Here is an 86,566-nt window from a genome sequence, read left to right as displayed (position 1 = left end):
AAGGCGGCGCCCGCGAAGAAGGCGGCGCCCGCGAAGAAGGCGGCGCCCGCGAAGAAGGCGGCGCCCGCGAAGAAGGCGGCGCCCGCGAAGAAGGCGGCGCCCGCGAAGAAGGCCGCGCCCGCGAAGAAGGCCGCGCCCGCGAAGAAGGCCGCGCCCGCGAAGAAGGCCGCGCCCGCGAAGAAGGCCGCGCCCGCCAAGAAGGCCGCGCCCGCCAAGAAGGCCGCGCCCGCCAAGAAGGCCGCGCCCGCCAAGAAGGCCGCGCCCGCCAAGAAAGCCGCGCCGCTGGCGAAGGCGCCGACCGGCCGCAAGGCATCGGTCAGCAAGCTCGTGGTCAAGGAGGGGGAGGGTGCCTGGACCAAGGCCGAGCTCAAGGAGGTGCTGGCCGACCTGAAGGCGCAGCGCGCCCACAGCGTCGCGGTCCTCGACGCCCAGGAGGCCGAGCTCAGCGGGCTGATGCGCGACTCCGGCGACGGTGCGGGCCAGGACCAGGCCGACATGGGGGCGACCAGCTTCGAGCGCGACCACGAGCTCACGGTGCTCAACAGCGAGCGCGACAAGCTGGCCCAGATCGAACGGGCCCTCCAGCGCATCGACGACGGTACCTACGGCGTGTGCGAGTCGTGCGGCAACCCGATCGGCAAGCTTCGGCTGATGGCCTTCCCCCGTGCGACACTCTGTATGACATGCAAGCAGCGCGAGGAACGTCGCTGAGCCCTGACTCAGCCGAGGCTCCCTCCGTCCTGGCTCGTCGGCCCCACGTCACGCTGTTCGCGCTCGTCGCGGCGCTCCTCTACGCCGTCGACCAGGTCACCAAGCGCCTCGCGGTCGAGCACCTGACCGGTCAACCGGACAAGCCGCTCGTGGGCGACCTGCTGCAGCTGCATCTCACCCGCAACCCCGGTGCAGCGTTCAGCACCGGCACGGCGTTCACCGAGGTCCTCACCGTCGTCGCCATCGTCGCCGTCGGCGTGGTGCTCTGGCTCAGCCGCCGGCTGGGCAGCCGGGCGTGGGCGGTGGCGATGGGGCTGCTGCTGGCCGGCGTGGGCGGCAACCTGACCGACCGGATGCTCCGCGAGCCCGGGCCGTTCCGCGGCCACGTCATCGACTTCCTGATGCTGCCCAACTGGCCGATCTTCAACGTCGCCGACATGTGCATCAACGTGGCCGCCGGGCTCGTCCTGGTCCAGGCCTTCCGCGGCGTGCGGCTCGACGGGTCGCGGGTCAAGGCCGGGGGGACCGGCGATGACTGACCACGTCTCCGACGAGGCGCCCGCGGCCTTGTCGGGCAGCGACCACCGAAGCCTCCCGGTGCCCGAGTCGCTGGCCGGCGAACGGGTCGACGCCGTGATCGCCCAGCTCTTCGGCCTGTCCCGCACCAAGGCGGCCGACCTGATCGCCCGCGGTCTCGTCGAGGTCGACGGAGCCGCCGCCAGCAAGAGCGACCGGGTGTTCCCGGGCTCCGCTCTCGACGTCACGATCCCCGCCGTGGCGAACCCGCTCGAGGTCAAGCCGGAGGTCGTCGAGGGGATCCGCATCATCCACGACGACCCCGCGATCGTCGTCCTGGACAAGCCGGTCGGCGTGGCCGTGCACCCCTCGCCCGGCTGGACCGGGCCGACAGTCGTCGGCCACCTCGCGGCCGCCGGCTTCCGGATCGCCACCAGCGGCGCCTCGGAGCGGCAGGGCATCGTGCAGCGGCTGGACGTCGGCACGTCCGGGGTGATGGTGATCTGCAAGTCCGAGCACGCCTACTCCGTGCTCAAGCAGGCCTTCCGCGACCGCACCGTCGACAAGACCTACCACGCGCTCGTCCAAGGCCACCCGGACCCGCTCGAGGGCACGGTTGACGCCCCGATCGGCCGTCACCCGAGGTCCGACTGGAAGTTCGCGATCATGGCCGACGGCCGACCGAGCGTCACGCACTACTCGACGCTGGAGGCCCACCGGTTCGCCTCGCTCCTGGAGGTCCACCTCGAGACCGGCCGCACCCACCAGATCCGGGTGCACATGGCCGCGATCAAGCATCCCTGCGTCGGCGACCACCTCTACGGCGCCGACCCGACCCTCGCCGCCCGGGTCGGCCTGGACCGGCAGTGGCTCCACGCGGTCAAGCTCGGCTTCGAACACCCCGAGTCGGGGGACTACGTCGAATACGCGTCGACCTACCCCGACGACCTGGCCCGCGCGCTCGAGGTCGTCCGCGGTGCCGCCTGAGCTGACGCTCCGCCCGGCGGTGCCCCAGGACGTCGGGGCGATCGTCGCGGTCCACCTGTCGTCCCGGGGCGCGGCTGCCATGCCGCCAGGGGTCCACCCCGACCACGAGGTGCGCGCCTGGCTCACCGAGCGCCTGGACCTGGACGAGCTCTGGGTCGCCGAGGTCGCCGGCGAGGTGGCGGCGTACACACGCTTCACGCGCACCTGGCTCGACGACCTCTACGTCGCGCCCGGCCACGCCGGCCAGGGTCTCGGCAGCGCGCTCCTCGACCTGGTCAAGGCTCGGCGCCCCGACGGCTTCTGCCTGTGGGTGTTCGAGATGAACGTCCCGGCCCGCGGCTTCTACGCCCACCACGGCCTTGTCGAGCTCGAGCGCACCGACGGCTCCGGCAACGAGGAGAAGCAGCCCGACATCAAGATGGCCTGGCCGGGCACCGACCCGCTCGCGTTCTACCGCGGCCTGATCGACGAGGTGGACGCCGACCTGGGCGACGTGCTGGCCCGTCGGGCGGCCCTCACCCACGCCGTGCAGCCGCACAAGCCCGCCGCCGGCCGAGACCCGGACCGTGAGCGCGCGATCGCCGAGGCCATGGCGGTCCGCGCCCCGACGCTCGGTGCCGACCGGCTGCACCGGATCGTGCACGCCATCATCACTGAGAGCCTCGACGCGGCCGACGACTGAGCACGTGGCTTCCCGGCGCGACCGAGGGCGGCCACGACTACAGGTGTCCATTTACCCGCGCGATGAGGGCTTGTCGCCCTAGGCAGGACGTGCGGACGCTCCGAGGATGGAAGGAGACCCACCCAGGAGGGAGGCATCGCCATGGATTGGGACCTGGGACCTCAAGGGCTGGCTCTGCTCGGCGCCATGTCGCTCGGGTTCGGCACGTTCGTCGGGTTGGTCACGGGCAAGGGAGTCGCACGGCGGTTGGTGGCGGGCGCGATCACGGCCGTCTCGTGCTTCGGCGTCGGTGTGGTCGTCAGCGAGGTGATGTTCGGATGGGCCACCGAGGAGGACCTGCAGCCGAACGTCGACGGCTTGTCACGCGACGAGGTGCTCCTGTCCAGCGTGCTGACCACCGTCGTGATCATGTTGGTGCTTCGGTACCTCGAGCGCCGGGCGGCCGGTCCGAAGACGCGTTCCGGTCGGCACTCGATCGGTCCACGTCACGGCCTGCACCGTCACGCATGAGGAGCGTGGCTCCTGCCGGGAGATCCGTCACCCGACCCGCGGGATGTCGGCGGTGCCTGCCACGATCGGCCTCGGCGCCGTCGTAGGCTGAGGGTCCTTCCCCAAGGACCACCGGCGTTGAGCGACACAGACGGCGCCGTCCCATTGGCATACCCGCCGGCGACCCTGAGGAGCGACTCGAACGTGTCCCACGGCAAGGACTCCTTCGTCCACCTGCACGTGCACACCGAGTACTCCATGCTCGACGGCGCCGCGCGCCTCACCCAGCTGACCGAGCGGGCCGCCGAGCTGGGGCAGCCGGCGGTCGCGATGACCGACCACGGCAACGTCTTCGGGGCCTACGAGTTCTACAAGAAGGCGAAGGCGGCCGGGGTCAAACCGGTGATCGGCATCGAGGCCTACTTCGCGCCCAACATCAGCCGGTTCGAGCGCAAGGGCGTCAACTTCTACGGCGGCGGTCCCGACGACGTCAGCGCGCGCGGTGCCTACACGCACATGACGCTGCTCAGCGAGTCGACCGAGGGGATGCACAACCTCTTCCGGCTGAGCACCGGAGCCTGGCGCGACGGGTTCTTCAAGCAGCCGCGGATGGACCGTGAGCTGCTCTCCCAGCACGCAAAGGGGATCATCGGCACCACCGGCTGCCCCTCGGGCGAGGTCCAGGTCCACCTGCGCCACGGCAACTACGACGCGGCGCGCAAGGCGGCCGCGGACTTCCAGGACATCCTCGGCAGGGACAACTACTTCCTCGAGCTGATGGACCACGGACTCGAGCTCGAGACGCGGGTCCGCGACGGCCTGATCCGGCTGGCCAAGGACCTGCAGATCCCGATGCTGGCCACCAACGACTCCCACTACGTCATGCGGGAGGACGCGCCGAGCCAGGAGCACCTGCTCTGCATCAACTCCGGCTCCACCATGGACATCCCCGCCGGTGACGGGCCGGGGCAACGGTTCGCGTTCTCCGGCGACGGCTACTACCTCAAGTCATCCGCGGAGATGCGCGAGATCTGGCGGGAGCTGCCGGAGGCCTGCGACAACACGTTGCTGGTGGCCGAGCGCTGCGACGTGAGCTTCACCGAGTCGGCCGGCCAGTTCATGCCGCGGTTCCCCTGCCCCGAGGGCGAGAGCGAGGACTCCTGGCTGGTCAAGGAGGTCGAGACCGGACTCCGCGCCCGCTACCCCCACGGCATCTCCGACGAGGCACGCAAGCGCGCCGACTTCGAGGTCGGCGTCATCACCAGCATGGGCTTCTCCGGCTATTTCCTGGTGGTCGCCGACTTCATCAACTGGGCCAAGGACCACGGCATCCGGGTCGGGCCGGGCCGCGGCTCGGGTGCGGGCTCGATCGTCGCCTACGCCATGCGGATCACCGACCTCGACCCGCTTGTCCACGGACTGCTCTTCGAGCGGTTCCTCAACCCCGACCGCGTCTCGATGCCCGACTTCGACATCGACTTCGACGAGCGCCGACGTGGCGAGGTCATCCGCTACGTCAGCGACCGCTACGGCGACGACCGGGTCGCGATGATCGTCACCTACGGCACCATCAAGGCCAAGCAGGCGGTCAAGGACTCCAGCCGGATCCTCGGCTACCCCTTCGCGATGGGCGACCGGATCACCAAGGCGATGCCGGCCGCGGTCATGGGCAAGGACGTGCCGCTCCAGGAGGTCTTCAACCCCGAGCACGGCAGATACGGCGAGGGCGGCGAGTTCCGGTCGCTCTACGACAACGACGCCGACGTCAAGCGGGTCGTCGACACCGCCATGGGCATCGAGGGCCTCAAGCGTCAGTGGGGCGTGCACGCGGCCGGGGTGATCATGTCCAGCGAGCCCCTGGTCGACATCATCCCGCTGCTCAAGCGCCCCGCCGACGGCGCGATGATCACCCAGTTCGACTACCCGACCTGCGAAAACCTCGGCCTCATCAAGATGGACTTCCTGGGGCTGCGCAACCTCACCGTCCTCGACGACGCGCTGAAGAACATCGAGGCCAACCGGGGCGAGACGGTGGTCCTCGAGGATCTCGAGCTCACCGACGAGGCGACCTACGCACTGCTCCAGCGTGGCGACACCCTTGGGGTCTTCCAGCTCGACGGCGGACCGATGCGGGCCCTGCTCCGCTCGATGCGGCCCGACACCTTCGCCGACATCTCCGCGGTCGGGGCGCTCTACCGCCCCGGCCCGATGGGGATGGACTCGCACAACAAGTACGCCCGCCGCAAGACCGGCCGCGAACCGGTCGACGCGATCCACCCCGAGCTGGCCGAGCCGCTCGCGGAGATCCTGGACGAGACCTACGGCCTGCTGGTCTACCAGGAGCAGGTGATGGCCATCGTGCGCAAGGTCGCCGGCTACACGCTCGGCCAGGCCGACCTGCTGCGCAAGGCGATGGGCAAGAAGAAGAAGGAGATCCTCGACGCGGAGTTCATCCCCTACTCGGAGGGGATGCGGGCCAACGGGTTCTCCGACGACGCGATCGACACGCTCTGGAAGACGCTGCTGCCGTTCGCCGACTACGCCTTCAACAAGGCCCACTCGGCGTCCTACGGCCTGGTCTCCTACTGGACCGCCTACCTCAAGGCCAACTACCCGGCCGAATACATGGCCGCGCTGCTCACCTCGGTGCGCGACGACAAGGACAAGTCGGCGATCTACCTCAACGAGTGCCGCCGGATGAAGATCCAGGTGCTGGCACCCGACGTCAACGAGTCGGCCGCCGACTTCACCCCGGTCGGCAACGACATCCGCTTCGGGCTCACCGCGATCCGCAACGTCGGGCACAACGTCGTCGATGGCATCGTGGCGGCCCGGGAGGAGAAGGGCCGCTACGTCGACTTCACCGACTTCCTCGACAAGGTGCCGGCCCTGGTCTGCAACAAGCGGGTCATCGAGTCCCTGGTCAAGGCCGGTGCCTTCGACGACATGAAGCACAAGCGCCGGGCGCTGGTGACCATCCACGAGTCCGCCGTCGACCAGTACGTCGACATCAAGCGCAACGAGGCGATCGGTCAGGACTCGCTCTTCGGCGGCCTCGACGACGAGATGGGCGGGTTCGGGGTCACCGTGACCATCCCCGAGATCGACGAGTGGGACAAGACCACTCTGCTGAGCCATGAGCGGGACATGCTCGGGCTCTACGTCTCCGACCACCCACTGCTCGGCCTCGAGCACGTGCTGAGCGCCAACACCGACTGCACCATCGGCCAGCTGATGCTCGACGAGGAGCGGCCGGACGGCTCGTCGGTGACCATCTGTGGGCTGGTCACCGGCGTACAGCGCAAGATCACCAAGCGCGGCGACGCCTGGGCCATGGTCACGCTCGAGGACCTCGACGGCGCGATCGACGTCCTGCTGTTCCCGAGCTCCTACCAGCTCGCCAGCACCCTCCTGGTCGAGGACGCGATCCTCACCGTCAAGGGCCGGCTCAGCCGCGACAAGGACCAGCCCGAGATCCACGGTCAGGAGGTCAGTGCCCCCGACCTGGCCGACGCTGCGTCGGGCCCCGTGACCATCAGCCTGCCGGCGACCCGGTGCACCGGGCCCGTCGTCGAGCAGCTCAAGGACGTCCTCGGCACCCACCCGGGGATGACCGAGGTCCGGCTGCGACTCTTGACGCGTGAGGCGACCAAGGTCATGCGGCTCGACGACCGGCTGCGGGTCACCCCCAGCCCAGCGCTGTTCGCCGATCTCAAGCAGCTGCTGGGCCCCGGATGCCTGACCGGGTGACCCCAAGTGGCCACCACCGGAAGTACGCCGTGTGTCCCGCACCCCGGGCACGCACCTCGCGGCGTTGCCGTCGCTCGCTGGACGGCCAGGTACGGCTTCGCTCCGGCGCCTTGCGATGCACGCACCCGGAGCACGGGCCACCCCCGACGGACTTCCGGTGGTGACCACTAGGCCCCTCTCCTGGCTGACTCGCCCGCTCGTGCTCCTCGCGCTCTACGGCGCGGGCGGCGTCGGCGGGGGCTATGCCTGGCGCTACCTCTGGACGCCCCCCGAGGGCGTGGCCCGCGGCGGCAGATGGGTGCCGACCCCGGTCGAGGAGGGGCTCCAGAACGACTTCGCGGGCGTCGGGTGGTACGTCGTCGTCGCGCTCGTCCTTGGCCTGGCACTCGGCGCGCTCACCGCGTTCGCGCTCGACCGTGCCGAGCTCATCGGCGTGCTCGTGGCCGTGCTCGGCTCGGTCCTGGCCGCCTACCTCGTGCTCGCCGTGGGGGAGCGGCTCAGCCCACCCGACCCCGACAAGGTCGCCGCCGAGTCCGCCGACGAGACCGAGATCCCCGGGGACCTGGAGTTCGACGGCTGGACCCCGCTGCTCAGCGCCCCGGTCGGCGCGCTGACGGCGCTCAGCACCGTCTACCTGCTGACCACCAGAAGGCGCGTGGCCGAGGGAACCCGCCGATAGGCTCCCGCCGTCACAGCTGCGACAAGACGCCAACGACACTCGGATCGGAGCACCCACCGTGTCCAACCTCCCGCCCTCGGGTCCGCCCGGACCCCCGCCGCCACCCCCCGGCTCGACTCCCCAGGGATCGGCGGAATACCTCGACAGCGGCGGCGGCCGCCCCGTAGAGACGTCGGCAGCCCGCGGGGGAGGTGGGCTCCGCAAGGGTCTGCTGGTCGCCGGCGGAGTCGTCGGGCTTGCCGCGATCGGGGTGGGCGCCTGGGCGGCGGTGTCGTTCATCACCACCGGCCCCCAGCCGGCCGAGGCGCTGCCGGACAGCACGCTCGCCTACCTGTCGATCGACCTCGACCCCAGCGGCGGCCAGAAGATCGAGGCGTTGCGGACCCTCAACAAGTTCCCGGCCTTCGAGGACGAGGTCGGCATCGACGCCGACGACGACATCCGCAAGGCGATCTTCGACGAGATCCAGGGCGAGCTCGACTGCGACGGGCTCGACTACGAGGACGACGTCGAGCCGTGGCTGGGTGACCGCGCCGCCGTCGCCGCCGTGGACTCCGGGGGCGACACCCCCGACCCCGTCTTCGTGCTCCAGGTCAAGGACAAGGACGCGGCCGACAAGGGCATGAAGGCGATCCAGGACTGCGCCACGGCAGAGGGCGGTGACGCCGAGGGTGGCTGGTCGATCGAGGGCGACTGGGCGGTGATCGCCGAGACGGACAAGATCGCCGAGTCCGTCACCGAGGACGCCGCCAAGGGGTCCCTGGCCGACGACGAGGACTTCCAGAAGTGGGTCGGCGAGGCCGGTGACTCGGGAATCCTCACCATGTACGCCGGCCCGGCGCTCGGCGACTACCTCGCCGACAACGCCGAGAACCTGTTCGGGTTCCCTTTCGGCGCCAGCCTCGAGTGCATCGCGTCGCCCGACGGCGTCTCGGGATCACCTGACGATGACTGCTACGAGGGTGACAGCGGACCCACCCAGTCCCCGATCAGCGACGAGCTCGAGCAGAAGATGAAGGACTTCAAGGGCATGGCCGGCGTGCTCCGCTTCGACGACGGGTCGGTCGAGCTCGAGTTCGCCGGCGACGGCGAGGTGGCCGGGAGCAGCCTGCTGGCCAGCGACGCCGGCGGCGACACCATCTCGAGCCTGCCCGAGGACACCGCAGCCGCGATCGGCGTCGGCTTCAGCCAGGGCTGGTTCGGCGACCTGCTGGAGATGTATGCGCCCTACCTCGGTGGCGGCGAGGACCTCGACAGCCTGCTCGACGACCTCGAGACCGAGACCGGTCTCGTGCTCCCCGACGACATCGAGACGCTGTTCGGTGACTCGGCCGCCCTGGCTCTCGGCTCCGACTTCGACCCGGAGGCCGTTTTCGAGTCCTCCGACGGTGCCGACGTCCCGGTCGCGCTGAAGGTCGACGGCGACCCCGAGGAGATCGAGGCCGTGCTGGACAAGCTCCGCGACCAGCTCCCGCCCGACGAGACGCTGGTCCTTGACACCGACTCCGAGGGCGACACCGTGGTGATCGGTCCCAACGAGGACTTCCGCAAGGAGGTGCTCGACAACGGCGGGCTCGGTGACAACGAGGTCTTCAAGGACGTCGTGCGTGAGGTCGACGACGCGTCGGTGGTGCTCTTCGTCAACATCAACGAGCTCGAGGACCTGATCGAGGAGAGCATGGGCGAGTTCGACCAGGACTTCGTCGACAACGTCAAGCCGGTCTCCGGGTTCGGGGTCTCCGGCTACGTCGACGACGGAGTCGCGCACTCAGTGATGAGGCTCACCACCGACTGATGTCGCTGACGATCGCCCCGGTCACCTCCACGAGGTCGTCCGGGGCGATCTCCACGTCCAGGCCACGTCTGCCACCGGAGACGTAGACCGTTTCCCACAGGTGCACCGTTTCGTCGACCACGGTGGGGTGCGCCCGCTTCTGGCCGAACGGGGAGATGCCGCCGGCGACGTACCCGGTCGCCCGCTCGGCAGCCTTCACCTCGGCCATCTCGGCCCTGCTGCCCCCGAAGGCGCGGGCCAGAGCCTTCAGGTCCAGCAGGGCGGTGACCGGGACGATGCCGACCACCAGTCTGCCGTCCAGGCTCGCCAGCAGGGTCTTGAACACCCGGTCGGCCTCGACGCCCAACTTCTCCGCGGCCTCGTGACCGTAGGACTCGGCGGTCCGGTCGTGCCCGTACTCGTGCAGTGTGAAGGTGACGTTCGCCGTCGTGAGCGCGTTGACCGCTGGTGTCATCGTGTGGCGGGGTGGCTCAGTTGGGGCTCCACCGCGTCCGCGCCACCTCGGTGGCCGGGAGGGACGGGATGACGTTCATCGCCCGGAGCTCGGCGCGCAGCAGGTCGGTCACCATCTGCAGCCGTTCGCCGGCGTCCTCGGCCTCGAGGAGGCCCTGGCGCTCGTGCAGGGGCAGGGGCGCGCAGGCCGCGAGCGTCCAGGAGAGGTAGGACGGATCCTGGGGCAGGTCTCCCTCGTAGGGGTCGACCCGGATCTCGGCCAGGGCGGCGCGGTAGGCGGTGAACGTCGACCGGGCTCGTTCCAGCAGGTCCTCGGAGACCGGGGCCTCCGGCTCGGGCCGGTCGACCACGTGACCGACCGGGAACGTGCCTGTCGTGTCGAGCCGCTCGAGCAGGATGCGGTCGAGACCGACCGCCTCGATCGAGAAGGTGCCGTCCGGGTGCGACTCGACCTCGGTGAGCTGGACCCGGCAGCCGACCCGGAAGAGCGACTGGGCGCCGTGCTCGCCGACCTCGTAGCCCTCCCGGATCCCGACCGAGCCGAAGACCCGCCGGGTCGGGTCCTCGACCCGCAACAGGTGGTGGACCAGGGCCCGGTAGCGGTCCTCGAAGACGTTGAGCGGCACCCGGACTCCCGGGAAGATCACCGCGTTGAGCGGGAACATCGGGAGCGAGGTGCTCATCCGGGGTCCCCGCGGAAACGTGCCTTCGCGCGCAGCGCCCCCCGCACGTTTTCGTGGGGTGGGTTCATAGATGCCAACGTACTCCGCAGTCCACGGGACGTCGGGGATGCGGGGCGGGTCACCGGACCTTCCTAGAATCGCTCATATGATCCGCCGCATCGACCTGCGTGGCTCGCAGGGCGTCGACTACCGCGACGCCGTGCCTCGCGCCGACTTCGACGTCGAGGCGGCCATCCCTGCGGTCCACGCCATCTGCGAGGCCGTCCGGCTCCGCGGCCTCGAGGCGATCTACGAGCTGTCGGCGGAGCACGACGGCGTCCAGCAGACCGACATCCGCGTCCCGCGTGAGGCGCTCACCGACGCGCTGGCCGCGCTCGACCCGGCCGTCCGGGCGGGTCTCGAGGAGTCGGTCCGGCGGCTCCGGGCGACCTGCGAAGCCGAGCTGGAGCGTGACGTCGCGACCGAGCTCGCTCCCGGTGCCACCGTGACCCACCGCAAGGTGCCGGTCGGCCGCGTGGGTCTCTACGTCCCCGGCGGTCTCGCCCCGCTGGTCTCCAGCGTGCTGATGAACGTGGTCCCGGCCCAGGTCGCCGGCGTGCGCTCGATAGCGCTGTCCTCGACGCCCCAGAAGGACCACGCGGGGTTGCCGCACCCGACGATCCTCGCGGCCTGCGAGCTCCTCGGCGTGCACGAGGTCTACGCCGTCGGTGGCGCCCAGGCGATCGCCATGTTCGCCTACGGCGTCGGCCCGTGCGAGCGCGTCGACCTGGTGACCGGTCCGGGCAGCATCTGGGTGGTCACGGCCAAGCGGCTGCTGAAGGGCCGTGTCGGTATCGACTCCGAGGCCGGGCCCACCGAGATCGCCATCCTGGCCGACGAGACCGCCGACCCGGCGTACGTCGCCGCCGACCTGCTCAGCCAGGCCGAGCACGACCCGCTGGCCGCCGCCGTCCTGGTCACGACGTCCGAGACGCTCGCGGACGAGGTGGAGGCCGAGCTCGACAAGCAGGTGTCCGCCACCCGGCACGTCGAGCGGATCCGCACCGCGCTGGGCGGCCACCAGTCCGGCATCGTGCTCGTCGACGACGTCGACCAGGGGGTGGCCGTGGTCGACGCCTACGCCGCCGAGCACCTCGAGATCCACACCGCGGACGCGGCGGCGGTCGCGGCCCGGGTGCGCAACGCCGGCGCGATCTTCGTGGGCCCACACGCGCCCGTGTCACTGGGGGACTACTGCGCCGGCAGCAACCACGTCCTGCCCACCGGTGGGTGTGCCTGCCACTCGTCGGGCCTGTCGGTGCGTGCGTTCACCAAGTCGGTGCACGTCGTCGACTACTCCCGCGAGGCACTGCTCGAGGTCGCCGACCACGTGGTCACGCTGGCCGAGGCAGAGAACCTGCCCGGCCACGGCGCCGCGGTCCGCGTGCGGCTCGAGTCCCCCTGATGAGTGACCTTGATGATTGACAGAGCCTGGCCGCCGCTCCGCGACGAGCTGGCGGGACTCGAGCCCTACGGAGCACCGCAGCTCGACGTGCCCGTGCAGCTCAACGTCAACGAGAACCCCTACGGGCCGTCGCCTTACGTCGTGGCCGACATCGCGGCCGCGGTGGCCGGCGTGGCGTCGACCCTGAACCGCTACCCCGACCGTGAGTTCGTCGAGCTCCGCACCGCCCTCGCCGGCTACCTCGGCCACGGTGTGTCACCGCAGCAGGTCTGGGCCGCCAACGGCTCCAACGAGGTCATGCTCCAATTGCTCCAGGCCTTCGGCGGGCCGGGGCGCACGGCGCTGAGCTTCGCGCCGACGTACTCGATGTATCCGGAGTACGCCCGCGACACCAGCACGACGTGGGTCGAGGGTCGCCGTGAGGACGACTTCACGCTCGACCTCGACCGGGCCCGCGGCCTGGTCGAGGAGCTGAGGCCGACCGTGGTGCTGCTGCCCTCGCCCAACAACCCGACGGGCACCGCACTACCGCCCGAAGCGGTGGGGGCGCTCTGCGAGGCCGCCGGTGACGGCTGCATCGTCGTGGTCGACGAGGCCTACGGCGAGTTCCGGCGCGCGGGGACCCCCAGTGCTCTCGAGCAGCTGCCGACCTACCGCAACCTGGTCGTCACCCGGACGATGAGCAAGGCGTTCGCGCTGGCGGGCGCGCGGCTGGGCTACCTGGCGGCCGACCCGGCCATCTGCGACGCGATCCGGGTGGTGCGGCTGCCCTACCACTTGTCCGCGGTGACCCAGGCGGTCGCGCTGGCCGCGCTGCGGCACGCGCCCGAGCTGCTGGCGAGGGTCGACGAGCTCCGCGTCGAGCGGGACGCCACGGTCTCCTGGCTGCGCGAGCAGGGCCTGCAGGTGGCCGACAGCGATGCCAACTTCGCGTTGTTCGGCCGGTTCCGGGATCGTCATGCCGTCTGGCAGGGGCTGCTCGACCGGGGCGTGCTCATCCGCGAGGTGGGCCCCGACGGGTGGCTGCGGGTCTCGATCGGCACCGGCGCCGAGATGACGATCTTCAGACGGGCCCTGACAGAGGTGCTCGAAACAGGAGACACTGTTGTGACAGCAGAGACGGAAGTGAGCAGGACATGAGCGCACGCACCGCACGCAGTGCTCGGGTTGAACGCGAGACGAGCGAGTCCAAGGTCCTCGTCGAGGTCAACCTCGACGGCACCGGGCGCCACGACGTCTCGACCGGGGTCGGCTTCTACGACCACATGCTCATTTCCTTCGCCCGGCACTCGTTGGTGGACCTGACCGTCCAGACCGCCGGCGACGTGCACATCGACGCCCACCACACCGTCGAGGACACGGCGATCGTGCTCGGCCAGGCGCTGCGCGAGGCGCTGGGTGACAAGCAGGGCATCCGCCGGTTCGGCGACGCCACGGTGCCGCTCGACGAGGCGCTCGTCCAGGCCGTCGTCGACGTGTCCGGCCGCCCCTACTGCGTGCACACCGGCGAGCCGGAAGGACAGCAGTACGTCGCGCTGGGCGGCGGAGCGGGCCACGGCCCGGCCTACCTCGGCTCGCTGACCCGCCACGTCTTCGAGACGGTCGCGTTCCACGCCCACATCGCCCTGCACGTGCGCGTGCTGGCGGGCCGCGAGCCGCACCACATCGTGGAGACGCAGTTCAAGGCGTTCGCCCGGGCGTTCCGCGACGCGGTCGCGATCGACCTGCGCGAGACCGGCGTCCCGTCCACGAAGGGCGCGCTCTGAACAAGAGCGTCGTCGTCCTCGACTACGGGTCGGGGAACCTGCGCTCCGCCGTTCGCGCCGTCGAACGGGCCGGGGCGTCGGTCACCCTGACAGGGGACTTCGACACTGCTCTGAACGCGGACGGACTGCTGGTGCCAGGCGTTGGCGCCTATGCCGCCTGCATGCGCGGGCTCCGCGCGATCAAGGGCGAGCGGATCATCGGGCGTCGCCTGGCCGGTGGGCGGCCCGTGCTGGGCATCTGTGTCGGCATGCAGGTGCTGTTCGAGCGCGGGGTCGAGCACGGCGTGGAGACCGAGGGCTGCGACGAGTGGCCCGGGGTCGTCGAGCGCCTGCAGGCCCCGATCGTCCCGCACATGGGCTGGAACACCGTCGCGGCGCCGGAGGGCAGCCGGCTGTTCGCCGGCGTCGAGGACGAGCGGTTCTACTTCGTGCACTCCTACGGCGTCCGCGAGTGGGTCCTCGAGACCGGCGCCCGGACCCGGGCGCCGCTCGTCACGTGGTCCGAGCACGGCGGTGACCGGTTCGTGGCGGCCGTGGAGAACGGTCCCCTCTGGGCGACGCAGTTCCACCCCGAGAAGTCGGGGGACGCCGGGGCCCGCTTGCTGCGCAACTGGGTGGAGACGTTGTGAGCCTGCCCAGGGAGACGGCGCAGTGAGCAAGGAGCGGGCCCGGCGCCGCGAGGAGCGGGAGCGACTCGCCGCCGTCGCTGCGGCGCAGCGGCAGGCGGCCGCGGAGAAGCAGGCTCGTCGCGACCAGCGCCGCCAGGCGGTCACCCGGCTCCTGCCGGCCACCCACTCCCGGCAGACCGGCGTCCTCGCGGACAAGCGGCGTCGCGAGGTGCTGGCCACGGGCGTCGTCTTGGTGGTGCTCAACCTCCTCGTCTTCGCGGTGGCCCGCGACTGGGCGCTCACCGCGCTGCTCCTCGTCGCCAGCATCCTGGGCGCGCCGATCCTCTACCTGATGATGTTCCGAAGGAGCTAGTCCCAGATGAGCACCTACCTCGAGCTGCTGCCCGCCGTCGACATCGCCGACGGGCAGGCGGTCCAGCTCGTCCAGGGCGTGGCCGGCTCCGAGAAGCGCTTCGGCGACCCGGTCGAGGCCGCGCTGCGCTGGCAGCAGGCCGGCGCCGAGTGGATCCACCTCGTCGACCTCGACGCGGCCTTCGGCCGCGGTCACAACCGCGAGCTCCAGGCCCGGATCGTCGGCGAGCTCGACATCCAGGTGGAGATGAGCGGTGGCATCCGGGACGACGAGTCGCTGCAGGCCGCGATGGCGACCGGCTGCCGACGGGTCAACATCGGCACCGCCGCGCTCGAGCAGCCCGAGTGGTGCGCGCGGGCCATCGCGACGTACGGCGACCGGGTGGCCGTGGGCCTCGACGTCCGGGGTCGCACCCTGGCGGCCCGCGGCTGGACCCGCGAGGGTGGCGACCTCTACGAGGTGCTCGCCCGCCTCGACGCCGAGGGCTGCGCTCGTTACGTCGTCACCGACGTCAACAAGGACGGCATGCTCCAGGGCCCCAACCTGGAGCTGCTCGGCGACGTCTGCGCCGCCACGGACCGGCCGGTCGTGGCGTCCGGGGGAGTGACCACGCTCGACGACATCCGCGCGCTGATGGAGCTGGTGCCGGTGGGCGTCGAGGGCGCGATCGCGGGGACGGCGCTCTACGAGGGCCGGTTCACCCTCGAGGACGCGCTGGCTCTCACGAAGGGGGCAGCGACGTGACGCTCGCCGTCCGGGTGATCCCGTGCCTCGACGTCGACGGCGGCCGGGTGGTCAAGGGCATCAACTTCAAGGAGCTCCGCGACGCCGGCGACCCCGTCGAGCTCGCGCGCACCTACGACGCCGAGGGCGCCGACGAGCTGACCTTCCTCGACATCTCCGCCTCCCACGAGGGTCGGGCCACGACGATGGAGGTCGTCTCCAGGTGTGCCGAGGAGGTCTTCATCCCGCTGACAGTGGGCGGGGGAGTGTCCTCGGTCGACGACGTCGACAGGCTGCTGCGGGCCGGCGCGGACAAGGTCGCGGTCAACACCGCCGCGATCCACCGGCCCGAGCTGGTGGCGGAGATCGCGGACCGGTTCGGCAGCCAGGTGCTGGTGCTGTCGGTCGACGCCCGCCGGGCCTCCGGGACCGACTCGGGGTTCGAGGTCACCACCCACGGCGGCCGGAAGTCCGCAGGGCTCGACGCCATCGCATGGGCGGCCCGCGCGGCCGAGTTGGGGGCGGGAGAGATCCTGCTCAACGCGATGGATGCCGACGGCACCCAGGACGGCTTCGACCTCGCCTTGATCGCCGCCGTACGCCGTGAGGTGACCATCCCGGTCATCGCCTCGGGCGGGGCGGGGCGGGTCGAGCACTTCGCGCCGGCGGTCGAGGCCGGTGCCGACGCAGTCCTGGCGGCCACGGTCTTCCACTTCGGCACCCTGCGCATCGCAGACGTCAAGCAGGCCCTCGCCGCCGCCGGCCACCCCGTGCGCTGACCGCCGCCGACTCGGCGCTACTGAACGTCAGTAGGGCCGACTCGTCGTGAGGCCGGTCGTTGACGGTCGCCGAGTCGTCGCTACTGAGCGTCAGTAGCGCCGACTGGGCTAGAGCAACAGGATCCGGCGGCGTTCCCGCTCGATCCGCGCCAGCTTCGATCCACGAACGAGCAGGCTCTCGAGGTTGCGGTGCTGGCCGAACACCTCCTCCTTGGTGAACTCGTCGACGACGTTCCCTCGTCCTTCGACGTACTCCCGGCGCGAGGCGTCATGGCCGACCTGGACGTCGGACGAGTGCCACTCGAAGCCGAGGTACTCGGTCATGTAGCCGAGTTCCTCGTTGCCTACGTCACACCGCGCGATGAGCCGGCCGGCCTCCCAGAACTCGACCTGAGGCGTCGGCTCCGGAAGACCTGCGTCGTGCCAACCGAGGAGCAGGGCTGACTCGCCCGGGGACTCGGCCTTGCCTGTCGCCAGCGGACCCAGGGTCCGCAGGTTCCTCACCCAGCGCTGGCCGCGAAACCTCTCGATGCCCGCGAGGAACTCCCCTCTGGGGAACCCGTCCAGGCGCATCATCTGGTCGATCCCGGCGATGCTCCGCTGCCGAGACGGGACTCGTCCCAGGTCCCATGCCGTCCGCAGGATCGTGGACACGGGAAGTCCCTGCACCTCGGTGATGTCTGTGGGGATCAGGTTGCGCTCTCCGCTGACGGTCAAGCCGTTCCGAAGGCGTCCACGACCCGAGGGTCTGAAGAGCTGTAGTGGTAGGACGTTGAGGTGCTCGCCTGGAGCCAAGGTCATCTCGGCCCCGTGCAGCCACCCGGCATGACGATCGACGATGACGCAGTCGTCCGGCATGACCAGGGTCAGGCACTGAGCCCTCACGAGGATCGAGTCGGGAACCTGTGTCGCCAGGTAGACGCGGCGGATCGGCTGACGCAGTTGACCGATCTGGCAGAGCCTCGTGAGCTGGGCCCGCGACACTCCCTCTCGCCGCGCCACCGCGGCAGTGAACGGGACATCCAGGGGAAGGTTGCTCGACTCGTCCAGCCTCGGACAAGATTCGGGGTGGTGTGTACTCATGGCGCCATTTCCGCCTGCGCCGCGGCTGCACACACGTGCCGCCGTGGCCACCTGTGGACGATCGACCAGCATCAGGGTCTGTGGATCCGGAACGGTCACCGAGTCGTCGTTACTGATCAGCAGTAGCGCCGACTCGCGGGCTCGTCACGCCCGGGACGGTCGCCGAGTCGTCGCTACTGATGAGCAGTAGCGCCGACTCGCGGTCAGGCAGGCCGGGTCAGCGCTCGCCGGCCGCGAACCGCTCGAACAGCACCTCGGGCTGGGTGGCGAACTGCTCCAGGTGGCCGCAGGAGCGGCAGACCCACACCCCGATCGGAACTGTCGTCGGCTGGCGGATCATGCCCGTCTGGGCCACGGTCGCGACGTAGACGTCGCCCGTGGCTGATCCGGTCGAGATCGTGTAGAGGTGGATGGGCCCGAAGAGCGTCCCCTGGTTGCACCACCGGCAGGTGGAGTCCTCAGCCATGGGCAGACGGTAGCGATCAGACCCGGCGGTCGGAAGCCTCCAGCTGGGCCACCCCCTCGGGTGGCCCGTCGAAGGTGACGTCCCGGACCGCCGTGCGCCCGAAGGCCCACAGCACCAACTCGCCCACCGGGCCGCTCACCACGACCGGGTCGGCGCCCTTGCTGAACGCCGCGCTGGTGCCGGGCCGGTCTGCACGTGAGAGCCGGACTGGGACCTCTAGGCCGCGCCCGAGGTAGGCGCCGGAGCGGCTGACCAGCGTCCACAGCTCCTCGACGTCCTCAGCTGGCAGCGCGCGCGGCTCCCAAGTGGGCTGGGCGCGCCGGATGTCCTCGTGGTGGACGAAGTACTCCAGGGTCTGGGTGAACCGCTCGACGACTGGCAGCGAGTACGGCGTCAGGGGAGGCTTGCGCAGCGTGCTGACCATCGCCGGGACGCCCCTGGCGGCCTCCTTCGCCATCGCCCGCTCGGTGAGCCGGGCCAGCTGCGGGACCATGATCCCGCCCGCCGACAGCAGCCGGCGCTCGCGGACGATCAGGTGGGCCAGGAGCATCGAGAGGTCCCACTCGCCGCAGAGGGTCGGGGCCTCGGCGTCGAGGGTCAGCGCGAGGTCGCAGAGCGCCTGGCGCTCCCGGCGGGCGAGCGAGGCCGAAGATGGGGCGGTCACGGGTCGACGCTAGTGGTGCTCCGCAAACGACTCGCCGGTGGTCGGCGGGCAGGAATAGCCTGCCGGGGCGACGGGGTTGGGCGAGGGACGTGTGCGACGGGAGCGAGGTCGGGTGAGCCAGGCGGAAGCGGTACAGACCGCCACCGAGCCGACGACCGACCCCTCTGGGCCCACCGGGCCCACGACGCGGGCGGCGACCACCCGCGACGGCTTCGCGGTCATCTGGGTCGCGATCAAGCGCGAACCCTGGATCTTCGCGGTCTCGACCGTGGGCAGCCTGCTGTTCGGCGCCCTGACCGTCGCCGATGCCTGGGTGCTGGGGTGGTCGACCGACCACGTCGTGCTGCCCGCCTTCGAGACCGGCGAGGTCGACGCCGCCATGCTCTGGGCGATCCTCGCCCTGTTCGTCGGCGTCGCGATCCTGCGTGCGGTCGGCATCGTCGCCCGACGGCTCGGGGCCGGGATCATGCAATACCGCATGCAGGCCCACAGCCGCCGGGCCGTCACCCGTCAATACCTCTCCCTGCCGATGGAGTGGCACCAGCGGCACCCGACCGGCGAGCTGCTGTCCAACGCCAACTCCGACGTCGAGGCCGCCTGGGGCCCGATCGCGCCGCTGCCGATGGCGGTCGGCACCGTCGCGATGATGGTGATCGCGATCGTGCAGATGTTCCTGGCCGACACCGTCCTGGCGCTGGTGGGTCTGCTGGTCTTCCCGGCCGTCGTGCTCGCCAACCTCGCCTACCAGCGGCTCGCGTCGCCGCTCATGACCAAGGCGCAGGAGCTCCGCGCCGAGGTCAGCGAGATCGCCCACGAGTCGTTCGACGGCGCGATGGTCGTCAAGACCCTCGGCCGCGAGGGCGAGGAGACCGAGCGCTTCGCGGCGAAGTCTCGTGAGCTGCGCGACGTCAACATCCGGGCGGGGGCCATCCGGGCGGCCTTCGACCCGACGCTCGCCGCGCTGCCCAACCTCGGCGTGCTCGTCGTGCTCGCAGTCGGCGTCAGCAGGGTCATGGACGGCAACACCGACCCCGGTGACGTCGTGACGGTCGCCTACCTGTTGACCATCGTGTCCTTCCCGATCCGCTCGATCGGCTGGCTGCTCGGGGAGTTCCCGCGCAGCGTCGTCGGCTACCAGCGCATCTCGCGGGTGCTCGCGGCCACCGGGCAGATGCCCTACGGCGAGCGCGGCGTCCCCCACGGCCCGCAGGGCGCCCGACTCGAGGTCCAGCACCTCGGCTACGCCTACGACGACGGCCAGCCGCTCCTCGACGACGTCTCCTTCGACGTCGCCCCCGGACGGTCACTCGCCGTGGTGGGCGCCACGGCGTCCGGCAAGAGCACCCTCACCGCGCTGCTGGCCCGGCTCGTGGATCCCGACCGGGGCCGGATCCTGGTCGACGGCGTCGACCTGCGCGACCTCGCCCCAGGGGAGCTGCCGGCGGCCGCCGCGCTGGTGCCGCAGACCGCCTTCCTCTTCGACGACGACGTCCGGGGCAACGTCACCCTGGGGGCCGACGTCTCCGACGAGGAGGTCTGGGCCGCGCTGCGGGCTGCCCAGGCCGACGGTTTCGTGGCCGCTCTCCCGCGCGGGCTGGACACCAAGCTCGGTGAGCGGGGCACCTCCCTCTCCGGTGGCCAGCGCCAGCGGATCTCGCTCGCCCGCGCCCTGGTCCGCAAGCCCCGGCTGCTGGTCCTCGACGACGCCACGTCGGCCGTGGACCCCGAGGTCGAGCAGCGGATCCTCGCGGCGCTGCGGGACGCCGACCCCAACTCAGGCACCGACTCGACGCTGGTGGTCATCGCCTACCGCAAGGCCACGATCGCGCTCGCCGACGAGGTCGTGCACCTCGAGGACGGCCGGATCGCGGCCCGCGGCACCCACGAGGAGCTGCTCGCGCGCAGCCCGTCCTACGCCCGCCTGGTCAACGCCTACGAGCACCTCGAGCCGGCGGAGGACCACGGATGAGCGCCCGCACCGTCGAGGAGGTCGAGGCCGAGGACGAGCAGCTCGGTCACGGCACGGCCATGGACAGCGGCGACGACATCGCCGCCATGGAGACGATCCGCCGTGGCATCGAGGTCAGCCCGGAGCTCAAGGAGGGGCTGAGGGGCACCCTGCTGCTGGCGCTGCTCGCCTCCGTCGGGCAGGTCGTCGTCCCGATCGTGGTCCAGCAGACCCTCGACCGCGGGCTCAACGGGCCCGATGGGCCCGATGTCGCCTTCACGACGTTGATGGGCATGGTCGCGGCGGCGGCGATCCTCGTCACGAGCGGTGCGGCCTACCTCATGACCAAGAGGTTGTTCACGACCTCCGAGCGGGGCCTGGCCACGCTGCGGATCAAGGCCTTCCGGCACGTCCACGACCTGCCCCTGCTGACCCAGAACACCGAACGCCGCGGCGTGCTGGTGTCCCGCGTGACCAGCGACGTCGACCAGGTGAGCCAGTTCCTGGTCTTCGGGGGCCTGTTCTTCATCATCAGCGTGGGCCAGGTGCTGATCGCGACCGTGGTGATGCTGATCTACAGCTGGCAGCTGGCCCTGGTCGTGTGGGTCTGCTTCGCACCCCTCTTCCTCTCGCTGCGCTACTTCCAGCGCAAGCTGTCCCACGCCTACGGCGTGGTCCGACGCCAGGTCGGCGTGATGCTGGCCGCCATCTCCGAGCCGGTCGTGGGCGCGGCCGTGGTCCGCTCCTACGCCGTCGAGAAGCGGACGCAGGACCGGATCGACGAGGCGATCGACGAATACAAGGCCGCGAGCACCCGGGCCCAGGGCTTCACGGTCATGTCCTTCTCGCTGGGCGGCATCTCCGCCGGCCTGGCCAACGCCGGCGTCCTCATCGTCGGCATCTGGCTGGGTCCCGCGTTCGGTCTCTGGGGCGGGGAGATGACGGCCGGCGAGGTGCTGGCGTTCGCGTTCCTGGTCACCCTGTTCGTGGGGCCCGTGCAGATGGGCACCCAGATCCTGACCGACGCCCAGAACGCGATCGCGGGCTGGCGCCGGGTGATCGGCATCCTGGACACCCCGGCCGACCTGGTCGACCCGGGTCCGGACGGCCAGGTCCTCCCGCGCGGACCGATCGACGTCCGCATCGAGGGCGTGTCGTTCGCCTACCCGGGCGGGCCCTTGGTGCTGCGCGACGTCGACCTCGACATCGACGCCGGCCGGCGGGTCGCGGTGGTCGGCGAGACCGGCTCGGGCAAGTCGACGGTCGCCAAGCTGCTGACCCGCCTGATGGACCCGCTCGAAGGTGTCGTGCTCCTCGACGGCGTCGACGTGCGCACCATCCGGCCGGACTCGCTGCGGCGCAGCGTGGTCCTGGTGCCGCAGGAGGGCTTCCTCTTCGACGACACCCTGACCGCCAACGTGCGCTACGGCAGGCTCGACGCCAGCGAGGCCGACATCCGCGCCAGTGCGGAGCAGCTTGGCCTGGGCGACTGGCTGGCCGGCCTGCCGCGCGGCTTGGACACCCCGGTGGGCCAGCGCGGCGAGTCGCTGTCGACGGGGGAGCGACAGCTCGTGGCGCTGTTGCGCGCCCATCTCGCCGACCCCGACCTGCTCGTGCTCGACGAGGCCACCAGCGCCGTCGACCCCGCGCTCGAGATGCGGATCGGCCGCGCCCTGGAGCGCCTGATGAGCGGCCGGACCTCGGTGACCATCGCCCACCGAATGTCCACCGCCGAGTCGGCCGACGAGGTGGTCGTGGTCGACCGCGGCCGGGTCGTCCAGCGCGGCCCGCACGCCGAGCTGGTGCGCGAGGAGGGCTCGGTCTACGCCGGGCTGCACGCGTCGTGGGTAGCCCAGCAGAGCTCGCCTCGTCCACCGGTGACAATGGACGGGTGACTGCCCTCGACCCGGCCATCGCCGCCCGCCTCAAGCGATCGGCCGACGGACTGCTGCCCGCCGTCGTGCAACAGCACGACACCGGTGAGGTGCTGATGCTGGGCTGGATGGACGACGAGGCCCTGGCCCGCACCCTCACCAGCGGCCGGGCGACCTACTGGAGCCGCTCCCGCCAGGCCTACTGGCTCAAGGGGGAGACCTCCGGCCACGTCCAGTGGGTCCAGGAGGTCCGCCTCGACTGCGACGGCGACACCCTGCTCGTCAAGGTCGACCAGGAGGGCGCGGCGTGCCACACCGGAGACCGCACCTGCTTCGACGCGGACGTCCTGCTCGAGAGCTCGCGTGACTGACAGCCCGAGCCCGCGCCGCCGGACGTTCGGCCCCGTCGTCGGGATAGGGGTCATTTCGGGCGTGGCAGCTGCCATGGCAGGCGCTGAACCCTGGTTCGTCCCAACGGGCAGCGTGGATGCGCCGGACGGTGTCGTGGTCGGCGCCACCTACACCTATGACGTCGGTGTGGTGACCTCGGCGAACGCCTTGGCGTTGGCCGGCCTGGCGTGCTGGGGCGTCGTCCTTGTGTCGCGAGGGCGCTTCCGCCAGCTGGTGGCCGTGATCGGGCTGCTGACGGCACTCGGGGTGGCCGCCACGGTCGTCGGGGCCTTCCTGACAACGCCGGACGACGTGCGACAGCAGTTCGAGGATCTGGCGGTTCCGGCCCCGGAGATCCAGAGCACCGGCTGGTTCTGGGTCGGTGCGGTGGTGGCAGTGCTGTGCCTCATGGCGTGGGTGGCCGCGGTCCGCTTCGTCCGGCACTGGCCGGAGATGGGGCGGCGCTATGACACGCCGGCCGACAGTCCGCCCGAGGATCTCTGGAAGGCCATCGACGCCGGGCACGACCCGACGTCCTAGACTCGGTCCCGACCGCCCGACGAACCACGGAGGAGCTCCGAATGTCTGCGAACCACGGCAACACCCCGGCTGCGTGGACGGCCGTCGTCGTGGGCATGCTCGGGTTCATCGTGGGCGGCGTCGGCCTGATGCTCGACCCGGTCAACATGACGGTCTTCTGGGTGGGCGTCGGCCTCACCGTGGCCGCCGGCGTGGTGTTCCTCGTCATGGACAGGCTGGGCCTGCATGGCCCTCTCACGGACTGACCCCACCGCGGCCGCGACGGCGAGCCGCTGGGAACGGGTGGCGGCGCCGGCGCTCACGATCGGCGGCCTGGCCGCGGCCACCCTGGCCCTGCACGTGCGCGATCCGCACGAGCAATACAGCTGGGGCCTGTGTCCCAGCGCCGCGCTCGGGTTCTGGTGCCCGGGGTGCGGCGGGCTCAGGGCGGTCAACGACCTCACCCACGGCGACGTCGGCGCCGCGCTCTCCAGCAACCTGCTGCTCGTCGTGGCGATGCCGTTCGCGGTCGTCGCGCTCGGCCTCTGGGCGGCCGACCGGTGGCGCGGGGTCCCCTCGACCGTCCCGTGGCGGCGGCTCAAGCCGTTGGTGCCGGCGCTGCTGGTCGTGGTGGTCGCGTTCGCGGTCGCGCGCAACCTCGCGTTCGGGTCCTGGCTCGCGCCCTGACCCGGCCCCCAACCAGGTGGGGTCAGTCCGGTGGGTCAGCTCGTGCTGAAGCTGTAGTCGAAGCCGTTGCCAGTGGCGATCAGGATGAGCTGGAGGGCGCCGAGCACGAGCCCGAGGATGCCGAGCACGAAGCCCGCTGTGGCCAGCCCGTCGCCGCCCTCGCCACGGCTGGCGATCTCCGACTTGGCCGATCGGCTCAGGATGATCGCCGCGACCGCCAGGATGATCGGGCAGCAGAACAACCCCAGGATGCCGGTGACCAGTGACCAGATCGCCTTCGTGTTCGTCTTCTGCGGCGCGCCGTACCCGGGCGGCTGCGCGCCGTACCCGGGCGGCGGGGGCGGCGGGGGCGCGTTGTCGTAGCTCATGGCTGGGACACTAACCACTCCGCCCGGATGACACACTTGGCCACGCAGACCCATTCCCCACGAGGTCCCCGAGAGGTTCCCCGAACATGTCCGTGCTCGACGAGATCGTGGCCGGCGTGCGCCAGGACCTCGACCGGCGGCAGTCGGAGACCTCGGAGGCCGACCTGCGGGCCGCGCTCGCCGACGTCGACTCACCGCGCGACCCGATGTCGCACCTGCAGGCGCCCGGCTCCAGCGTGATCGCCGAGGTCAAGCGGCGCAGCCCGAGCAAGGGCGACCTCGCCGCGATCCCCGATCCGGCCGCGCTGGCACGGCAGTACGCCGCCGGCGGAGCTGCCGCGATCAGCGTGCTCACCGAGGAGCGACGTTTCGGTGGCAGCCTGGACGACCTCCGGGCGGTGCGTGCCGCCGTCGAGGTGCCCCTGCTGCGCAAGGACTTCATCGTCGAGCCCTACCAGGTGCTGGAGGCCCGCGTCGCCGGGGCCGACCTGGTGCTCCTGATCGTCGCCGCACTCGACGACGAAACGCTGCGCCGGCTCCACGACCAGGTCCTCGAGCTCGGGATGACGGCACTGGTCGAGGTGCACGACGAGGCCGAGACCGAGCGCGCGGTCGCCCTCGGCGCCGAGCTCGTCGGCGTCAACGCCCGCAACCTGCGGACCCTCGAGATCGACCAGGACGTCTTCGGCCGCCTCGCCCCGCTGCTCCCGGACGATCGGGTCAAGGTCGCCGAGTCCGGCATCTTCGGCCCGGTCGACGTCAAGCGCCACGTCGCCGAGGGCGCCCGGGCGGTGCTGGTGGGCGAGGCGCTGGTCAAGGACGGCGACCCCGAGGGCGCGGTCCGGGCGATGACCGGGATCACCGCATGACCGCCGACGGCAACGACGGGATCGCGCAGTTCGAGGCCGACGACCAGGGCTGGTTCGGCGACTTCGGCGGGCGTTTCATGCCCGAGGCCCTGGTCGCCGCGCTGGACGAGCTGACCGCGGCCTGGCAGGACGCGATGGCCGACCCCACGTTCCTCGCCGACTTCGACGCGATCCTGCGGACCTACGCCGCCGTCCCGTCGATGCTCTACGACGCCACCCGGCTGACCGACCACCTCGGCGGCGCCCGGATCCTGCTCAAGCGCGAGGACCTCAACCACACCGGCGCCCACAAGATCCGCAACGTGCTCGGCCAGGCCCTGCTCACCAAGCGGATGGGCAAGCAGCGGGTCATCGCCGAGACCGGGGCCGGCCAGCACGGCGTCGCGAGCGCCACGGCGGCGGCGTACTTCGGGCTGGACTGCACCGTCTACATGGGCTCGGTGGACACCAAGCGGCAGGCCCTCAACGTGGCCCGGATGGAGCTGCTCGGCGCCAAGGTCGTGCCGGTCGACGCCGGGAGCGCCACCCTCAAGGACGCCATCAACGAGGCGCTGCGCGACTGGGTGAGCACCGTCGACCACACGGCCTACCTCTTCGGCACCGCGGCCGGGCCGCACCCGTTCCCCAGCATGGTCCGCGACTTCACCCGCGGGATCGGCGACGAGGCGCGCGCGCAGTGCCTGGAGCTCACCGGCCGGCTGCCCGACGCGATCGCGGCCTGCGTGGGCGGCGGCTCCAACGCGATCGGGCTCTTCACCGCGTTCCTCGGCGACCGCGACGTGCGGATCTACGGGTTCGAGCCGGGCGGCGACGGCGTCGAGACCGGCCGGCACGCCGCGACCATCCACGCGGGCGAGTCGGGGGTGCTCCACGGCGCCCGCACGTTCGTGCTGCAGGACGAGGACGGCCAGACCATCGAGTCCCACTCGATCTCGGCCGGGCTCGACTACCCGGGCGTCGGCCCGCAGCACGCCCACCTCGCCAAGAGCGGCCGCGCCGACTACCTCCCCGTCACGGACGCCCAGGCCATGGACGCGCTGGCGCTGCTGGCCCGCACCGAGGGCATCATCTGCGCGATCGAGTCCGCACACGCGCTGGCCGGTGCCTTCGACGTGGCCCGCGAGCTGGGCCCCCAGGGCCTGGTGCTGGTCAACCTCTCCGGCCGCGGTGACAAGGACATGGAGACGGCCCGCGAGTGGTTCCAGCTGGGGACGGACGCGTGAGCGTCTCCGAGGCCTTCGACAAGGCCCGCGCCGACGGCCGGGCCGCGCTGGTCGGCTACCTGCCGGCCGGCTTCCCCGACGTCCAGGGCGGCATCGACGCCATCCTCGCGATGGTCGACGCGGGCTGCGACGTGATCGAGGTCGGGCTGCCCTACAGCGACCCGGTGATGGACGGCCCGACGATCCAGGCGGCCGCCCAGCAGGCGCTGGACCGCGGGGTGCGCACCGCCGACGTGCTGCGCACCGTCGAGGCGGTCGCGGCCACCGGCACCCCGACGGTCGTGATGACCTACTGGAACCCGGTCGAGCGCTACGGCGTCGAGCGGTTCGCCCGCGACCTCGCCGCGGCCGGGGGAGCGGGTCTGATCACTCCCGACCTCACGCCGGACGCGGACCCGCACTGGCCGGCGGCGGCGGACGCGCACGGTCTCGACAAGGTCTACCTCGTCGCGCCCTCCTCCACCGACGCGCGCATCGCCATGACCGTCGCCGCCTGCCGCGGCTTCGTCTACGCGACCGCGGTCATGGGCGTCACCGGCGCCCGGGCCACGACCAGCGACCTCGCCGGCCCGCTCGTCGCCCGCACCAAGGCAGCGGTGTCGGAGCTCGGCCTGGACCTGCCGGTGGGCGTCGGCCTCGGCGTCAGCAACGGCGACCAGGCGGCCGAGGTGGCGGCGTACGCCGATGGCGTGATCGTCGGCTCCGCGTTCGTGCGGACCCTGCTCGACCATCCGGATGACCGAGCCGCGGGACTCCGGGCGCTGGCCGCGCTGACCGAGGACCTGGCGGCCGGGGTGCGCCGAGGTGCGTAGGCGCGTCATGCCTGCGGCGGTCGTGCTCCTGACGCTCCTGTCGCTCACGGCGTGTGGCGACGACAAGCAGGCGACCTCGCTGCACGGCAGCCCGGTGGACCCGCCCTTCACGGTGTCGTCGCAGGAGCTGGTCGACACCGACGGCGCGGCCTACTCGCTCACCGCCGACACCGACAAGCGGCTGACCCTGGTGTTCTTCGGCTACACCAACTGCCCCGACATCTGCGGCATGGTGCTCGGCAACCTCAGTGCGGCCCTGACCCGGCTCGACGAGGCGGACCGGGAGCAGGTCGAGGTCGTGTTCGTGACGACCGATCCCGCGCGGGACACCGGCGAGGTGGTGCGCGGCTACCTCGACCGCTTCGACCCGGCCTTCATCGGCGTCACCGGCGAGCTCGCCGACATCGAGGCCGTCGCCGCGTCGGTCGCGGTCGGGATGGGGGAGGAGCTGCCGAGCGGGGGCTACGAGGTGGACGCACACAGCACCCAGGTGACCGGCATCGACGTCGGTGACGAGGCCCCGATCTTCTGGCCGCAGACGACCTCGCCGTCGGAGTTCGCCGAGGACATCCACAACCTGCTGCGAGAGGACTGACGTGCAGCTGCTGTCCATCCCAAGCCCGTCGAACGGCGTCTGGTACCTCGGGCCGGTGCCGCTACGCGGCTACGCCTTCGCGATCATCCTCGGGATCATCGCCGCGATCTGGATCTCCGAGCGTCGCTGGGTGGCCCGCGGCGGCACCCGCGGTGAAATCTCGGACCTCGCGGTCTGGGCGGTGCCGTTCGGCCTGGTCGGCGCCCGGCTCTACCACGTGGCGACCGACCCGGACCGCTACTTCGGCGACGGCGGCAGCCCCTGGAAGATCCTCTACGTCTGGCAGGGCGGGCTCGGTGTCTGGGGTGGCATCGCGATGGGCGCGCTCGGCGTGCTCGTCGCGGCCAGGCTCAAGGGGATCCGGCTGCTCCCGGCCCTGGACGTCATGGCGCCGAGCGTGCTGGTCGCCCAGGCGCTGGGCCGCTGGGGCAACTGGTTCAACCAGGAGCTCTATGGCAAGCCCACCGACCTGCCGTGGGGGCTCGAGATCGACCCCGCCAACTGGCCGAGCGGCGAGGTGTTCCCGGCCGGAACGACGTTCCACCCGACGTTCCTCTACGAGTTCCTGTGGTGCCTCGCGGCGTTCGCGGTCATCGTCTGGCTGGACCGCCGGATGCAACTCGGCCACGGCCGGGTCCTGGCGCTCTACGTGATGACCTACACGCTCGGCCGCGGCTGGATCGAGACGCTGCGCATCGACACCGTCCAGCTCGACGACGTCGCCGGCCTGCGCCTCAACGTGTGGACCTCGATCGTGCTGTTCCTGCTCGCCGCTGCGTGGTTCACCTACGCCGGCCGCCGGTGGGCCGGGCGCGAGCCGCAGGTCTACGTCGACGACCGTGAGGGGGCCGCCGCGACGGTGCCATCAGCCGAAACGGATGAGTCCCGACCCGGGTCCCTTTGATAGCCTGACCACTCCGCGCGGGCCAATGTCGTCCCCTGCACCAACACAGCAGTGCCGCATCACCCTCGCCGCGTGGGTCGACCATGCTGAGGGCTGCGCCTCGAGAGACACGAGGGGAGATCGACGGTGACGTACCCGCACGCCTACCCGGCGCCCCAGGGCCTCTACGACCCCGCCCACGAGCACGACGCGTGCGGCGTGGCGTTCGTCGCGACGCTGACGGGGGAGGCCAGCCACGACATCGTGCGCAAAGGCATCACCGCGCTGCTCAACCTCGACCACCGCGGTGCGGCCGGGGCGGAGACCAACTCGGGAGACGGCGCGGGCATCCTCATCCAGGTCCCCGACGCGTTCCTGCGCGAGGTCGCCCGCGAGGCCGGCTTCGAGCTGCCCGCGCCCTTCTCCTACGCCGTCGGCACAGCGTTCCTGCCCGCGGACCCCGGCGACCCCGAGCATGTCGCCAAGACCCGGCGCCGGATCGAGGAGATCGCCCAAGAGGAGAAGCTCGAGGTCATCGGCTGGCGGGACGTGCCTGTCGACCCGGCCTCGCTCGGCAAGACCGCACACGCCGTGATGCCGACGTTCGCCCAGCTCTTCGTCGCCGGCAAGGGCGCCCGGGTCACCGGCATGGCCCTGGAGCGCCTGGCTTTCTGCCTGCGCAAGCGCGCCGAGAGCGAGACCGACGTCTACTTCCCGTCGCTGTCCTCGCGCACCCTGATCTACAAGGGCATGCTCACCCCCGCCCAGCTCGACGAGGTGTTCCCCGACCTGCGCGACGAGCGGATGACCTCGGCCCTGGCGGTGGTGCACTCGCGCTTCTCGACCAACACGTTCCCGAGCTGGCCGCTGAGCCACCCGTTCCGCTTCATCGCCCACAACGGCGAGATCAACACCGTCATGGGCAACCGCAACTGGATGCGGGCCCGCGAGGCGCTGCTGTCCTCCGACCTGATCCCGGGCGACCTCGAGCGGCTCTACCCGATCTGCACGACCGGGGCCTCGGACTCCGCCTCGTTCGACGAGGTGCTGGAGCTGTTGCACATGGGTGGTCGCTCGCTGCCCCATTCGGTGCTGATGATGATCCCCGAGGCGTGGGAGAACCACGGCGAGATGGACCCGCAACGCCGGGCCTTCTACGAGTTCCACTCGGCGTTGATGGAGCCCTGGGACGGGCCCGCGTGCGTGGTCTTCACCGACGGCGACCAGGTCGGCGCGGTCCTCGACCGCAACGGCCTGCGGCCCTCCCGCTACTGGGTGACCGACGACGGGCTCGTCGTGCTGGCCTCCGAGGTGGGCGTGCTCGACCTCGACCCGGCCACGATCGTGCGCAAGGGCCGGCTCCAGCCAGGCAAGATGTTCCTCGCCGACCTCTCCGAGCACCGGATCATCGAGGACGACGAGATCAAGGCCGAGCTCGCCGCCGAGCACCCCTACGAGGAGTGGCTGCACGCCGGGCTCATCCACCTCGACGACATCCCCGACCGCGAGCACATCGTGCACACGCACGCCTCGGTCACCCGTCGCCAGCAGGTGTTCGGCTACACCGAGGAGGAGCTGCGCGTCCTGCTCACCCCGATGGCCAACGCCGGCGCCGAGCCGCTGGGCTCGATGGGCACCGACACCCCGATCGCCGCGCTCAGCGACAAGCCGCGGCTGCTCTTCGACTACTTCGCCCAGCTGTTCGCCCAGGTCACCAACCCGCCGCTGGACGCGATCCGCGAGGAGCTCGTGACCTCGCTGTCGGGCACCATCGGCCCGGAGGCCAACCTGCTGGAGCCGACGCCCGCGTCGTGCCGTCAGGTCGTGCTGCCGTTCCCGGTCATCAGCAACGACGACCTGGCCAAGATCCGCCACATCAACCGCGACGGCGACATGCCGGGTTTCATCACCCACGTCTCCCGCGGCCTCTACGAGGTCGAGGGCGGCGGCGAGGCGATGGCGCGCCGCCTCGACGAGATCTGCCAGGAGGTCAGCGAGGCGATCGCGGGCGGGGCCCGGATCATCGTGCTCTCCGACCGCCACTCCACCCAGGAGCTGGCGCCGATCCCGTCCCTGCTGCTCACTGGGGCGGTCCACCACCACCTGGTGCGGGAGAAGACCCGCACCCAGGTCGGCCTCCTCGTCGAGGCCGGCGACGTCCGCGAGGTGCACCACGTCGCGCTCCTGGTGGGCTACGGCGCCGCCGCGGTCAACCCCTACCTGGCGATGGAGTCCGTCGAGGACCTCGCCCGCGAGGGCTACTACGTCAAGGCCGAGCCCGAGAAGGCCGTTGCCAACCTGATCAAGGCGCTCGGCAAGGGCGTCCTCAAGGTCATGTCCAAGATGGGCGTCTCGACGGTCGCCTCCTACACCGGCGCCCAGATCTTCGAGGTCGTCGGCCTCTCGCAGGCACTCGTCGACCGCTACTTCACCGGCACGACCTCCAAGCTGGGCGGCGTCGAGCTCGACACGATCGCCGAGGAGGTCGCCCGCCGGCACGCGTCGGCCTACCCCCGCGGCGGCATCGCCCCGGCCCACCGCGAGCTCGAGATCGGTGGGGAGTACCAGTGGCGCCGCGAGGGTGAACCACACCTGTTCGACCCCGAGACCGTCTTCCGGCTCCAGCACTCCACGCGGACCGGCAGCTACGACATCTTCAAGCAGTACACCTCGCGGGTGGACGAGCAGTCCGAGCGGCTGATGACGCTGCGCGGCCTGTTCCGGTTCAAGGACGCCGAGGCCACCGGCCGGCCCCCGGTCCCGATCGAGGAGGTCGAGCCGGTCTCCGAGATCGTCAAGCGGTTCTCGACCGGCGCGATGTCCTACGGCTCGATCAGCAAGGAGGCGCACGAGACCCTCGCGATCGCCATGAACCGGCTGGGCGCCAAGTCCAACACCGGCGAGGGCGGCGAGGACCCGGACCGTCTCTACGACCCGGAGCGGCGCAGCTCGATCAAGCAGGTCGCGTCCGGGCGGTTCGGCGTCACCGCGGAATACCTCACCAACTCCGACGACATCCAGATCAAGATGGCGCAGGGCGCCAAGCCCGGGGAGGGCGGCCAGCTGCCCGGGCACAAGGTCTATCCGTGGGTCGCGAAGACCCGCTACTCCACTCCTGGCGTGGGCCTGATCAGCCCTCCGCCGCACCACGACATCTACTCGATCGAGGATCTGGCCCAGCTGATCCACGACCTCAAGAACGCCAACCCGGCGGCTCGCATCCACGTCAAGCTCGTGGCCGAGGTCGGGGTCGGCACGGTCGCGGCCGGGGTGTCCAAGGCGCACGCCGACGTGGTCCTCATCTCCGGTCACGACGGCGGCACCGGTGCCTCACCGCTCACCTCGCTCAAGCACGCGGGCGGCCCGTGGGAGCTCGGGCTCGCCGAGACCCAGCAGACGCTGCTGCTCAACGGGCTGCGCGACCGGATCGTCGTCCAGACCGACGGCCAGCTAAAGACCGGCCGTGACGTTGTGGTCGCGGCCCTGCTCGGCGCCGAGGAATACGGCTTCGCCACCGCGCCGCTCGTCGTGTCGGGCTGCATCATGATGCGGGTCTGTCACCTCGACACGTGCCCGGTCGGCGTCGCTACCCAGAACCCGGTTCTGCGGGAGCGCTACAACGGCCAGGCCGAGCACGTCGTCAACTTCTTCACCTTCATCGCCCAGGAGGTGCGCGAGCTCCTCGCCGAGCTCGGGTTCCGCACCCTCGACGAGGCCATCGGCCAGGTGGGCTCCCTGGACGCCGCCCAGGCCATCGAGCACTGGAAGGCGGCCGGTCTCGACCTGTCGCCGATCCTGCACTCGCCTGACCTGACGGCGTTCCCGGGCCAGGACCTGCACTGCACCAAGCAGCAGGACCACGCCCTGGAGAAGTCACTGGACGTCACCGAGCTGCTCCCGCTCGCCAAGGACGTGCTGGACAAGGGCGAGCCGCTGCGGGCGCAGGTGGCGATCCGCAACGTCAACCGCACGGTCGGCACCATCCTCGGCCACGAGATCACCAAGAAGTACGGCGGCGAGGGGCTCCCGGACGGCACCGTCGACCTGACCTTCATCGGGTCCGCGGGCCAGTCGTTCGGCGCGTTCGTGCCGCGCGGCATGACGATGCGGCTCGAGGGCGACACCAACGACTACCTCGGCAAGGGGCTCTCCGGCGGCCGGATCGTGGTCCGTCCCGACCGGGCGGCGACCTTCCGTGCCGACGAGCAGATCATCGCCGGCAACGTCATCGCCTACGGCGCCACATCGGGTCGGATCTTCATCCGCGGGGGAGTTGGCGAGCGGTTCTGCGTGCGCAACTCCGGGGCCTGGGCGGTCACCGAGGGTGTGGGCGACCACGCCTGCGAGTACATGACGGGTGGCCGTGTGGTCGTCCTCGGCCCCACCGGCCGCAACTTCGCCGCCGGCATGTCCGGCGGGATCGCCTGGGTGCTCGACCTCAAGCCGCAGCGCGTCAACACCGAGCTCGTCGAGCTCGGACCCGTCGAGGGGCAGGCCGCGGCCGAGCTCGAGGAGCTGGTCCGCGAGCACGCCGAGGAGACCGGCTCGCAGGTCGCGGCTGCGCTGCTGGAGGACTGGCCGGCCGCGCTGGCCCGGTTCACCGAGGTCATGCCGAGCGACTACCGCAAGGTGCTCGAGGCGAAGGCGAAGGCCGAGGCAGACGGGCTCGACGAGGACGAGACTGCAAGCAGGATGATGGAGGCCCTCCATGGCTGACCCCCGCGGGTTCATGAAGGCCGGCCGCGAGGTCGCCGAGCGCCGTCCCGTCGAGGAACGGGTGCACGACTGGAACGAGGTCTACCCCGGCGGCATCGGCCGGGCTCTGCTCCCGATCATCACCACCCAGGCGGGACGCTGCATGGACTGCGGCATCCCGTTCTGCCACCAGGGCTGCCCGCTGGGCAACATCATCCCGGAGTGGAACGACCTGGTGTGGCGGGGCGACTGGGAGGGCGCGATCGAGCGCCTGCACGCGACCAACAACTTCCCGGAGTTCACCGGACGCCTGTGCCCGGCGCCCTGCGAGACCGCCTGCGTCCTGGGGATCAACCAGGACCCTGTCACCATCAAGAACGTCGAGGTCGCGATCATCGACAAGGCGTGGGAGTCCGGCTTCGTGCGCCCCCAGCCGCCCGAGTGGCTCTCCGGTCGCACCGTCGCGGTCGTCGGCTCCGGGCCGGCCGGGCTCGCGGCCGCCCAGCAGCTGACCCGCGCCGGCCACACCGTCGCGGTCTACGAGCGGGCCGACCGGATCGGCGGCCTGCTCCGCTACGGCATCCCCGAGTTCAAGATGGAGAAGCAGCACCTCGACCGCCGCCTGGACCAGATGCGCCGCGAGGGCACGGTCTTCAGGCCCGGCGTCAACGTCGGCGAGGACGACCTGACCGCCGACCGGCTCCGCGACCGCTACGACGCCGTGGTGCTCGCCATGGGAGCCACCCAGGCCCGTGACCTCCCCATCCCCGGCCGGGAGCTCGGCGGGCTGCACCAGGCGATGGACTTCCTGCCGCAGGCCAACCGCACCGCGCTGGGCGAGGAGGTCGCCGACCAGGTCACCGCCGCCGGCAAGCACGTGGTGATCATCGGTGGCGGCGACACCGGCGCGGACTGTCTCGGCACCTCGACCCGCCAGGGCGCGGCCTCCATCACGCAGCTCGAGATCCTTCCCGAGCCGCCGGAGTTCCGGCCCGCGGGTCAGCCGTGGCCGACCTACCCCATGACCTTCCGGGTCTCCTCGGCCCACGAGGAGGCAGGTGAGCGGGTCTACTCGGTCTCGACCAAGGAGTTCCTCGGTGACGAGCACGGCAACGTGCGCGCGCTGCGGCTGGTCGACGTGGTCTTCGACAACGGCAGGTTCGAGGAGGTCGAGGGCTCCGAGCGGGAGATCCCGGCCGACCTGGTCCTGTTCGCGATGGGCTTCGTCGGGCCGGAGAAGCCGGGTCTGGTCGAGCAGCTCGGCGTCGACCTCGACGAGCGCGGCAACGTGGCCCGTGGCAAGGACTACCAGACCTCGGTGCCCGGCGTCTTCGTCGCCGGTGACGCCGGTCGCGGCCAGTCCCTGATCGTCTGGGCGATCGCCGAGGGCCGGGCCGCTGCGTCCGCCGTGGACGCGTTCCTCACCGGTTCGACGACGCTGCCTTATCCCATCGCGCCCACGGAGCGTCCCCTCGTCGTGTAGCTGGCGGGGAGCCTGGCGCAAGGGGAGTACCGGCAGACACGCGTGCTGCTCGGTACTCCCATTCGCAAGCTTCTGATGGACACTTTGTTTGATCGTTCCAATCGTCGCTAGGCTGGCGTCTCGTGAGAAGAGCGAAGATCGTCTGCACCCTGGGACCCGCCACCAGCTCGGAACGGCGGATCCGTGAGCTCGTCTACGCGGGGATGGACGTCGCCCGGCTCAACATGAGCCACGGGACCCACGAGGACCACGCGGAGACCTACCGACTGGTGCGGGAGGCCTCGGACGCCAGCGGCCATGGGGTCGGGATCCTCGCCGACCTCCAGGGACCCAAGATCCGGCTGGAGACCTTCGCCGACGGCCCGGTGCAGCTGAGCCGCGGCCAGGCGTGGACGATCACCACCCGCGAGGTCGAGGGCAACGCCGAGATCTGCGGGACGACCTACAAGGGTCTGGCCGGGGACGTCAACGTCGGCGACCCGCTCCTCATCGACGACGGCAAGGTCCGGCTGCGGGTCACCGAGGTCAAGGACGGCACCGACGTGGTGACCGAGGTGCTGGTCGGTGGCAAGGTCAGCAACCACAAGGGCATCAACCTGCCGGGTGTCGCGGTGTCGGTCCCGGCGTTGTCGGAGAAGGACGTCGAGGACCTGCGCTTCGCGCTGAGCCTGTGCGTCGACTTCGTCGCCCTGAGCTTCGTGCGCAACGCCGCGGATGTCGAGGACGTCCGGCGGGTCATGCGCGAGGAAGGGGTGATGCTCCCGGTCATCGCCAAGATCGAGAAGCCCCAGGCGATCCACAACCTCGACGAGGTCGTCGCGGCCTTCGACGGCTTCATGGTGGCCCGCGGCGACCTCGGCGTGGAGTGTCCCATGGAGGAGGTGCCGTTCCTCCAGAAGACGATCATCGACAAGGCCCGGCTCAACGCCAAGCCGGTCATCGTCGCCACCCAGATGCTCGAGTCGATGATCTCCAGCCCGTCGCCGACGCGGGCCGAGGTCTCCGATGTCGCCAACGCGATCCTGGACGGCGCAGACGCAGTGATGCTGTCCGGCGAGACCGGTGTGGGGGAATACCCCGTGCACACCGTCGAGACGATGGCACGGATCATCCAGGCCACCGAGAGCCACGCCCTGGAGCAGGCCGACGTCGGCACGCTCCGCGCGCTGGCCTGGGACCCGCACACCAAGAGCGGGGTCATCACCAAGGCGGCCGGCGAGGTCGCCGAGCGCATCGACGCCAAGTACGTCGTCGCGTTCACGCAGTCCGGAGACTCCGCTCGGCGGATGTCCCGGCTCCGGGGCCCGATCCCCATCCTGGCCTTCACTCCAGAGGCTCAGACCCGCTCCCAGCTCGCCCTGAGCTGGGGGGTCGAGACCTTCAAGACCGACACGGTCGAGCACACCGACGAGATGGTGCGCCAGGTCGACGAGCAGCTGCTCGCCATCGGGCGGCTCAAGGAGGGTGACCTCGTGGTCCTCGTCGCCGGTGCACCTCCGGGCATCCCGGGCTCGACCAACGCGCTGCGGGTGCACCGGATGGGCGATGCCGTCAACGAGGTCGCGCCGGCCTATCGACGGGGTGGCTAGCTCGAGGCGCTAGGCCTTGAGGCCGATCAGCTCGTCGAGACTGGCGACGGCGGCGCGGGTCGAGACGCTGATCGTCTTCCAGTTGGACTGGCGCCAGGCGATCCCGGCGAGGTCGAGGGCCCAGCAGCACAGCTCGCGGATGTCCGCGGAGCTGTTGGTGAACTGCCAGCGTGGGTAGTCGTAGCGCTTCAGCTCACCCGCGATCACCTTCTGCGTCCAGTTCCTGGCCCGGCATCCATCGGAGTGGAACAGACCGCGGAGGAACGGTCCTGGATGCATCTCGACGATCGCGCGCTGCCACTCCTTGAGTGCGATCGGGCGCTCGTGCTTGCGACCCGGTCCGTGCTGTGGGAACAGGCAAGGCCAGTGCTTCCACGAGACGGTCGTGATGACGCATCCAGGCACCAGGCGGGTGTGCGGACGACCGCCGGGCTTCACGGTTGCCATCAGCACCCCGAGCCGTTCGTTGTCGGCGACATACCTTCGGTCATTGAACACGTGCAGGTTGTAGACGCCGCGACGACCGAGACTGATGTGCCCGTCGCCGAGGTACCAACCCAGGAGCTCGGCGTACGCCGCGCCGTTCAGCTCGCCGGGTCCGCACCTGGGACACGGCGTGTTGGTGTGCGTCTGCCCCCTGGGCAGGCCGCGCCGTTGGTAGAGCCTGCGCCAACGCCGGATGGTCTTGACCGCTACGCCGTGAAGTGCCGCATTGTCCGCGTCGCGCATTCCGGCATCAGAAGCGCGCAGCGCACTCTCGACAGTCTCGATCGGGCGGATGTGCGGCATCGTGTCGCCACAATCGTCGACACCACCGACATCGGTACCGGGTGTGGGATTCGAACCCACAAGTCCTTTCGGACAGTGGTGTTTGAGACCACCGCGTATGCCGTTCCGCCAACCCGGCAGGGCGTCGAAAAGCCTAGCCGAGGACTTGGTCGACCACGGATTTGGCAAAAGTCGAGTAAGTCAGTACGGTTTTGGATGTGAGTATCTGGCGCTGGGCGACCGCGAGCCACCAACGGGCCTTGAACAACGCGCGGGCGGCCGCGGTCGAGTGCTCGCGGCGGCGGCTCGAACGCGCCGAGGTCGCTCAGGCCGTCGCCGAGCTGGACGCGGCGCACACCTTGGCCACCGGACGCGCGACGAGCCCGGAGGCCCGCGCTCGGTAGCCTTCGGGCGTGACCGAGACGCCCACGCCCCGCACCGTCGTGGTGGCCGAGGACGAGGTGCTCATCCGGATGGACCTCGCGGAGATGCTGACCGAGGAGGGCTACGACGTCGTCGGCCAGGCCGGCGACGGTGCCGCGGCGGTCGAGCTCGCCGAGGAGCATCGTCCCGATCTGGTGATCCTGGACGTGAAGATGCCGGTCCTCGACGGCATCGCTGCAGCCGAGCGGATCGCGGCGGCCCGGATCGCGCCGGTCGTGATCCTGACGGCGTTCAGCCAACGCGACCTCGTCGAGCGGGCCCGCGATGCCGGGGCAATGGCCTACCTGGTCAAGCCCTTCACGCGCAACGACCTCGTACCCGCGATCGAGATGGCAGTGAGCCGGTTCGCCGAGCTCAGCCAGCTCGAGGCCGAGGTCGCAGACCTGACCGAGCGGCTCGAGACCCGCAAGGCGGTCGAGCGGGCCAAGAGTGTGCTGCAGGAGCAGCTCAAACTGTCTGAACCGGAGGCGTTCCGTTGGATCCAGAAGACCGCGATGGACCTTCGCCTGTCGATGCGCCAGGTCGCCGACGGGGTCATCACCCACGGCCCGGACATCGCCAACGCCTGACCCCGGTCACGCGCCCATCACGCCCGCGTCACGGGTGGGTGACCGAACGGGCAAGTGCCCGGATCGCCGTTCGGGGGGTGGCGCTTTCGGTGCGCCTGACCCATAGACTGCGCGGCAGCATCCGGTCGGGTGCGTGGAGGGAGGACCCCGAGTTGATGTCTCGACAAACCGCTCATGGGCGGACCGTCGGACAGGTGGTGGCCGGGTCGATCCTGGGACTCCTGATGGCACCGCTGCTCCTGTTGCTGGCAGGCACGTCCGCACAGGCCGCGACGCTGTGCGTGCCCAAGGTCGACGAGGTCGGCTGCATCCAGGGCACCCTGGGCGACCGCGCCAACCCGATCGCCGGCGTCGACGTGATCCTGACCAAGCCCGACGGGTCCACCGAGACCCAGACGACCGAGGACGACGGCAAGTTCGCCTTCCAGGTCACCGAGTCCGGCGACTACCTCGTGGGCATCGACGAGGAGACCATGCCCAAGGGCATCGAGTTCAAGCCGCCGACCGGAGACCTCCGCGGGGAGGGCGACACCTACAAGGTGACCATCGACCTGTCCTCGGCGCCGACGGCCAGCCGGGTGGCCAACCTGGATGTCGGCCCGCCCGCGCCCGAGGCGAGAGGCACCATCGACAAGGTGACGCAGAGCGCGTTCAACGGTCTCCGACTGGGGCTGCTGCTGGCCCTCGCGTCCGTCGGCCTGTCCCTGATCTACGGCACCACCGGCCTCTCCAACTTCGCGCACGCCGAGCAGGTGACGCTGGGTGGGATGCTCGCCTACCTGTTCGTCAACCAGCAGGGGATGCCGCTCCTCGTGGGCGGCCTGCTCGTCCTCGTGGCGTGCGGGTTCACCGGGTGGTTCCAGGACCGGGTGCTCTGGCAGCCGCTCCGGCGGCGCGGGCTCGGCCTCACGCAGATGATGATCGTGACGATCGGCCTCTCCCTGGCCATCCAGTACAGCTACCAGTACCTCGTCGGGTCCCGGACCGTTCGGGTCATCACCGACAACCCGACCGTGACGTCCTTCGGCCCGATCACGACCACCAACCAGTCGCTGGTGGCGATGCTGATCTCGGCCGTCGTCCTGGGCGGCGTCGGCTACGCGCTGCTGCGCACCCGGATCGGCCGGGCGACCAGGGCGGTCTCGGACAACCCGGCGCTCGCCCAGGCCTCCGGGATCGACACCGACAAGGTGATCCGCCTCGTCTGGACGGTGGCGATGGCCCTCGCCGGGCTGTCGGGCATCCTCTACGCGCTGGTCACCAACGGCATCAAGTGGGACACCGGTCTCCAGATCCTGCTGCTGCTGTTCGCCGCGGTGACCCTCGGCGGCCTCGGCACCGCCTTCGGGGCCCTGGTCGGCTCGCTGGTCATCGGGTTGATCGTGGAGCTGGCACCGCTGCTCCCGTTCGTCCCCGGTGACTTCAAGTACGCCGCCGCGCTGCTCATCCTCATCTTGGTCCTGCTGGTGCGGCCGCAAGGTCTGCTCGGCAAGGCTCAGCGAGTCGGTTAGGAGACTGAGACCAGATGGACGAGATCCAGCAGATCCTCAACTCGATGATGTCGAGCGCGACCGGCCCCCAGACCGCAGCCGTCGCCATCGCCGTCATCGGGCTCAACATCCACTTCGGTTTCACCGGCCTGCTCAACATCGGCCAGTCGGCATTCATGCTGCTGGGCGCCTACGGTTTCGCGATCACCATCAAGGAAGGCATCCCGGCGTTCGGGATCGACCCGCTGGGGTTCGCCGCGCTCGTCGCCGGCGTGATCGTCGGGCTGGGGTTGGCGTTCCTGTTCGCCCTGATCCTCGGCGTGCCCACTCTGAAGCTCCGTGGTGACTACCTCGCCATCGTGACGATCTCCGCGGCCGAGATCGTGCGCTACATCGGCAGGTCCGTCGGCTACGAGACCCTCTTCGGGCTCACCGGCGGGGCCCAGGGCATCCCGGGCAGCCGCTACCGGGAGCCGTTCACCGACCTCTCACCTCTAGGCAATGGCAACAGCACCTTCCTGCCGTTCAACTACACCGACGTCGCCGACGGCGCGGTCGTGGTCCGGCTGCTGGGTTGGCTGGTGGGCGTCGCCCTCATCGTGGCGATCGTCATGGTCGCCCGGGGACGGACCGGGTTGACCGGCACGGCCAAGCGGGTCGCTCTCGCCGGGCTCATCACGCTGGCCACACTGATGCTGCTGTTCCTGGCCCCCGTCAACAACCAGAACACCGGTGTCGACGGGTGGTGGGTGACGATCGTGGCCTGGGTCGTCGCGGCCATCAGCACCGTCGTCGTGCTGATCCTGGCGAAGAGCCCGTGGGGCCGGGCCCTGCGCGGGGTCCGCGAGGACGAGGACGCGATGCGCAGCCTCGGCAAGAACGTCTTCGCGATCAAGATGCAGGCGCTGGTCATCGGCGGCCTCTTCGGCGCCCTGGGCGGGATGCTCTACGTCCTCCCGGCCACCGTGCAGCCGGACTCGATGGGACGCTCGCTCACGTTCTTCTGCTACACCGCGCTGCTGCTCGGCGGGGCGGCGACGATCTGGGGACCGATCCTCGGTTCGATCATCTTCTTCGCCGGGCGCATCTTCATCATCGGCTTCTCCAACACCTACTTCGACGGGTTCATGAGCAACCAGGAGTCCAGCCAGTTCGCGTTCATCGTCGTCGGTGTCGTCCTGATGCTGCTGGTGATCTTCCGGCCACAAGGGATCCTCGGCGACAAGAGGGAGCTCCGGTTCAATGTCTGAGCCCAGTTCAGCCACAGCCACCCACGCCGACCTGTCCGACCCCGGCGTCCGCAAGAGCCTGATGGCGGGCGTCGACCGGGCGCCGGGTGCCGCCAAGCCGGACCCGATCCTCAAGGTCGACTCGATCGTGCGCCAGTTCGGCGGCATGGTCGCCGTCGACGTCAGCCACCTGGAGGTGCAGCGCGGCATCATCACCGCGCTGATCGGACCCAACGGTGCCGGCAAGACGACGTTCTTCAACCTGATCACCGGCTTCGACCGGCCGACCTCGGCAGGTCAGGGCGCGCACTGGTCATTCGACGGCCGCACCCTCGACAAGACGTCTGCCTCCGCGGTGGCCAAGTCCGGCATGGTGCGAACCTTCCAGCTCACCAAGGCGCTGAGCCGGATGACCGTCATCGACAACATGATGCTCGGCGCCCAGAACCAGGCCGGGGAGAACCTCTTCAAGTCATTGGTCCGCCCGCTGTGGCACGCGCAGGAGAAGGAGATCGAGGCCAAGGCCGACGAGCTCCTCGCCCGGTTCAAGCTGCTGGAGAAGAAGCACGACTACGCCGGCAGCCTGTCGGGTGGTCAGCGCAAGCTCCTCGAGATGGCCCGGGCGCTGATGAGCGACCCGACGATGATCATGCTCGACGAGCCGATGGCGGGTGTGAACCCGGCGCTCACCCAGTCCCTGCTCGGCCACATCCAGGCACTCCGTGACGAGGGCATGACCGTGCTGTTCGTGGAGCACGACATGCACGTCGTGCGCCACATCTCCGACTGGGTGGTCGTGATGGCCGAGGGGCGGGTGGTCGCCGAGGGCGCCGCCGACTCCGTCATGGCCGACCCGGCCGTGATCGACGCCTACCTCGGCGCCCACCACGACACCGACCTCGGTGACGACACACTCCTGACCGACGAGGCGATGGAGAAGATCGCCGAGGAGGTCGCGGAGGAAGAGGCCGAGCGCGAGGAGCAGGAGGGGGACGACAAGTGACCACCACCACCACCCAGCAGGGCACCGCGGTGATCGAGGCGCGCGACCTCGTGGCGGGCTACCTTCCCGGCGTCAACATCCTCAACGGCTGCAGCATGGTCGCCTACCCCGGCGAGATGATCGGCATCATCGGGCCCAACGGCGCCGGCAAGTCCACGTTGCTCAAGGCCATGTTCGGCCTGGTGAAGGTCCACTCGGGCAGCGTCACGCTCGGCACCCAGGACATCACCAACCTCAAGGCCAACCGGCTCGTCGAGATGGGCGTCGGTTTCGTCCCGCAGACCAACAACGTCTTCCCCTCGCTCAGCATCGAGGAGAACCTGCGGATGGGGCTGTTCCTGCGGCCCAAGAAGGTCGCGGAGCGGCTCGAGGCCATGTGGGACCTGTTCCCGGTCCTCCACGACCGCAGCAACCAGAGCGCGGGCGCCCTCTCGGGCGGCGAGCGCCAGTCACTGGCGATGGCCCGGGCGCTGATGATGGAGCCCAGCGTGCTGCTCCTTGACGAGCCCTCCGCCGGCCTGTCACCGGTGCGCCAGGACGAGACGTTCATCCGCACCCGCCGGATCAACAAGACCGGCGTTTGCGTGGTGATGGTCGAGCAGAACGCCCGCCGCTGCCTCCAGATCTGCGACCGCGGCTACGTCCTGGACCAGGGTCGCGACGCGCACACCGGCACCGGCCGCGAGCTCGCCAACGACCCCAAGGTCATCGAGCTCTACCTCGGCACGCTGGCCGAGGACGTCGAGGCCGAGAAGGGCGACGGCAAGGGCTGAGCACCGCAGGCACGGGTGCTGCGGGGGAGTACCGCTGGGCCCGGGTTGTCATCAGCACGAGGTACCGCCGAGTCGGCGGTACTGACCTCCCCGGCGCAGCCCACAACGGGTCAGTAGCGCCGACTCGGCGCTGGACGCACTACTTGCTTTGAAGACGCAACGAGAGTTGCGCCTCCAGCGCCGAGTCGGCGCTACTGCCATGTGGGGCGCTTCGCGCGGAGAACGGCAGTACCGCCGACTCGGCGGTACCTCGTGCTGCACAGCACGCGTGCTGAGCGGTGCGTGCCTCGGGCATGACGAAGGGCCCCGAGCCGAAGCCCGGGGCCCTTCGCGTGCTGCGCTGAGCTGTGATCAGCGAGGGGTCACTTGACGCCCTCGACGGTCGTGGTCAGCTCGTTCTTGTTCTCGGCGTTGAACTGGTAGACACCGACGAACGCCGAGGACGGGTCGTTCTCCTCGTCGATCGGGCCGATGCCGGACGGGCCGGTGTAGCGAATCTCGCTGCCGGACTCGAGCAGTGCCACGCAGTCGGCGAAGGTGGCGCACTCTTCGCCGCCGGTGGCACCCGAGACGGCCGCGAAGTTCTCCTGCACCGCGGTCGACTCGTTGGAGCCGCCCTTGATCGCCGCGAGCGCGGCCAGGATCGTGGCGTCGTAGGACTCGGCGCCGTAGGCGTAGTCCTTCAGTGCCTCACCCTGGGCGAACTCGTGCCAGCCCGAGAGGCTGTCCTTGAAGCCCTGCTCGGGGTCGGCACCCGGGATGGTGCCCTGGGCACCCTCGAGCGTGCCAGGCTCGAAGTCGGCGGAGTAGTCGGCGGTGTTGCCGTCCGTGAAGTAGGTCTTCGACATGTCGAAGCCGGACGCCGCCAGCTCGGGGACGATCGACTTGGTCTCGTCGAAGGCCAGGACCACGATCGCGTCGGGACCGGCCGCGGTGACGGCCTGGACCTCGGCGGAGAACGTGGTCTGACCGGCCGGGAACTCGTCGCCGTCGCCCTTGCAGCCGTAGACACACGAGCCACCGGAGCCCTCGACGGTCGCCTGGACCGCGTCACGCAGACCGGTGCCGTAGGTGTCGTTGAACACCAGGAACCCGATCTTGGAGTAGCCGTCACCGGAGATCAGGGTGCCGAGCGCGGAGCCCTGCACGCCGTCCGGCGGCGCGGTGCGGAAGTAGAACGGCGAGTAGCCGCTCAGGTCGACCGCGGTGTTGGCCGGGGAGACCTCGGTGATCTTGTTGTCGGCGAAGGTGTCCACCACGTTCAGCGAGACGCTGGAGGACGCGGCACCGACGACGACCGAGGGCTTGCCCTGGACGATCTTCTTGGCCGAGGCCGTCGAGATGGACAGGTCGGTGGAGTCACCGGAGTCCTGGATGTCGTGGCACGCGTTGACGCCGTTGACGCCGCCGGCGGCGTTGATGTCGGAGACCGCCAGACCCACGCCGGCGACCTCGGGCGGGCCGAGGAAGGCGAGGTTGCCGGTCAGCGGCAGGATGCCGGCCACCTTGAAGCTGTCGGCGCTGGTCGCACCGGCGGCACAGGTGTCGTTGGTGAACGCCGGCTCGGCCGGGGGCTCGGAGGACGCGGACTCGGACGTGGTCTCAGAGGGAGTGTCGGACGCCTCAGCCTCGGGCTCGTCCCCCCCGTCGTCGCCACACGCGGCGAGGGCGAGCGTGAGCGCGGCGGTGCCGGCCATCAGCTTGACCCAGGATGCGGTCGTTGATCGATTCACGTGGTGAACCCTTCTTTCTCGTTGTGGGCACTTCACCGCAGCCCGTCTCCCCGAGCCCGGGCACAGCAGGGCCACCGTAGGTGTGCCAGGAAGCGGCAGCGCTAACCGGCACCCTCTCGTTAGCGAACCGTTACGTCAATGAGCCACAAGGGCCAGGGACCTGTGGTCTCACTGGGTCAGCCGGGCTACCTCGACGAGGAGCGGGGCCACGGCCAGCGCGGGCAGGAGATCGGCCACCGGGATCTCCCGGATCCGGAGCAGCCGGAGCGCGACGCCCACGAGGAGCAGACCGCCGACCGCGGTGATGGCCGCCAGGTGCGCCCCGGGCAGGACGTCGCCCAGGGCCACGCCGGCGAGCGTGAGGCTGCCCTGGACGGCGACGATCGTCACGGCGCTGGCGGCGACCCCCCAGCCGAACGACGCCGCGAAGGCGATCGCCGCGAAACCGTCGAGGGTCGCCTTGAGCAGGAGCTGGTCGGGGCCGTTGCCCAGACCATCGTTGAGCGAGCCGAGGATCGTCAGGGGGCCGCTGCAGAAGACCAGCGACGACACCACGAAGCCCTCCACGAAGCGGGCGCGCTCCGCAGACCCGGTGTCGCCCGAGAGGCGCCGCTGCAGCCGGCCCCCGAGACCCTCGATGCGCGACTCCAGCCGCAGCAGTGAGCCCGCGATCCCCCCGACCAGCAGGGCCCCGAGGACGATCAGCATCGGAGCGCTGTCGCCGACCACGTCGCTCAGCTCGGGCGACAGGACCGCGACCGCCGACGTCGCGGCGATCAGCAGCGTCACCAGGCCCAGCGCATCGGTCACGACGTCCCGGGTGCGCGTGGGGAGCCGGTTGCCCAGGGCGACCCCGAGGACCGCCCCGGCGAGCACGGTCGCGACGTTGACGAGGGTGGCCAGGCCGGGGATCACAGCTGCTGCACCGATGCTCCAGACGGGGTCATGACGACGACGACTGGGTGAGCGTAGTGTCAGCCTGCAGTCCGTCGGCGAAGGAAGAGGCTACGTATGAGTCGCACGCCCGTGTCGCTTCGCCGGGCCACGCTCGAGGACACCGTGTTCCTCGCCGACCTCTGGCAGCACAGCCTGCGCCGGGCCGACCCCCAGGACCAGGTCGCCGACCTGGAGCTGATCATCAAGAGCTCCGAGGACTCCGCCGAGCAGCGGTTGGTCATCGCGGACTACGACGGTGAGCCCGCGGGCGCGGTGCTCATGTGCGTCACGACGCTGAGCCCGCTCAACCTCGAGCCTGCGGTGCACGCGCTGGCGGTGTTCGTGGCTCCGGGCTTTCGCCGGCGCGGCGTCGGCCACGTCCTGATGGAGGCAGCGGTCACGTATGCCGAGGAGCTGGGCATCGGGCACGTGCTCACGGCGGTGGCACACGACTCCCGGCAGGCCAACCGGTTCATGGCCCGGCTCGGCCTGGGCCAGCAGGCGGTGGTGCGCGTGGCGGGGACGCCGACCGTGCGCAGCAAGCTCACGGCCCAGCTGCCAGGCAAGCTCCGGCCCAGCAGCACCCGCCCGGTCGGCCAGGTGCTCGCCGCCCGGCGTTCGCTGCGGCGCCACCAGAAGAGCTAGCCCCCGAACCGGTCCTTCGCGACCAGCGCACAGGTGATCCGCGAGGTGCACACCCGGCGGCCCTCCTCGTCGGAGATCACGACCTCGTAGGTCGCCATGGTGCGGCCGAGGTGGAGCGGCGTGGCCACGCCCGTGACCACGCCCGAACGGGCAGCGCGGTGGTGGGTGGCGTTGATGTCGACGCCCACTGGAATCCGGTCCGGGTAGCCGTGCATGGTCGAGCCCAGCGACCCGAGCGTCTCCGCCAGGGCGACCGACGCCCCGCCGTGCAGCAGGCCGACGGGCTGGGTGTTGCCCTCGACAGGCATCGTGCCGACCACCCGTTCGGCCGTGATCTCGAGCAGCTCGACGCCCAGGCGTTCGTTGAGCCCACCCATGTTGCTGCGCATCTGCTCCACGAGGTCGTCCATGTGCCCATCAAACCGGACCGCCCCCATGACCTTGTCGGTGGTCGGCCGTAGGGTGAGGAAGTGCCTGACGCGCGACCCAGACTGCTCCTGCTCGACGGCCACTCGCTGGCCTACCGTGCGTTCTTCGCGCTGCCGGTCGACAACTTCTCGACCACCACCGGCCAGCACACCAACGCGGTGTTCGGGTTCACCTCGATGCTCATCAACGTGCTCCGTGACGAGCAGCCCACCCACATCGCGGTGGCCTTCGACGTGTCCCGCAAGACCTTCCGGATGGACGAGTACGCCGACTACAAGGCCGGCCGCAACAAGACGCCGACCGAGTTCAGCAGCCAGCTCCCGCTGATCGAGGAGGTGCTGACCGCGATGCGGATCCCCTTCCTCAAGAAGGAGGGCTTCGAGGCCGACGACATCATCGGCACCCTCGCCACCCAGGCCAAGGCCCTCGGCTTCGAGACGCTGATCTGCTCGGGAGACCGCGACTCCTTCCAGCTCGTCGACGACGACACCACGGTGATCTACCCGATGCGCGGGGTCTCGGAGATGAAGCGGATGACTCCGGCGGCGGTCGAGGAGCGCTACGGCGTGCCGCCCGCCCGCTATCCCGAGCTCGCCGCGCTGGTGGGCGAGACGTCCGACAACCTGCCCGGCGTGCCGGGCGTCGGCCAAGGGTTCGCCGCCAAGTGGATCAACCAGTACGACGGACTGGACAACGTGATCGCCCACGCAGACGAGATCCCCGGCAAGAAGGGCGAGGCGCTGCGCGAGCACCTCGGCGACGTGATCCGCAACCGGCACCTCAACGCCCTGGTCTGCGACCTCGAGCTCGATGCCGCACCCCAGGACCTGGCGTGGACCTCGTGGGACCGGCAGGCGGTGCACACGCTGTTCGACGGACTGGAGTTCCAGGTCCTGCGCACCCGACTGCTCGAGGCGATCCCCACGGAGGAGGATGCGGTCGTCGAGTCCGGGTTCGACGTGAGCATGCAGGTCCTCGACACCGGCGAGGTGGCGGGCTGGCTCGCGGAGCACGCCAGCGCGGGCGAGCGGGTCGGCCTGCACCCCCTCGGGCACTGGCGGGCCGGCACCGGTGACATCACCGCGCTGGCGTTCGCGACCGAGGCCGGCGCGGCATACGTGAGCACCGACCGGCTCGACCCGGCCGACGAAGCGGCCCTCGCCGCGTGGCTCGCCGACCCGGCCAGGCCCAAGGTCATGCACGACGCCAAGGGGCCGATGCTGGCGCTGGCCGCGCGCGGGATGCCGCTGGCCGGCCTGGAGCGCGACACCGCCTTGTCGGCCTATCTCGCCCGGCCCGACCAGCGCTCCTACGACCTTGCCGACCTCACCGTGCGCTACCTCAAGTGTGAGCTCAGGCAGGGGCCGGCCGACGACGGCCAGCTCAGCCTCGACATGGGCGACGCCACCCTGGGGGAGGGCGGCGCGGTGGGCGAGACCGAGATGCTCCACGCCCGGGCGGTCCTCGACCTCGCCGCGGCGCTGGACGACGAGCTCGAGGAGCGCGGCGGGACCCGCCTGCTCACCGAGATCGAGCTGCCGCTCATCGACCTGCTGGCCCGGATGGAGCAGACCGGGATCGCGGTCGACGTCGACCACCTCCAGTCCCTCGAGGCCGAGTTCGCCGGCCAGGTCAAGCTCGCCGCCGAGGAGGCCTACGCCGTCATCGGCAAGGAGATCAACCTCGGCTCGCCCAAGCAGCTGCAGGTCGTGCTCTTCGACGAGCTCGGGATGCCCAAGACCAAGCGCACGAAGACCGGCTACACGACCGACGCCGACGCGCTGCAGCAGCTCTACGTCAAGACCGAGCACCCCTTCCTGCTCCACCTGCTGCGGCACCGTGACGTGTCCCGGCTACGTCAGACGATCGAGGGGCTGCTCAAGACGGTCTCGCCGGACGGGCGGATCCGCACCACGTTCAACCAGCTGATCGCCGCGACCGGCAGGCTCTCCAGCACCGACCCCAACCTGCAGAACATCCCGATCCGCACCGAGGAGGGCCGGCGCATCCGCGAGGGGTTCGTGGTGGGTGCGGGCTACGAGTCGTTGCTGACCGCCGACTACAGCCAGATCGAGATGCGGATCATGGCGCACCTGTCCCAGGACGAGCTGCTGATCGAGGCCTTCAAGTCGGGGCGCGACTTCCACTCCATCACCGCGGCCCGGGTTTTCAACGTCCCCGCAGACGAGGTCACCGTCGAGATGCGCGCCAAGATCAAGGCGATGAACTACGGGCTCGCCTACGGCCTCTCGGCCTTCGGTCTGGGGGGCCAGCTCGGCATCGAGCCCAGCGAGGCCCGCGGGCTGATGGACGAATACTTCGAGACCTTCGGCGGCATCCGCGACTACCTCGCCGGCATCGTCGACCAGGCCCGGCGCACCGGCTACACCGAGACGATCATGGGTCGCCGCCGCTACCTTCCCGACCTCACGAGCGACAATCGGCAGCGTCGCGAGATGGCCGAGCGGATGGCGCTCAACGCGCCCATCCAGGGGTCGGCCGCCGACCTCATCAAGATCGCCATGCTCAACGTCGACCGCGCCATCAGAGAAGCCGGTCTGGCCTCCCGGATGCTGCTCCAGGTCCACGACGAGCTGGTCTTCGAGGTGGCGCCGGGGGAGCGGGACGCACTCGACGCCCTGGTGCGCGCCCAGATGGGATCGGCCGCAAACCTGCTGGTGCCGCTGGACGTCAGTGTGGGGACGGGCTCGAGCTGGCACCAGGCTGCCCACTAGCAGCCTCGGCGCGAGCTGACGGCTGAGTGGCTGCCAGTGCGAACAACGCCAGGAACAGCACTCCGTCGACGGCCGACACGATGAGGACCAGCGAAGTCGCCATCGACATCGAGAGCGCGAAGCCGACCAGCACCGCGAGCGCGGTCCAGATGAGCACGACCGCCCGGCCCTGTCGGCGGGCGAGCGCGGAGTAGACGAGCAGCTGGAGCATGGCCAGCAGCGTTCCGACGATCGCGAACTTCCAGAGGTCGTCCTTGATGGCGGCGAACTCGTCACCACCCACGAACAGCAGGGCGAGGTCGGAGAGCAGCAGGGTCGCGAGCACGCCGCAGGACCCGAGGGCCGCGGAGACCGAAAGGGCCATCGCGAGAGTCTTGCGCGACGCGCCCTGCTTGGACATCGACGGGAACGCCATCACCACGACGAACTGGGGGAAGAAGAGGATTGCCTTCACCATGATGAGACCGCTGGCGTAGAGCCCTGCCTCGGAGTCCGACATGACCGCCCGGGCGACCAGGATGTCGGCGTTGGACAGCGCGAAGAAGGCGAGCAGCGCCTGGCTGCTGGTGCCGACCTCCTTCATCAGGTCGATGCCGGGGTGTCCTTCTGCATGGAGGTGCGCCGTTCGTGGTCGCCGCAACGCGACCCAGCCCACGACGACCGGGACCCAGCAGCCCAGGGCGACGCCCAGCATCGCCGAGAACTCTCCGGGGCTGACCAGGACGAACCCGGTCCCCATGCCGATCCGGCCGACCCCGGCCGAGAGGTAGACGAGGGCCAGCGGCTCCCAGCGGCGTTCGCCCTGGAGCACGCCGGCCTGGGCGCCCATGTAGGTCAGCGGGACCGCCGCCACGCAGACCAGGAGGGCCGTGGGCAGGCTGTCGAGGCGGAGCACGTGGTTGAGCAACGGGGCCAGGACGAGGCACAGGGCCCCCAGCCCGAGGGCACTACGCAGGCCTACCCCGAGGACGATCTGCTCGATCGCCACGACCTGCCCCGGGTGGGCGGCGATCCGCCGCGCGCCGGTCGCCTGTAGCCCGAGGGACAGCACGCTGATCACCAGCAGGGCACCCATCAGCGCGGAGAAGGCGCCGTAGGCGTCCTTGCCGATGGTGTGGGCGGCGATGATCGTGTAGGCGTACGTCGTCACGTTCATGACGGCGATGGCGACCGCGATCACCGCGCTGCTCCGTAGGAACGAACGGTCGAGCAGACGCGAACGCAGGCCCGGCTCGGTCACCGCGCGATCCTCGCACAGCGACGGTGACGCCCTGGAACCGGCGGACCGAGCCGCTATGCGATCCGTCTACGCTGTCACGGCCATGACCACCGAGGCGTCGCTCCCTTCCGTGCGCGACGGACCGCGATTGACGCCGAGCGGCGCGACCGCCGCGGGTCTGTACCTGTTCTTCACCTTCGTCTCTCTCATTCAGCAGCCGGGCAGAACGACCTACGACACCCGAGCCGAGCTCACCCAGCGCCCGCTGGAGTTCCTCCGTGACGGCTTTTCCCTCTGGCATCCCGAGTCCAACTTCGGAGAGTTCCAGAACCAGGCCTATGGCTACCTGTTTCCCCAAGGATCGTGGTTCGCGCTCGCGGATGCGGTCGGGGTCGCCGACTGGGTGACGCAGCGACTGTGGTCGGCCCTGGTCCTCATCATCGCCATCGAAGGCGCGCGTCGGGTCGGGCTGGCACTTGCGCTGTCGCCGGGCGCCGCGATCCTCGCTGGGCTGGCCTACGGCATGTCGCCGCGGCTGCTCACCACCATCCCCGTGCTCACCGGGGAAGCCCTGCCCGGCGCTGTGCTGCCGTGGGCGTTGCTGCCGGTGCTGCTCGCTCTCGGGGGACGGCTGGCCACCTTGCCCGCCGTCCTCCTCAGTGGCGCCGCGGTCGTCTGCATGGGCGGCGTCAACGCCGTCGAGAACCTCGGCAGCCTGCCGTTGGTCCTGGTCACCGTGCTGTGGGGGTGGCGTCGTGGGTTGGCCTCGGGACGGTTCGTGCTCGCCTGGGCCGGCGCCACCACCGCGGCGTCCCTGTGGTGGGTGCTGCCGCTCCTGGTGCTCTCCCGGTATGCCCCTCCGTTCTACGAGTACGTGGAGAGCGCGAGCAACACCACCGCGCGGGTCGGCTGGTCTGAGGCGGTGCGTGGCCACTCGCACTGGGTGGCCTACCTCATCACCGGCGACCGCCCGTGGTGGCCGGCCGGCTACTCCTTGGTGGCTGAGCCCCACCTGGTCGTGGCCGCGGCGTTGGTCGCGGCCATCGCCCTCGTCGGTCTCACGCGCTGGCGGCACCCCGTCCGTGCGCCGCTCGTCCTGGCCATGGCGTTCGGTCTGATGGCACTCACTGTGGCCCACGGCGGCTGGGCCGGTACGCCGCTGGGCGGCACCGTCCGCGACCTGCTGGACGGCCCCCTCGCGATCTTCCGCAACGTGCACAAGATCGACCCCGTGGTGCGGCTGCCGCTCGCGATCGGGTTCGCGGTCGCGGCTGCGGAGGTCGTCCGGCTCGTTGTCCGCATTCGCCCCACCACGGCCCGGCTACAGACCGCCGCTCTCCTCCTGCCGGGCCTCCTCCTCGTCTCGCTCGGGCAGCCGTTCCTGCACAATGCGGCCCGGACACCTGGCTGGGAGGTGCTGTCCCCGCCATGGCAGGAGGCCAAGGCATATCTCGAGGCACACGACGACGGGCGAGCGGCTCTGGTCCTCCCGGGGTCGGGCTTCGCCATGCAGGACTGGGGGTGGACCCTCGATGAGCCGCTTCTGATCCTGGGTGGCGTCGAGTACGCGGCGCGGTCGCAGGTGCCGCTGATCCCCGGCGAGTCCATCAGGTTCCTCAACGCCCTCGACCTCCTGGCGACCACTGGGCGGGCAACCCCCGCGCTCACCGAGCAGCTCGCCCGGGCCGGCGTCGGGCACGTCGTCATCCGCCGCGACCTGAATCGCCGGCTCACTGGCTCACCTCACCCCGGCGGTGCCGCGGTCTCGGCGGCCAAGGCCGGTCTCGTCCAGGTCGCCGAGTTCGGCGAGCAGGCGGACGGCGGCCCAGCGGTGGAGGTGCTGGAGGTCCCCGACTCCCTGCCGCGGCTGCGGACGACGCCGGTCGACGAGGTGCTCACGGTGCGCGGAGCCCCGGAGAGCGTGCTTGCGCTCCAGGACGCCGGCCTCGTCGCGGCCGACCGCGCCACCGTTCTCGAGGGCGAGACCGGCTGGCAGGCGAAGGCTGACATCGTCACCGACGACGACCAGCGGCGCGAGCGCACCTTCGGCGCCACCGACGACTCGGTCTCGAGCCTGCTCGGCGCCGAAGAGGACTGGCGCACCGAGCGGTCGGCGCACGACTTCCCGGCTGGACCTGGTGATGCTCAGGTAGTGGCCCGCTACGACGGCCTGCGCGCCCTGACGGCGTCCTCGTCCCTGGGCTACGCCGACAACTTCGGGGGGGTGTCGCCGCAGTACGGCCCGTATGCCGCCGTCGACGGCGATCCGCAGACTCGGTGGATCAGCTCGCGCTTCGACGCCCGGGACCAGTGGCTGCGGCTGGAGTTCGACGAGCCCCGCTCTGTGCGCGAGGTGACGGTCCTCCCCATGGTCGACGACGACAACATCACGCCGATCCGGAGGCTGTCGGTCGTCGCCGGGTCGCAGGTCCGGACGGTCGACACCAGCCCATCCGGGGCACCGTCCCAGGTCAGGTTCGACGGTCGACCGGTGCATGCGGTCACGGTTCGCATCGACCGCATCGCGAGCGCCAACGCGCAGTCCTCCGTCTCCCTGCGCGAGGTGACGGTGGACGACCTGAAGCCCACGCGGACCTTCCTGGTGCCCGGCCAGGTCGGTGCCGGCGCGTCATGGTGGTTCGGCACCATTCCTGAACGCCGTGCGTGCAACGACACCCTTGGCGTGCCCGACTGCGACGTCAGCAGGATCCGGACGGCCGAGGAAGCCGAGGGGATGGACCGAACGTTCACCACCGAGGCCGACGAGACGGTGGTCCTGCGCGGTTGGGTCCTGCCCCGGGCCACACCGGAGGCAGCGCGCCTGCTGGAGCCGCTCGACGACCAGCAGGTCGGTGTGACCTCCGTCTACGGTTCGGACCCCAAAGTCGCCGGGCGGTTCGCCTACGACGGTCAGGCCACGACGGCCTGGGTGTCGGATCCGCAGGACCGCAACCCGACGCTCCTGTTCGAGTGGGACCGGGCGCGGACGATCGACAGCGTCTTCCTCGACGCGTCCGACTCCCTCGAAGCGCCCACGACGGCGATCGTCCGGGCCGGGAAGCGCGAGGAGGTCGTCGGTCTGACGGGCGGTCTCAACACGCTGTCACCCCCCATCACGCGCAAGTCCCTCTCCATCGAGATGGTGCGTCCGGAGGGCGCCAACCGAGTCGTCGTCCCTGAGGTCTATCTCGGCGGCACCACGATCGCCCGGCCGTTCGTCGCCGACGCCGTCACGGGCGCCACGTGCGGGTTCGGCCCCAACATCCTCATCGACGGACGTCGGGTCCTCACAAAGGTGACCGGCACGATGGCCGACGTCGTCAACGGAACGCCGTTGCGCGTCGAGAGCTGCGGGCAGGACGACGGCTTGGTCGAGCTGCCTGCCGGCGAGCACCGCCTGGTCGCCCAGCCCAGTGCACAGTTCACAGTCATCGAGCTCGGGGGTGTCGAGTCCGACGCACCGGAGGGGGAGAGTGCTTCGCGCTCGCTGGAGGTGGGTGCGTGGGGCGACGACAGACGCACGGCGACGCTGGGAGCCGGGTCGGCGTCAGTCGTCTCCTTCCCTGAGAACTTCAACCGCGGCTGGGTGGCCAAGCTGGATGGCCGGATGCTCGAACCGATCCGGGTCGACGGCTGGCAGCAGGGCTGGCAGGTGCCGGAGGGTGAGGGTGGCGAGCTGGAGATGGTCTTCCAGCCGCAGGGGGCATACACGGTGATCCTGGTGCTCGGCCTGGTGGTCAGCGGCTCCGTCCTCCTCCTGGGGCTGTTGCTCACCCTGCGCCTCGCCTGGAGCCCGGGCCGCCGGCGCGAGCTGGCTTGGCAGCTCAACAGCTCCGAACCCTCGAGAGCTGCGCTGGCACTCGGCTGGCTCCTCGTGCTCGCCGTTACGGGCCCGGTGGTCGCGGGGGCACTGGTGCTCGGCCTGCTCGCGGTGCGCTGGACCTACCCCCGGCGCCGGGGTTGGCGACTCGGGCCGACGTCCGCGGCGGCCCTCGCTGCCGGGGTTCTCGTCATCGCGTCGTCGGTCATCGACGTCGTCGACATCCTCTCCGGGTTCGGCGGTCTGGCTGACGGGCTGGCGGCCGCAGGTGTCGGTCTGGCTCTGGGCCTGGTCCTCAGCTCCGTTGCCACCGGCCGGGAGGCGGCCGGGACATGACCGAGCTTCCCGCGCGTCGGGTGTGGGCGGGGCGTCAGGCCGTCGCCGCCCTCGGCGTCATCGGCGTCATGGCAGTCTGGCGCGGCGTCCTGCTCCGCGACTCGTACTTCAACCAGGACGACTTCGTCCTCACCTCGCTGGGCCGGGACCGGCCGCTCACCTGGGACTACCTGATGGAGCCGTGGATCGGCCACGTCACCCCCGCCCAGCAGCTGGCCTACTGGGTCGCTGCGCGCTGGGCGCCACTGGACTGGCCACCGACGGCGATGTTCATCCTCGCGCTGCAGACGCTGACCTGCGTCGTGATGTGGCACGTCCTGACCCGGATCCTGCCCGGCCGCTGGGTTCGCGTGCCACTTCTTGCGGTGCTCGCCTGGTCCCCGATGACGCTGGCCACGACCCTGTGGTGGGTCGCGGCCATGTGCCTGTGGCCGCACCTCTTCTTCTCGTTGCTCGCAGTGCTGTTCCTGCTGCGTGCTCACCAGGGCGCGGGCCGGCGTTGGGTCAACCTCACGGTCTGCCTGTTGGCCACGGTCGCGGGGCTGACCTGGCACGAGCGGGCGGTCCTCATCGCTCCGGTGATGCTCGGCGTGGCGGCGCTGCTCGAGGACGACGGCGGTCCGGTCCGCCGGCTGTGGGCGGCCCTGCGTGCCTACCCGGGGCTGTGGCTGACCTACACCGTCGGCCTGGCGGCGTACCTCTACGCACACACACGGATCACCGCGGTCGAGGGCGGCGGGAACACGCTGCCCGAGAGCCTCAAGATCGCGGTCACCTACCTCGGTGAGAACACCGTCCCCGGCCTCATGGGCGGTCCCTGGTTCGCCGAGGTCAACGGCGGAGCCGTCGCGCCGCCGGGCTGGGTGACGGTCGCGTCCTGGGTTCTGGCTGTGGGGCTCGCGGTGCTGCTCGTCCGTCGAGGTGGCAAGGCCGCGCCGTGGGCGCTGGTGTTCCTCTTCCTCTACATCGTCGGTGACCTGTTGATGCTGCTCGCCGGGCGCGGCGGCTTCGGCCGGGTCATCGCACTCGACCCGCGCTACACCGCCGACATCGTGCACGTGGCGGTGCTGGCCGTGGCGCTGGCGCTGAGGGACAGCCCCCCGCTGCTGCGGATGCGTCGGGTCACGACGGTGTCATCGCCGAGGATCCGAACCTTCGGGCTGGTCGCGGGAACAGCCGGCTACCTGGTGCTCTCGATCCTCGGCAGCAACGTGTTGGTGCCGCACTTCCAGAACCGCGAGGACCGGGCGTACCTCACTCAGCTGCGTGCCGACCTCGCGGCCGATCCCAACAGCGTGATCGTCGACGAGCTTGCGCCGCCCGAGCTGGTGCTCCCGCTGTTCGGGGATGAGTCCGCGCTGTCCCGGATCCTCGCCCCGCTTCCGGAGTCGCCGGCCTTCGACCAGCCCTCGGCACGCCTCAAGGTCGTCGACAGCGGCGGGCGACTGCACCTGGTGGATCTCTTCGGTGCCATCCCCGCCGACAACGGACCCGTGCCCGGGTGTGGCTACCCGGTCAGCTCGGTCCGCAAGTGGATCCCGCTGCGGGTAGGCATCTCGGGACGCCTCGTGGTGCGCCTCGGCTACTTCACCGACACCGAGACGACCGTCGAGGTGACCGGGCGCGACCATGTCTCTGTGTTCTTGGCGCGGCCTGGCCCCAACGTCATGTTCGTGCCGCTGCCGTTCTCGGGTGAAGACCTGACTGGTCTCCATCTCCGGGTCGACGGGCCCGGGACGATCTGTGTCAGCGAGCTCGCTGCCGGCTTCCCGGTCGTCCAATGAGCCGCGGCCGCCGCGACCTCGGCTTCGACCTGGCGCTCGCGGCACTGGTGGCCTTCCTCGTGCTCGGGCCCGTGGTCCTCAGGCGTGGGTTCGTGTTGCGGGGGGACATGGTCTTTGTGCCGCATCAACCGTGGAAGGATGCCTGGCTCGCGCTCGACGGCTCGGCGCCGCGCTTCGTCCCCGGAGACGCGGTGCTCTCCCTGGTGACCATGGTGGTGCCCGGCGACCTGTTCCAGAAGGCGATCTTGCTCGCTGCCTTGGTGCTGGGCGGCACCGGAGCAGGCCGTCTCGTCCGCGAGCACTCCCCGGTCGGTCGCGTCGCCGCCATCGTGCTGATGATGTGGAACCCCTGGGTCCTCGAGCGGCTGAGCATCGGCCAGTGGGGCTCGGTCGTCGGCTACGCGGCCCTGCCGTACGTGGTGCTCGCCGCCGTCCGGGTGCGGGACGGCACCCGGGGCGGGTTCCCGACGCTCACGCTGTGGCTGGCGTTCACCGCGTTGTGGTCGCCCGCGTCGGCCCTCGCCGGCGCCCTCACGTCGTTGTGCGTCGTCGCCGCTGGGCGCCGCGCGCGGAGGGTGCTGGTGACGACCGGGCTTGCGGTGCTGGTCAACCTCCCGTGGCTGGTGCCTTCCCTGCTCAACGGTGACCGGATCGTCTCGCCGGACGGTCAGTTCGAGGCCTTCGCCGCGCGGGCGGAGTCCGGAGCCGGGCTGCTGGCAAGCATCGCGTCACTGGGGGGTATCTGGAAGTCCTCGGTCGTGCCGGGGGAGCGGACCGTCGCGGTCGTCGTGCTGCTCTCCTGCCTGACCACGGTGGTTGCCCTGGTCGCACTGTGGCGGACCAGGCGTGACCTCGACGCGGACGAGCGGGCCACCCGCCACGGGCTGACCGGGCTCGCGGTGGTGGCCGTCGCCATGACGCTCCTGCCGGCGGCACCCGGCCTGACGGATGCCTTCGACTCGGGCGCGCAGCAGGTGGGAGCCCTGTCGGCGCTGCGGGACGGGCACCGCTTCCTGGGACCGGCGGTGCTGGTCCTGCTCCCCGGTGTCGCCCTCGCCGCCGACGCGCTATGGCATGCGGGCCGCCGCGGACGCGAGGCGTTGCGCGCGGTCGCTGTCCTCCTGGCTCTCCTTCCCGCGCTGTGCCTGCCCTCGATGGCCTGGGGGCTGGGTGGCGACCTGCGACCCGTGACGTATCCACTGGAGTGGTTCCGCGTGAAGTCCGTGGTGGACCAGGACGTGTCGAGGCGCGGCGGGGCGACGATCGTGCTCCCTTGGCGCGGGACCTACCGCGGTTTCGACTGGAACGACTCGCGCGCGCAGCTCGACCCGGCGCCCCGCTTCTTCTCCGGGGAGGTCCTGATCGACGACCGCATCCTCCTCGGTGGCGACGCGGACGACGACGTCCTGAGCAACGAGGATCCGCGGCTCGCCGCGATCACCGACGCGCTCGCCGAGGACGCCCCGGCCGCCGCGCTCTCCCAGCAGGGTGTCGCGCGGGTGTTGGTCGAGAAGGGCAACGGCGTGGCGGCCGGCGAGGTGCCCGCCGGAGAGGTGCTGCACGACGGCCCTCTGCTCACGGTCGTCGCGATCTCCGACCCGGAGTTCACCGAGCCGGCTGGGAGGAGTCGCCGCGCGGCGATCATCGCGGCCGACGTCATGGCTGGTCTTGCCTGCCTCGTCGCGGTGGGGTGCATCCGCCGCCGTCAGGTGTATGGTGAGCCCGCTGTTGACTCTGGGAGGGGTACTTAGATGAACGAGGCGATTGCTGGCGCGGTCGGCGGAGTGCTGGCGTTGTTCTCCATCATCGGTGGTGTGTCGGCCTACAACGGCGACCCCGAGGGTGTCGCCCAGAACAGCCTCTACACCTACGCCGACAACTGATCCGGGCCGGTCGGCCCGAGAACTCCGTCGGCTCATGCAGCTCGTCATCCCGGCCCGGGACGAAGCAGCGCGGCTCCCGCGCACGCTGGAGGCGCTGCGCGCCTGCGTGCTCGGCGCCGGTGAGGCTCCCGCCCCGCTCGAGGTGATCGTCGTCGACAACGGCAGCACCGACGACACGGCACGACTGGCGGCCGGTGCCCACACCACTGCAATGCCGGTGCGCGTCGTGCGCTGCGAGACCCGCGGCAAGGGCGCAGCGGTGCGCGAGGGTGTCCGGCACACCACCGCCGACGTGGTCGGGTTCATGGACGCGGACGGCGCGACCCACCTCGAGGCCCTGGCCCACGCGGTGCGGCTCATCGAGGCCGGTGCGGACGTGGCGATCGGCTCGCGAGCCGTCCCCGGAGCGGTGACCACGGAGCGGCACAGCGAGGCCCGGAGGTTGGGGGCCCGGCTCTACCGGCGCTGCACGCGGGAGATCGCACCCGGGATCGCCGACACGCAGTGCGGCTTCAAGGTCTTCCGGGGAGACCTCGGCCGGTCCCTGTTCGCCGACCTGCGCGCCACCGGCTTCTCCTTCGACGTCGAGGTGCTGGGCCGCGCCCAACGCTGCGGCGCCAAGGTCGTCGAGTTCCCTGTCACCTGGGACGACGTGCCGGGCTCGACGTTCCAGCCCGTACGGCACGGCGCGTCCACCTTCTGGGAGCTCGCAATGATCGCCCGCCGCCTCAAGCAGGCACCCGCGCGCGCCGCGGTCTCCGTGCTCCCACGGGTGTCACCCCTTGTGCCGCCCGCGCCCGACCTGGCGCCCGTCGTCGAGGCGTGACCGGACCGCAACCGAGGCCGCTCGAGGGGCGACGTGCGGTCGTCGTCAACTGGCGCGACCCGTGGCACCACCTGGCGGGCGGGAGCGAGCGGTACGCCTGGGAGCTGGCCACCGCCCTGCGGGACGCCGGCGCACGGGTCGAGTTCTGGACCGCCCGGGACCGGGGCCAGGCCCTCAGGGAGATCCGCGAGGGCATCGGCGTACGCAGACGCGGCGGCCAATACGCGTTCTACGCCGGCGTCTGGACACGCCTCGTCGGCGACCGGGTCCGCGGGCGCCTGCCCGACGTCGTCGTCGACATGGACTGCGGGATCCCCTCGTTCACCCCGCCCCTGACCGGGCGACGGACCGCCGTGGTGCTCTTCGTCCACCACGTACACCAGGAGCAGTTCCGGACGGCCATGCGCCGTCCGGTGTCAGACCTGGGCCGGTTCCTCGAGGGCCGGCTGATGCCTCGGGTCTACCGTCGTGTGCCCACGGTGGCGGTCTCGGAGTCGACCGTCACCGAGATGCGCGAGCAGCTCGGCTGGCGCGGCGATGTGCACGTGATCCACAACGGCACCGACGTCCCGGACCCGACCGAGCGGTCCCGGCCAGGGGAACGCGTCGTGGTCCTGGGCCGGGTGGTGCCCCACAAGAGGGTGGACCTCGTGGTCCGCGCGTTCGCCCGGCTGGGTGAGCGGCGACCCGGCGTCACGCTCGACGTCGTCGGCACCGGACCCGATCTGCCCCACATCGAGGCAGTGGTCGAGGAGCTCGGGCAGAGCGACAACGTGCGGCTGCACGGGTTCCTGCCGGAGGAGGAGAAGGCGGCCGTCCTCGGCGCGGCCAGTGTCCACGTGTGCGCGTCGGACGCGGAAGGGTGGGGCCAGGTCGTGCTCGAGGCAGCGGCGCACGGCGTCCCGACGCTGGGCCGTGACGTGCCGGGGGTCCGCGACTCGGTGCGCGACGGCCAGACCGGCTGGCTCATCCCAGAGTCCCCGGGCGGCGAGCCGGACGTGCTGGTGCGAGCCATCACGGCCGGTCTGGAGGACGCGCTGGTGCGGATGTCGGACCCCGAAGCGAGCGCGAAGGTGGCGCAGCAGTGCCGCGCCTGGGCGGCGGGATTCGGCTGGGACCGGATGCGGGCCGAGGCCGTGCAGGTCGTTTCAGCGGCGCTCAGCGGTATCTGACCGCGTGGCCAGATTGTTGCGCGCGCGAGGCTAGGTGGCGACCGTCACTGCTGCTAGTGTCCGGTCGGGCTTCCGCGCTACCAATGAGTAGTCGCGAGTAGGAGAGGGAGAAAGACATGCGTCGTCTGCTGGGACCGATTCTGGTCGGTATCGGAGCGTTCCTGGTGGTGACGGGCGTGCTCGCGCGGTTCTACGCCTACCCGGCGCTCGCGGTGGCCCCGATGGACCAGAACAGCGTCACCCGGCTCGAGGCCAAGGACGCCAAGATCCTGGACCTGGCCACGCTCAAGGAGGTGACCACCGACATGTCGGTGGCCAACCGCACCGTGGGCGACGTCAAGGCGTCACAGGACGCCGACGACGGCATTGTGGTCTGGGCGGCCACGACCTCCTACCGCGACGAGCTCGGCAACATCCGGTCCCGGAGCGCGGAGCGCTACGCCTTCGACGCCCACACCGGTGAGGCGATCAACTGCTGCGGCGGCTTCGTCGAGGAGACCGACGGTGAGCGCGTCGAGGTCAAGCGCAGTGGGCTGATCAGCAAGTACCCCTTCGGCACCGAGAAGAAGGACTACAAGTTCTGGGACGACACCATCGGCCAGGCGGTGACGACCAAGTTCGTCAAGGAGAGCGAGATCCAGGGCCTCAAGGTCTACGAGTTCAAGTACGAGGTCCCGCTGACCACCGTGAGCACCCGCGAGGTCCCGGCGTCGCTCATCGGTGAGTCCGGCACCGACGCGCTCGAGGTCGAGGTCCAGTACGAGACCGTCACCCAGCACTGGGTCGAGCCCACCACCGGCGTCATCATCGACCGCGTCTCCAACACGGCCAACACCCTCGCCTACGAGGGCGAGACCAAGATCACGACGTCGGGCGGCGAGTTCCAGTACACCGACCAGCAGGTCAAGGACAACGTCGAGGAATACAAGGGCAAGGCCTCCTCGCTTCAGGCCGTGCACACCACCGTGCCGTTCGTCGGTGTGATCCTCGGCCTGCTGCTGATCCTCGGCGGCGTGCTCCTGTCCCGCCGCAACCGCAACGAGGGCACCGCGCCGTCGAGCTCAGACGCCTGAGTCAGCCGCCTGGCCGGCGGCGAGCCCGGCGCTGGTGAAGACCACCAGCTGGTCGACGAACCGCGGGTCCAGGCCCTCACTCGAGATCGGGTGGCCATAGCCGGCCAGGTCGACCCCCGCCAGGGCGCTCAGCAGCGAGTACATCGCGATGCCCACCCGGCGGTAGAGCTCGTCCCCGCGCACGCCGGGCAGCGCCCGCTGCAGCACCTGGGCATAGAGGTCGGCGATGCTCGGTGCCCTCCCCACGCCGCGCAGCCACATCGGCTCCTCGGAAAGGCCGAGCGAGGTGAAGAGCTTCATCCAGGCCAGCCCGGCCACCGGTTCGGCGTTGAGGACGGCCACGAAGGGGTGCACGACAGCCTCGACGAGGTCGCGGACGACCGGGTCCTCCTCGGCCTCGACCAATGCGGTCAGCCGATCGCGCACCTCCTGGCCGACGGGGTCGGCACGTCGCCGCAGGACCGCCTCGACGAGGGCGGTCTTGTCGGGGAAGTGGTGGGTCAACGCCGCCGGCGCGACCCCGGCGGCCCGGGCGACGGACCGCAGCGAGACCGCGTCGACGGAGGCGCTGCCGAAGAGCTGTTCGGCGGCGTCGAGCAGCGCCGTGGGGACGTCGACGTCGCTCCGGGGGCCGGGGCGCCGTGGTGGCGCGGTCACGACAGTGACGCTAGGCGCTCGACCGGTGCTGCGGTAATGCGCGTCCGGCAACAAGACGGACACAATTTGTTCAGACACCCAAATTGCTTCTTCCCAACGGCTGGACCGTGCGGTTTGATGTGGTCGCCGTCACGGAGGGGACTGGCATAGAGGGAGGACCAACATGCGTGCAGGTATCGGTCAGCGTCGAGGCCCGGGCTTCCGTCTGGGCGTGGTAGCCGCCGCGTTGGTGCTCGTCACCGGCGCGTGCTCCTCCGACCGGTCCGACGAGGACCCGGGCGGGGACGACGGCTCGAACGGCGCCACCGCGGACCTCCCCAGCGACACGTTCGGCGATCTCGAGTCCCCCTGCGGGGAGGGCGACGCCTCGGGGGCCACCGAGCAGGGCGTGACCGACGACAGCATCGCGATCGGCTACGGCGACGACTCCGGCTACGCCAACGCCCCCGGCCTCAACGAGGAGATGGGTGACGCGATGGACGCGATGATCGAGTGGTGCAACTCGCTCGGCGGCATCAACGGCCGCGAGATCGTGGGACACCGCTACGACGCCGCCCTCGACAACGCCGCACAGGTGATCGTGGAGGCCTGCGGACAGGACTTCATGCTCGTCGGCCAGGGGTTCGCGGGCGACGAGGACCTGGAGGCCGACCGCATCGACTGCCAGCTGGTCACGGTCCCCGGGTTCACCCTGTCCGGCAGCGCCAACAACGCGCCGATGAGCTACCAGCCGCTGCCGTTCCCGGTCGACCAGCTCAGCGTGGCTCGCGCGGAACTCACTCTCGAGACCTACCCCGAGGCCGCCAGCTATGACTTCATCGGTCACGACTCGCCCTTCACTCAGATCGCCGAAAAGCGCACAGACGCCGTGATGAGCGCCGCGGGCGCCCAGCCTGCCGGCTGCGGCGTCGTGCTGAAGTCCGCGGGTGGCGACAACTACCGTGCGCTGGTGCAGCGCTACCAGGAGTGCGGCGTGACCGTCCTGTTCGACCAGGGCACCCCGACGCCGGCGACGTTCTCCTTCCTCGACGCGATGCGCACCGAGGGCTACGAGCCGACGCTCCTCACCGACGCGACCTGGTACGCCGACACCGTCAAGTCCGCCAACATCGACGGGCTCACCGAGGGCGTCAACGTCACCATGCAGTTCCAGCCGTTCGAGAACGCCGACGCCGTCCCGGCCGTCGCCGACTACCTCGCGGTGATGGCGCAAGACGACGACCGGGCGACCGGCCTGCTGGGGATGCAGTCGACCTCGGCCTTCCTGCTGTGGGCGACCGCGGCCAAGGCCTGCGGATCCGACCTCACCCGCCAGTGCATGGTCAACGAGCTGTCCCAGGTGACCACGTGGACCGGTGGCGGGCTGCACGCCGAGGCCAACCCGGGTGGCAACGAGCCGCCTCGGTGCAGCTTGCTCATGACGCTCAAGGGCGGCACGTACGAGCAGATCGCGCCGGCGACCAAGGGCGAGTTCTACTGCGCCGACTCGGCGCTGGCGACCCCGGAGGACTCCTGGGGCGTGGAGCTCAACGAGGACCGGATCGCCACGACCTACCTGACCGACGACGTCATCGTCCCGGAGGGCTGACCCGACCTGACTCGCGCTGACGGAGGAAAGGTCGTTCGGTGGACACGTTCGTCGTCACGACGATCCTCGGCCTGGTTCTCGGTGCGGTCTATGCGATCGCCGCGTCGGGGTTGGTGCTGACCTACACCACGTCCGGGATCCTGAACTTCGCTCACGGCGCGCAGGCAATGCTGGGTGCGTTCCTGTACTGGCAGCTCACCGTGCCGTGGGGCGTGCCCACGATCCTGGCGTTGGTCCTGGTGGTCGGCGTGATCGGGCCGTTGATCGGGATGGGGCTCTACCAGCTCCTGATGAACGGCCTGCGTGACGTCGACGAGGTCACCAAGGTCATCGTCACGGTCTCGGTGCTGCTGGGCATGGTGCAGCTGGCGACCTGGGTCTGGCCGGAGAACGAACCCCGCAAGCTGGAGCTGCTCTTCGGCGAGACCAACGGGGTGGAGGTGCTCGGGCGGCTCATCCGCTACGGCGAGATCCTGGTCGTGCTCGCCGCTGTCCTCCTCGCCGTGGGTCTGCGGCTGCTCTTCACCCGGACCCGGCTCGGAGTCGCGATGCGTGGCGCCGTCGACGACCCCGACCTGCTGCGACTCAACGGCTACAACCCACAGCGGGTCGCGCTGACCAGCTGGGCGCTCGGCGCGGCCCTCGCCGCGTTCGCGGGGATCGTCGTCACGCCCATCGTCGGCGGCTCGTTCGACGCCCGCCTGCTGACCCTGCTCATCATCGACGCGTTCGCGGCCGCCATGTTCGGCAGGCTGCACAGCATCCCGCTGACGTTCGTGGGCGCCATGGTGTTGGGACTCACGTCGAACTACATGACCAAGTACGCGCCCACACAGCTCGACTGGATGGCCAACCTGCGCGGTGCGCTGCCGGCGATCCTGCTGTTCGTCGTGGTGTTGGTCCTGCCTGGGGACCGGCTGCGTGGACTCGTCCAGCGACGCAGCCGGGAGCGTCCCCGGGTGCCCTCGGTGCGGCAGGCGCTGGTCTGGGCCGTGGTCTTCGTCGGGCTGGTCTTCCTGCTCGGCAGGATCGCCAGCCCCGTGATGGTCGGGTCGTGGGTCAACGCGATGGCGTTCGCGATCATCGCGCTCTCGCTGGTGCCGCTCACCGGCTATGCCGGCGAGATCAACCTGGTGCCGCTGTCGTTCTGCGCGGTCGGAGCGATGGTCGGCTACCACACCGGCATCGAGGGGATCGGGATCGAGTCCCGGATGACCTGGGTCGGCATCCTGGCCGCCGTCGTCGCGACGGCGCTGGTCGGTGGACTGGTCGCACTCTCGGCGCTGCGGCTCCGCGGCATCTATCTCGCCCTGGCCACGCTCGCGTTCGGTGGCGTGATGTACTCGCTGGTGCTGCGTGAGATCAATGTCCGACACTGGTTCGGGCTCGACATCGCGCTGTTCCCCAACGCACGCCTGATCGTTCCGCGACCCAAGATCGGTCCGCTCGACCTCGACGAGAGCACGACGTATCTCCTCGCGCTGGCTGTCGTGTTCGCCGTGCTCGGCGTGTTGGTGGTGACCCTGCGCAACAGCGGCTACGGACGTCGACTCGTCGCCATGCGGGACAGCCCGGCCGCGACCGCGATGCTCGGGCAGCGCTTGGTCCTGCTCAAGCTCGGAGTCTTCATGTTCTCCGCCGCGATCGCGGGCCTGGGTGGCGTGCTGATGGCCGGCGCCCAAGGGTCGGTGTCCGGCGACGACTACTTCATCCTCGCGAGCCTGGTGCTCGTGATGCTGACGGTCGTCGGCGGTGTCAGCTACGTGAGTGGTGCGCTGTTCGGCGGTGTCATGGTTGGTGTCGTCCTCACATCCCTGGCCGGCACATCCGGCGGACTCGCCCAGAGCAACCCCGACCTCGCACCGATCTTCGAGCTGCTCGCTCACGTCGGTGGCCTCGCGATCGCCCTGACTGGTCTCGGTGTGCGCCACAACCCGACCGGCGTGGTGCACGCGATCTGCGGCGCCTACCGCCCGCTGACCAACGCCCGGCCCGTGCTGTACGGCGGGGTGGCGGTGATGGCCGGACTCGTGGGCCTCAACCTCACCGAGGTCATAGGGGACTGGAGCTTCGCCCTGCTGACGATGCTGGTGGGTTCCACCCTCCCGGCGTTCGCCGCCAGACTGATGCCGGAGGCGGTGCTCACCGCGGCCGTCATCGAGGAGCGCCAGCGGGCCAGGGAGGACACCGTCGAGCGCAAGGGTCTGTCCGCCCGGCTCACCGCCGACGAGCGGATCGAGCTCGACGCGGCCCTCGGTCTCAACCAGGGGGAGCGGGTCCATGCCGGGGTCTGACGCGCTGCTCTCGATCGACGGGGTCACCGTCCGCTTCGGCGGCACGGTGGCGGTCAACGATGTCCAGCTCGATCTCGAGCCCGGCGCGATCACCGGCCTCATCGGGCCCAACGGCGCCGGCAAGACCACCTTGTTCAATGTCATCACTGGCATGCAACGGCCGACGTCGGGACGCGTCGTGTTCGACGGCCACGACATCACCCGTCGCGGTCCGGCGCCGCGGGCGCACCTCGGCGTCGCCCGCACCTTCCAGCGGCTCGAGCTGTTCCTGACGCTCAGCGTGCGGGACAACGTCAGGGTCGCCGGCGACATCATGAAGGCCCGACACCGCGGTGCCTACGACGTGGACGCCGAGACCGACCGGCTGCTGGAACTCGCCGGGTTGGCCTCGATCGCGGACAAGGAGGTCTCGGAGATCCCGACCGGCAGGGCGCGGGTGGTCGAGGTCGCGCGGGCGCTGATGACCCGACCGCGGCTGCTCCTCCTCGACGAGCCGGCCTCGGGCCAGACCGAGCAGGAGACCGAAGAGTTCGCGGAGATGCTCCGGGGCCTGGCCGAGACGGGGCTCGGCATCTGCCTCGTCGAGCACGACCTGCCGCTGGTCATGGGCCTGTGCAGCACGATCCACGTGCTGGACCAGGGCCGGCTCATCGCCTCAGGCACCCCCGACGAGGTGCGCGCGTCGCCCGAGGTCGTCACCGCCTACATCGGCGCCGAGGTCACTCAGTGATCACCACCCCGGGAGCGCCAAGCGCTCCGCACCCCGGGCACGCACCTCGCTGCGTTGCCGTCGCTCGTTGGACGACCGAGTACGACATCGCTCCGGCGCCTTGCGATGCACGCACCCGGAGCACCGAGCGCCTTCGCCGCTCCCGCGGCGGTGATCACACATGAGCATCGCTGAGCTCGCGGCCACCGACGAGGTGCTGGCCGCGACTGCACCGGTCCTCGAACTGGTCGGGATCCGCGCGGCGTACGGGCCTATCGAGGTGCTGCGAGGCGTCGACCTGGCCGTGCGGGCCGGACAGGTGGTGGCGCTGCTCGGCCCCAACGGCGGCGGTAAGTCGACGACCGTCAAGGTCGCGGCGGGCCTGTTGCCCCCGATCTCCGGCGACGTGCGCTACGCCGGCCGCTCGGTGACCGGTATCGGCGCCGAGGAGGCCGCTCGCCTGGGCGTCTGCACGATCCCGGAGGGCCGTGGCATCTTCGCCAACCTGTCCGTCCGCGAGAACCTCTGGCTGGCAACGGGCACCGGCGTGGGCCGCGAGCAGGTCGAGGATGTCGCGTTCGCCCGCTTCCCTGTGCTCGGCGTCCGCCGCAACCAGCTCGCCGGCTCGCTGTCCGGCGGCGAGCAGCAGATGCTCTCGCTGTCGCGGGCCCTGGCGACCCACCCTGCCGTCCTGCTCCTCGACGAGCTGTCGATGGGGCTCGCGCCGATGATCGTGGGCGAGATCTACGAGACGGTGGCACAGCTGGTCGGGGAGGGCATCTCCGTCCTCGTCGCCGAGCAGTTCGCGCGCGCGGTCCTGCCGATCGCCGACCTCGCCGCCGTCATGCTCAACGGACGCATCACCGCGGTCGGCAGCCCTGCCGAGATCGCGGCCGACCTCTCCACCGCCTACCTAGGGGGATAATGACCACCATGACCAGCACTCCGCAGACCGGGGCCACCGACCGCAGCGCAGCGTTCGCGGCCGCCGTGTCGGAGAGCAAGCTCAGCGCACCCAACGCGACCGCGGACAAGCTCGGGCGCACGCTGGGCATCGCGTTCATGATCCTGGGCGTGGTCGGCACGTTCGTCGCCTACAACACCTCGCGCAGCCTCGACGACACCCGCGACATCGCCAGCAGCCAGATCCTGGCCCTGGTGTTCCTCGCTTTCACCGTGGTGGGTGCGGCGATCTACCTCGCCGGCTCGATCGCGAAGGTGCTGCGGCTGTGGCTGCTGCGGCAGCTCGTCGAGAGCCAGGACCGGATGGACCAGCTGACCGAGGCCCTCCGCGACCGCTGACACGTGACGGTGTCAGGGTCGGTAGGCGCGGACGACCAGGCTCAGGCCCCGGAAGCGCTTCATCGGGAGCACGGACTCGAGCGCGAGGACGGCCCGGAGACCGGCGTTGACCGGCCTCGCGACGTGCTCCATCTCGCTGGTGTCGTCACCGGATGCCGCAGCCCTCGAGCGTCGCAGCCGGGCCACCGGGCGCAGCAGCACGTTCCAGGACGCGGCGTCCTGGACGAGGAAGCCGTGTCGCTCCACGAGGTCGAGGAGCTCCTGGCGCTCGTAGCGGCGGACGTGGCCGAGGGCGACATCGTGGCCGCTCCACATGTCCATGCCGGCGGGCACGGCGACCAACAGCCGGCCGCCGGTGCGGAGCACGCGGAAGGACTCAGCGGCGACGGCCTCATGGTCCTCGACGTGCTCCCAGACGTCGGTGGACATCACCAGGTCGACGCTCTGGTCGGCCACCGGCAGGCGGGTCGCGTCGCCACGGACGACGTCCAGGCCGCGTTCCGCGCAGAGCCGCGCGCCGACCTCGGTGAGCTCGACACCGGTCACCTGCCAACCCAGGTCCCGCAGCACGGCGGCGTTGCCGCCCGGCCCCGGGCCGACGTCGACGGCGCGGCCGGGCGGCACATCACGCATCAGCCGGCGCACCAGGGCGCGTCGCCCGGCATACCACCAGTGGTGCTCCTCCAGTGCCGCCGAACGCCGGAGCTCGTCGTCGTCCATGTCACCTCCCGGGCCGTCCGCCCGGTCGTCGGCCGGCCTCCCTCCGCGGGGAACCCTAGTGGGCGTCCGGCGGCCCTACGATGACCGACATGTCCTCCGAGCCCCTGACCGACTCGGCACCCCCGACGCCCACGACGGGATCGGCGACCGGACCGGCGACCGCCGAGGAGGCCGCGTGGTTCCGTGAGGCCTTCGACCTCGTGACCGACAACATCGGCCAGGCCGTGCTCGGCAAGCGCCACGTCATCAGGCTCACCCTGACCTGCCTGATCTCGGAGGGGCACCTGCTGTTGGAGGACTTCCCGGGCACGGGCAAGACGATGCTCGCCCGGGGTCTCGCCAACAGCCTCTCCGGCACTCACGCGCGGATCCAGTTCACCCCGGACCTGCTGCCCTCCGACATCACCGGCGTCACCGTCTACGACCAGGGGCACAACCGCTTCGAGTTCCACCCGGGGCCGGTGTTCCACCAGCTCGTGCTGGCCGACGAGATCAACCGGGCCTCGCCCAAGACCCAGGCCGCGCTCCTCGAGGTCATGGAGGAGGGTCAGGTCACCGTCGACGGCGTTACGCACGGGGTGCCGCGGCCGTTCATGGTGATCGCCACCCAGAACCCCATCGAGCAGGCCGGCACCTACCGGCTCCCGGAGGCCCAGCTGGACCGGTTCCTGATGAAGACCTCGGTCGGCTACCCGGACGCCGAGTCCACCGAGGAGCTGCTCATGAGCTCCGGCATCCGCGACCGCGCGGCGCTGCTCGAGCCGGTCGTCGACCCGGCGATCGTGCAGGAGATGAGCAAGATCGCCGACCGGGTCTACGTCGACCGCGCCCTGATCAGCTACGTGCGCCAGCTGGCCGAGGCCTCACGCGACCTCGAGCACGTCCGCCTCGGTCTGTCCGCACGCGGCTGCCTGGCCCTGATCCGGGTGGCGAAGACCTGGGCGGCTGCCGACGGACGCACCCACGTCGTCCCGCAGGACGTGGTCACTCTCGCCTCGCCTGTGCTCTGCCACCGACTGCTCCTCGACGCGGAGGCGGCCTTCCGCGGGGTGACGGTCGACGATGTCGTGGAGCAACTGATGGCCGCCGTCCCGGTGCCGTTGGATCGGGCCTGACCGGTGGCGATTTCGGGCCTCCGGGCCCGGGGCCTCACGCTGGTCCGCGCAGTGCGCCGGCTCGCCGGCGGCTTCGCGCGGCAGGTCGGTGCCGTCCTCGGCTCGGTGACCGCGCTCGGCCGCTCGATCATCGCGATCGCGCTCCTGGCGTGGGCGGTGCACCACTGGCTGGGCTGGCTCGAGTTCGGCGTCGTCGCCGCCGTCGGTGCCGTCCTCATGGGTGCGGCCCTCGTCCTGGTCATGCTGCCTCAGCCCGCGCGCGGGCGGCTGCGGATCGACCCCAACCGGGTGACCGCCGGCGAGCCCGCTGCGGCCGAGGTCTCGGTCCGGGCCAGGTGGGTGCCGCTGGTCAGCCCGACCGTGCGTCTCGACGTGGCCGGGGAGACCCGCTCGATGCGGCTTCCTCTGGTGCCTCCGGGCGCCGAGCGGGCCGAGACGATCGAGGTGCCTCCGCTCCCGCGGGGGGTGCACCGGGTGGGCCCGTTGGTCCACGTCCGGACCGATGCGCTCGGACTGCTCCGGCGGCGGTCGCATTGGGCTGGCGTCGAGGAGCTGCTGGTGCGACCCAGGCTCACCCTGCTGCGCACCCTCGACCCGGGGCTCATCAGCGACCTCGACGGCGTCCCGAGCGACCACCCGGCCAGCAGCGACCTGGCCTTCCACGCCCTGCGGGAGTACATCCCCGGCGACGACCTGCGACACGTGCACTGGCGGTCGTCGGCCAAGGCCGACACCCTGCTGGTGCGGCAGTACGTCGAGACCCGGCGCAACGAGGCCACCGTCCTCCTCGACGGCGACCCAACGGCCTACGCCGGGGATGCGGAGTTCGAGGTGGCGGTGTCGGCGGCGGCCTCGCTCGCCGTGCGCGCGATGCGCGACGACTTCGAGGTGACCCTGGTGTGCGGGGACGTGCACGCCTCCTCACGGTCGGTCGACGTCCTGCTGGACGCCACCTGCCGGATCGTCCAGGCCAAGGCCGACCTGCGCGAGACGGCGCGGCGGGCCGCGTCGGCCGGTGCCGGGAGCAGCCTCGTCGTCCTGGTCACCGGCTCGGGCTGCGACCCCGCGTTGCTGCGGACCGCGGGTGCCGAGTTCCCCTCGGACGCGCTGCGGGTGCTGGTGCGGGTCGACCTCTCGGAGCGCAGCACGATCACCACGGTCAGTGGCTTCCGGCCGGTCGTGCTCGGCCGTCTCGACGACCTGGCCGCGCTCCTCACCAGCTCGGGAGTCGCCGCGTGAGACCACTGCCGGCATGACCGCGGCCAACCAGGTGCGCACCACCCAGCAGCGGCTGGTCGACGCCGGGTGCGTGCTGGCGCTGACCGCGCTGGTCCTGTTCGGCTTCGACGAGACCTTCTCGAGCCGCGATTACCTCGCGACGGGGCTGACCGGTGCGGGCGTCGTGGTCGTTATCGCGATGGCGGTCACGGGAGCACGCGGCCCGCGCACGGACATCTTCCTGCTGGCCGCGGCAGCGGCGTACGTCCCGGTCGGGGCGGTCACCGCGTTCCGGCCCTTCTCGGAGGGTCGGCTGCCCACGGGTGACGAGCTGCTCGACGTCCTGACCGCGACGCTGACCGGAACCGAGCAGCTGCTGACCACCATCCCGCCGCTGGACCCGGTCGGTTCGGTGATGGTGCTGCCCTACGCGCTCGGCTTCCTGGGGGCGGGGGCCTCGGTGTGGCTGGCGTTCCGCACCCGACGCACCCTGGCTCCGGTCGTGCCGCTGCTGCTGGCCGAGGCGGGCGTGATCCTGCTCGGGCCGTTGCAGTCGGGTGAGCGGACCCTGGTGGTGGGTGCCGCGTTCGCCGGGCTCGCCTATTGGTGGGCCTCGTGGCGTGCGACGGACCCGGCCGCCCGACGCACCGAGATCCGGCACGCGGGAAGGGGACGGTTCACGCGCGGCGTGGCAGCCGGGCTGGTGATCGGCGTCGCGGTCACCGTCGTCACCCAGCTGGTGCCCGTCGACTCGCTCGACGGCGAGCGCACCGTGCTGCGAGGCCGGATCGGCAGTGGTGCAGACATCGACGAGTTCGACAACCCGTTGTCCGGCTTCCGCCGCTACACCGCCCAGAACGACGGCTCACCCGACAACGTGTTCAACAAGACACTGTTCGTGGTGTCCGGTCTCGAGGAGGAATCGGCGATGCGCTTCGTCACCCTCGACGCCTACGACGGCTCCGCGTGGCGGGCCGACAACCGCACCGTGGCAGATGCCGAGGACGACCTGTTCCAGCGGATCGGCAGCGAGGTGGCCGCCCCTCTCCCCGGCGAGGACGTCGAGGTCAACGTCGAGATGCGCGGGGCCTACACCGGGGCATGGCTGCCCCTGGTCGGGCAGCTGACCGGGATCGAGTTCGACTTCGCAGATGGGCGGGCCCAGCGTGAGGACGTGCGCTACAACCCGGCTACCAGCAGCGCGATGGTGGTAGGGGGCCTCGGGCCGGACGACGACTACACCTTCACCGCCTCGGTGCCCAACACCAAGCTGGCCAAGAACTCGCAGGCCTATCCGGTCGACGAGCCGCTCCAACCCGCGGGGCAGCGGCTCGACCAGTTCCTCGAGCCTTACGTGCGGAGTGGGAGGGACCCCCTCACCCAGGTGCTGCTGCTGGCCCGCTACCTCCACAAGAACGGCCGCTACAGCGACGGCACCGGCGCTCTGAACGTCCCACCCGGGCACGACATCAACCGGCTGGCGGCGCAGTTCATCGGCGCAGACCGGATCGTCGGCAACGACGAGCAGTACGCCGCGTTCATGGCGCTGGCCGCCAACCGCCTGCGGGTGCCGGCCCGGGTCGTCGTCGGCACGTTCACTCCCAAGGACGGCAAGGTCCAGGGCCGCGACGTCCTCGCGTGGGTGGAGCTGCGGGTGCGCGACGGGAGCTGGCGGGTCCTGCCCACCTCGACCTTCATGTCCAACCGCAGGCCCAGGCGCGACGACGAGCCACCGCAGTCGCTCGAGGACTTCGTGCAGGACCAGCTGCCGGAGGACGACACGGACAACCCGAGCTCGCAGGAGCAGGTGCCGCTGCCCGACCCCGACGCGGACCTGGACCAGGAGGAGTCGACCGCCGCGGAGTCACCGCTGCCCGGCGGGGGTGTCTCGCTCGGCGTCCTCGCCCTCGCGCTTCTGACGTGGCTGGTCCCCGGTCTGAAACTGGCGCGGCGGGTGGCCCGGCGTCGTCTGGGCCGCGCCTCGCGCCGGCTGGTCGGTGCATGGGAGGAGGTCGTCGACCTGGGCACGGACCTGGGGATGCCGGTCAGTCCACGCGCCACCCGGGAGGCCCAGGCGGCCGCCCTCGGGGTCGCCCCGGAGCTCGCGCAGCACGCCGACGACCTGATCTTCGCGCCCGAGCCGCCCGACGCCGACGAGGCCGCCACCTACTGGCGGGCCGTCGACCAGGCCCGCCGAGCGATGGCCAAGGAGCACCCGCTGTGGCGACGGGTGCGGGCCTACTACAACCCGACGTCGCTCGTGACCTCGATGCTGCGCCTGCGCCCCTTCGCTCCCGGCCGGCGGCGCCGCCTCGCGCTGCCGCTGCGGCGCCGCGCCCTCGCCAGGGGTGCCTGATGGACCACGAGCCTCAGCGCGTCCGGGTCGAGCGTCGCCCGGTCACCGAGGCCGAGTCACGCGCGGCCAACGGCCCCGACTGGGACCGCTATGCCGACGAGTACCAGGCGACCCACGGCGAGTTCCTCGGCGATGTGGGGTTCGTCTGGGGGCCCGAGGGTTTGACCGAGGCGGACGCCGGCGTCCTGGGACCGCTGGCCGGGAAGGACGTCCTGGAGGTGGGCTCCGGTGCCGGTCAGTGCTCGCGCTGGGTCCGGTCGCAGGGTGGGCGCGGCTTCGGGCTCGACCTGTCGATGCGGCAGCTCCGGCACAGCCGGCGGATCGACGAGTCGACCGGTGTCGCAGTGCCGTCGGTCCTGGGCACGGCCACCGCGCTGCCGTTCCCGGTGGCGTCGTTCGACGTGGTGTTCTCCTCGTTCGGGGCGCTGCAGTTCATCAGCGACATCGACGTGGCGGTCGCCGAGGTGGCGCGCGTCCTTCGGCCCGGAGGCCGCTTCGCGTTCTCGATCACCCACCCGACCCGATGGTCCTTCCCCGACGACCCCGGCGAGGGCGGCCTCACCGCCACCCAGTCCTACTGGGACCGCACGCCCTACGTGGAGGTCGACGACGACACGGGGCTGGTGTCCTACGTCGAGCACCACCGCACCCTCGGTGACTGGGTCGCCCTGCTGGCCGGGGCCGGGTTCGTGATCACCGACCTCCTGGAGCCCGAGTGGCCCGAGGGCCACGACCGGGTGTGGGGCGGGTGGTCCGGCCTGCGCGGCCGGTTCACCCCCGGTTCGGCGATCTTCGGGGCGACTCTGCGCGGCTGAGCTCAGTCGGGCGACGCTGGGCGCCGGTCGGTCGGCGAGAGCCCACCGACGGCGACCTGGGTCACGCAGAACGGCTGGTCGCCGGAAGCGGTCAGCTCCAGGCGGTCGAAGCTGTCGACCAGCACCCAGATGCGTCGGCCGATGGTGCCCGGCTGGGTCGCAGATAGAGGCACCACGGTGTCGGTCTCGCCCGCGGAGACGGTGAGGTCCAGGTCGCTGGCGCTGAAGTAGTCGAGCTGGACGGCCCACTCGTAGTCGTAGACCTCTGCGGACAGGAGGATCGTCGTGGTCTTCCCCGGCTCGACGAGGTATCCGCATTCCGGCTGCGGGCCGGTCGCCGAGACAGCGGCGGGTTCGGACACCTCACCCTCGACGAGCTCGCCGTCGGTGGTGGGCACCAGCATCGCGGGTGCCGGCTCGTTGTAGGTGATCGGAAGGTCCAGCGGGCGAAGCAGGTCGGACAGGTTGGCATGTCCGAACATGTAGGTCGCGTTGATGACGTGGTCGGGGGCGACCGTGTCGTACAGGTTGGCCCGCCCGGCCGCCTTGGCGTCCGTGACCAGGTTGTCGACCCATGGCCGAGGGCTGTTCGGCTTGGTGAGGTCCCAGTTGCGGACCGAGACCCCCACCGCTAGCGCACTGGCGAGTACGAGGTAGCCGCCGAGCGTGATCTTGGTTGCCAGCCGTGGTCGGGCGCCGAGCGGCCGTACCAGAGCCTCGTCGGTGGTCTCCGTGCGCAGAGGCGTGACCAGGAACATCAACCCCAGCATCAGGACCGGTGGGGCGTCGGCGAGGTAGCGGTTCTCCCACAGGGACGGCAGCCCCATGTCGGTGTAGCGGCTGCTGAAGAGAACCAGGCCGTAGGCCCCGGCGGCGTACGTCGCGGACATCAGCAGCATCAGCCACGCGCGCCTGCGGAACACCAGCGCTAATACGGTGCCGGCGGCAGCCGCGATCAGAAGGACGCTTCGGAGGGCGGGGTCGGCGGCTGAGAAGGGCTGGAGCACCGACGACATCTCCACGAACGGCCCGCCCAGCATGGCCGGTAGCACGAGGCTGCCCGCCGCGGTGCTGTAGAACTCGGCGATCTGTCCGGGGGAGCGGCCCACCGGGAAGTCGATGGCGAAGGTGTCCAGCTCGGGCCTCGGAGCGATGAGGTAGAAGACGAGGAAGATCGCGATCAGAACCGCACTGGGCCACAGCACCCTGATAGTTCGGCGCAACCGCTGGACGAGCGAGCCGTCGCCGACGATCAGGGCGACGAATGCGAGGGGGATCGAGACGAGGACGGCCTTCTGCCAGAAGAGAAGGCCCACCCCGACAGTGAGCGTTAGCCATAGCAGGTCACTGCGCCGTTCACCGCGCAACAGGTGGCGCGTCAGGAAGTAGATCGCGAAACCGATCGTCGCCTGCAGGGGGAGGTAGATCAGGCTCGCGCACCACCACACCCCGATCGGCATGATGCTGGGGGCGAAGCCGATGACGACCAACGCGCCGACGAGGTGAAACCGTTCTCCGAACAGCTCGCGGAGCGCCAACCCCCAACCCACCATGACAGCGAGGGTCAACACGCAGGTCGTCACCGTGACCCAGGTGAAGTCGAGGGGGTCGTAGGCCGTGGTGACCCAGATGAGGAAGGACCCGATCGGCATGAGGTGGTCGTTGTTCGTCTGCCTGACGAACTCCAGCAGCGTGGTGTTGTCGGCGGCGGCAATGAACACCCAGTCGTCCTGCAAGTAGGACCAGCCCTGCGTGGTGACCGCCCGGAACACCAGCGTGGCCAAGGTGACCAGCGCGAAGCCCGCGCGGAAGAGGAACGAGGCGGGGATGACGGGCGCGGCGACCTGGACCCGCCGGCGCCGGGGCGCCTCGGTCAGCGTCTCGGTCACTCGGCCGGGGCCGGGTCGTCGGGAGACGTCGCTGCGTCGGGCATGCGGTGACCGTAGCCGCACCTGGCCCCGGTGAGAATGAGGTGTGGACTTCTCCTCGCTCGTCCCGCTGGAGGGTGGCTGGTCAGGACACACCTTCGTGGCCGAGACGGCGGGGGAGCGCAGCGTCGTCCGGGTCTACCCGCCGGGCACCCGCGGAGGTGTTGGACCGCAGGTCGACGGGGCCGTGCTGCGCCTGGTCCGCGGGCTGGTGCCTGTGCCGACCGTACTCGAGGTGCGGCCGCAGGACGGTGCCGGGCAGCCCGGCCTGCTGGTGACCGGCTGGGTCCCCGGGGTCCGAGGAGACCAGCTGCTGCCGAGCCTCGACGAGGGTGGCCTGCGCCGGGTCGGGGCGGCTCTGGGGGCCCTGCTCGCCGACCTCGGTGGCATGCCGATGGTCCGCCCCGGGGCCTTCGTGGACGCCGAGCTGCGGATCGAGCCGTGGACGCTCGACCTCCCGGCGTACGTCGCGGGGCTCGAGCCGCGGCTGGGACACCTGTCCGTCGACGAACTCGACGGGCTGCGGGAGGTGGCGCTCGAGGCGCAGACCCTGCTCGACACCGTCGACCGGGCCTGCCTGGTCCACAGCGACCTCAACCCCAAGAACCTCCTCCTCGACCCCGGCTCCTTGGACGTGGTCGCGGTCCTGGACTGGGAGTACGCCCACGCCGGCCACCCGTTCACCGACCTCGGCAACCTGCTCAGGTTCGACCGTCACCCGGCGTACGTTGCCGCGGTCCTCGAGGCCTACGCGGCGCGGCGCGGCACTCCGCCGGACCGGGCGCTGTCGCTGGCGCGCGCGGCGGACCTGTTCGCCCTGGTCGAGCTCTCCACCAGGCGCGCCGAGAACCCGGTCGCGGCCAGAGCCAACCGGCTGCTCCGGGCGATCGCCCGCAGCCGGGACGTCGGCGCGCCGGGCCCGGCCGAGGGCGTTCAGCCGCTCGAGGAGCGCGTGCAGCCAGCCGCGCACGGGGAGTCCGAGGCACCTGGCACCGAAACCGGGCAGCCGAGGGATTGACGGGAGGACGCCAGCTTCGGGGGGCGCGCAGGCCGTAGGCTGGGCCCCGTGGACGGTGCTGCCCGGGAACACCAGATCTCGGTGGTGATCCCGGTCTACCAGGGCGAGAAGACCCTGGCCAGGCTGCTCGCGGACCTGGAGGCGTGGACGCGTCCGTTCAGCACCCCGGGCGGCCACCGAGCGGTCGTCAGCGAGGTCCTCCTCGTCCACGACTGTGGTCCCGATGCCTCGGACCGGGTCATCCGCGCGGCCGCCGACGCCTACGGCTGGGTCCGGCCGGTCTGGCTGAGCCGCAACTTCGGTCAGCACGCCGCGACGCTGGCAGGGATGTCGTCCTCGGGTGGCGACTGGGTGGCCACAATGGACGAGGACGGTCAGCACGACCCGGCAGACCTGGGCGGCATGCTGGACCGAGCGATGTCCGAGCGTGCCGACGTCGTCTACGCCCGCCCTCTCAACCCGCCCCCGCACGGGCTCCTCCGCAACACGGCGTCCCGGCTCGGCAAGCGTTCGATACCACTTCTCACCGGGCGCGCAGGGGCCGAGATGTTCCACAGCTATCGATTCATGCTCGGCGACATCGCCCGCTCGGTGGCGGCCTTCTCTGGGCCTGGGGTCTACCTGGACGTGGCGCTGGGATGGATCTGCCGCCGGCCCACGACCGCACCGGTCACCCTGCGCGACGAGGGCGAGCGCCGGTCCGGCTACGACTGGCGGTCGCTGGCCTCGCACTACTGGCGCATGGTGATCACCGGCGGCACCCGGATGCTGCGGCTGGTGAGCCTGCTGGGTGTGGCGCTCGCCCTGGTCGGTGTGGTGATGACCATCGTCGTCGTTGTCTTGCGGCTGTCCGGGCACATCGACGTCAGCGGCTGGGCGTCGGCGATGGTCGTGGCACTGCTCAGCTCGGGAGCCATCCTGTTCGCGCTCGGCGTGGTGGCCGAGTACGTCGGCGTGGCGGTCAACATGGCGATGGGCAAGCCGCTCTACCTGGCCCTCGGCGACCGAGAGCTGGGGCCGATGGGCCGCAGCGCGGCCCCCCAGGTCCCTGGAACGCCTCACCAGTGACGACTCTGCTCGTCGGGCGGGGACTGCTCGGACGCGCTGTCAGCCGCCGCCTGGAGAGGCAAGGGCAGACTCCGCACGCGGTCTCGGTCACCTGGGCTGACCGAGATCGGGCCCTGCGCGAGCTCATCCAGGCGTCCTCGCTCTGCGCTGACGAGGGGGATGAAGACGGTTGGCGGCTGGCGTGGTGCGCGGGCGCGGGCGTGGTCAACACCCCGGAGGAGGAGCTGCTCGAGGAAGTGTCCTTGCTGGAGGCGTTCCTCGCCGCGCTCGCCCGACCACCTCGGTCGATGTTCCTCGCCTCGTCGGCCGGTGGGGTCTACGCGGGTTCGGACCAGCCCCCGTTCACGGAACGACATGCGCCCTGCCCGGTCTCGGCCTACGGTCGTGCGAAGCTCGCCGCCGAGGCGGCCGGCGCGCGACTGGCGGTGTCACGCGGCACACGCGTCGCGATCGGCAGGCTCGCGAACCTCTATGGTCCCGACCAGGCCCTTCGCAAGCGGCAGGGGCTCCTGTCCCAGCTGTGCCTGGGGCGGGTGACCGGCCAGCCGGTCCACCTCTATGTCTCGACGGACACCTTGCGTGACTACCTCTACGTCGACGACGCAGCCGCCGTCGCGGTTGCCATGCTCGACCGTGTCGGTCTGGAGGTGGAGTCGACTGTGGTCATCAAGATCGTGGCCTCGGGACGCGCCGCGACGATCTCGGAGGTGGTGGGGGCGTCGACCAAGGCGTTCCGGCGACGGGTGCCGCTCGTGCGTGCGGTGATCGATGACAGCGGTCAGGTGCGCGACCTGCGACTTCGTTCCGAGGTATGGACTGACCTCGACTCGCTGGTGCGGACCCCTCTGGTGGTCGGCCTCCGGGCGACCGCGGAGGGCGTCGCTGCCGAGCACCGCTCGGGCCGGTTGGACGCTGCGTTGCCTCGGTGACACCTCTACCTGTGCGCCGGAGTCGTGAGCCGAGGTGACCTCCGGTCGACGTGTGCGGAGCCGGCGCCTGCCGCGGACGTCGGCCGAATGGACTCGGTCGCAGCCGTCGGCGTACGCTTGGCGACTGCGTGAGACGTCTGCCTGCGTCCCGGACGGAGTGGACTCTCGCTCGCTATTGATCCTTTGAAGATGTCGCCCATCCGGTGGCGCTCCACTCTCGATAGTGAAACCGACCTCGCACGCGCCCGAACGACATCTGCCCACCCGAGGATCACATCCCCTTATGACATCCACTCTCCACCCGAGCACCCTGCAGGACTTCGACGCGCCCCAGGTGGCCGTCAACGACATCGGCTCCGAGGAAGACTTCCTCGCCGCGATCGACCTGACCATCAAGTACTTCAACGACGGCGACATCGTCGAGGGCACCATCGTCAAGGTGGACCGCGACGAGGTCCTGCTCGACATCGGCTACAAGACCGAGGGCGTCATCCCCTCCCGCGAGCTGTCGATCAAGCACGACGTCGACCCCTCCGAGGTCGTCTCTGTCGGTGACGCCGTCGAGGCCCTGGTCCTCCAGAAGGAGGACAAGGAAGGCCGCCTGATCCTGTCCAAGAAGCGCGCCCAGTACGAGCGCGCCTGGGGCACCATCGAGCAGGTCAAGGAGGAGGACGGCGTCGTCGAGGGCACCGTCATCGAGGTCGTCAAGGGCGGCCTGATCCTCGACATCGGCCTCCGCGGCTTCCTGCCCGCCTCGCTGGTGGAGATGCGCCGGGTGCGCGACCTGCTGCCCTACGTCGGACAGACGCTCGAGGCGAAGATCATCGAGCTCGACAAGAACCGCAACAACGTGGTCCTGTCGCGTCGCGCCTGGCTGGAGCAGACCCAGTCCGAGGTGCGCCACGGGTTCCTCACCCAGCTGCAGAAGGGCCAGATCCGCAAGGGTGTCGTGTCCTCCATCGTCAACTTCGGTGCGTTCGTGGACCTCGGCGGCGTCGACGGTCTGGTGCACGTCTCGGAGCTGTCCTGGAAGCACATCGACCACCCGTCGGAGGTCGTCACCGTCGGTGACGAGGTCACCGTCGAGGTGCTCGACGTCGACATGGACCGCGAGCGCGTCTCGCTGTCCCTGAAGGCGACCCAGGAAGACCCGTGGCAGCACTTCGCCCGGACCCACCAGATCGGCCAGATCGTGCCGGGCAAGGTCACCAAGCTGGTGCCGTTCGGCTCGTTCGTCCGGGTCGAGGAGGGCATCGAGGGCCTGGTGCACATCTCCGAGCTGGCCGAGCGCCACGTGGAGATCCCGGAGCAGGTCGTCCAGGTCAACGACGACGTGATGGTCAAGATCATCGACATCGACCTCGAGCGTCGCCGGATCTCGCTGTCGCTCAAGCAGGCCAACGAGACTGCCACCGCGACCGTGGTCGAGGACTTCGACCCCACGCTCTACGGCATGACCGCGACCTACGACGACCAGGGCAACTACGTCTACCCGGAGGGCTTCGACCCGGAGACCGGCGAGTGGCTCGAGGGCTACGACGAGCAGCGCGCCGTGTGGGAGGAGCAGTACGCCAAGGCGCACGCTCGCTGGGAGGCGCACGTCAAGCAGCAGGAGGAGGCCGCCAAGGCCGAGGTCGAGGCCGGCGAGGCCACGTCCTACTCCAGCGACTCGGCCGGTGCCGAGAGCGGCGAGAGCGAGGCCGACGGCGGCTCACTCGCCTCCGACGAGGCGCTGCAGGCGCTTCGCGAGAAGCTCACGGGCGGGGCTTCCTGACCGCTCGACGAATCGCAGCCACGAGTGCGGCCGGCCTGGCGCTGGCCGCACTCGTGTGCGTCCCGGGGTCCTCGGGTGCCGCGACGCAGACAGTGGAGCCGGACCCTGTCCGGATCCTGCTCGTCGGTGACTCGGTCACCCAGGGATCGTCCGGCGACTGGACCTGGCGCTACCGGCTGTGGCAGCACCTCGAGTCCAGCAGCCCGACGCCGGTGGACCTGGTCGGTCCGCGCACGGACGTCTGGGACTACCTCGCCGACCAACCAGGCTCCCAGGCCTACGTGGACCCGGCGTTCGACCGGGACCACGCGGCCCGATGGGGAATGACCCTGGCCTTCGCCGACGCCCCCATCGACGACCTCGTCGAGACCTACCAGCCGGACGTCGTCGTGGAGATGCTCGGCACCAACGACCTCATCTTCCTCAACCACACGCCGGCGCAGGTGGAGGAGCACATCGAGAACTTCGTGGCCGGCGTCCGCAGCGCCGACCCTGACGTCGACGTGGTGCTGTCCACGGTGACCCAGACCTGGTTCGCGGGCGCCCCTGAGCTGAACGGGCTGCTCGCCGACGGTGCTGCCGAGCTCGACACCCCGACCTCCCGCGTCCTGCTCGCCGAGGCGCACCAGGACTACACAAGGAGCGAGCACACCTTCGACGGCAGTCATCCCAACGCTCAGGGTGAGCTCGTCATCGCAGCGTCGGTGGCCGACCAGCTGGCCAGCCTGGGGATCGGCACGTCCCCGCAGCGCCCGCTGCCCGCGGTCCCGCTCGGCCCCCGCATCCCGCCGGTCCTCAGCGGCGACGTCGAAGAGGGCCAGGCCCGGTTGTCGTGGACGCGCTCGCCCGGCGCCGGGACGACGCAGCTCCAGCAACGGGACGTGACCACCGGGAGTGACTGGGTCGTCGTCGCGGATGAGGAGAAGGGCCTCTCGTGGACGCCCGGGTCGCTGCCCCTCGACCACGAGGTGCAGTTCCGCGTCCTGCCGCGCAAGGGGTGGCAGTTGGCCGCTCCCGACGCGGCGTCCAACGTCGTGACATTGACGGTGCCACGTCTCCCGGGTCGACCGAGGGTGTCGGTGGCCGTCCGGGGCCCCCGGTCCGTGCTGGTGACCTGGAAGGGCGCCCGGCGTGCCGAGACCTACCTGGTCGAGCTGCGCCGGAAGGGCCGTCCGGGTTGGCGGCCGGTCGCGGTCGAGCGGGTACGTCCACGGCTCGTCGTGCGCGACCTGCGTGCCGGCGTCTTCTACGTCCGGGTGACGGCCACTAACGACGGCGGTGCCGGACCGACGTCCGACCGGGTCCGGTTCAGGCTGCCCTGACCGGACCCGAGCGGCGTCAGCCGGCGGCGGGAGCCCGGAACTGCGGGTCGTCCAGGTGCGAGCGGGGCGGCTGGGCGGGACCCATGCCGTCGTGGAAGGCGAGGCGGACGGTCTGGATGCTGAGGACCACCGCGATGGCGAGGAGGATGATGAGTGCGGTCATGGCAGTAATCATGCTGCTGACGTGATCCTGCCACGAGTGGCAGGAATGACACCCTACGTTGATTTTCTGCCAGATGTAGTCCACGATGGGCGCGTGGCTGATCTGAAGACCGTGGCGGTGATCGTCCAGGACGACGCCGAGCCCTTCGGGCTCGGCTCGCTCGTGGAGGTGTGGGGAGAGCCCGAGCACCCCGAGGACCGCACACCGGTCTTCGACTTCCGGATCTGCACGCCGCGCCCTGGCCGGATCCGGGGCCGCTCGGACTTCGACCTGTTCGTCGAGCGCGGCCTGGAGGCCACCCTCGACGCCGACCTGGTCTGCGTGGCTCCCAAGCACTCCTTCCGCGACCACGACGACGCCGTCCAGGAAGCGATCGTTGCCGCCCACGACCGGGGCGCGATCATCTACGCGCACTGCTCGGCGGCCTTCGAGCTCGGCGCCGCCGGTCTGCTCGACGGCCGCGAGTGCACGACCCACTGGCGCTACACCGACCTGATGGCTCGCACGTTCCCCGAGGCCAAGGTCAAGCCCGACGTCCTCTACTGCCACGACGGCAACGTGCTGACCGGCGCCGGCTCCGCGGCGGGCATCGACGCCTCGCTGCACCTCCTGCGCGAGACCTATGGCGCCCGGGTGGCCGCGACCGTGGCGCGCCGGATCGTCGTCCCGCCGCACCGCGACGGGGGCCAGGCCCAGTTCATCGCCCGGCCCGTCCCCGACTGCGACGCCGAGACCCTCGGCCCGCTCCTGGAGTGGATCGTCGGCCACCTCCACGAGGACCTCGACGTCGAGAGCCTGGCCAGGCGCTCGCTGATGTCGCCGCGCACCTTCGCCCGCCGGTTCCGCGCCGAGACTGGCGCGACTCCGCATTCGTGGGTCACCCGCCAGCGGGTGCAGCGCGCCGAGGAGCTGCTCGAGCAGTCCGACCGGTCGATCGAGTGGATCGCCAGCGAGGTCGGGTTCGGCAACGCCGCGACGCTGCGCCACCACTTCACCCGGGTCCGGGGCGTGAGCCCCCAGCAGTACCGCCGTACCTTCTGCGCATGAGCCCTGCCGACCGGACGGCCGACGGGCCGGCGGGCACGTTCCTGCTCGGCGTCGGGTGCCAGAAGGGCGGCACCGCCTGGATGCACCGCTACCTGGAGTCGTCTCCGGAGTGCGACCCCGGCTTCCGCAAGGAGTACCACGTCTGGGACGCGCTCGACCTCCCCTCCGGGCGGCTGGCCCGGGAGCGGATCGAGAAGCAGGGCGGCCCCCGGGCCCGGTTCCTGCACGACCACGACCACTACTTCGACTACTTCGCAGGGCTGCTCGGTCCGGAGCGGGCCCGGCTGACCGCCGACATCACCCCGGCCTACGCCGGCCTGTCCGCCGAGCGGCTCAGGTTCGTCCGCGGCGGGTTCGAGACCCGAGGCGTGCGGCCGGTCGCCGTCTACCTGATGCGCGACCCGGTCGAGCGCATCTGGTCGGCCGTGCGGATGGACGTGCAACGGCGCGGCGCGGAGGGCCCCGAGGACCCGGATGCCGTCGAGGCGCGGCTGCGGGTGGTCTCCGACGACGACCAGTACGCCCGGCGGACGCGCTACGACGAGACGATCCGCCGGCTGGACGCGACGTTCGGGGACGAGGCGGTGTTCTACGGGTTCTACGAGCGGCTCTTCGAGATGCCCACCCTGCGCGAGCTGTGTGCGTTCCTGGGGATCGGCTTCGTCGAGCCCGACTTCGGGCGCCAGGTCAACGTGTCGCCCAAGCGCCACGGCGAGCTCTCCGACGAGACGGTCCAGGCACTGGCCGCCCGCTTCGCCCCGGTCTACCGGGCCGTCGAGGCCCGGTTCCCCGAGGTCGACCTGCCGGCCCTGTGGCCGAGCATGCGATACCTCTGATCGGGGTCAGGGGAGGGCGTCGCGCCGGACCTTGCCGGTGAGCGTCCGGGGCAGCGCGTCGAGCCGGGTCCAGGTCTTCGGTCGCTTCGGGGGTGCCAGCCGCTCTCGCACGAACGCGTCGAGATCCGCGGCGCTCGCCTCGCCGACGTACGCCGCACACACCCGCTGCCCCCACGCGTCGTCGGGGACGCCGTAGACGGCGACGTCCGTGACGCCCGGGTGCTGCTGCAGCACCTGCTCCACCTCGAGCGGGTAGACGTTGACTCCGCCGGAGATGACCAGGTCCTCGCGTCGGCCCTCGAGGAACAGGTAACCGTCCTCGTGCAACCGGCCGAGGTCGCCCACCGTGAACGAGTCGCCCCGCCACGCCGCGGCCGTCCTCGCGGGGTCGCCGTAGTACTCGAAGCGCGCGTGCCGCGGCACGGCGCACCAGATGGTCCCGTCGCCGTCGACGTGGATCCGGCGGCCGGGCCGGGCCCGGCCGACCGTGCCCGGGCGACTCAGCCACTCCTCGCTGCGGCAGGCGGTGAACTGGCCCTCGGTCGACCCGTAGAACTCCCACGTCGAGCCCTCGGGGAAGAGCTCCACGAGCCGCCGCTTCACCGGCTCCGGGCAGGGTGCGCCGGCGTGCGCCACCAGCCGGAAGGACGACAGGTCGGGCACGCCGGCCTCGCCCCAGTGCGCGAACAGCCGCTGCAGGTGCGTGGGCACGCAGAACATCGTGGTCGGTCGCTCGTCGCGGATCGCCGCGGTGACCGTGGCCGGGTCGAACGGGCCGGCCATGACCACTCGACCGCCGGCCAGCCGGGTGCCCATCGCGAACCGCAGGGGAGCGGAGTGGTAGATCGGGCTCAGCACCAGGTTGACGTCGTCCGCGGCGAAGCCCCACAGCTCGCGCTCCTCCGCGACCAGGGCCGTGGCGTCGTCTGCGCTCAGCAGACCACTCCAGACGCCCTTCGGGGTGCCGGTCGTGCCGCTGGTGACATGCATCGGCCGGGCGCGGGGGAGTCCGCCCGGCGGGAACGCCGCGGCCAGCTCGGCCAGCGCGTCGGCCTCGTTGACGATGAGGGTCGGGTCGAGACCGGCCAGGATGCGGTCCCGCTCGTACACCGTCAGCCGCGGGTCGAGCGGGATCGGGATGACACCCGCGGCCAGCAGGCCCAGGACGACGTCGAGGTAGGTCCTCGAGCCGGGCACCAGGAGCGCGACCCGGTCGCCCTCACCCAGTCGCTGCCCGGCCACCAGGCGACCCTAGTGGCGCGTCCCCCAATTCGCTTGCCCGTCGCGACGCCCTGCATCCCGCCTGGCTGCGTTGTCGTCGCTCGCAGGAGTACCAACTACAGCATCACTCCTCCGCCTTGCCAGCCGGGCGCAGGACGTCGCGCCGAACGGCAAGCCAATCGGGAGACACACCCCTAGAGTCCATCCATGCGTGTCGGACTCACCGGGGGCATCGCCTCGGGCAAGAGCACCGTCGCCGCGATGCTCGTCGACCTCGGCGCCGTCCTGATCGACGGGGACGCGCTGGCACGTGAGGTCGTGGCCCGCGGGACACCGGGTCTGGCCCAGGTGGTGGAGGAGTTCGGCGAGGGCATCCTGACGCCGGAGGGCGACCTCGACCGCCCTGCGCTGGGCCGGATCGTGTTCGCCGACGAGGAGGCCAGGCGCCGGCTGGAGGCGATCACCCACCCGCTGATCTTCGAGCGGTACGCCGAGCTGGAGGCCGCTGCCCCACCCGGGTCGCTCGTCGTCCACGACATCCCCCTGCTGGCGGAGTCCGGGCGCGCCGACACCTTCGACGCGGTCGTCGTCGTGGACGTGCCCGTGGAGGTGCAGGTCGAGCGGATGGTCCGTGACCGCGGGTGGACCCGCCAGGAGGCCGAGTCCCGGATCGCCGCCCAAGCGAGCCGCGAGGACCGGCTCGCGATCGCCACGCACGTCATCGACAACACCGGCTCGCTGGACGAGCTGGAGGAGCGCGTGCGCGACCTGTTCCGAACGCTGGTCGGCCGCGCCACGGACGAGCTCGAGCGGTAACGGGCCTGGCAGCTCGTTTCCGGGTTACGGTCCCGCACATGCCTCGCGTCTGCACCCTGTCGGTCCTCAGCCGAGCCTCATTGCCCATCCTGGCGGCGCTGATCACCTTGTGCGCGCTGCTGACCCCGGCGTCTCCGGCGCGCGCTGCGGACGAGCCGGTGCACGGCCTCGCGGTCATCGGCACGGACGTCGGCATGTTCCCGGCCTATGACCCCGC

General features: G+C 70.7%; 78 protein-coding genes and 1 tRNA gene (1 of these 79 running past the window's edge). 62 read left to right on the top strand and 17 right to left on the bottom strand.

Annotation, left to right across the window (positions count from 1 at the left end):
• The 8 genes from ACYVC6_RS21245 to ACYVC6_RS21210 form a co-directional block, all read left to right on the top strand.
• A partial coding sequence (locus tag ACYVC6_RS21245) for a TraR/DksA family transcriptional regulator (RefSeq protein ID WP_460716495.1) occupies window positions 1–711 on the top strand: 711 nt, incomplete at its 5' end.
• Complete coding sequence (locus tag ACYVC6_RS21240) at window positions 684–1,250, top strand: signal peptidase II (protein WP_460716494.1); 567 nt, start codon at window positions 684–686, stop codon at window positions 1,248–1,250. The genes ACYVC6_RS21245 and ACYVC6_RS21240, both read left to right, overlap by 28 nt.
• Window positions 1,243–2,214, top strand: a complete 972-nt coding sequence (locus ACYVC6_RS21235) for an RluA family pseudouridine synthase (RefSeq protein ID WP_460716493.1) — start codon at window positions 1,243–1,245, stop codon at window positions 2,212–2,214. Before ACYVC6_RS21240 ends, ACYVC6_RS21235 begins: the two co-directional genes overlap by 8 nt.
• Entirely contained in the window at window positions 2,204–2,896 is a 693-nt protein-coding gene (locus ACYVC6_RS21230) for a GNAT family N-acetyltransferase (protein WP_460716492.1), read from the top strand. Before ACYVC6_RS21235 ends, ACYVC6_RS21230 begins: the two co-directional genes overlap by 11 nt.
• Window positions 2,897–3,037: 141 nt before the next feature.
• On the top strand, window positions 3,038–3,406 hold the full coding sequence (locus ACYVC6_RS21225) for a hypothetical protein (RefSeq protein ID WP_460716490.1): 369 nt from the start codon (window positions 3,038–3,040) through the stop codon (window positions 3,404–3,406).
• 183 nt (window positions 3,407–3,589) lie between these two features.
• Entirely contained in the window at window positions 3,590–7,135 is a 3,546-nt protein-coding gene (gene dnaE, locus ACYVC6_RS21220) for a DNA polymerase III subunit alpha (protein WP_460716489.1), read from the top strand.
• Window positions 7,136–7,295: 160 nt separating this feature from the next.
• Window positions 7,296–7,814, top strand: a complete 519-nt coding sequence (locus ACYVC6_RS21215) for a hypothetical protein (protein WP_460716488.1) — start codon at window positions 7,296–7,298, stop codon at window positions 7,812–7,814.
• 58 nt (window positions 7,815–7,872) lie between these two features.
• Complete coding sequence (locus tag ACYVC6_RS21210; protein ID WP_460716486.1) at window positions 7,873–9,609, top strand: DUF3352 domain-containing protein; 1,737 nt, start codon at window positions 7,873–7,875, stop codon at window positions 9,607–9,609.
• Here ACYVC6_RS21210 and ybaK read toward each other — a convergent pair.
• Both ybaK and ACYVC6_RS21200 read right to left on the bottom strand, forming a co-directional pair.
• Window positions 9,596–10,063 carry a Cys-tRNA(Pro) deacylase gene (gene ybaK / locus ACYVC6_RS21205; RefSeq protein WP_460716484.1) on the bottom strand — a complete coding sequence of 156 codons (468 nt, stop codon included), beginning with the start codon at window positions 10,061–10,063 and terminating at the stop codon, window positions 9,596–9,598. The genes ACYVC6_RS21210 and ybaK overlap by 14 nt on opposite strands.
• 16 nt (window positions 10,064–10,079) lie before the next feature.
• Entirely contained in the window at window positions 10,080–10,745 is a 666-nt protein-coding gene (locus ACYVC6_RS21200) for an LON peptidase substrate-binding domain-containing protein (RefSeq protein ID WP_460716483.1), read from the bottom strand.
• 145 nt (window positions 10,746–10,890) lie between these two features.
• On the opposite strand from ACYVC6_RS21200, the gene hisD reads away from it, so the two are divergent.
• The 7 genes from hisD to hisF are packed head-to-tail and all read left to right on the top strand — an operon-like array spanning window position 10,891 to window position 16,438.
• Window positions 10,891–12,189, top strand: coding sequence for a histidinol dehydrogenase (gene hisD / locus ACYVC6_RS21195; protein WP_460716481.1), 1,299 nt, complete (start codon window positions 10,891–10,893; stop codon window positions 12,187–12,189).
• A gap of 12 nt (window positions 12,190–12,201) precedes the next feature.
• Window positions 12,202–13,329 carry a histidinol-phosphate transaminase gene (locus ACYVC6_RS21190; RefSeq protein WP_460716480.1) on the top strand — a complete coding sequence of 376 codons (1,128 nt, stop codon included), beginning with the start codon at window positions 12,202–12,204 and terminating at the stop codon, window positions 13,327–13,329.
• Window positions 13,326–13,955 (top strand): imidazoleglycerol-phosphate dehydratase HisB, encoded by a 630-nt coding sequence (gene hisB / locus ACYVC6_RS21185; protein WP_460716479.1) that lies wholly within the window; start codon window positions 13,326–13,328, stop codon window positions 13,953–13,955. The genes ACYVC6_RS21190 and hisB overlap by 4 nt, the downstream gene beginning before the upstream one ends.
• Window positions 13,952–14,584 (top strand): imidazole glycerol phosphate synthase subunit HisH, encoded by a 633-nt coding sequence (gene hisH / locus ACYVC6_RS21180; RefSeq protein ID WP_460716529.1) that lies wholly within the window; start codon window positions 13,952–13,954, stop codon window positions 14,582–14,584. The genes hisB and hisH overlap by 4 nt, the downstream gene beginning before the upstream one ends.
• 22 nt (window positions 14,585–14,606) lie before the next feature.
• A complete protein-coding gene (locus ACYVC6_RS21175) occupies window positions 14,607–14,936 on the top strand; it encodes a hypothetical protein (RefSeq protein ID WP_460716478.1) in 330 nt (109 codons plus the stop codon).
• Window positions 14,937–14,942: 6 nt separating this feature from the next.
• Window positions 14,943–15,680, top strand: a complete 738-nt coding sequence (gene priA / locus ACYVC6_RS21170; RefSeq protein WP_460716477.1) for a bifunctional 1-(5-phosphoribosyl)-5-((5-phosphoribosylamino)methylideneamino)imidazole-4-carboxamide isomerase/phosphoribosylanthranilate isomerase PriA — start codon at window positions 14,943–14,945, stop codon at window positions 15,678–15,680.
• Window positions 15,677–16,438: an imidazole glycerol phosphate synthase subunit HisF gene (gene hisF, locus ACYVC6_RS21165; protein ID WP_460716476.1), complete on the top strand. Its 762-nt coding sequence runs from the start codon at window positions 15,677–15,679 to the stop codon at window positions 16,436–16,438. Before priA ends, hisF begins: the two co-directional genes overlap by 4 nt.
• Before the next feature lie 108 nt (window positions 16,439–16,546).
• On the opposite strand, the gene ACYVC6_RS21160 is transcribed toward hisF, so the two are convergent.
• The 3 genes from ACYVC6_RS21160 to ACYVC6_RS21150 all read right to left on the bottom strand — a co-directional run bounded on the left by ACYVC6_RS21160 (window position 16,547) and on the right by ACYVC6_RS21150 (window position 18,651).
• Window positions 16,547–17,155: a hypothetical protein gene (locus ACYVC6_RS21160; RefSeq protein ID WP_460716475.1), complete on the bottom strand. Its 609-nt coding sequence runs from the start codon at window positions 17,153–17,155 to the stop codon at window positions 16,547–16,549.
• Window positions 17,156–17,738: 583 nt separating this feature from the next.
• Window positions 17,739–17,987 (bottom strand): hypothetical protein, encoded by a 249-nt coding sequence (locus ACYVC6_RS21155; protein WP_460716474.1) that lies wholly within the window; start codon window positions 17,985–17,987, stop codon window positions 17,739–17,741.
• Between the two features lie 16 nt (window positions 17,988–18,003).
• Window positions 18,004–18,651 carry a TIGR03085 family metal-binding protein gene (locus tag ACYVC6_RS21150; protein WP_460716473.1) on the bottom strand — a complete coding sequence of 216 codons (648 nt, stop codon included), beginning with the start codon at window positions 18,649–18,651 and terminating at the stop codon, window positions 18,004–18,006.
• Window positions 18,652–18,763: 112 nt separating this feature from the next.
• Here ACYVC6_RS21150 and ACYVC6_RS21145 point away from each other — a divergent pair, with 112 nt between their 5' ends.
• From ACYVC6_RS21145 to ACYVC6_RS21120, 6 genes are read left to right on the top strand one after another with little or no spacing between them, the layout of a single operon-like run.
• Complete coding sequence (locus tag ACYVC6_RS21145; protein ID WP_460716472.1) at window positions 18,764–20,620, top strand: ABC transporter ATP-binding protein; 1,857 nt, start codon at window positions 18,764–18,766, stop codon at window positions 20,618–20,620.
• Window positions 20,617–22,494 (top strand): ABC transporter ATP-binding protein, encoded by a 1,878-nt coding sequence (locus tag ACYVC6_RS21140; RefSeq protein WP_460716471.1) that lies wholly within the window; start codon window positions 20,617–20,619, stop codon window positions 22,492–22,494. Before ACYVC6_RS21145 ends, ACYVC6_RS21140 begins: the two co-directional genes overlap by 4 nt.
• Window positions 22,491–22,844: a phosphoribosyl-AMP cyclohydrolase gene (hisI, locus tag ACYVC6_RS21135; protein ID WP_460716470.1), complete on the top strand. Its 354-nt coding sequence runs from the start codon at window positions 22,491–22,493 to the stop codon at window positions 22,842–22,844. The genes ACYVC6_RS21140 and hisI overlap by 4 nt, the downstream gene beginning before the upstream one ends.
• A complete protein-coding gene (locus ACYVC6_RS21130) occupies window positions 22,837–23,403 on the top strand; it encodes a Trp biosynthesis-associated membrane protein (protein ID WP_460716469.1) in 567 nt (188 codons plus the stop codon). The genes hisI and ACYVC6_RS21130 overlap by 8 nt, the downstream gene beginning before the upstream one ends.
• A 41-nt stretch (window positions 23,404–23,444) precedes the next feature.
• The gene (locus ACYVC6_RS21125) at window positions 23,445–23,648 is read left to right on the top strand and encodes an HGxxPAAW family protein (RefSeq protein WP_460716468.1); all 204 of its coding nucleotides are present in this window, start codon (window positions 23,445–23,447) and stop codon (window positions 23,646–23,648) included.
• The gene (locus ACYVC6_RS21120) at window positions 23,629–24,069 is read left to right on the top strand and encodes a DUF2752 domain-containing protein (RefSeq protein WP_460716467.1); all 441 of its coding nucleotides are present in this window, start codon (window positions 23,629–23,631) and stop codon (window positions 24,067–24,069) included. The genes ACYVC6_RS21125 and ACYVC6_RS21120 overlap by 20 nt, the downstream gene beginning before the upstream one ends.
• A 35-nt stretch (window positions 24,070–24,104) precedes the next feature.
• On the opposite strand, the gene ACYVC6_RS21115 is transcribed toward ACYVC6_RS21120, so the two are convergent.
• Entirely contained in the window at window positions 24,105–24,437 is a 333-nt protein-coding gene (locus tag ACYVC6_RS21115; RefSeq protein ID WP_460716466.1) for a DUF4190 domain-containing protein, read from the bottom strand.
• Between the two features lie 86 nt (window positions 24,438–24,523).
• Between ACYVC6_RS21115 and trpC the strand changes: the two genes are divergently transcribed.
• The 8 genes from trpC to pyk all read left to right on the top strand — a co-directional run bounded on the left by trpC (window position 24,524) and on the right by pyk (window position 36,586).
• Window positions 24,524–25,306, top strand: a complete 783-nt coding sequence (gene trpC / locus ACYVC6_RS21110) for an indole-3-glycerol phosphate synthase TrpC (RefSeq protein ID WP_460716465.1) — start codon at window positions 24,524–24,526, stop codon at window positions 25,304–25,306.
• The gene (gene trpB / locus ACYVC6_RS21105; protein ID WP_460716464.1) at window positions 25,303–26,529 is read left to right on the top strand and encodes a tryptophan synthase subunit beta; all 1,227 of its coding nucleotides are present in this window, start codon (window positions 25,303–25,305) and stop codon (window positions 26,527–26,529) included. Before trpC ends, trpB begins: the two co-directional genes overlap by 4 nt.
• Complete coding sequence (trpA, locus tag ACYVC6_RS21100; protein ID WP_460716463.1) at window positions 26,526–27,341, top strand: tryptophan synthase subunit alpha; 816 nt, start codon at window positions 26,526–26,528, stop codon at window positions 27,339–27,341. Before trpB ends, trpA begins: the two co-directional genes overlap by 4 nt.
• A 7-nt stretch (window positions 27,342–27,348) precedes the next feature.
• Window positions 27,349–27,936, top strand: coding sequence for an SCO family protein (locus ACYVC6_RS21095; RefSeq protein ID WP_460716462.1), 588 nt, complete (start codon window positions 27,349–27,351; stop codon window positions 27,934–27,936).
• Between the two features lies 1 nt (window position 27,937).
• Entirely contained in the window at window positions 27,938–28,840 is a 903-nt protein-coding gene (lgt, locus tag ACYVC6_RS21090; protein ID WP_460716461.1) for a prolipoprotein diacylglyceryl transferase, read from the top strand.
• Between the two features lie 126 nt (window positions 28,841–28,966).
• Window positions 28,967–33,535 carry a glutamate synthase large subunit gene (gene gltB, locus ACYVC6_RS21085; RefSeq protein ID WP_460716460.1) on the top strand — a complete coding sequence of 1,523 codons (4,569 nt, stop codon included), beginning with the start codon at window positions 28,967–28,969 and terminating at the stop codon, window positions 33,533–33,535.
• Window positions 33,528–34,997: a glutamate synthase subunit beta gene (locus ACYVC6_RS21080; RefSeq protein ID WP_460716459.1), complete on the top strand. Its 1,470-nt coding sequence runs from the start codon at window positions 33,528–33,530 to the stop codon at window positions 34,995–34,997. Before gltB ends, ACYVC6_RS21080 begins: the two co-directional genes overlap by 8 nt.
• Before the next feature lie 122 nt (window positions 34,998–35,119).
• On the top strand, window positions 35,120–36,586 hold the full coding sequence (gene pyk / locus ACYVC6_RS21075) for a pyruvate kinase (protein ID WP_460716458.1): 1,467 nt from the start codon (window positions 35,120–35,122) through the stop codon (window positions 36,584–36,586).
• A 9-nt stretch (window positions 36,587–36,595) separates the two neighbouring features.
• On the opposite strand, the gene ACYVC6_RS21070 is transcribed toward pyk, so the two are convergent.
• A complete protein-coding gene (locus tag ACYVC6_RS21070; protein ID WP_460716457.1) occupies window positions 36,596–37,315 on the bottom strand; it encodes a transcriptional regulator in 720 nt (239 codons plus the stop codon).
• Window positions 37,316–37,410: 95 nt separating this feature from the next.
• Window positions 37,411–37,493: transfer RNA gene (locus tag ACYVC6_RS21065), tRNA-Leu, on the bottom strand.
• A 79-nt stretch (window positions 37,494–37,572) separates the two neighbouring features.
• Between ACYVC6_RS21065 and ACYVC6_RS21060 the strand changes: the two genes are divergently transcribed.
• From ACYVC6_RS21060 to ACYVC6_RS21035, 6 genes are all read left to right on the top strand, one after another.
• Window positions 37,573–37,758, top strand: a complete 186-nt coding sequence (locus ACYVC6_RS21060) for a hypothetical protein (protein ID WP_460716456.1) — start codon at window positions 37,573–37,575, stop codon at window positions 37,756–37,758.
• A 9-nt stretch (window positions 37,759–37,767) separates the two neighbouring features.
• Window positions 37,768–38,367: an ANTAR domain-containing response regulator gene (locus ACYVC6_RS21055; protein ID WP_460716455.1), complete on the top strand. Its 600-nt coding sequence runs from the start codon at window positions 37,768–37,770 to the stop codon at window positions 38,365–38,367.
• Window positions 38,368–38,522: 155 nt separating this feature from the next.
• Complete coding sequence (locus ACYVC6_RS21050) at window positions 38,523–39,878, top strand: branched-chain amino acid ABC transporter permease (protein WP_460716454.1); 1,356 nt, start codon at window positions 38,523–38,525, stop codon at window positions 39,876–39,878.
• Window positions 39,879–39,892: 14 nt separating this feature from the next.
• Window positions 39,893–41,107, top strand: a complete 1,215-nt coding sequence (locus ACYVC6_RS21045) for a branched-chain amino acid ABC transporter permease (RefSeq protein ID WP_460716453.1) — start codon at window positions 39,893–39,895, stop codon at window positions 41,105–41,107.
• Window positions 41,100–42,089: an ABC transporter ATP-binding protein gene (locus ACYVC6_RS21040; RefSeq protein ID WP_460716452.1), complete on the top strand. Its 990-nt coding sequence runs from the start codon at window positions 41,100–41,102 to the stop codon at window positions 42,087–42,089. Before ACYVC6_RS21045 ends, ACYVC6_RS21040 begins: the two co-directional genes overlap by 8 nt.
• Window positions 42,086–42,862, top strand: coding sequence for an ABC transporter ATP-binding protein (locus tag ACYVC6_RS21035; protein ID WP_460716451.1), 777 nt, complete (start codon window positions 42,086–42,088; stop codon window positions 42,860–42,862). The genes ACYVC6_RS21040 and ACYVC6_RS21035 overlap by 4 nt, the downstream gene beginning before the upstream one ends.
• 362 nt (window positions 42,863–43,224) lie before the next feature.
• Here ACYVC6_RS21035 and ACYVC6_RS21030 read toward each other — a convergent pair whose 3' ends face one another.
• Together ACYVC6_RS21030 and ACYVC6_RS21025 are read right to left on the bottom strand one after the other, a co-directional pair.
• Window positions 43,225–44,595: an ABC transporter substrate-binding protein gene (locus tag ACYVC6_RS21030; RefSeq protein ID WP_460716450.1), complete on the bottom strand. Its 1,371-nt coding sequence runs from the start codon at window positions 44,593–44,595 to the stop codon at window positions 43,225–43,227.
• 168 nt (window positions 44,596–44,763) lie between these two features.
• Window positions 44,764–45,510, bottom strand: a complete 747-nt coding sequence (locus ACYVC6_RS21025) for a DUF554 domain-containing protein (RefSeq protein WP_460716449.1) — start codon at window positions 45,508–45,510, stop codon at window positions 44,764–44,766.
• A gap of 96 nt (window positions 45,511–45,606) precedes the next feature.
• On the opposite strand from ACYVC6_RS21025, the gene ACYVC6_RS21020 reads away from it, so the two are divergent.
• Window positions 45,607–46,176 carry a GNAT family N-acetyltransferase gene (locus ACYVC6_RS21020; RefSeq protein WP_460716448.1) on the top strand — a complete coding sequence of 190 codons (570 nt, stop codon included), beginning with the start codon at window positions 45,607–45,609 and terminating at the stop codon, window positions 46,174–46,176.
• Here the strand turns inward: ACYVC6_RS21020 and ACYVC6_RS21015 are convergent.
• Window positions 46,173–46,586, bottom strand: a complete 414-nt coding sequence (locus ACYVC6_RS21015; protein ID WP_460716447.1) for a hotdog fold thioesterase — start codon at window positions 46,584–46,586, stop codon at window positions 46,173–46,175. The genes ACYVC6_RS21020 and ACYVC6_RS21015 overlap by 4 nt on opposite strands.
• A gap of 60 nt (window positions 46,587–46,646) precedes the next feature.
• Here ACYVC6_RS21015 and polA point away from each other — a divergent pair, with 60 nt between their 5' ends.
• Window positions 46,647–49,340: a DNA polymerase I gene (gene polA / locus ACYVC6_RS21010; protein WP_460716446.1), complete on the top strand. Its 2,694-nt coding sequence runs from the start codon at window positions 46,647–46,649 to the stop codon at window positions 49,338–49,340.
• On the opposite strand, the gene ACYVC6_RS21005 is transcribed toward polA, so the two are convergent.
• The gene (locus tag ACYVC6_RS21005; RefSeq protein ID WP_460716445.1) at window positions 49,297–50,580 is read right to left on the bottom strand and encodes a lipopolysaccharide biosynthesis protein; all 1,284 of its coding nucleotides are present in this window, start codon (window positions 50,578–50,580) and stop codon (window positions 49,297–49,299) included. The two genes, polA and ACYVC6_RS21005, sit on opposite strands and share 44 nt — an antisense overlap.
• 82 nt (window positions 50,581–50,662) lie before the next feature.
• Here ACYVC6_RS21005 and ACYVC6_RS21000 point away from each other — a divergent pair, with 82 nt between their 5' ends.
• From ACYVC6_RS21000 to ACYVC6_RS20970, 7 genes are all read left to right on the top strand, one after another.
• The gene (locus ACYVC6_RS21000; protein ID WP_460716444.1) at window positions 50,663–54,715 is read left to right on the top strand and encodes an alpha-(1->3)-arabinofuranosyltransferase domain-containing protein; all 4,053 of its coding nucleotides are present in this window, start codon (window positions 50,663–50,665) and stop codon (window positions 54,713–54,715) included.
• Complete coding sequence (locus ACYVC6_RS20995; RefSeq protein WP_460716443.1) at window positions 54,712–56,499, top strand: hypothetical protein; 1,788 nt, start codon at window positions 54,712–54,714, stop codon at window positions 56,497–56,499. Before ACYVC6_RS21000 ends, ACYVC6_RS20995 begins: the two co-directional genes overlap by 4 nt.
• Entirely contained in the window at window positions 56,496–58,250 is a 1,755-nt protein-coding gene (locus ACYVC6_RS20990) for a hypothetical protein (protein ID WP_460716442.1), read from the top strand. Before ACYVC6_RS20995 ends, ACYVC6_RS20990 begins: the two co-directional genes overlap by 4 nt.
• Complete coding sequence (locus ACYVC6_RS20985) at window positions 58,251–58,382, top strand: hypothetical protein (RefSeq protein ID WP_292670970.1); 132 nt, start codon at window positions 58,251–58,253, stop codon at window positions 58,380–58,382. It begins immediately after the preceding gene.
• A gap of 34 nt (window positions 58,383–58,416) precedes the next feature.
• Entirely contained in the window at window positions 58,417–59,208 is a 792-nt protein-coding gene (locus ACYVC6_RS20980; RefSeq protein WP_460716441.1) for a glycosyltransferase, read from the top strand.
• Complete coding sequence (locus ACYVC6_RS20975) at window positions 59,205–60,380, top strand: glycosyltransferase family 4 protein (RefSeq protein WP_460716440.1); 1,176 nt, start codon at window positions 59,205–59,207, stop codon at window positions 60,378–60,380. The genes ACYVC6_RS20980 and ACYVC6_RS20975 overlap by 4 nt, the downstream gene beginning before the upstream one ends.
• Before the next feature lie 116 nt (window positions 60,381–60,496).
• Window positions 60,497–61,453 (top strand): PorA family protein, encoded by a 957-nt coding sequence (locus ACYVC6_RS20970; RefSeq protein WP_460716439.1) that lies wholly within the window; start codon window positions 60,497–60,499, stop codon window positions 61,451–61,453.
• Here ACYVC6_RS20970 and ACYVC6_RS20965 read toward each other — a convergent pair.
• Window positions 61,442–62,110, bottom strand: a complete 669-nt coding sequence (locus tag ACYVC6_RS20965; protein ID WP_460716438.1) for a TetR/AcrR family transcriptional regulator — start codon at window positions 62,108–62,110, stop codon at window positions 61,442–61,444. The genes ACYVC6_RS20970 and ACYVC6_RS20965 overlap by 12 nt on opposite strands.
• A gap of 163 nt (window positions 62,111–62,273) precedes the next feature.
• On the opposite strand from ACYVC6_RS20965, the gene ACYVC6_RS20960 reads away from it, so the two are divergent.
• The 5 genes from ACYVC6_RS20960 (at window position 62,274) to ACYVC6_RS20940 (ending at window position 68,003) form a co-directional block, all read left to right on the top strand.
• Window positions 62,274–63,698, top strand: coding sequence for an ABC transporter substrate-binding protein (locus ACYVC6_RS20960; protein ID WP_460716437.1), 1,425 nt, complete (start codon window positions 62,274–62,276; stop codon window positions 63,696–63,698).
• A gap of 38 nt (window positions 63,699–63,736) precedes the next feature.
• Window positions 63,737–65,992: a branched-chain amino acid ABC transporter permease gene (locus ACYVC6_RS20955; protein WP_460716436.1), complete on the top strand. Its 2,256-nt coding sequence runs from the start codon at window positions 63,737–63,739 to the stop codon at window positions 65,990–65,992.
• Complete coding sequence (locus ACYVC6_RS20950) at window positions 65,979–66,722, top strand: ABC transporter ATP-binding protein (RefSeq protein WP_460716434.1); 744 nt, start codon at window positions 65,979–65,981, stop codon at window positions 66,720–66,722. The genes ACYVC6_RS20955 and ACYVC6_RS20950 overlap by 14 nt, the downstream gene beginning before the upstream one ends.
• 160 nt (window positions 66,723–66,882) lie before the next feature.
• Window positions 66,883–67,626, top strand: a complete 744-nt coding sequence (locus ACYVC6_RS20945; RefSeq protein WP_460716433.1) for an ABC transporter ATP-binding protein — start codon at window positions 66,883–66,885, stop codon at window positions 67,624–67,626.
• Between the two features lie 8 nt (window positions 67,627–67,634).
• Window positions 67,635–68,003, top strand: coding sequence for a hypothetical protein (locus tag ACYVC6_RS20940; RefSeq protein WP_460716432.1), 369 nt, complete (start codon window positions 67,635–67,637; stop codon window positions 68,001–68,003).
• Window positions 68,004–68,015: 12 nt separating this feature from the next.
• Here ACYVC6_RS20940 and ACYVC6_RS20935 read toward each other — a convergent pair whose 3' ends face one another.
• Complete coding sequence (locus ACYVC6_RS20935; RefSeq protein WP_460716430.1) at window positions 68,016–68,723, bottom strand: class I SAM-dependent methyltransferase; 708 nt, start codon at window positions 68,721–68,723, stop codon at window positions 68,016–68,018.
• An 89-nt stretch (window positions 68,724–68,812) separates the two neighbouring features.
• Here ACYVC6_RS20935 and ACYVC6_RS20930 point away from each other — a divergent pair, with 89 nt between their 5' ends.
• The 4 genes from ACYVC6_RS20930 to ACYVC6_RS20915 are packed head-to-tail and all read left to right on the top strand — an operon-like array spanning window position 68,813 to window position 74,227.
• Window positions 68,813–69,838 (top strand): AAA family ATPase, encoded by a 1,026-nt coding sequence (locus ACYVC6_RS20930; RefSeq protein WP_460716428.1) that lies wholly within the window; start codon window positions 68,813–68,815, stop codon window positions 69,836–69,838.
• A 3-nt stretch (window positions 69,839–69,841) separates the two neighbouring features.
• Window positions 69,842–71,077 carry a DUF58 domain-containing protein gene (locus tag ACYVC6_RS20925; RefSeq protein WP_460716426.1) on the top strand — a complete coding sequence of 412 codons (1,236 nt, stop codon included), beginning with the start codon at window positions 69,842–69,844 and terminating at the stop codon, window positions 71,075–71,077.
• 13 nt (window positions 71,078–71,090) lie between these two features.
• A complete protein-coding gene (locus tag ACYVC6_RS20920) occupies window positions 71,091–73,412 on the top strand; it encodes a DUF3488 and transglutaminase-like domain-containing protein (RefSeq protein ID WP_460716424.1) in 2,322 nt (773 codons plus the stop codon).
• Entirely contained in the window at window positions 73,412–74,227 is an 816-nt protein-coding gene (locus ACYVC6_RS20915) for a class I SAM-dependent methyltransferase (protein ID WP_460716422.1), read from the top strand. The genes ACYVC6_RS20920 and ACYVC6_RS20915 overlap by 1 nt, the downstream gene beginning before the upstream one ends.
• Before the next feature lie 2 nt (window positions 74,228–74,229).
• Here ACYVC6_RS20915 and ACYVC6_RS20910 read toward each other — a convergent pair whose 3' ends face one another.
• Window positions 74,230–76,116, bottom strand: coding sequence for a hypothetical protein (locus tag ACYVC6_RS20910; RefSeq protein ID WP_460716421.1), 1,887 nt, complete (start codon window positions 76,114–76,116; stop codon window positions 74,230–74,232).
• Between the two features lie 85 nt (window positions 76,117–76,201).
• On the opposite strand from ACYVC6_RS20910, the gene ACYVC6_RS20905 reads away from it, so the two are divergent.
• The 5 genes from ACYVC6_RS20905 (at window position 76,202) to ACYVC6_RS20885 (ending at window position 82,266) form a co-directional block, all read left to right on the top strand.
• Complete coding sequence (locus ACYVC6_RS20905; protein ID WP_460716420.1) at window positions 76,202–77,173, top strand: phosphotransferase family protein; 972 nt, start codon at window positions 76,202–76,204, stop codon at window positions 77,171–77,173.
• 48 nt (window positions 77,174–77,221) lie between these two features.
• The gene (locus tag ACYVC6_RS20900; protein ID WP_460716419.1) at window positions 77,222–78,241 is read left to right on the top strand and encodes a glycosyltransferase; all 1,020 of its coding nucleotides are present in this window, start codon (window positions 77,222–77,224) and stop codon (window positions 78,239–78,241) included.
• Entirely contained in the window at window positions 78,238–79,170 is a 933-nt protein-coding gene (locus ACYVC6_RS20895) for an NAD-dependent epimerase/dehydratase family protein (RefSeq protein ID WP_460716417.1), read from the top strand. Before ACYVC6_RS20900 ends, ACYVC6_RS20895 begins: the two co-directional genes overlap by 4 nt.
• A 283-nt stretch (window positions 79,171–79,453) precedes the next feature.
• Window positions 79,454–80,944, top strand: coding sequence for a 30S ribosomal protein S1 (gene rpsA / locus ACYVC6_RS20890; RefSeq protein ID WP_460716415.1), 1,491 nt, complete (start codon window positions 79,454–79,456; stop codon window positions 80,942–80,944).
• A gap of 92 nt (window positions 80,945–81,036) precedes the next feature.
• Complete coding sequence (locus ACYVC6_RS20885; protein ID WP_460716414.1) at window positions 81,037–82,266, top strand: GDSL-type esterase/lipase family protein; 1,230 nt, start codon at window positions 81,037–81,039, stop codon at window positions 82,264–82,266.
• A gap of 16 nt (window positions 82,267–82,282) precedes the next feature.
• Here the strand turns inward: ACYVC6_RS20885 and ACYVC6_RS20880 are convergent, their stop codons facing one another.
• A complete protein-coding gene (locus ACYVC6_RS20880; RefSeq protein WP_460716413.1) occupies window positions 82,283–82,429 on the bottom strand; it encodes a hypothetical protein in 147 nt (48 codons plus the stop codon).
• Between the two features lie 93 nt (window positions 82,430–82,522).
• On the opposite strand from ACYVC6_RS20880, the gene ACYVC6_RS20875 reads away from it, so the two are divergent.
• Together ACYVC6_RS20875 and ACYVC6_RS20870 are read left to right on the top strand one after the other, a co-directional pair.
• Complete coding sequence (locus ACYVC6_RS20875; RefSeq protein ID WP_460716412.1) at window positions 82,523–83,476, top strand: GlxA family transcriptional regulator; 954 nt, start codon at window positions 82,523–82,525, stop codon at window positions 83,474–83,476.
• Window positions 83,473–84,312 carry a hypothetical protein gene (locus ACYVC6_RS20870; protein ID WP_460716410.1) on the top strand — a complete coding sequence of 280 codons (840 nt, stop codon included), beginning with the start codon at window positions 83,473–83,475 and terminating at the stop codon, window positions 84,310–84,312. The genes ACYVC6_RS20875 and ACYVC6_RS20870 overlap by 4 nt, the downstream gene beginning before the upstream one ends.
• A gap of 6 nt (window positions 84,313–84,318) precedes the next feature.
• On the opposite strand, the gene ACYVC6_RS20865 is transcribed toward ACYVC6_RS20870, so the two are convergent.
• Window positions 84,319–85,554, bottom strand: coding sequence for a class I adenylate-forming enzyme family protein (locus ACYVC6_RS20865; protein ID WP_460716408.1), 1,236 nt, complete (start codon window positions 85,552–85,554; stop codon window positions 84,319–84,321).
• Between the two features lie 186 nt (window positions 85,555–85,740).
• Here ACYVC6_RS20865 and coaE point away from each other — a divergent pair, with 186 nt between their 5' ends.
• Both coaE and ACYVC6_RS20855 read left to right on the top strand, forming a co-directional pair.
• Window positions 85,741–86,349 (top strand): dephospho-CoA kinase, encoded by a 609-nt coding sequence (coaE, locus tag ACYVC6_RS20860; protein ID WP_460716407.1) that lies wholly within the window; start codon window positions 85,741–85,743, stop codon window positions 86,347–86,349.
• Between the two features lie 38 nt (window positions 86,350–86,387).
• Window positions 86,388–86,566 carry the start of an arylsulfotransferase family protein gene (locus ACYVC6_RS20855; RefSeq protein WP_460716406.1) on the top strand. The gene runs 1,960 nt beyond the window's last position, so 179 of the gene's 2,139 nt are visible here — the first part of the coding sequence; it begins with the start codon at window positions 86,388–86,390; the stop codon falls past the right edge of the window.

It is taken from the genome of Nocardioides dilutus, assembly GCF_054779555.1.
Note: the sequence above shows the minus strand (reverse complement) of the source record. Positions and strands in the feature narration are given on the sequence as shown.

What these genes read in the sequence shown, in the direction of transcription:
- trpB (WP_460716464.1), top strand. Translation starts at nt 25,303, where the DNA reads ATGACCGCCGACGGCAACGACGGGATCGCGCAGTTCGAGGCCGACGAC.
- ACYVC6_RS21115 (WP_460716466.1), bottom strand. Translation starts at nt 24,437, where the DNA reads ATGAGCTACGACAACGCGCCCCCGCCGCCCCCGCCGCCCGGGTACGGC.
- ACYVC6_RS21070 (WP_460716457.1), bottom strand. Translation starts at nt 37,315, where the DNA reads ATGCGCGACGCGGACAATGCGGCACTTCACGGCGTAGCGGTCAAGACC.
- ACYVC6_RS21045 (WP_460716453.1), top strand. Translation starts at nt 39,893, where the DNA reads ATGGACGAGATCCAGCAGATCCTCAACTCGATGATGTCGAGCGCGACC.
- ACYVC6_RS20945 (WP_460716433.1), top strand. Translation starts at nt 66,883, where the DNA reads ATGAGCATCGCTGAGCTCGCGGCCACCGACGAGGTGCTGGCCGCGACT.
- ACYVC6_RS21050 (WP_460716454.1), top strand. Translation starts at nt 38,523, where the DNA reads ATGTCTCGACAAACCGCTCATGGGCGGACCGTCGGACAGGTGGTGGCC.
- ACYVC6_RS20960 (WP_460716437.1), top strand. Translation starts at nt 62,274, where the DNA reads ATGCGTGCAGGTATCGGTCAGCGTCGAGGCCCGGGCTTCCGTCTGGGC.
- priA (WP_460716477.1), top strand. Translation starts at nt 14,943, where the DNA reads ATGAGCACCTACCTCGAGCTGCTGCCCGCCGTCGACATCGCCGACGGG.
- ACYVC6_RS21140 (WP_460716471.1), top strand. Translation starts at nt 20,617, where the DNA reads ATGAGCGCCCGCACCGTCGAGGAGGTCGAGGCCGAGGACGAGCAGCTC.
- ACYVC6_RS21200 (WP_460716483.1), bottom strand. Translation starts at nt 10,745, where the DNA reads ATGAGCACCTCGCTCCCGATGTTCCCGCTCAACGCGGTGATCTTCCCG.
- coaE (WP_460716407.1), top strand. Translation starts at nt 85,741, where the DNA reads ATGCGTGTCGGACTCACCGGGGGCATCGCCTCGGGCAAGAGCACCGTC.
- ACYVC6_RS21040 (WP_460716452.1), top strand. Translation starts at nt 41,100, where the DNA reads ATGTCTGAGCCCAGTTCAGCCACAGCCACCCACGCCGACCTGTCCGAC.
- ACYVC6_RS20980 (WP_460716441.1), top strand. Translation starts at nt 58,417, where the DNA reads ATGCAGCTCGTCATCCCGGCCCGGGACGAAGCAGCGCGGCTCCCGCGC.
- ACYVC6_RS21120 (WP_460716467.1), top strand. Translation starts at nt 23,629, where the DNA reads ATGGCCCTCTCACGGACTGACCCCACCGCGGCCGCGACGGCGAGCCGC.
- ACYVC6_RS20985 (WP_292670970.1), top strand. Translation starts at nt 58,251, where the DNA reads ATGAACGAGGCGATTGCTGGCGCGGTCGGCGGAGTGCTGGCGTTGTTC.
- hisB (WP_460716479.1), top strand. Translation starts at nt 13,326, where the DNA reads ATGAGCGCACGCACCGCACGCAGTGCTCGGGTTGAACGCGAGACGAGC.
- ACYVC6_RS20990 (WP_460716442.1), top strand. Translation starts at nt 56,496, where the DNA reads ATGAGCCGCGGCCGCCGCGACCTCGGCTTCGACCTGGCGCTCGCGGCA.
- ACYVC6_RS21225 (WP_460716490.1), top strand. Translation starts at nt 3,038, where the DNA reads ATGGATTGGGACCTGGGACCTCAAGGGCTGGCTCTGCTCGGCGCCATG.
- ACYVC6_RS21125 (WP_460716468.1), top strand. Translation starts at nt 23,445, where the DNA reads ATGTCTGCGAACCACGGCAACACCCCGGCTGCGTGGACGGCCGTCGTC.
- ACYVC6_RS20920 (WP_460716424.1), top strand. Translation starts at nt 71,091, where the DNA reads ATGACCGCGGCCAACCAGGTGCGCACCACCCAGCAGCGGCTGGTCGAC.
- hisD (WP_460716481.1), top strand. Translation starts at nt 10,891, where the DNA reads ATGATCCGCCGCATCGACCTGCGTGGCTCGCAGGGCGTCGACTACCGC.
- ACYVC6_RS20970 (WP_460716439.1), top strand. Translation starts at nt 60,497, where the DNA reads ATGCGTCGTCTGCTGGGACCGATTCTGGTCGGTATCGGAGCGTTCCTG.
- ACYVC6_RS20940 (WP_460716432.1), top strand. Translation starts at nt 67,635, where the DNA reads ATGACCAGCACTCCGCAGACCGGGGCCACCGACCGCAGCGCAGCGTTC.
- ACYVC6_RS20915 (WP_460716422.1), top strand. Translation starts at nt 73,412, where the DNA reads ATGGACCACGAGCCTCAGCGCGTCCGGGTCGAGCGTCGCCCGGTCACC.
- ACYVC6_RS21020 (WP_460716448.1), top strand. Translation starts at nt 45,607, where the DNA reads ATGAGTCGCACGCCCGTGTCGCTTCGCCGGGCCACGCTCGAGGACACC.
- rpsA (WP_460716415.1), top strand. Translation starts at nt 79,454, where the DNA reads ATGACATCCACTCTCCACCCGAGCACCCTGCAGGACTTCGACGCGCCC.
- ybaK (WP_460716484.1), bottom strand. Translation starts at nt 10,063, where the DNA reads ATGACACCAGCGGTCAACGCGCTCACGACGGCGAACGTCACCTTCACA.
- ACYVC6_RS20930 (WP_460716428.1), top strand. Translation starts at nt 68,813, where the DNA reads ATGTCCTCCGAGCCCCTGACCGACTCGGCACCCCCGACGCCCACGACG.
- ACYVC6_RS21080 (WP_460716459.1), top strand. Translation starts at nt 33,528, where the DNA reads ATGGCTGACCCCCGCGGGTTCATGAAGGCCGGCCGCGAGGTCGCCGAG.
- ACYVC6_RS21015 (WP_460716447.1), bottom strand. Translation starts at nt 46,586, where the DNA reads ATGGACGACCTCGTGGAGCAGATGCGCAGCAACATGGGTGGGCTCAAC.
- ACYVC6_RS21095 (WP_460716462.1), top strand. Translation starts at nt 27,349, where the DNA reads ATGCCTGCGGCGGTCGTGCTCCTGACGCTCCTGTCGCTCACGGCGTGT.
- ACYVC6_RS21235 (WP_460716493.1), top strand. Translation starts at nt 1,243, where the DNA reads ATGACTGACCACGTCTCCGACGAGGCGCCCGCGGCCTTGTCGGGCAGC.
- ACYVC6_RS20950 (WP_460716434.1), top strand. Translation starts at nt 65,979, where the DNA reads ATGCCGGGGTCTGACGCGCTGCTCTCGATCGACGGGGTCACCGTCCGC.
- ACYVC6_RS21155 (WP_460716474.1), bottom strand. Translation starts at nt 17,987, where the DNA reads ATGGCTGAGGACTCCACCTGCCGGTGGTGCAACCAGGGGACGCTCTTC.
- ACYVC6_RS20880 (WP_460716413.1), bottom strand. Translation starts at nt 82,429, where the DNA reads ATGACCGCACTCATCATCCTCCTCGCCATCGCGGTGGTCCTCAGCATC.
- ACYVC6_RS20995 (WP_460716443.1), top strand. Translation starts at nt 54,712, where the DNA reads ATGACCGAGCTTCCCGCGCGTCGGGTGTGGGCGGGGCGTCAGGCCGTC.
- ACYVC6_RS20870 (WP_460716410.1), top strand. Translation starts at nt 83,473, where the DNA reads ATGAGCCCTGCCGACCGGACGGCCGACGGGCCGGCGGGCACGTTCCTG.
- ACYVC6_RS21190 (WP_460716480.1), top strand. Translation starts at nt 12,202, where the DNA reads ATGATTGACAGAGCCTGGCCGCCGCTCCGCGACGAGCTGGCGGGACTC.
- ACYVC6_RS20935 (WP_460716430.1), bottom strand. Translation starts at nt 68,723, where the DNA reads ATGGACGACGACGAGCTCCGGCGTTCGGCGGCACTGGAGGAGCACCAC.
- ACYVC6_RS21000 (WP_460716444.1), top strand. Translation starts at nt 50,663, where the DNA reads ATGACCACCGAGGCGTCGCTCCCTTCCGTGCGCGACGGACCGCGATTG.
- trpC (WP_460716465.1), top strand. Translation starts at nt 24,524, where the DNA reads ATGTCCGTGCTCGACGAGATCGTGGCCGGCGTGCGCCAGGACCTCGAC.
- ACYVC6_RS21240 (WP_460716494.1), top strand. Translation starts at nt 684, where the DNA reads ATGCAAGCAGCGCGAGGAACGTCGCTGAGCCCTGACTCAGCCGAGGCT.